This window comes from Ruegeria sp. YKSF131, from assembly GCF_059612645.1.
In genome coordinates, this window is sequence record NZ_JBXWQZ010000005.1 from 1 (window position 1) to 106,722 (window position 106,722).

105 protein-coding genes, 1 tRNA gene and 6 pseudogenes are annotated in these 106,722 nt (G+C 58.0%); 58 read left to right on the forward strand and 54 right to left on the reverse strand.

All coding sequences use genetic code 11. The annotated features are described in order from the left end of the window. Positions 1-77 precede the first annotated feature (77 nt). From sufD to AC2FLZ_RS03145, 5 genes are all read left to right on the forward strand, one after another. Positions 78-1,358 carry a Fe-S cluster assembly protein SufD gene (sufD, locus tag AC2FLZ_RS03125; RefSeq protein WP_480472821.1) on the forward strand — a complete coding sequence of 427 codons (1,281 nt, stop codon included), beginning with the start codon at positions 78-80 and terminating at the stop codon, positions 1,356-1,358. Continuing rightward, positions 1,358-1,843 (forward strand): YIP1 family protein, encoded by a 486-nt coding sequence (locus tag AC2FLZ_RS03130; protein WP_480472819.1) that lies wholly within the window; start codon positions 1,358-1,360, stop codon positions 1,841-1,843. Before sufD ends, AC2FLZ_RS03130 begins: the two co-directional genes overlap by 1 nt. Further along, on the forward strand, positions 1,840-2,406 hold the full coding sequence (locus AC2FLZ_RS03135) for a YIP1 family protein (protein ID WP_496881737.1): 567 nt from the start codon (positions 1,840-1,842) through the stop codon (positions 2,404-2,406). The genes AC2FLZ_RS03130 and AC2FLZ_RS03135 overlap by 4 nt, the downstream gene beginning before the upstream one ends. Before the next feature lie 13 nt (positions 2,407-2,419). Further along, positions 2,420-3,640 carry a cysteine desulfurase gene (locus tag AC2FLZ_RS03140; RefSeq protein ID WP_480505150.1) on the forward strand — a complete coding sequence of 407 codons (1,221 nt, stop codon included), beginning with the start codon at positions 2,420-2,422 and terminating at the stop codon, positions 3,638-3,640. 256 nt (positions 3,641-3,896) lie between these two features. Then, positions 3,897-3,973: transfer RNA gene (locus AC2FLZ_RS03145), tRNA-Arg, on the forward strand. A gap of 492 nt (positions 3,974-4,465) precedes the next feature. Here the strand turns inward: AC2FLZ_RS03145 and AC2FLZ_RS03150 are convergent. After that, a pseudogene (locus AC2FLZ_RS03150) lies at positions 4,466-4,792 on the reverse strand (IS110 family transposase); the annotation flags it as partial. A 269-nt stretch (positions 4,793-5,061) separates the two neighbouring features. On the opposite strand from AC2FLZ_RS03150, the gene AC2FLZ_RS03155 reads away from it, so the two are divergent. From AC2FLZ_RS03155 to AC2FLZ_RS03215, 13 genes are all read left to right on the forward strand, one after another. Beyond that, positions 5,062-6,138, forward strand: a complete 1,077-nt coding sequence (locus AC2FLZ_RS03155) for a four-carbon acid sugar kinase family protein (RefSeq protein ID WP_496881809.1) — start codon at positions 5,062-5,064, stop codon at positions 6,136-6,138. Next, positions 6,138-7,142, forward strand: coding sequence for a 4-hydroxythreonine-4-phosphate dehydrogenase PdxA (gene pdxA / locus AC2FLZ_RS03160; protein ID WP_496881738.1), 1,005 nt, complete (start codon positions 6,138-6,140; stop codon positions 7,140-7,142). Before AC2FLZ_RS03155 ends, pdxA begins: the two co-directional genes overlap by 1 nt. Beyond that, positions 7,142-8,197, forward strand: coding sequence for a cupin domain-containing protein (locus AC2FLZ_RS03165; RefSeq protein WP_496881739.1), 1,056 nt, complete (start codon positions 7,142-7,144; stop codon positions 8,195-8,197). The genes pdxA and AC2FLZ_RS03165 overlap by 1 nt, the downstream gene beginning before the upstream one ends. A gap of 151 nt (positions 8,198-8,348) precedes the next feature. Continuing rightward, a complete protein-coding gene (locus AC2FLZ_RS03170) occupies positions 8,349-9,035 on the forward strand; it encodes a cyclase family protein (RefSeq protein ID WP_496881740.1) in 687 nt (228 codons plus the stop codon). Between the two features lie 25 nt (positions 9,036-9,060). Then, the gene (locus tag AC2FLZ_RS03175; protein WP_496881741.1) at positions 9,061-9,954 is read left to right on the forward strand and encodes an NAD(P)-dependent oxidoreductase; all 894 of its coding nucleotides are present in this window, start codon (positions 9,061-9,063) and stop codon (positions 9,952-9,954) included. Between the two features lie 142 nt (positions 9,955-10,096). Further along, entirely contained in the window at positions 10,097-11,257 is a 1,161-nt protein-coding gene (locus tag AC2FLZ_RS03180; protein WP_496881742.1) for an NAD(P)/FAD-dependent oxidoreductase, read from the forward strand. 162 nt (positions 11,258-11,419) lie between these two features. After that, positions 11,420-11,629, forward strand: a complete 210-nt coding sequence (locus AC2FLZ_RS03185) for a DUF3955 domain-containing protein (protein ID WP_496881743.1) — start codon at positions 11,420-11,422, stop codon at positions 11,627-11,629. Continuing rightward, on the forward strand, positions 11,626-11,994 hold the full coding sequence (locus tag AC2FLZ_RS03190) for a hypothetical protein (protein WP_496881744.1): 369 nt from the start codon (positions 11,626-11,628) through the stop codon (positions 11,992-11,994). Before AC2FLZ_RS03185 ends, AC2FLZ_RS03190 begins: the two co-directional genes overlap by 4 nt. 51 nt (positions 11,995-12,045) lie before the next feature. Further along, positions 12,046-12,327 carry a hypothetical protein gene (locus AC2FLZ_RS03195; RefSeq protein ID WP_496881745.1) on the forward strand — a complete coding sequence of 94 codons (282 nt, stop codon included), beginning with the start codon at positions 12,046-12,048 and terminating at the stop codon, positions 12,325-12,327. A 30-nt stretch (positions 12,328-12,357) separates the two neighbouring features. Then, on the forward strand, positions 12,358-14,406 hold the full coding sequence (locus tag AC2FLZ_RS03200; protein WP_496881746.1) for a S9 family peptidase: 2,049 nt from the start codon (positions 12,358-12,360) through the stop codon (positions 14,404-14,406). A gap of 87 nt (positions 14,407-14,493) precedes the next feature. Beyond that, on the forward strand, positions 14,494-14,763 hold the full coding sequence (locus AC2FLZ_RS03205) for a hypothetical protein (protein WP_496881747.1): 270 nt from the start codon (positions 14,494-14,496) through the stop codon (positions 14,761-14,763). A 99-nt stretch (positions 14,764-14,862) separates the two neighbouring features. Next, positions 14,863-15,033 (forward strand): hypothetical protein, encoded by a 171-nt coding sequence (locus tag AC2FLZ_RS03210; protein ID WP_496881748.1) that lies wholly within the window; start codon positions 14,863-14,865, stop codon positions 15,031-15,033. A 127-nt stretch (positions 15,034-15,160) separates the two neighbouring features. After that, positions 15,161-15,574 (forward strand): hypothetical protein, encoded by a 414-nt coding sequence (locus tag AC2FLZ_RS03215; protein ID WP_496881749.1) that lies wholly within the window; start codon positions 15,161-15,163, stop codon positions 15,572-15,574. 455 nt (positions 15,575-16,029) lie between these two features. On the opposite strand, the pseudogene AC2FLZ_RS03220 reads toward AC2FLZ_RS03215, so the two are convergent. Further along, a pseudogene (locus tag AC2FLZ_RS03220) lies at positions 16,030-16,281 on the reverse strand (ATP-binding protein); the annotation flags it as partial. A 57-nt stretch (positions 16,282-16,338) separates the two neighbouring features. On the opposite strand from AC2FLZ_RS03220, the gene AC2FLZ_RS03225 reads away from it, so the two are divergent. Beyond that, a complete protein-coding gene (locus AC2FLZ_RS03225; RefSeq protein WP_496881750.1) occupies positions 16,339-17,541 on the forward strand; it encodes an IS256 family transposase in 1,203 nt (400 codons plus the stop codon). Positions 17,542-17,580: 39 nt separating this feature from the next. Here the strand turns inward: AC2FLZ_RS03225 and AC2FLZ_RS03230 are convergent. Then, positions 17,581-17,673, reverse strand: a pseudogene (locus tag AC2FLZ_RS03230) (AAA family ATPase); the annotation flags it as partial. 18 nt (positions 17,674-17,691) lie between these two features. Between AC2FLZ_RS03230 and AC2FLZ_RS03235 the strand changes: the two are divergent. Both AC2FLZ_RS03235 and AC2FLZ_RS03240 read left to right on the forward strand, forming a co-directional pair. Next, the gene (locus tag AC2FLZ_RS03235; RefSeq protein ID WP_496881810.1) at positions 17,692-17,961 is read left to right on the forward strand and encodes a transposase; all 270 of its coding nucleotides are present in this window, start codon (positions 17,692-17,694) and stop codon (positions 17,959-17,961) included. A 22-nt stretch (positions 17,962-17,983) separates the two neighbouring features. Beyond that, complete coding sequence (locus AC2FLZ_RS03240) at positions 17,984-18,202, forward strand: M20/M25/M40 family metallo-hydrolase (protein ID WP_496881811.1); 219 nt, start codon at positions 17,984-17,986, stop codon at positions 18,200-18,202. Between the two features lie 41 nt (positions 18,203-18,243). Here AC2FLZ_RS03240 and AC2FLZ_RS03245 read toward each other — a convergent pair whose 3' ends face one another. The 4 genes from AC2FLZ_RS03245 to AC2FLZ_RS03260 form a co-directional block, all read right to left on the reverse strand. Continuing rightward, positions 18,244-19,137, reverse strand: coding sequence for a LysR family transcriptional regulator (locus tag AC2FLZ_RS03245; RefSeq protein WP_496881751.1), 894 nt, complete (start codon positions 19,135-19,137; stop codon positions 18,244-18,246). Between the two features lie 429 nt (positions 19,138-19,566). Beyond that, positions 19,567-19,716: a hypothetical protein gene (locus tag AC2FLZ_RS03250; RefSeq protein WP_496881752.1), complete on the reverse strand. Its 150-nt coding sequence runs from the start codon at positions 19,714-19,716 to the stop codon at positions 19,567-19,569. A 185-nt stretch (positions 19,717-19,901) separates the two neighbouring features. After that, a complete protein-coding gene (locus AC2FLZ_RS03255; RefSeq protein WP_496881753.1) occupies positions 19,902-20,282 on the reverse strand; it encodes a cupin domain-containing protein in 381 nt (126 codons plus the stop codon). 9 nt (positions 20,283-20,291) lie between these two features. Next, entirely contained in the window at positions 20,292-20,741 is a 450-nt protein-coding gene (locus AC2FLZ_RS03260; RefSeq protein WP_496881754.1) for an Lrp/AsnC family transcriptional regulator, read from the reverse strand. Between the two features lie 193 nt (positions 20,742-20,934). Here AC2FLZ_RS03260 and AC2FLZ_RS03265 point away from each other — a divergent pair, with 193 nt between their 5' ends. The 7 genes from AC2FLZ_RS03265 (at position 20,935) to AC2FLZ_RS03295 (ending at position 29,583) form a co-directional block, all read left to right on the forward strand. Then, complete coding sequence (locus tag AC2FLZ_RS03265; RefSeq protein WP_496881755.1) at positions 20,935-21,756, forward strand: cyclase family protein; 822 nt, start codon at positions 20,935-20,937, stop codon at positions 21,754-21,756. A gap of 74 nt (positions 21,757-21,830) precedes the next feature. Beyond that, positions 21,831-23,270: an aldehyde dehydrogenase family protein gene (locus AC2FLZ_RS03270; RefSeq protein WP_496881756.1), complete on the forward strand. Its 1,440-nt coding sequence runs from the start codon at positions 21,831-21,833 to the stop codon at positions 23,268-23,270. Beyond that, complete coding sequence (locus AC2FLZ_RS03275; RefSeq protein WP_496881757.1) at positions 23,267-24,499, forward strand: methylaspartate ammonia-lyase; 1,233 nt, start codon at positions 23,267-23,269, stop codon at positions 24,497-24,499. The genes AC2FLZ_RS03270 and AC2FLZ_RS03275 overlap by 4 nt, the downstream gene beginning before the upstream one ends. Beyond that, entirely contained in the window at positions 24,496-25,623 is a 1,128-nt protein-coding gene (locus AC2FLZ_RS03280) for a CaiB/BaiF CoA transferase family protein (protein ID WP_496881758.1), read from the forward strand. Before AC2FLZ_RS03275 ends, AC2FLZ_RS03280 begins: the two co-directional genes overlap by 4 nt. After that, entirely contained in the window at positions 25,620-27,245 is a 1,626-nt protein-coding gene (locus AC2FLZ_RS03285) for a GMC family oxidoreductase (RefSeq protein ID WP_496881759.1), read from the forward strand. The genes AC2FLZ_RS03280 and AC2FLZ_RS03285 overlap by 4 nt, the downstream gene beginning before the upstream one ends. Then, positions 27,242-28,096, forward strand: coding sequence for an HpcH/HpaI aldolase/citrate lyase family protein (locus AC2FLZ_RS03290; RefSeq protein ID WP_496881760.1), 855 nt, complete (start codon positions 27,242-27,244; stop codon positions 28,094-28,096). Before AC2FLZ_RS03285 ends, AC2FLZ_RS03290 begins: the two co-directional genes overlap by 4 nt. Then, positions 28,093-29,583: a fumarate hydratase gene (locus AC2FLZ_RS03295; RefSeq protein ID WP_496881761.1), complete on the forward strand. Its 1,491-nt coding sequence runs from the start codon at positions 28,093-28,095 to the stop codon at positions 29,581-29,583. Before AC2FLZ_RS03290 ends, AC2FLZ_RS03295 begins: the two co-directional genes overlap by 4 nt. A 193-nt stretch (positions 29,584-29,776) precedes the next feature. Here AC2FLZ_RS03295 and AC2FLZ_RS03300 read toward each other — a convergent pair. Next, positions 29,777-30,683: pseudogene (locus tag AC2FLZ_RS03300) on the reverse strand (IS3 family transposase); the annotation flags it as partial. A 41-nt stretch (positions 30,684-30,724) separates the two neighbouring features. Next, a complete protein-coding gene (locus AC2FLZ_RS03305; protein ID WP_496881762.1) occupies positions 30,725-32,047 on the reverse strand; it encodes an IS110 family RNA-guided transposase in 1,323 nt (440 codons plus the stop codon). A 136-nt stretch (positions 32,048-32,183) separates the two neighbouring features. Here AC2FLZ_RS03305 and istA point away from each other — a divergent pair, with 136 nt between their 5' ends. The 3 genes and pseudogenes from istA to tnpC all read left to right on the forward strand — a co-directional run bounded on the left by istA (position 32,184) and on the right by tnpC (position 36,170). Beyond that, complete coding sequence (gene istA / locus AC2FLZ_RS03310) at positions 32,184-33,752, forward strand: IS21 family transposase (RefSeq protein ID WP_496881763.1); 1,569 nt, start codon at positions 32,184-32,186, stop codon at positions 33,750-33,752. Further along, entirely contained in the window at positions 33,685-34,419 is a 735-nt protein-coding gene (gene istB / locus AC2FLZ_RS03315; protein ID WP_496881764.1) for an IS21-like element helper ATPase IstB, read from the forward strand. The genes istA and istB overlap by 68 nt, the downstream gene beginning before the upstream one ends. Before the next feature lie 248 nt (positions 34,420-34,667). Continuing rightward, positions 34,668-36,170 (forward strand): annotated as a pseudogene (gene tnpC, locus AC2FLZ_RS03320) (IS66 family transposase). A 45-nt stretch (positions 36,171-36,215) separates the two neighbouring features. On the opposite strand, the pseudogene AC2FLZ_RS03325 reads toward tnpC, so the two are convergent. Then, positions 36,216-36,461, reverse strand: a pseudogene (locus tag AC2FLZ_RS03325) (IS110 family RNA-guided transposase); the annotation flags it as partial. Positions 36,462-36,990: 529 nt separating this feature from the next. Between AC2FLZ_RS03325 and AC2FLZ_RS03330 the strand changes: the two are divergent. Next, the gene (locus tag AC2FLZ_RS03330) at positions 36,991-38,001 is read left to right on the forward strand and encodes a LysR family transcriptional regulator (protein WP_496881765.1); all 1,011 of its coding nucleotides are present in this window, start codon (positions 36,991-36,993) and stop codon (positions 37,999-38,001) included. Here the strand turns inward: AC2FLZ_RS03330 and AC2FLZ_RS03335 are convergent. The 11 genes from AC2FLZ_RS03335 to trbB are packed head-to-tail and all read right to left on the reverse strand — an operon-like array spanning position 37,943 to position 47,418. After that, positions 37,943-38,203, reverse strand: a complete 261-nt coding sequence (locus AC2FLZ_RS03335) for a DUF2274 domain-containing protein (protein WP_496881766.1) — start codon at positions 38,201-38,203, stop codon at positions 37,943-37,945. The two genes, AC2FLZ_RS03330 and AC2FLZ_RS03335, sit on opposite strands and share 59 nt — an antisense overlap. After that, positions 38,200-39,414: a TraB/TrbI/VirB10 family type IV secretion system protein gene (locus AC2FLZ_RS03340; protein WP_496881767.1), complete on the reverse strand. Its 1,215-nt coding sequence runs from the start codon at positions 39,412-39,414 to the stop codon at positions 38,200-38,202. Before AC2FLZ_RS03340 ends, AC2FLZ_RS03335 begins: the two co-directional genes overlap by 4 nt. Further along, positions 39,411-40,394 (reverse strand): P-type conjugative transfer protein TrbG, encoded by a 984-nt coding sequence (trbG, locus tag AC2FLZ_RS03345; RefSeq protein WP_496881768.1) that lies wholly within the window; start codon positions 40,392-40,394, stop codon positions 39,411-39,413. Before trbG ends, AC2FLZ_RS03340 begins: the two co-directional genes overlap by 4 nt. Beyond that, positions 40,391-41,080, reverse strand: a complete 690-nt coding sequence (gene trbF / locus AC2FLZ_RS03350; protein ID WP_496881769.1) for a conjugal transfer protein TrbF — start codon at positions 41,078-41,080, stop codon at positions 40,391-40,393. Before trbF ends, trbG begins: the two co-directional genes overlap by 4 nt. Continuing rightward, positions 41,077-42,372: a P-type conjugative transfer protein TrbL gene (gene trbL, locus AC2FLZ_RS03355; protein WP_496881770.1), complete on the reverse strand. Its 1,296-nt coding sequence runs from the start codon at positions 42,370-42,372 to the stop codon at positions 41,077-41,079. The genes trbF and trbL overlap by 4 nt, the downstream gene beginning before the upstream one ends. Positions 42,373-42,375: 3 nt before the next feature. Continuing rightward, complete coding sequence (gene trbK-alt / locus AC2FLZ_RS03360; protein WP_496881771.1) at positions 42,376-42,660, reverse strand: putative entry exclusion protein TrbK-alt; 285 nt, start codon at positions 42,658-42,660, stop codon at positions 42,376-42,378. Between the two features lie 2 nt (positions 42,661-42,662). Then, entirely contained in the window at positions 42,663-43,427 is a 765-nt protein-coding gene (trbJ, locus tag AC2FLZ_RS03365) for a P-type conjugative transfer protein TrbJ (protein ID WP_496881772.1), read from the reverse strand. Then, positions 43,427-45,880 carry a conjugal transfer protein TrbE gene (gene trbE, locus AC2FLZ_RS03370; RefSeq protein ID WP_496881773.1) on the reverse strand — a complete coding sequence of 818 codons (2,454 nt, stop codon included), beginning with the start codon at positions 45,878-45,880 and terminating at the stop codon, positions 43,427-43,429. Before trbE ends, trbJ begins: the two co-directional genes overlap by 1 nt. Before the next feature lie 4 nt (positions 45,881-45,884). After that, a complete protein-coding gene (locus AC2FLZ_RS03375) occupies positions 45,885-46,154 on the reverse strand; it encodes a VirB3 family type IV secretion system protein (protein WP_496881774.1) in 270 nt (89 codons plus the stop codon). Next, the gene (locus AC2FLZ_RS03380) at positions 46,154-46,468 is read right to left on the reverse strand and encodes a TrbC/VirB2 family type IV secretion system protein (protein ID WP_496881812.1); all 315 of its coding nucleotides are present in this window, start codon (positions 46,466-46,468) and stop codon (positions 46,154-46,156) included. The genes AC2FLZ_RS03375 and AC2FLZ_RS03380 overlap by 1 nt, the downstream gene beginning before the upstream one ends. Before the next feature lie 14 nt (positions 46,469-46,482). Further along, positions 46,483-47,418 carry a P-type conjugative transfer ATPase TrbB gene (gene trbB, locus AC2FLZ_RS03385; protein ID WP_496881813.1) on the reverse strand — a complete coding sequence of 312 codons (936 nt, stop codon included), beginning with the start codon at positions 47,416-47,418 and terminating at the stop codon, positions 46,483-46,485. 282 nt (positions 47,419-47,700) lie between these two features. Here trbB and AC2FLZ_RS03390 point away from each other — a divergent pair, with 282 nt between their 5' ends. After that, the gene (locus AC2FLZ_RS03390; protein ID WP_496881775.1) at positions 47,701-48,246 is read left to right on the forward strand and encodes a hypothetical protein; all 546 of its coding nucleotides are present in this window, start codon (positions 47,701-47,703) and stop codon (positions 48,244-48,246) included. Positions 48,247-48,327: 81 nt separating this feature from the next. Here the strand turns inward: AC2FLZ_RS03390 and AC2FLZ_RS03395 are convergent, their stop codons facing one another. The 11 genes from AC2FLZ_RS03395 to AC2FLZ_RS03445 all read right to left on the reverse strand — a co-directional run bounded on the left by AC2FLZ_RS03395 (position 48,328) and on the right by AC2FLZ_RS03445 (position 56,872). Beyond that, positions 48,328-48,750 carry a ribbon-helix-helix domain-containing protein gene (locus AC2FLZ_RS03395; protein ID WP_496881776.1) on the reverse strand — a complete coding sequence of 141 codons (423 nt, stop codon included), beginning with the start codon at positions 48,748-48,750 and terminating at the stop codon, positions 48,328-48,330. 11 nt (positions 48,751-48,761) lie between these two features. Continuing rightward, positions 48,762-50,768, reverse strand: coding sequence for a conjugal transfer protein TraG (locus AC2FLZ_RS03400; RefSeq protein ID WP_496881777.1), 2,007 nt, complete (start codon positions 50,766-50,768; stop codon positions 48,762-48,764). A 23-nt stretch (positions 50,769-50,791) separates the two neighbouring features. Next, positions 50,792-52,546: a relaxase/mobilization nuclease domain-containing protein gene (locus AC2FLZ_RS03405; protein ID WP_496881778.1), complete on the reverse strand. Its 1,755-nt coding sequence runs from the start codon at positions 52,544-52,546 to the stop codon at positions 50,792-50,794. A 247-nt stretch (positions 52,547-52,793) separates the two neighbouring features. After that, positions 52,794-53,432, reverse strand: coding sequence for a lytic transglycosylase domain-containing protein (locus tag AC2FLZ_RS03410; RefSeq protein ID WP_496881779.1), 639 nt, complete (start codon positions 53,430-53,432; stop codon positions 52,794-52,796). Between the two features lie 3 nt (positions 53,433-53,435). Next, positions 53,436-53,948: a S26 family signal peptidase gene (locus tag AC2FLZ_RS03415; protein ID WP_496881780.1), complete on the reverse strand. Its 513-nt coding sequence runs from the start codon at positions 53,946-53,948 to the stop codon at positions 53,436-53,438. Then, positions 53,945-54,403, reverse strand: coding sequence for a DUF2840 domain-containing protein (locus AC2FLZ_RS03420; RefSeq protein WP_496881781.1), 459 nt, complete (start codon positions 54,401-54,403; stop codon positions 53,945-53,947). The genes AC2FLZ_RS03415 and AC2FLZ_RS03420 overlap by 4 nt, the downstream gene beginning before the upstream one ends. A gap of 5 nt (positions 54,404-54,408) precedes the next feature. After that, the gene (locus AC2FLZ_RS03425; protein WP_496881782.1) at positions 54,409-54,690 is read right to left on the reverse strand and encodes a helix-turn-helix transcriptional regulator; all 282 of its coding nucleotides are present in this window, start codon (positions 54,688-54,690) and stop codon (positions 54,409-54,411) included. Between the two features lie 157 nt (positions 54,691-54,847). Then, positions 54,848-55,711 carry an abortive infection family protein gene (locus AC2FLZ_RS03430; RefSeq protein ID WP_496881783.1) on the reverse strand — a complete coding sequence of 288 codons (864 nt, stop codon included), beginning with the start codon at positions 55,709-55,711 and terminating at the stop codon, positions 54,848-54,850. 43 nt (positions 55,712-55,754) lie between these two features. Beyond that, positions 55,755-56,231: a DUF2285 domain-containing protein gene (locus AC2FLZ_RS03435; RefSeq protein ID WP_496881784.1), complete on the reverse strand. Its 477-nt coding sequence runs from the start codon at positions 56,229-56,231 to the stop codon at positions 55,755-55,757. Positions 56,232-56,298: 67 nt separating this feature from the next. Then, entirely contained in the window at positions 56,299-56,460 is a 162-nt protein-coding gene (locus AC2FLZ_RS03440) for a transcriptional regulator domain-containing protein (RefSeq protein ID WP_496881814.1), read from the reverse strand. 142 nt (positions 56,461-56,602) lie between these two features. Next, positions 56,603-56,872 (reverse strand): DNA -binding domain-containing protein, encoded by a 270-nt coding sequence (locus tag AC2FLZ_RS03445; protein ID WP_496881785.1) that lies wholly within the window; start codon positions 56,870-56,872, stop codon positions 56,603-56,605. A gap of 93 nt (positions 56,873-56,965) precedes the next feature. Here AC2FLZ_RS03445 and AC2FLZ_RS03450 point away from each other — a divergent pair, with 93 nt between their 5' ends. Then, positions 56,966-57,265 carry a helix-turn-helix domain-containing protein gene (locus AC2FLZ_RS03450; RefSeq protein ID WP_496881786.1) on the forward strand — a complete coding sequence of 100 codons (300 nt, stop codon included), beginning with the start codon at positions 56,966-56,968 and terminating at the stop codon, positions 57,263-57,265. 54 nt (positions 57,266-57,319) lie between these two features. Here the strand turns inward: AC2FLZ_RS03450 and AC2FLZ_RS03455 are convergent, their stop codons facing one another. The 7 genes from AC2FLZ_RS03455 to AC2FLZ_RS03485 form a co-directional block, all read right to left on the reverse strand. Then, positions 57,320-57,643 carry a DUF736 domain-containing protein gene (locus AC2FLZ_RS03455; RefSeq protein WP_496881787.1) on the reverse strand — a complete coding sequence of 108 codons (324 nt, stop codon included), beginning with the start codon at positions 57,641-57,643 and terminating at the stop codon, positions 57,320-57,322. Between the two features lie 13 nt (positions 57,644-57,656). Continuing rightward, a complete protein-coding gene (locus AC2FLZ_RS03460; protein ID WP_496881788.1) occupies positions 57,657-57,965 on the reverse strand; it encodes a hypothetical protein in 309 nt (102 codons plus the stop codon). 251 nt (positions 57,966-58,216) lie between these two features. After that, the gene (locus tag AC2FLZ_RS03465) at positions 58,217-58,705 is read right to left on the reverse strand and encodes a hypothetical protein (RefSeq protein WP_496881789.1); all 489 of its coding nucleotides are present in this window, start codon (positions 58,703-58,705) and stop codon (positions 58,217-58,219) included. Positions 58,706-58,828: 123 nt separating this feature from the next. After that, complete coding sequence (locus tag AC2FLZ_RS03470) at positions 58,829-59,770, reverse strand: DUF2493 domain-containing protein (protein WP_496881790.1); 942 nt, start codon at positions 59,768-59,770, stop codon at positions 58,829-58,831. 351 nt (positions 59,771-60,121) lie between these two features. Then, positions 60,122-61,219, reverse strand: a complete 1,098-nt coding sequence (locus tag AC2FLZ_RS03475; protein ID WP_496881791.1) for a DUF7146 domain-containing protein — start codon at positions 61,217-61,219, stop codon at positions 60,122-60,124. A gap of 195 nt (positions 61,220-61,414) precedes the next feature. Continuing rightward, positions 61,415-63,466, reverse strand: a complete 2,052-nt coding sequence (locus AC2FLZ_RS03480; protein ID WP_496881792.1) for a ParB/RepB/Spo0J family partition protein — start codon at positions 63,464-63,466, stop codon at positions 61,415-61,417. A 135-nt stretch (positions 63,467-63,601) separates the two neighbouring features. Continuing rightward, positions 63,602-64,795 (reverse strand): DUF932 domain-containing protein, encoded by a 1,194-nt coding sequence (locus AC2FLZ_RS03485; protein ID WP_496881793.1) that lies wholly within the window; start codon positions 64,793-64,795, stop codon positions 63,602-63,604. Between the two features lie 351 nt (positions 64,796-65,146). Here AC2FLZ_RS03485 and AC2FLZ_RS03490 point away from each other — a divergent pair, with 351 nt between their 5' ends. From AC2FLZ_RS03490 to qatD, 6 genes are all read left to right on the forward strand, one after another. Further along, on the forward strand, positions 65,147-65,377 hold the full coding sequence (locus AC2FLZ_RS03490; RefSeq protein WP_496881794.1) for a hypothetical protein: 231 nt from the start codon (positions 65,147-65,149) through the stop codon (positions 65,375-65,377). Between the two features lie 11 nt (positions 65,378-65,388). Then, positions 65,389-67,272, forward strand: a complete 1,884-nt coding sequence (locus tag AC2FLZ_RS03495; protein ID WP_496881795.1) for a hypothetical protein — start codon at positions 65,389-65,391, stop codon at positions 67,270-67,272. A gap of 92 nt (positions 67,273-67,364) precedes the next feature. Continuing rightward, the gene (gene qatA, locus AC2FLZ_RS03500; RefSeq protein ID WP_496881796.1) at positions 67,365-69,320 is read left to right on the forward strand and encodes a Qat anti-phage system ATPase QatA; all 1,956 of its coding nucleotides are present in this window, start codon (positions 67,365-67,367) and stop codon (positions 69,318-69,320) included. Then, a complete protein-coding gene (qatB, locus tag AC2FLZ_RS03505; RefSeq protein ID WP_496881797.1) occupies positions 69,320-70,216 on the forward strand; it encodes a Qat anti-phage system associated protein QatB in 897 nt (298 codons plus the stop codon). The genes qatA and qatB overlap by 1 nt, the downstream gene beginning before the upstream one ends. Then, complete coding sequence (gene qatC / locus AC2FLZ_RS03510) at positions 70,213-71,562, forward strand: Qat anti-phage system QueC-like protein QatC (protein WP_496881798.1); 1,350 nt, start codon at positions 70,213-70,215, stop codon at positions 71,560-71,562. The genes qatB and qatC overlap by 4 nt, the downstream gene beginning before the upstream one ends. Beyond that, positions 71,559-72,317: a Qat anti-phage system TatD family nuclease QatD gene (qatD, locus tag AC2FLZ_RS03515; RefSeq protein ID WP_496881799.1), complete on the forward strand. Its 759-nt coding sequence runs from the start codon at positions 71,559-71,561 to the stop codon at positions 72,315-72,317. The genes qatC and qatD overlap by 4 nt, the downstream gene beginning before the upstream one ends. Positions 72,318-72,398: 81 nt before the next feature. Here qatD and AC2FLZ_RS03520 read toward each other — a convergent pair whose 3' ends face one another. From AC2FLZ_RS03520 to mepK, 3 genes are all read right to left on the reverse strand, one after another. After that, the gene (locus AC2FLZ_RS03520; protein ID WP_496881800.1) at positions 72,399-72,770 is read right to left on the reverse strand and encodes a PIN domain-containing protein; all 372 of its coding nucleotides are present in this window, start codon (positions 72,768-72,770) and stop codon (positions 72,399-72,401) included. Next, positions 72,767-74,110 carry a tyrosine-type recombinase/integrase gene (locus tag AC2FLZ_RS03525; RefSeq protein WP_496881801.1) on the reverse strand — a complete coding sequence of 448 codons (1,344 nt, stop codon included), beginning with the start codon at positions 74,108-74,110 and terminating at the stop codon, positions 72,767-72,769. The genes AC2FLZ_RS03520 and AC2FLZ_RS03525 overlap by 4 nt, the downstream gene beginning before the upstream one ends. Before the next feature lie 496 nt (positions 74,111-74,606). After that, positions 74,607-75,176 carry a peptidoglycan L,D-endopeptidase MepK gene (mepK, locus tag AC2FLZ_RS03530; RefSeq protein WP_480472813.1) on the reverse strand — a complete coding sequence of 190 codons (570 nt, stop codon included), beginning with the start codon at positions 75,174-75,176 and terminating at the stop codon, positions 74,607-74,609. Positions 75,177-75,528: 352 nt separating this feature from the next. Here mepK and AC2FLZ_RS03535 point away from each other — a divergent pair, with 352 nt between their 5' ends. From AC2FLZ_RS03535 to AC2FLZ_RS03550, 4 genes are read left to right on the forward strand one after another with little or no spacing between them, the layout of a single operon-like run. Beyond that, positions 75,529-77,136, forward strand: a complete 1,608-nt coding sequence (locus AC2FLZ_RS03535) for a L,D-transpeptidase family protein (protein ID WP_496881802.1) — start codon at positions 75,529-75,531, stop codon at positions 77,134-77,136. Between the two features lie 34 nt (positions 77,137-77,170). Next, on the forward strand, positions 77,171-78,262 hold the full coding sequence (locus AC2FLZ_RS03540; RefSeq protein ID WP_480472809.1) for a UDP-3-O-(3-hydroxymyristoyl)glucosamine N-acyltransferase: 1,092 nt from the start codon (positions 77,171-77,173) through the stop codon (positions 78,260-78,262). Between the two features lie 32 nt (positions 78,263-78,294). Next, entirely contained in the window at positions 78,295-78,552 is a 258-nt protein-coding gene (locus AC2FLZ_RS03545; protein ID WP_480472807.1) for an acyl carrier protein, read from the forward strand. Between the two features lie 9 nt (positions 78,553-78,561). Next, positions 78,562-79,770 (forward strand): beta-ketoacyl-[acyl-carrier-protein] synthase family protein, encoded by a 1,209-nt coding sequence (locus AC2FLZ_RS03550; RefSeq protein ID WP_480472805.1) that lies wholly within the window; start codon positions 78,562-78,564, stop codon positions 79,768-79,770. A 48-nt stretch (positions 79,771-79,818) separates the two neighbouring features. On the opposite strand, the gene AC2FLZ_RS03555 is transcribed toward AC2FLZ_RS03550, so the two are convergent. Beyond that, positions 79,819-80,397 (reverse strand): invasion associated locus B family protein, encoded by a 579-nt coding sequence (locus tag AC2FLZ_RS03555; protein WP_480472803.1) that lies wholly within the window; start codon positions 80,395-80,397, stop codon positions 79,819-79,821. A gap of 432 nt (positions 80,398-80,829) precedes the next feature. Here AC2FLZ_RS03555 and AC2FLZ_RS03560 point away from each other — a divergent pair, with 432 nt between their 5' ends. Then, positions 80,830-82,377: a helicase HerA-like domain-containing protein gene (locus AC2FLZ_RS03560; RefSeq protein WP_496881803.1), complete on the forward strand. Its 1,548-nt coding sequence runs from the start codon at positions 80,830-80,832 to the stop codon at positions 82,375-82,377. A 32-nt stretch (positions 82,378-82,409) separates the two neighbouring features. Here AC2FLZ_RS03560 and AC2FLZ_RS03565 read toward each other — a convergent pair whose 3' ends face one another. The 7 genes from AC2FLZ_RS03565 to AC2FLZ_RS03595 all read right to left on the reverse strand — a co-directional run bounded on the left by AC2FLZ_RS03565 (position 82,410) and on the right by AC2FLZ_RS03595 (position 89,345). Continuing rightward, positions 82,410-82,664, reverse strand: a complete 255-nt coding sequence (locus AC2FLZ_RS03565; RefSeq protein ID WP_480472799.1) for a hypothetical protein — start codon at positions 82,662-82,664, stop codon at positions 82,410-82,412. 181 nt (positions 82,665-82,845) lie between these two features. Further along, entirely contained in the window at positions 82,846-84,159 is a 1,314-nt protein-coding gene (locus AC2FLZ_RS03570; RefSeq protein WP_480553521.1) for a branched-chain amino acid ABC transporter permease, read from the reverse strand. After that, entirely contained in the window at positions 84,156-85,166 is a 1,011-nt protein-coding gene (locus AC2FLZ_RS03575; RefSeq protein WP_480517044.1) for a branched-chain amino acid ABC transporter permease, read from the reverse strand. The genes AC2FLZ_RS03570 and AC2FLZ_RS03575 overlap by 4 nt, the downstream gene beginning before the upstream one ends. Positions 85,167-85,372: 206 nt before the next feature. Continuing rightward, positions 85,373-85,702 (reverse strand): hypothetical protein, encoded by a 330-nt coding sequence (locus tag AC2FLZ_RS03580; protein WP_480517042.1) that lies wholly within the window; start codon positions 85,700-85,702, stop codon positions 85,373-85,375. A gap of 727 nt (positions 85,703-86,429) precedes the next feature. Then, on the reverse strand, positions 86,430-87,260 hold the full coding sequence (locus AC2FLZ_RS03585; RefSeq protein ID WP_267366696.1) for an ABC transporter ATP-binding protein: 831 nt from the start codon (positions 87,258-87,260) through the stop codon (positions 86,430-86,432). Positions 87,261-87,268: 8 nt separating this feature from the next. After that, a complete protein-coding gene (locus tag AC2FLZ_RS03590) occupies positions 87,269-88,057 on the reverse strand; it encodes an ABC transporter ATP-binding protein (protein WP_209596275.1) in 789 nt (262 codons plus the stop codon). Positions 88,058-88,163: 106 nt separating this feature from the next. Further along, the gene (locus tag AC2FLZ_RS03595) at positions 88,164-89,345 is read right to left on the reverse strand and encodes an ABC transporter substrate-binding protein (protein ID WP_209503916.1); all 1,182 of its coding nucleotides are present in this window, start codon (positions 89,343-89,345) and stop codon (positions 88,164-88,166) included. 169 nt (positions 89,346-89,514) lie between these two features. Between AC2FLZ_RS03595 and AC2FLZ_RS03600 the strand changes: the two genes are divergently transcribed. Continuing rightward, positions 89,515-90,597 carry a PQQ-dependent sugar dehydrogenase gene (locus AC2FLZ_RS03600; RefSeq protein ID WP_496808503.1) on the forward strand — a complete coding sequence of 361 codons (1,083 nt, stop codon included), beginning with the start codon at positions 89,515-89,517 and terminating at the stop codon, positions 90,595-90,597. Positions 90,598-90,599: 2 nt separating this feature from the next. Here the strand turns inward: AC2FLZ_RS03600 and AC2FLZ_RS03605 are convergent, their stop codons facing one another. Beyond that, entirely contained in the window at positions 90,600-91,604 is a 1,005-nt protein-coding gene (locus AC2FLZ_RS03605) for a GlxA family transcriptional regulator (protein WP_480472786.1), read from the reverse strand. A 169-nt stretch (positions 91,605-91,773) separates the two neighbouring features. On the opposite strand from AC2FLZ_RS03605, the gene AC2FLZ_RS03610 reads away from it, so the two are divergent. Next, positions 91,774-93,144 (forward strand): class II 3-deoxy-7-phosphoheptulonate synthase, encoded by a 1,371-nt coding sequence (locus AC2FLZ_RS03610; RefSeq protein ID WP_480472784.1) that lies wholly within the window; start codon positions 91,774-91,776, stop codon positions 93,142-93,144. Positions 93,145-93,213: 69 nt separating this feature from the next. Here AC2FLZ_RS03610 and AC2FLZ_RS03615 read toward each other — a convergent pair whose 3' ends face one another. Then, complete coding sequence (locus tag AC2FLZ_RS03615; protein ID WP_496881804.1) at positions 93,214-93,888, reverse strand: PAS domain-containing protein; 675 nt, start codon at positions 93,886-93,888, stop codon at positions 93,214-93,216. Between the two features lie 244 nt (positions 93,889-94,132). Here AC2FLZ_RS03615 and AC2FLZ_RS03620 point away from each other — a divergent pair, with 244 nt between their 5' ends. From AC2FLZ_RS03620 to AC2FLZ_RS03670, 11 genes are all read left to right on the forward strand, one after another. Next, positions 94,133-95,023 carry a YicC/YloC family endoribonuclease gene (locus AC2FLZ_RS03620; RefSeq protein WP_496714233.1) on the forward strand — a complete coding sequence of 297 codons (891 nt, stop codon included), beginning with the start codon at positions 94,133-94,135 and terminating at the stop codon, positions 95,021-95,023. 17 nt (positions 95,024-95,040) lie between these two features. Further along, complete coding sequence (gmk, locus tag AC2FLZ_RS03625; protein WP_480493148.1) at positions 95,041-95,682, forward strand: guanylate kinase; 642 nt, start codon at positions 95,041-95,043, stop codon at positions 95,680-95,682. Then, positions 95,679-96,203 carry a gamma carbonic anhydrase family protein gene (locus AC2FLZ_RS03630; RefSeq protein ID WP_480553511.1) on the forward strand — a complete coding sequence of 175 codons (525 nt, stop codon included), beginning with the start codon at positions 95,679-95,681 and terminating at the stop codon, positions 96,201-96,203. Before gmk ends, AC2FLZ_RS03630 begins: the two co-directional genes overlap by 4 nt. 28 nt (positions 96,204-96,231) lie before the next feature. Further along, complete coding sequence (locus AC2FLZ_RS03635) at positions 96,232-97,278, forward strand: sensor histidine kinase (RefSeq protein WP_480553509.1); 1,047 nt, start codon at positions 96,232-96,234, stop codon at positions 97,276-97,278. A gap of 185 nt (positions 97,279-97,463) precedes the next feature. Further along, a complete protein-coding gene (locus tag AC2FLZ_RS03640) occupies positions 97,464-98,504 on the forward strand; it encodes a substrate-binding domain-containing protein (protein ID WP_496881805.1) in 1,041 nt (346 codons plus the stop codon). Positions 98,505-98,593: 89 nt separating this feature from the next. Then, positions 98,594-100,066, forward strand: coding sequence for a phosphate ABC transporter permease subunit PstC (pstC, locus tag AC2FLZ_RS03645; RefSeq protein ID WP_496881806.1), 1,473 nt, complete (start codon positions 98,594-98,596; stop codon positions 100,064-100,066). Then, a complete protein-coding gene (pstA, locus tag AC2FLZ_RS03650) occupies positions 100,063-101,394 on the forward strand; it encodes a phosphate ABC transporter permease PstA (protein ID WP_480472770.1) in 1,332 nt (443 codons plus the stop codon). Before pstC ends, pstA begins: the two co-directional genes overlap by 4 nt. Before the next feature lie 12 nt (positions 101,395-101,406). Beyond that, positions 101,407-102,204, forward strand: a complete 798-nt coding sequence (gene pstB / locus AC2FLZ_RS03655) for a phosphate ABC transporter ATP-binding protein PstB (RefSeq protein ID WP_480480931.1) — start codon at positions 101,407-101,409, stop codon at positions 102,202-102,204. Positions 102,205-102,220: 16 nt separating this feature from the next. Then, entirely contained in the window at positions 102,221-102,922 is a 702-nt protein-coding gene (phoU, locus tag AC2FLZ_RS03660; protein ID WP_496751797.1) for a phosphate signaling complex protein PhoU, read from the forward strand. A gap of 12 nt (positions 102,923-102,934) precedes the next feature. Then, positions 102,935-103,624 (forward strand): phosphate regulon transcriptional regulator PhoB, encoded by a 690-nt coding sequence (gene phoB / locus AC2FLZ_RS03665; RefSeq protein ID WP_496751799.1) that lies wholly within the window; start codon positions 102,935-102,937, stop codon positions 103,622-103,624. Between the two features lie 178 nt (positions 103,625-103,802). Then, positions 103,803-104,570 carry an SDR family oxidoreductase gene (locus tag AC2FLZ_RS03670; RefSeq protein ID WP_496881807.1) on the forward strand — a complete coding sequence of 256 codons (768 nt, stop codon included), beginning with the start codon at positions 103,803-103,805 and terminating at the stop codon, positions 104,568-104,570. Here the strand turns inward: AC2FLZ_RS03670 and AC2FLZ_RS03675 are convergent. Together AC2FLZ_RS03675 and AC2FLZ_RS03680 are read right to left on the reverse strand one after the other, a co-directional pair. Next, on the reverse strand, positions 104,567-105,436 hold the full coding sequence (locus AC2FLZ_RS03675; RefSeq protein WP_496881815.1) for an acyl-CoA thioesterase: 870 nt from the start codon (positions 105,434-105,436) through the stop codon (positions 104,567-104,569). The two genes, AC2FLZ_RS03670 and AC2FLZ_RS03675, sit on opposite strands and share 4 nt — an antisense overlap. Positions 105,437-105,487: 51 nt before the next feature. Then, positions 105,488-106,720: a serine hydrolase domain-containing protein gene (locus AC2FLZ_RS03680; RefSeq protein WP_496881808.1), complete on the reverse strand. Its 1,233-nt coding sequence runs from the start codon at positions 106,718-106,720 to the stop codon at positions 105,488-105,490. Positions 106,721-106,722 lie beyond the last annotated feature (2 nt).

Consider the following 106,722-nt stretch of genomic DNA (forward strand, 5'->3'; position numbering starts at 1 on the left):
GTTAAGACGGGCGGACCTGAACTGGCGCTTGAGGTTGAAAACAACGGTTATGCCGACATTCTGGCCGAGGTGAACTGATGGCTTTGCCGCAAGCGAAACAATCCGCAACCGAGGCGCGTCTGGCTACGTTGATCATGCCCGATGCGGGCTGCACCCGTGGTGCACGCGAAGACGCTTTGGCGCGTGTTCTGGAATCCGGCCTGCCGGGGCGCCGGGATGAGTATTGGAAATACACTCAACCCGATAGTCTGATTTCTGCCGAGGCTTTGCCTGCGGCGGTGTTTATCAATGATGAACCGGTGCTTTTCAACGACCTTGACCGTTTGAAAATTGTTTTTGTCGACGGGGTCTTCAGCGCCGAGGAATCCGATGACCTGTCGCTGGACGGTGTCAAGATCGACCGGATTGAAGACATCTGCTGCAAAGACATTCATTGGGCAAAAGACCTGTATGGCGTTCTGGAAGCGCGCGGCCAGTCCCCGGTTCAACGCCCGTTGGCTGCATTGAACACGGCTTTTGCGTCGGACGGCGTTGCCATTCACGTTACGGGCAAACCCTCCAAACCGATCAACCTGATCTATCGTCATGCCTCGCCGACATCCGACGCGATCCTGCATCACGTTATTCGCGTGGAAAGCGGGGCCGAGGTGACTATTCTTGAATCCGGCCCGGCGGCGTCGCGTTTCAACAAATGTACAGAGATTGAAATTGCCGACAAGGGGACGCTGCATCATGTGCGGGCGCAGGGCAGGGACCACGAACGTCGCGCCGCGACCCATATGTTCACGCGTTTGGGGGCAGAGTCGGTCTACAAGTCCTTCACCTTGACTGCGAATGGGGTGCTGACCCGTAACGAACAGGTCGTTGAACTGACCGGCGACAATGCGGTGGCGCATGTGGCCGGGGCCTGTGTTGGGGATGGTGATTTCCACCATGATGACACGGTGTTCATCACCCATGACGCGGTGAATTGCGAAAGCCGTCAGGTCTTTAAGAAAGTGCTTCGCAACGGTGCGACCGGAGTGTTTCAGGGCAAGATCCTTGTAAAGCAAGGGGCCCAGAAAACCGATGGTTACCAAATCAGTCAATCGCTGCTTTTAGATGATGACAGCCAGTTCCTCGCTAAACCGGAACTTGAGATCTACGCCGATGACGTGGCATGTTCCCATGGCTCAACCTCGGGTGCGATTGACGATACGGCGTTGTTCTATCTTCGGTCACGGGGTGTTCCGGTCAAGGACGCGACCAACATGTTGACGCTGGCATTCCTGGCCGAAGCAGTGGATGAGATCGAAGACAGCACTTTGGCAGATGAAATCGTAAGCCGTCTGGAAGGGTGGCTGGCGCGCCGAAGCTGATGGCCCTGTCGTCGGATATCCTAGCAACGTACAAGGGGCCGGGGCGGGTGGTGCGCAGGCTTCTGGATATGGGTCAACGAGAAGACCGGGCGCTGATCTTTGTTATGGCGTTTTGTGTGGTGGCATTCATCGCCCAGATGCCTGGCCTTGCGCGCAAAGCGCATCTGGAAGGCGTTGAGCTGAACATGCTTTTGGGTGGTGCTCTGCTCGGATCCGTGTTCATTCTGCCCTTGGTCTTTTACACGCTGGCACTGGTGTCTCATTGGGCGGCGCGCTTGTTTGGCGGTCAGGGAAGCGCTTATGGTGCGCGCCTGGCGTTGTTCTGGGCGCTGTTGTCGTCTGCACCGCTGGTTCTGCTGAACGGCCTTGTCGCCGGGTTTATCGGACCAGGGCCTACATTGACGATTGTGGGTCTTGTCTGGGTTGCTGTTTTTGTCTGGTTCTGGGTATCCGGTCTCAGACAAGTGCAAAGGTCCGTCGCATGAATTCGAGTTTTCTGGGAAATATGGCTGTCCTGACGATCAGGAACCCGGCCGAAGCGGCGCGACGGCTGATGGCGCTCAAGCTGGGGCGAGAAGTGCTTTGGCTGGCATTTGCACTGGCGGTCGTTTTGAACTGCGTTGTCCAATTGGGAATAGGTTTGTCAATAACAATGGCGGAAGGCCAACCCTCTCCGGCGCTCGAAAGCATTCCCATGGTTTTGGTGCGCTCGGCCGGGGCCATGATGCTGAGCATCGTCGCATTCCTGCTGGTCGGGCGAATGCTTGGAGGTCTGGCGAAGTTCGATGATCTGATGGTTTTGACGATCTGGCTGCAATTCCTGCAAATAGCCGCCTTGGTCGTGACGCTGATCTTGAGCCTGACCCTACCGTTCCTGATGATGATGTCATTGTTGGCGACAGCAATCCTGAGCCTTTACGTCACGCTTCATTTTCTGAACGAAGCGCATCAACTCGGGTCGCTCTGGAAATCCTTTGCGGTAATTGTGTTGTCAGCCCTTGTCGCCATCCCCTTCGTTCTGTTTCTAAGCCCAACCGGGCCCGTCTAGGAATACCTCTCTTATGTATGATGTGCAGAAAATCCGCTCTGACTTTCCGATCTTGTCGCGTCAGGTGAATGGCAAGCCTTTGACGTATCTCGACAATGGTGCTTCGGCTCAGAAACCTCAGGTGGTCATTGACGCGGTGACGCGGGCCTATGCCGAGGAGTATTCGAATGTCCATCGTGGCCTGCATTTCCTGTCCAATCTTGCGACAGAGAAATACGAGGCCGTTCGTGGCACGATCGCGCGGTTTCTGGGGGCATCGAACGAGAATGAGATCGTCCTGAACTCTGGTACGACCGAAGGGATCAACCTGGTCGCTTATGGCTGGGCTATGCCGCGACTTGAAGCGGGCGATGAGATTGTTCTGAGTGTGATGGAGCACCATGCAAACATCGTCCCCTGGCATTTCCTGCGCGAACGACAGGGCGTCGTGCTGAAATGGGTCGACGTCGACGCAGAGGGCGGGCTTGACCCGCAGGCGGTAATCGATGCAATCGGACCGAAAACCAAGCTGGTTGCAGTGACACACTGCTCGAACGTGCTGGGTACGGTTGTAGATGTGAAAGCCATAACTGATGGTGCCCACGCCAAGGGCGTCCCGGTTCTGGTTGATGGCAGTCAGGGTGCCGTTCACATGCCGGTAAATGTCGAAGAAATAGGGTGCGATTTCTACGCGATCACAGGCCACAAGCTTTATGGGCCGTCAGGGTCAGGTGCGATTTACATCAAATCCAAACGCATGGCCGAAATGCGCCCCTTTATCGGTGGCGGCGACATGATCAAAGAGGTCAGCAAGGATCAGATCATCTATAATGACCCGCCAATGAAGTTCGAGGCCGGCACGCCGGGGATCGTACAGACCATCGGTCTTGGCGTGGCGCTGGAGTATATGATGGACCTGGGGATGGAAAACATCGCAGCTCATGAATCCAGCTTGCGCGATTACGCGATGCAACGTCTGACTGGGCTGAACTGGTTGCAGGTTCAAGGCACTCGCCCGGACAAGGCCGCGATTTTCAGCTTTACGCTGGACGGTGCTGGCCATGCTCACGACGTCTCAACCATTCTCGACAAGAAAGGTGTAGCGGTTCGCGCCGGTCACCACTGTGCCGGGCCGCTGATGGACCATCTGGGGGTGACTGCAACATGCCGCGCCAGCTTTGGTCTCTATAACACTACCGATGAAGTTGATACACTGATCGAAGCGCTTGAATTGGCGCATGATCTGTTTGCCTGATTTTGGTTTTGATAAGAGTGCGGCAATCGCGATTTGCAGTTGCACCCGGATTGGAACAAGGTTAGCTAACGGCCAAGGCACCTGTAGCTCAGCTGGATAGAGCGCTGCCCTCCGAAGGCAGATGTCAAGTCTGGCGATCGCGAAAGGTTCTTGAAGAAAGAAGTGACTAAACAACGGTTTGGGTGAATGTCGGGTTCGCCCTTTAGACCGACGAAAATCTCGCGTAAGCATGGCGTAAGCATCTTGCGAACGGTATGCACCCGTAGCTCAGCTGGATAGAGCGTCGCCCTCCGAAGGCGAAGGCCACAGGTTCGAATCCTGTCGGGTGCGCCAGATTTTCCCAATTCCACTCATTGAGCAATTATTTCTCCAACGTAGTGGTCGTCATAGTCGCGAAACTTGTCGAAATTCGCACCCAACTCCTGATGCCTCTGCGGAAGATTCTCAGGTTGTACTTTTCGTTTGGGCTGTGCGTTGCATCATCAGCCAGCCCGAGGCCAACCAAAATCGAGCCGATACCAAGCAGATTCTGAAAGCTTTGAATAACAGGTATCGAGCCACCGCACCCAATCATTGCAGCGGGCTTTCCCCACTCAGATGTCAACTCTGTCTTGATTCGGGAGGCATTGTTGCACAATTCGGGGTGTGAGTGCACTTCCCTTTTCCCCGGACAGACTACCCTACTGCGTCTGTGACAGGTATGCCAAGAGCGGTGTAGCAGTTGAGGACGGTAACGCGGATCTGGATATCGGCGTGTCTAGCCCCCTAGGTCTGGGTCACTAATTTTTGGTTTTTCTATTAGAGTTTCAGGCACGGGAGCTCGCATACCGAGCGCATGGTCGGACGCAACGCCGATTCCACAATTTCCTCAGTATCGGCTGCATCGTTCTTCTGGCGCTTCACGAACGGCTTTACGTAAACTGGCGGGATCAGGCGCACCTCATGCCCCAGCTTCTCGAACTCACGACCCCAGCCAGACGCCGTCGCGCAGGCTTCCATGGCGAGAACGCAGCTTGGGTGTTGCGTAACAAATGCGAGCGACTGGACCCGCGAAAACTTCTTGCGAAACATGACAGATCCGCCGTTGAGCGCGCCGTGCAACTGGAAAACACACTTTGCAAGATCGATACCGATGATAGTAGCTTCGGACATGGACGCTCTCTCCTTCTGTGATGGCTTCATCACTCATCACAATGGCACATTGCGATGTCGTCGGGAGGGGCATCCATGCCATCAAGAAAGCCAAGTGCGGGTGTGCTGACGAACGCCCGCTGTGCGTTGCGTGGTCATCAACAGTTGCAGCAGATAACAGGTTTTCCTTGAGGGAGAAATTTACCATCCGTTGATTGGTGATATGATGTCACCAAAATTGGTCAGATAGTTTCGCTTTTCTGTATCGTTTGGCGATGTATGATCACCAAATGACGCATCCTGATAGAGATACTCCCGTTGTCGGCATCGTCGCTGACGACCTGACAAGCGCCGCTGATGGTGCCGGGCCTTTCATGACAAAGGGATTGCAGATCGTTGTGCGTTGCGCTGCTTCCAGGCCGGGCACGAGGTGTGAAGCGGATGTTGTATCAATTGACTGTGACAGCCGGTCTCAAAATGAGGAGAAGGCCGTTAAGGCAATCGCGCAGGCGACGGAAGCCGTCTCGGCCGCGCCACTGCTATACAAAACCATAGATTCCACTCTCCGCGGTCATGTCAAGGCGGAACTCCGGGCCGCGTTCCACGCCTCAGGTCGCAAACATGTCGTTATCGCGCCTGCTTTTCCGAGTGCCGGCCGGATCACCCGCGGCGGCATTCAGCTTGTCGACGGAGTTCCGGTGTCAGAAACGAGCTACGCGCAAGACCCTGTACACCCGGCCAGAACGTCAAGGATTCTGGATTTGGTTCCGTCAGAACTCGAGTGTGCGGTGATTCTCGATGCTGAAACGCAGGAAGAGCTTGACGCGCGGGTAGCCGCGATCCCCAACCCTGAAGAGACGCTCTGGGTCGGATCTCCCGGCTTGGCGATCGCGCTTGCAAAAACGCAGACAAGCGTGAATGGCCGCGCAACGCAACTGCCAACGGTATCGAAGACGCTCGTTGTGGTCGGCAGCGCGAATGAAATCAGCCGTCAGCAACTGGAACGGTTGCGCGATGCAAAAAGTGTCACGCGGCTGTGCTCGCCTCTCGAGCGGACCGCGTCTCCCGAAACCGTGCTGGCGTATCTGGTCGCAGAGGCGGCCCATCTGATCGCGACGGGCGCCTATGACGCGCTCATCGCGACGGGCGGCGAAACCATGGCGGCGTTGCTGGACAAGCTGAACGTCGATGAATTCGTGCTGATGGGTGAATTCGAGCCCGGGTTTCCGCTCGGTGTTGGCGCTTTGCCTAACGGCAAATCCCTCATTCTCGGCCTGAAAGCCGGAGGTTTTGGCACTGAAACAACCCTTCTCTCCGCCGTCGAAGCACTGACACCCTCCCTAGCACAACATTCAAAGGTATCTTGATGATAAACTCCGCTAAGCCACTGGCTATCACAATGGGGGACCCCTCCGGTATCGGCCCGGAGATTGTGGCGGCAAGTCTCGAAAAACAGCTTCGACCCGCGAAATGCATTGTCTTGGGCAATTCGGAGGTGATGAGGCGCGCGGTCGGGATCGTCGGCGTCGACATGTCGGTCAGGGCGCTTCGAAAGATTGAAGAGGCGCAATTCAAGCCCGGTACGATCGAAGTTCTCGAATGCAGCGTCATGTCTGAGTTGCCGGCATTTGGCGAGATCAGCGGGGAATGCGGACAGGCTGCCTATGACGCCATTGTCAGAAGCATCAAATATGCGGTTGACGGCAAAGTCAGCGGGATCGTGACAGCGCCCATCCACAAGGCAGCCCTATCCGTGGCGGGGATCAAATATCCCGGGCACACGGAAATTCTCGCGGATTTCGGCGGAGCAAAACGGGTCGCTATGTTGCTCGGAAATGATGATATCCGCACCGTCCTGGTCACCATCCATGTGTCGCTTCTCGATGCCATCAAGGGCGCAACTTTTGACGCGCAGATGTCTGCCATTCGCCTCGCGCATGAAGGAGCTGTGGCCCTTGGCTTCAAGAGCCCCCGTGTCGCCGTTGCCGGATTGAACCCTCACGCGGGTGAAGGCGGTCTTTTCGGCCGGGAAGAGATTGAGATCATTGCTCCGGCAATTGAGGCCGCCCGGAAAGAAGGCATAGACGCATCGGGTCCGTGGCCCGGGGACACGGTTTTCATGCAAGCGCGCAAGGGGCAATTCGACATCGTGGTGGCTCAATATCACGATCAGGGTCTTATCCCGGTCAAATACATGGGTCTGGAAAAGGGCGTAAACATCACACTTGGGCTGCCTTTCGTGCGCACCAGCCCCGACCACGGCACAGCATTCGACATTGCCGGAAAAGGCATTGCGGACCCCGCAAGCCTTGCGACGGCCATCACCTACGCGAACCAGTTGGTTGCGTCAAAACTGAAGGAGGCAGCGTAATGGGACTGCGATTCATTTTTATGCTCACGCGCAACGACAAGACCGTTGAGGATGCCGAACAGCATCTGAAAACAGCACTGGCCGAGGGCATTCATCATATCGGCTTCAAAGATGTCGGCCTGCCGCTCGACCGGCTGAAGAAGCTCAATCAGGCCATCAAGGAGGGTGGTGCGACCAGCTATCTTGAAGTGGTCGCATTGGACAAGGATAGCGAGGTCCGGTCCGCCAAAGCCGCCATGGAAATCGGTGTCGACATCCTGATGGGTGGCACAAATGTCGATGCGGTTCTGCCTCTTCTGGAAGGCACGGACATCCAATACTTCCCGTTCCCGGGCAAGATCGTTGGCCATCCGAGTGTTCTGGAAGGCTCCATCGACGAGATTGTGGCCAGCGCCAAGGCTTTGGCGTCGCGCGAAGGCGTGCACGGGCTGGATCTGCTGGCCTATCGTTCGCCGGGCGACGTCGAAACCCTCATGGCTGCGGTCTGCGAAGCCGTCGACAAGCCGGTCGTGATGGCCGGGTCAATCGGCAACAAGAAACGTATTTCAGACGTTTACGCCTCGGGTGCGGCCGGGTTTACCATTGGAACTGCAGCGCTTGATGGCGATTATCCCGCACCGGCAAAAGATGTTCGGTCGCAGCTGAGAGCGATCATTCGGGATGTTGCCGAGGTCAACAATCACGTCTCCGATGTTCCCGCCAAAAACCTCGATGAATCGTTTGCGAAGTTCAACGAGACCTGGAGCCCCCGCGTTGCCGGTCAGATCAACGACATGTTGCTCAAGCTGGTGAAACTCAAGGGTGAGTTTGTCTGGCACCACCACACTGTCGAGGACGAGTTGTTTTTTGTGCATCGCGGCAAGATGCTGATGAAATTCCGCGATCGCGATGAGGAGGTGAACGAGGGTGAATTCATCATCATTCCGCATGGCGTCGAACATTGTCCGGTTGCCCTCAGCGATGTCTGTGAGGTCATGCTGCTAGAGCCTGGCACGACGTTGAACACCGGCAATGCAACCGACGAGCGTACAGTGAAAAAGCTGGCACAGGTCTGAACACGGGGAGGAGAAGGGCATCATGTGTCACGCATGTATAATTGAGAATATAAAAAGCAGTGCGGCGCAGCGCGCGGTCACCGCATCTGGTTCAGTCCTCCCTGAGACCAGTTTTGTGGAAACGCCTTCCGAAGGCAGGCTTCGTGAAGTGATGTCCTTCTCTGGTATCGTCGATCTTACCCACACGCTCACACCGGATTTTCCATCCTTTTTCGGCAAGGCTTTTGAGGTTGAAGACAAGTTCACCTTCGACAAAGACGGGCTGAATCTGAAGGTGATCAAATATGCAGAGCATGTGGGCACTCATTTTGATGCTCCTATCCATTTCAGCGCGGATGGCCAAACCATCGACGAAATCCCTATTGAACGACTTGTCTGCCCCCTCGTGGTAATCGATGTCCGTGTTGGCGCCTGCAAGGATCGGGACTACCGCCTGTCTCTTGCCGACATTGTCGCTTTCGAACGGGAACATGGCGAGATCCCGGAAAATGCCTGTGTCGCCATGTTGTCGGGTTGGGAGGCCCATCTCGGCACCGACAGATTCCGCGGCGAAGACGAAAACGGCACGTTTCACTTCCCGGGTTTTCACGAGGAAGTTGCCGATTTTCTTATTCGCGAGCGTCAGGTCAATGGCATCGCTGTTGACACCATGTCGCTTGATTGCGGCTGCTCCACGGATTTCAAGGTGCACTACAGGTGGCTGCCTTCTGGCCGCTATGGCATCGAAAACCTTGCCAATCTAGGAGCGCTGCCTCCGGTTGGCGCCACGCTTGTAGCGGGCGCTCCGAAAATACAAGGCGCAACCGGTGGTCTCGGTCGTGTCATGGCGCTTGTTTGAAACAAAGGAATCAATAGGAATGACGATGGCAGATACAATCAAACCCGCCGTTGGATTTATCGGGCTGGGCCTGATGGGCGGCGGTATGGCTCACAACATCCTAGCCGCAGGTCACCCATTGGTGGCTGTTGCCAACAAAAGCCGGTCGGTTCTAAGAGACTTAATTGAGAAGGGTGCTATAGAGGCAAAATCCCCCAAAGACCTTGCGTCGCAGGTGGAGGTTATCTTCCTGTGTCTGCCTTCAAGCAAACAGGTGGAAGCAACGGTCAAAGGCGAAAATGGCCTTCTGGCCGGCGCGAATCCGGGAACAATCATTGTCGATTGCTCCACGGCTGATCCCACCTCGACGCAAGAGCTTCACGATCTTTGCAAGGTGCAAGGGGTTGGTTTTGCCGATGCGCCGCTCGGCGGCACCCCCACGCAAGCAGATGAAGGAACGCTGTCCGCCCTTGTTGGTGCCGATCCAGAGATTTTCGCCAATATCGAGCCTGTGTGTGCGGCCTGGGCTTCAAGCGTGATCCATCTCGGTCCGGTCACGACCGGACACAAGATGAAGCTGCTCAACAATTTCCTGTCGCTGACCTATGGTGCGCTCTATGCCGAAGCGCTGACAATCGCAAAGAAGTCCGGCCTCGACGCGCAAACTTTCGATTCCGTTATTCGCGGCAGCAGGATGGACTGCGGATTCTATCAGACCTACATGCAATATGTGCTTAACGGGGATGAGGCACATAAATTCACGCTGGCCAATGCGCAAAAGGATCTCACCTATCTAAACGCTATGGCGGACGCAGCTGGTGTCGCCACTCACATCGGATGTGCCGCCAAGAACATTTACACCCATGCCTTGAACCAAGGAAGGGGTGGGGATTTCTGTCCAACTTTGTCGGAGGTCGTGGCAGATGCAAACGGCGCCTGACGGGCATTACGCAGCAGCGATTGGAAGAAGCCATTGGATGGACCCGACATCTCAATACCGATTTCCGTTCTTTGTTCCTATGGGGCTACCAGGCTGCATGGCTCGGATTTAATTTATCACGGTTCTAAACAGGAAAATCCGGATGCAATCCAATATGCATGTCATTGTGGTCGGCGCCGGTGCGGTCGGCCTTTGCTGCGCACTGGAACTGGCTGATCGTGGGGCAAAAGTCACCCTGGTTGATCGTGGCCTCGTTGGGGGTGAAAACAGCACGCGCACAGGCGGCGGAATTCGCCAGCAGTTCGGAACCACCCTCAATATAAGGATGTCGATTCTGGCTGCGCCCTTTTGGGACGATTTTGCGGAACGGTCCGGAGTCGATCCACTATTTCGCTCTACGGGATACCTCTTTCTGGCGAAATCAGAAAAGGAGGCTCGGCTCCTCGCTTCGCAAGTGGCTCTCCAACACAGTCTTGGGGTGGATTCCGAATATCTCGATGCCGGCGAGGTAGGCAAGCGTTGGCCGGCGCTTGGCGATCGCGATGTTATTGGCGCAAGTTTTCGCAAAGGAGACGGTTGGGCAAACCAGCACCGAATAGTTGAAGGGATCCATCGTATGGTCCTGAGGGCAGGTGCCAATCTACTAATCGGAACAGAAGTAGTTGGCCTTATAGAGAGGGGAGGAAAGGTTATAGGGGTGCGAACCACGGTTGGTGAGCTTTACAGTGACTCAGTCGTGCTAGCGACCGGCCCTTGGTGCTCGGCACTTTTGGAACCGCTCGGTCTGACCGTTCCTGTGAGAGCACATAGACACGAACTCTTGATTGCCGAGCCGGACCGGCCACTTCCCGCCGACCTTCCTTGGCTCATCGGAATCAAGGATCAGGTTCACATGCGGCCCGACTACCAGGGCAGAGCTCTTATCGGCGGGTTTCTCGGTCGCGATGAGCCCGGATCTCCAGATGATTCGTCAACTCGCGCAGATTCGGACTGGACAATGAATGTGCTTGCGACTGCCGATCGTGTATTTGGATTGGTTGATAGTCGAGCTGTGGTTCGACACGGTTGGGCGGGAATCTACTGTTCTACACCAGATAGGCATCCCATTATTGATACGCTGCAATCCGGGCTTTACACCGCTCTTGGTCTTTCGGGGACAGGTTTGATGCATGCGCCAGCTGTAGCGTCCGTTGTCGCCGATCTCGTAATAGATGGACAAATGCCCACCGAACTGGAACTTGGCCTTCGTTTGAGCCGCTTCGAAGGTACAATGCCAACCAATGGCGATGATACCGGCTTTTAGAGTTAGCATGCAGCCTTGGCTTTCAGCAGCAATGTCGTGTTCTGAACGGGACGTTTCTGACGGCTTCTATTCTAGTAGAGATTTTTTTGGCAATTGCGCCCGCAAGTCAGATTCAATCTTGCATCTGATGGTCGCACAACATTTATTTAGAAAGGAAGCGGAATGTTTCGCATTACCGGAACTATAACATCGATACTGGGAGCAGGATGCCTCTTGTTGGGAGCCTATTTACCACCGGAGATCGGACCAGACGGGATCTTGCATGAGGCGTTTTTTCTGACAGGTACCGGCTATTTTTTGTTGCTCATAGGAATAGCCCTGTTCACGGCACAATGGCTGAGGGGGCGCCATAATGGAGGTTTTTGGTCATGATCATACGGTCCTTGTCAGCTCTGTTGACAGTCCTTGCGGTCATCGCCCCAGCCTATGCGGGCGACGCCTATCACGTTGAGATCGACATGGGCGCTCGTTGCGTACAGAATGTGTGCACTTCGCATTTTGAGCCATCCTTCATCGTCGTGCCAGGAAAACGCGCTACACTCCTGATTGAAGGGGAAGAACCGGCGAGCTTCGCGGTTGGTCTCACCGAAAACACCGACAAGAGCCTTGATCTGGACATAGAAGCATCGTTGGCAGACGGTACGATTTACCGGCACCAGTTTCGATTGGTTATCGGTGAGATGGCACAGTTTGAAGACGGCAGTTTCAAAGTCAAAGTGTTCGTTTCAGGGACGTAGACCCGGCGTCACGTGGGCCAATAACGCAAATCCAGCACACAAGAGGACTATATGGGAACCACCGGAAAAATCGTGATAGCAACGACCCTGTGCGCTGCCTGCACGCTGGCCGCTGTTGCAGGCACCTATTGGCACACAAGAGAAAAGTGGTTTGAGTTGGGCAAGGGGACAGGGTTCACACATGGGCGGCTGGAGCTGATGGAGAAAATCTGCGCCCTGGGAACTACAGGTGCCGAACCCGGGGATGCGGTTCTCAGCGTTCATGAAAAATACGCAACCATGTCGCTCAAACCGGTCGACAATGGCGTGCACATCATTTGTGAAGGGTTTTGAAATGTTTGCAAGCTACGGAAAAAAATGAAAATGATGGGATCCAGGTGCGCCGGGTTGTTTGCATCCCCTACCGGAAATCGGGGGGTTGTCGCGACTTTTGCGGCGGCGTTGACATTGAATGCGCCGGCTATCGCGCAACCGGTCGGTGATGGCACGCCCCTGATCCCGCGTCACGTATTGTTCAAGGATGCGGACAGATCGGATGTTCAGATAAGCCCGGATGGAACAAAGCTAGCCTGGATGGCGGCCAGTGACGATGGCCCGGCCAATATCTGGATTGCACCGCTTTCCAATGTGGACGTGGCCAGACAACTTACCGACAGCGGCGAAGACATCGATGGCTTTGGCTGGATGCCGAACGGAGAGCAGATCGTTTTTATGCAGGACGGCGGGGGAGATGAGAATTTCCACATCTTCGCCATCGCCCTAGAAGGCGGAGAGGCGACAGATCTTACACCGTTTGCCGACGACGTGCGATCCACCATCGCTGCGATTTCCCACGCCTATCCGGACGAACTGATTGCGCTTGTCAATGATCGTGATCCATCGCTGTTCGACGTCTACCTGATCGATACCAGAACCGGCGCGCGCGAGAAGATCGCCGAAAATCCGGGCTTTCTGGATTGGGTGTTTGACCATGAACTAGACCCCCGGCTTGGGCTGGCGGTCGGCCCGGACGGAAAACAGCATTATTATGATGAGGAGTGGAACGCGGTCTTCACACTCTCGGCGGAGGATCTGGTACGGGGCGATGGCGTGCTGGGCTTTGACGCCGACAATGGAAAGCTGAGGATCGTCACAGGTCGGGAATGGGACAAGTCCGCTCTGGTCGAGCTGGATCTGGCGACCGGATCGGTGTCGACATTGTGCGAAAGCCCGCACTCCGACATTGCCGGAGCCGTTGTTCACCCGACTACGTATGAAATTCTGGCCTGTGAGGAAAACTACATCACGCCATCCTGGCTTCCCGTGGATCCCGCATTCGCCGAAGATTGGTCGTTACTGCGGGACCGACTGAGCGGGACGCTTTCCGTGACCTCCTCCAGCCGGGACTTTACCCGGTTGATTGTCACCGCCGACGGTCCCGATCAACCGGGTACCGTGTATCTCTTCGATCGCACGGCCGGCGATGCCCGCCTGAAGATGCTGTTTGCCGAGAACGAAGCTCTGGCCAAAGTGGACTTGCAACCCAGCCATCCGGTCGGGATCGAAAGCCGGGATGGTCTGACACTGGTTTCTTATCTGACTTTGCCGCATGGTTCCGATCCGGACGGCGATGGCCGCCCCGATCAGCCCGGCCCGATGGTCTTGTTGGTCCATGGCGGCCCCTGGGAACGGGATGAGTATGAATACAATGCGGTGGTGCAATGGTTGGCCAATCGCGGCTATGCGGTGCTCCAGGTCAACTTTCGCGGGTCGACCGGTTTCGGGAGTGCATTCCTGAACGCGGCCAAGAAGGAATTCGGTGGCAAGATGCACGACGATCTGATCGACGGCGTCCAATGGGCGGTTTCCAATAGTGTTGCGGCACCGGATCGGGTTGCCATTATGGGGGGCTCATATGGCGGATATGCCGCGCTCGTCGGCCTGACACGCACCCCAGACGTTTTCGCCTGCGGTGTCGATGTCGTCGGACCGTCGGACTTGCAAGAAACCATCGAGGCTTTTCCACCCTATTGGGCACCATATCTTGATGCCACCTGGTACAGCTTCGTTGGCGATCCGTCGGCCCCGGAGGCGCGCCAACATATGAAAGAACGCTCTCCGGTCCATCACGTTGGCAACATTACCGCGCCGCTTCTCATAGCCCATGGAGGGAATGATCCAAGGGTGCAGAAGGCAGCGTCCGACCTAATTTCTAGCGCCTTGAACGCTCGGCACGTGCCGCATATCTACGTGAACTTTCCGGATGAGGGACATGGGTTTGCGCAACCGGCGAATAGGCTGGCATTTTTTGCAGTTGCCGAAGGCTTCCTTGCCGATTGCTTGGATGGCAGGGCTGAACCTATGAAAGCCACATCAGACCGGTCATCCATGGAGATTTTGGCCGGCTCAGATTTGATATCAAAATTTGACTGAACCAGAGCAAAGGCCTCCCGGCTTTCTTGCCAACATTGAAAATTATTTTGGGATAGTCACTCTACCATCTCGAAAGGAAAGTCGACCATGAAACGTCCAGCCATAATTTCCGCAGTCATCGCGGTGCTAATATATGTCGGCCTTTCAACGGTTGCGACTATGGGGCAAGCGGATGTCGGTTTGATCAGCCGCATCGCACCTCTGGAGTCTGCGGATGCGATCGGGTTCTCACTGACATTCGGCTCGGGCCTTCCCGAGTTGATCGCACGGACCTTGGGCTTCCTGGTTGTTCTTGGAACCCCAGCCGCGGTTTTCTTCGGGCTTCTATCAATATTCCGCCGTGGTTCAATCGCATAAAGAAGGCCCGGCAGCCATTGAAAACTATGGGCCGGACAGCAACCACAGTCGAGGCGAAATCATATCTTGACCAACTTAAAAGACAAATAGGAGCCAATATTGTCACGTACTGTTCAAACCCTTGCCGTGATTGTCTTGTTGACTGGCGGCTTCTTCGCGGGTCGCGCTTATGAGGCGTGGCAATATGAGGACATCTGCCTCGATATGGGGGGCGGGATGCAACCGGGCAACCGTCCCATTTGTGTGGTGGAACAGAAAGATAGCGACTGATGGCCAGGCTAGATGATCTGAGAGCGCGCACTATTGTCGTTTGTTTGATTGGAGAATTTCGATGAGAGCGGTTCTGCTGCCGATAGCATTCATGCTTGCGGGCTGAGATACAGCAGAGGTGATTGCTTTGAACACAGTTGAGACGACCGAATTCACGGTCAAAGGACAACAGCTGTTCATGAGCGGTGAAATCAACAGCAAGACGTTGAAACAGTTCAATGAGATTTACGCGCGCAACCCGCACATCAAGACGCTCGTCGAGTTGGATGTGCCGGGTTCTCTTGACGATGATACGATGATCGCGCTTGCCTATCGCGTCAGAAAACTTGGCCAGAATACATATCTGCGGGCCGATAGCAAGGTTCATTCCGGCGGCGTTGATTTGTTTTTGGCTGGCGTGAACAGGACCGTCAAGGAAGGGGCTGAAATAGGCGTCCATTCATGGTCCGACGGCAAGAAAGATGCAAGAGACTATCCCCGTGGTGCCCTCGAACACGAGGAAAATAGAAAATATATCGAGGAGCAAGCTATGCTAGCTTAACTGCGTGTCCGAAAAACCGGCAGCAGGCCAATTTGATGATATTGAGAGTGGACGTTTGCAAGCCCCTAACAGGTTTACCGTTGACGGCTCCAACTATGGTCTGATTTTTCAAGGATCCGGCGACACATCCGATGATTTCGAAGCACTAAAAACCTGGATACAGAGGATAGCGATTGAAATTCACCGTAGGTGACGTTGAGGCGGTTGAAAGCCGAGTTAGCCCATATCCCCTCATCAGTGCCTGCCTTGGAAGTTGTGACATTAGCCCTTATTTTCATGCTTGGAGCATCGATATTAAGTCAGAAAGAAATGCATCACATTTTGTCAACGGCGGAATAAAAGCCGGCCATGTGGCGGCGTAAAAGTCGGCCACTTGTGACGCCGGCATGCGACCGCCGGGAGGGCGTAGCCCGAGCGGGGGTTGCATGCCGGCGTGGCGATTTTTTCTGGTGGTTTCAGCGGGCCTTATTGGCGCGGCTTTGGGCGAGCCGGTAGCTTTTGCCGTTCATTTCGAGAATGTTGACGTGGTGGGTGACACGGTCCAGCAAGGCACCAGTCAAACGTTCGGAGCCCAAGGTTTCCGTCCATTCGTCGAAGGGCAGATTGCTGGTGATCAGGGTAGCACCCCGTTCGTAGCGCTGGGAGATCAGCTCGAACAGCAATTCCGCGCCGGTCTCGGAGAGCGGCACGAAGCCCAGCTCGTCGAGGGAGTGTCGGAAACTTTGTGTGTTGGTCCATAATGATGATGAAGAAAGGACCATCACATGGCTATCGAGAAAGAGATACTGGACCAGCTTCTTGCTGGGCGCGATCCGCAGGACCTGTTTGGCAAGGACGGTTTGGTCGACGAACTGAAGAAGGCGCTTTCTGAGCGGATATTGAATACCGAGCTTGACGAGCATCTGGGCGAAGAGAAGGCTGCCGGTTCAAGCAATCACCGGAACGGTTCTTCGAAGAAATCGATGCTGACGGGAACCTCGAAGGTTACGCTCGACATTCCACGCGACCGGGCCGGCACATTCGATCCCAAGCTGATCGCCAAATACCAGCGGCGATTTCCCGAGTTCGATGACAAGATCATTTCCATGTACGCCCGCGGAATGAGCGTGCGTGAGATCCGCGGCCATCTGGAGGAACTATACGGCATCGACGTGTCACCGGACCTGATCTCGGCGGTGACCGACGCCGTTCTGGAGGAAGTCTCGGAATGGCAGAACCGGCCGCTGGATGCCTGCTATCCCTTGGTCTTCTTCGATGCCATCCGGGTGAAGATCCGTGACGAAGGCTTTGTGCGCAACAAGGCGGTCTACATCGCGCTCGCTGTTCTGCCCGAGGGTACCAAGGAGATACTCGGCATCTGGATCGAACAGACGGAAGGTGCCAAGTTCTGGCTGCGGGTGATGAACGAGCTCAAGAACCGTGGTGTCGCTGATATCCTGATCGCCGTCGTCGACGGTCTGAAAGGGTTCCCGGAGGCCATTAATGCCACCTTCCCCAAGACCATCGTACAGACCTGTATTGTCCACCTGATCCGCCATTCGATGAACTTTGCGTCCTGGAAGGACCGCAGGGACGTTGCCAAGGCCCTGAAGGCGATCTACCGGGCGACGGACGCCGAGGCCGGCCTGGCCGCGCTGGAGGCCTTCGAAACTGGCCCGTGGGGCGAAAAGTACCCGGCGATAGCACTGAGCTGGCGGCGCAACTGGGACCTGGTGATCCCGTTCTTCGCCTTTCCCGAGGGCGTGCGAAAAATGATCTATACGACAAATGCTATCGAAGCACTGAACTCCAAGCTGCGGCGGGCGGTACGGGCACGGGGACACTTCCCCAGTGACGATGCCGCATCAAAACTGCTATACCTCGTCCTGAACCAGACCTCCAACGGGTGGAAATCTCCGCCACGGGAATGGTTCCAGGCCAAAACCCAATTCGCCGTCATGTTCGGCGAAAGGTTCGTCAGTCAATGACGACCTCAGGCCCAACACACAGAATATCTGACAGTCCCGCTCGTCGACAATGAGCAGCTTGTAGGCGGTCATCTGCTTCTGGAAACGCAGCAGACGGCGTTCGTCACGCGCCTCCATCATCTCGCTGACCAGCCAGATGCGAGAGTCTTCATTGCCGATAAGGGTTATGACTCCGATCACATTCGCGCCACTGTAGAAAAGCGCGGCGGTGCATCTGTCATTCCGTCCAGATCCAATCGAAAGCAGGCCATTCCGATCGATGGGTTTGCCTATGCATTGCGCAACCAGATTGAGCGTTGTTTCAACAAACTCAAATGTTCCAGGCGTCTGGCAACACGATACGACAAAACAGCAGCAAGCTATCTCGGCTTCATCCACATCGTTGCAACTCGACTTTGGTTCAGGAGTTTGTCAACATGACCTAGACTACTTGCATGATCACTTGGCCCAATATGAACTGAAACCTATTGATATAAGTGGACCTGACAAGAAGCACAGCAATCTGGTTGTTCGTCTAGGCCCGGATAAACCAGGCGGCATTGCTCTTAGCGGTCATCTAGATGTTGTCCCCGCCTACCCAGATGGATGGAAAACACCGCCTTTCACCTTATCAAATGATACCGATCGCCTCTATGGTCGAGGAACCTGCGATAAAGGCTAGTATCAAAGGTCTGAACGGTAACGGCTAGGATGAGGAATGCGTCAAGCGTCCAATCTGGATTGGCGCACACCATGAAGCTCTCTAAGCCAGTCAATCAGGTGTTCTGCGCTTTCATTTAGTACCATGTCTTTTGGAAAGATAAGTCCGTAGTGCGTTCCGTCTTCGATGAAACCCAACGGCGCGACAAGGCGCTTCCTTTCAATATCATCAATTGCCAGAACTTCGGGACTAAGGGCAACTCCGAGATTGGATGAGGCAGCCTCAACCATCAGAAAGTGATGGTCATGATAGCGAACTTCCTTCGGTCGTTCGCAATTGGGATTCTTGGCGAGCCAATCCTTCCATGCATCGGGTCGTGTTTTCGACCCAAGGCCAAGATAATTACCTTCTTCGAAGCTAGACTTCAGTTGCGGAGCCACCACCGGCCCGACACGTTCCGGAAATAAGTGCTCCACCTGACAAGCGTGGGGAATCGGAAAGTCCAGACGCCGAAGGGCGAGACTTACCCGATTACGTCCAAAGTCAAGTGGACCACCTCCAACAGATAAATGCACTGCAATCTCGGGATAGGCGTCCTGAAATCGGCTTAAACGCGGTATCAACCATCGCATCGCAACCGATCTCTCACAGGATAGGACAACCGCAGTCGCATCTTTTTCCTTTGGCTCCGCAATCTCGCGGATTGTTTCTTCCAATTCGGCAAAAAATCGACTGGTGGTTCGGAAGAGCGCTTCGCCCTCTGCGGTCAATTTGAGGCCGCGCCCGTCCCGTTCGAATAGCGAGGTGCCGATATCACGGCTAAGTTTCGTAATACGACGGCTGACGGCACCATGCGTCAGTACCAGATCGTCAGCTGCTGAACGCACGGATCCTAGGCGAGCGGTCGCTTCGAATGCCCGCAAATCATCAAGAGAAGGTATGGTAGATCGTTTCATTGGTGAATATTTATCACCAATTTGGGTTAGAAGAAATCCCTTTTTTGTGGATGATGAAATACTGGAAGGCTATGTCACGAAGAGCAATCTATTTTTTTGTGATAAACAACTCAGTGTATTCAAGGTATTTGATCACTATGTACGCGTCAAAAATTGGTACATCTATGGGTGAGATCAGAACGGTTAAGTGGTGTCAATTGAACCGCCGCTGAAGTTGCAGCGCCCGCGTCTACGCATGTGCTGTCTAGCGCGTACAGGCAGCACCTTTGCGCCATCTAGAGCGTTTTCGAACCAATCAGAATTGAAGCATCGCCTGATGGCCCGAGGCAGCGTTTGCAAGGCACAACGCGTTCGGGCCATCAGGCGATTCAATCGGTTCGAAAACTGCTCTAGAAGTAGTCCGCTCTCGGTCACTTCTGTCATAGCCAATTACGCACCATCCGCCATAGAGGGGGTGAGCGATTCAATTGGTCCGGTGAAGCCCAGAATGACGCCGATCTTGACCTCGTTTGCGTGCTCATCGGCCAGTGCGCCTGTGGCAAGGAGCGCCGACACAGCAGCAATCATTACATGGTTCAATTCGTTCTCCCTGTTGGATTATTGATTTTGGCTGAAACCGTGAGCCGTCCCTCGCATTGAGAGCTCAGCTTGGCTGACTGGTGCGCCGGATCGGTTCGGGAAAGCGCTAAATGCCCCTGACGCATCGATCGCGACTAAGCCTGTACCGTGATTGTGGACGCCGAGGTCAAGACCTGAATTCTGCTTTACGACGTCAGCTGATCTTGGACGCTTTTCGTTTTATCTGTTTGAACATCGCCTGTATGTTTCGTCGCAACGGGTTCGATCAGAGCAATGAGGCATTCCTCGTCTGCCACTGGATTGTGCAGAGTATTGCGCGGGACAATATGCGTTTGCCCCTGCGACAGATGCACAACATACCCTTCGTATTCGATGCGAAGTGAACCTTTTAGGATGAGAAACATCTCATCTTCATGATCGTGCTTGTGCCACGCCAATTGGCCTTTCAGCTTGGTAACCTTCACGTATTGATCATTGATCTGCCCCACCACCTTGGGCGACCAATGATCCTTAAGCTCACTCGCCTCGCGAGCCAAATCGACCACTTCATCGAAACTGTGGTTCATTTTTTCCTCCTATTTCGTGATGCTACGCAAAACGAGAATTGACCTAACTTGACGAACGCCTGGCAACGGGTAGAGCGAATGCCGCAAGAAACGTTCGAAATCATCTGTGCCGGACACAGCGACCTTGAGTTGAAAGTCGCACTCTCCAGCAATGACGGCCGCCTCTACGACTTCAGGCATGCTGCTGACGGCGCGCTCAAAGCTAGACATCGCAGCCTGGTCGTGACGCTCCATAGTGACCTGAACAATCATGGTCTCTGAACGCCCAAGTGCGGACTGATTTATTACAGCCTTATAGCCCGCAATGATCCCCGCTTGTTCCAACGCTTTTACGCGATTCCAGACCGGCGAAGCTGACAAGCCAACGGCCCTTGCCAGATCAGCGTTGGATATCCGCGCGTTGAGCCTGAGCTCCTCAAGTATCCTCTCATCTATGCGATCCAATTCGATCGAATTCATTTCTGCTATCCTATCCTTTCTTCCTCGGATGGTCTTTTCGACTTAGCAGAATATCGTTTTGAAAACCATTTGAGGAGGCATTATTTTAGAAACACCTTCTGCTCCTTGAGTGTTATCGTGGAATGATGAACTAAGGCGCGGCCAGATTAACAGAGGAATATCCTGCGCCCCATACCCAACAGGAGGATGAAAGATGTGCGTCGAAGGATGTCAAGAAGCGGTTAAAAAAGCGCTGAGCCGCCGCAGTGTGTTGGTCGGTCTGAGTGCCGGTGCAAGCACTCTGTCGCTCTCTAGTGCACCTGCCAGCGCTCAACAGACCAGTGTGGAATTCAGTCGGATTGTAGACTTGACACATACCCTCGACGACATGTTTCCGACCTTCGGCGGGACGTCTGACTACGTTGAGCTAGAGCAAGTATTTTCGGCGGCCGAAGACGGTTACGATACTTACAAATGGCATATCATTGAGCATGTTGGAACGCACCTAGACGCTCCTTCGCACTTCTCAGCGGATGGTCGATCTGCTGCGGAACTGCCGATAGGTGAACTTGTTGTGCCGCTCGCCAAAATGGATGTGCGCCAAAAGGCTGTGCAGGATCCTGACTACGAATTGTCTGTTCAGGATTTACTGGATTGGGAAGCTGAGCACGGTTCTTTACCAAATGGCTGCTGTGTGGCTATGGATTCAGGCTGGTCCGACCACGTTGCGACAGATCGCTTTCGGAACGCGGATGAAACTGGAGCCATGCACTTCCCGGGCATCCATCCAGACACCGCAGCATTCTTGTTGGCTGAAAGGAATGTCGTGGGTCTCGCGGTTGACACGCTTTCCCTCGATAACGGGCGATCAACGACGTTTGGTACTCATGTTGCCTGGCTTCCGTCGAATCGTTGGGGGTTGGAGTGCGTTGCAAATCTGTCGGAGGTGCCTGCCTCTGGTGCAACCCTTGTCGTGGGGGGGGCCAAAATTGCCAAGGCGTCTGGGGGTCCTAGCCGCGTACTCGCTTTGGTCTGATACCTCCCGTCAGATCATGACTTGGCCTCGCTATGGTTTTCACAAGGCGGGGCATTCTCATTCAGAGAGTATCCATGAAATACTATCATTCCCTCGTGAACCGGGTCCCGGTTCCGCGCGAAAAAGTGCGCGATCTCATTGACCCATCCAACGAAACTATCGTCGCTCAGGTTTCCATTGCGACGGACGAAGACGTCATCGCCGCGATCGATCATGCGGTCGCTGCACGCTCTGAATGGGCAGCAACGCCTGCACGCGAACGAGGACGCATCCTGATCGCGGCTGCGGCTGGTTTGGAAAAGCGGGTGAAAGATGCATCCCTCCGCATGTCCATTGAGCAGGGTAAGACTATTTCCGAAGCCGAAGGCGAGTTTGTGCGCGCGCTGGAAACGCTGGTTTGGAATGGCGAGAACGCGGAGCGACTGTGCGCGCCCCAACCCATCGACGACACGCGATGCCTACTTCGAGAACCAATCGGCGTTGTCGCAGCATTTTCGCCTTGGAATTATCCGGCAGTCCTATCGGCACGCAAGGTTGCTGCCCCCCTCGCGGCTGGATGTCCTGTGATCTTGAAAGCTGCGGAAGAGTCTCCGGCGGCGGCTATAGCCATCGTTGAAGCGCTTTGGGAGGCGGGTGTTCCCCCTGGCGCCGTGTCTCTCCTGCTTGGCGATCCAGGCCACCTCTCTGAACAGATCATGGCCAGGCCGGAGGTCCGTGTTGTCAGCTTCACTGGTTCAACGCGGGTTGGGCGGCTGCTCGCGGTCCGAGCCGCTCAGAACCTACAGAACTGTGTTTTGGAACTTGGAGGGAACGCGCCTGTCATCGTCACCAGAGGCATTGATTTGAAAGATACAGCCGAGCAGATAGCCGAGTACAAGTTCGAACACGCGGGACAGAGCTGCAATGCACCGGGCCGCGTCTTTGTTGATCGGGCCATTCATGATGATTTCGTCGCGGCGTTGGAACAAGCGGCGGCGCGCTATTTGATGGGCCCAGCGACCGAGCCCACCACGGTCATGGGACCGCTCTTTGCTCGGCGGGCAGTCGACCGCTTGGCGCATTTTGCAGAAGACGCAAAGCTACGTGGGGCAAAGATATATGAGGCAGCCGTTCGACCAGATGGGCCCGGGTTTTTCTGGCCACCGACAATCATTTCGAACGTCGCGCCTGGGTCTCTTGTGCTCAAAGAGGAGGTCTTTGGCCCGATCTTGCCGGTCGTTCCTTACGACACGATTGAGGAAGCCATCAAGAGCGCAAACGCATCGCCTTATGGTCTGGCCTCCTATGTCTTCTCGGCAGACGAAGACACAAAACGCTTGGTGACCAGCCAGCTCGACGCGGGGAGTGTTTCCATCAACATGTTGCGAGGCGTGCGCGCCGACGTGCCGAACCCCGGTCGTCGTGACAGTGGGCTCGGATATGAAGGCGGTGAGCCCGGTTTTGCTGCTTTTCAGAACCTCAAACTTGTGAACGGCGCTGCCGCGACGCTCTTTGAGGGAGGTTCGAGCACATGACTACGATCCAAGACGTCATAACCATAGAAGGGCGCGGAGCCTTTTTTCATGACGACCAAATGGCCATTCGGGGCGGTCGCGAAAAAGACGGCTTCCTCTATGTTGGAAATCCCGTCACCCCGGGGTTTGAACACGTTCGGATGCCAGTCCCAGCACTTGGCGTGGGCTTGGTTCTATCCAATGGCGAAGTCGCTTGGGGTGATGCCCTAACTGTGCAATACGCAGGGACCTCTGGTCGTGAGCCTGTGCCGACCCATCAATCGCTAAAGGAAGAGATCGATAGCGTTTGGCGAGAGGCCTTGGTCGGGGTATCGGTCGATCAATTCTCCACGCTTTGCGATCGTGTCGCAGCTATCCGCGCCGGTGCTGCAACGCGATACGGTTGCAGCCAGGCCCTTCTAAGGGCCGTCGCAACGAGCAAAAGACGCACGCCGACGGAGGTCATCTGCGACGAATTCGATCTGCCGCTGCCAACCGGCCCATGCCCGCTTTATGCCCAAAGCGGCGATGATCGTCACACAGCCGTCGATAAGATGGTCCTTAAGGGGGTGGACGTCCTGCCTCACGGCCTCATCAACGCGTCCGAAAAGTTCGGGCCTCAGGGAGAGACGTTCCTTGAGTTCATCAAATACGTCGCGTCACGTGTTGAAAGCCTCGGAACAGAGACGTACAAACCGCGACTTCACTTTGACGTCTACGGTTGGATCGGTCTTGGTATCTCGGAGGATCCAACAAAGGTCGCTGATTTCATAGCGAAGGCTCAGGACGCTGCTGATCCATTTGGCCTGCATATCGAATGCCCCGTTGACTATGGATCGACGGCTGCGCAGATCGAAGGATATGCCGAAATCGTCGCGGCGCTGGACCGTCTGGGATGCCCTGCACGCATCGTTGCGGATGAACACTGCAATTCCATCGAAGACATGCGGGCATTTGCATCAGCACACGCGGCTCACATCATCCAGATCAAGATGCCGGATGTCGGGTTGATCTCGGACACGATCAAAGCGGCACTCCATTGCAAGGCAGAGGGCGCTGGCGTCTACATCGGAGGCTCCTGCACCGAAACAGACCTTTCCGCGCAACTCTCTGCTGACGTCGCCTTGGCCGTTGGTGCCGAGATGCTCCTCGCCAAGCCCGGTATGGGAATGGACGAAGGTCTCACAATCGTCGGCAATGCGCAGCTGCGCACCCTGGCTGAGATCTCGTACAGAGGTGCTCATACATGACCAGAAAACCATTGGACGGCGTCCTTGTAGTTGCAATTGAGCAGGCTGTTGCTGCCCCATACGCGACATCGCGGTTGGCCGATGCCGGCGCCCGCGTCATTAAAGTGGAGCGCGCCGAAGGAGACTTCGCCAGAGCCTATGACACGTTTGCAGATGGCGAGAGCTCTTACTTTGTCTGGTTGAATCGTGGGAAAGAAAGCCTGCGCCTCAACCTCAAAGACGAAACAGACCGCCACCTGTTGCTGCGCATGATCGCTCAAGCCGATATCGTGGTTCAAAACCTCAAGCCCGGCAGTCTAGCCAAGTTGAGTCTCGATCACGCAACCCTGCGGTCGGAAAATCCCAAACTGATCACATGCAATGTCTCAGGTTTTGGCGAAGAGGGTCCATTCTCCGATCTCAAGGCCTATGACCTCATAGTGCAATCTGAGACAGCGCTGTGTGCAATCACCGGAACAGCCGATGGGCCCGCGCGTGTGGGTGTATCGGTTTGTGATATTGCGGCCGGGATGTATGCGCATGCGGCCATTCTCGAGGCTCTGATCGTGCGGTCAGTGACTGGGATAGGCAGCAATATCGACGTCTCGCTTTTTGACGCGGTTGCAGACTGGATGAATGTCCCGTTGCTGCAGGCGGCAGGCGGAGCCGCTCCAACACGCCAAGGTGTTCATCATGCATCCCTTGCCCCATACGGCGCTTACAGCACCGGGGACGGACGCACGGTAGTCTTTTCGGTCCAGAACGACCGGGAATGGGTCCAATTTTGCGAAACTGTGATGGCGGATCCATCGCTGACTCGCGATCCAGCCTTTGCAGACAATATGGCAAGGCTTTCGAACCGGGCAGCGCTTGACGCGCACATCGCTCACCGCTTTGCGGAGCTTGGCAATGCAGCCGTCCTTGAGCTTCTGTCCGATGCGTCAATTGCCTATGGCCGCCTCAACGAAGTCACCGATCTCGCCGAGCATCCCCATTTGCGGCGCATCGACATCTCAACGCCGGCGGGGATCGCGTCAGTGGTCGCGCCACCTGCGATTGTAGACGGTGATCGAATGCCAACGCTCTCCTCTGTCCCGGCCCTGGGTGCACATGATCATTCTCTGCGTCAGGAGTTTGGCCAATGACGACGAAAACGCTCAGCATGGGCGAATACGACTATGTCGTTGTAGGTGCAGGCGCTGCAGGATCGATTGTTGCAGCACGCCTTTCAGAGAGCGGAAAACACAGCGTCTGCGTGCTGGAGGCCGGACCTTCAGACTTACGACCGTATGTTCGCATTCCGGCAGGTTTCGTGAAAGCGCTTCATCAGTCGCGGATCACGTGGGGTTTCAAGACGGAGCCGACTCAGCGCACCGGAGGGAGGGTGATCGACACAAGGCAAGGACGGGTCGTCGGTGGGTCGGGTTCTATCAACGGAATGGTCTACAACCGAGGGCAGAAAGAGGACTTTGATCTATGGGCCCGGATGGGCAATCGCGGATGGGGCTGGGAGGATGTCCTGCCACTCTTCCGGCGGACCGAGGCTCGCATTGGTCCTGGAACTGTTGACGCTCGGGGACGCGATGGTGGTGTACCTGTCACCGACATGGACTGGTTTCATCCGGTTTCCGAAGCTTTTATCGCTGCGGCACAGGATTGCGGACTTCCTTTGCGACCTGACTACAATGACGGTGGTCAGTATGGCGTAGGGTATTTCCAACGGACGATCCGCAACGGGCTGCGTGTGAGTTCTGCGACTGGCATTTTGGCCCCCGCATTAAAGCGACCAAACATACGCTTGCTCAAGGATGCCACGGTCCAGGCGCTTAACTTCGATGGCCGTCGCTGCACTGGCGTTCGCTTCCGCAGGCGGGGTGGATCTGAGCGGATCATCACTGCGCGCCGCGAAGTGATTGTATCGGCGGGGACGGTGAACACCGCGCGGCTTCTGCAGATCTCTGGTATTGGAGCCCCCGATCTGCTGAAGGGCTTGGGCGTGCCCGTTGTGCATGTTTTGCCAGGTGTCGGCGAAAATCTTGCAGATCACTACTCTGCACGGATGGTCATGCGCGCAAAACCGGGTGTCGTCACTCTCAATGAAATGGCATGCGGTCCGCGCCTTCTGCGCGAGATTGCGAGGTGGGCGGCGGGGCGTCCCAACATACTGTCACACGCGCCCTCACAGGTCTTCATGTTCACAAAATCCGACGCCGCCTTGGATTTGCCCGATACGCAATGCGTCTTTACGCCAGGCAGTTACAAGGAAGGCGAACACTACGCCCTCGACGGCTATCCGGGAGTCACGGGGGGGGCTTGGCAACATCGCCCGCTGAGCCGAGGTTTTGTCCGGGCGACGTCCCGAGACCCCGAAGTCCTGCCCATCGTGCAGCCGAATTATCTTGAGGATCCTGTGGACCGGCATGTGATGGTCAAAGGGATGCAGTTCGTGCGTGAAGTTCTCCACACACCACGCATGTCACAATGGCTAGACTGCGAGACTGTACCAGGCCCTGATGTGCGGTCCGACGATGAGATGCTCGACTTCTGTCAACGCAATGGATCGACAGGCTACCATCTGATTGGCACCGCGAAGATGGGTCCGGCTGGGGATCCTAATGCCGTGGTGGATGACACTCTGTGTGTCCACGGGCTCCAAGGTTTGCGCGTGGCGGATGCCTCGATCATGCCTTCCATGATTTCTGCCAACACCTACGCGACATCAATGATGATCGGTGAAAAGGCAGCTGATCTGGTCAAAGCAGCATGAAAGCCCCCCGCGCACTGCTCTTCGTCCCGGCGACCGACTTAAAACGTGTGCAGAAGGCAAGTACGCTCGATGTGGATGTTGTCATCCTGGACCTTGAAGACAGCATTCCGGCCGCGAGCAAGACCACGGCGCGCGATGCCCTCTCAGAGCAGGTGTCCCGGCTAAAATCAGCGAATGTTTCGGTCTTTGTCCGAGTGAATGCCCCGTTCTCCTTGATGCGAGAGGACATCCACGCAGCTTTGGAAGCTGACGCAGACGGCCTCATCGTTCCCAAAGTAGAAAGCGCCGCGATGCTGGATGGTGTTGCCGAGTTCATCGCAAGCAATGATGTGCAAGACGTAAAAGTGATGGGTCTCGTCGAAACAGCAAGCGGTATTGCGCGCCTGCATGAGATTGCAAGACATGCATTGCTCTCACTTATTGCAATCGGGGACGAGGATCTGGCGACTGATCTTGGCGTTGAGCCCAACTCCGAAACCATCGTTGCAGCGAAGACTGCCCTCGTGCCGTTAGCCATTGCAAATGACACGATCCCAATCGGAACAGCCGCACAATTGTCCGACTTCGGTAACCGCGATGCCTTTGAGTCTGGCTGTCGCCGTGCGCGCGCGTGGGGCATGTGCGGGACCCTTTGTATCCATCCGGCGCAGGTCGAGATTGCTCAGAATGTCTATGCACCGACAATAGAAGAACTAGAGTGGGCCCGAAGGATTGTCGCCGCCGCAGAAGCGTCATCAGACAAAGGTGTCGTTGGCCTTGCTGGGCAAATGATCGACGCGCCTGTCCTGGCCCGTGCACAGCGGCTTCTTGAAAGGACCGCAGAACGGGGCCTGCAACTAGGTGGCCCATGAGTAGAGTCATACCGGCCCAACACATCGTTGAAGGCATCCGAGATGCCCTACAATACGTCTCCTACTTCCATCCGCCGGACTTTATCGCAGCTCTCTATGAAGCTTGGCAACGGGAAAAGAGCGCGCCAGCACGCGATGCAATTGGCTTGATTCTCAGAAACTCCCGCTTGGCGGCATTGGGTCGTCGGCCGATATGCCAAGATACCGGAATGGTCGTGATCTTTGCAGAGGTCGGAATAGAAGCCCGGCTTCCATCAGGCGATGATCTCCAAACACTCGTTGATCAAGGCGTTGAAGCGGCCTACGCCCATGAAGAGAACCCGCTGCGCGCTTCAATGATAGCCGACCCCGTTTTTGGTTGGAAGAATACCGGCACGAATGCACCAGCAATCCTTCACGTGTCCTTGGTGCCAGGAAATGCCGTTACCTTCCACGTCGCGGCCAAAGGCGGCGGGTCCGAAAACAAAGCTCGCTTTGCGCAACTCCTGCCCCGCCAGAACTTGGAGGCTTGGGTGTTAGACACTGTCCAAGACCTTGGAAGCGGGTGGTGTCCGCCAGGCTTGATCTCCGTCGGCGTCGGCGGCAGTGCCGAGAAGGCAATGCTCATGGCGAAACGGGCGTTGTTTGAGCCGATCGACATGCCCGGTTTGCGACGGAATGGGCCTGTCAACGACCTCGACGCGATGCGTCTACGGCTTTTTGATGCTATCAATAATCTGGGGATTGGAGCTCAAGGAATGGGCGGCCAGACAACGATCATCGATTTAAAGCTCAACACATACCCTACTCATGCCGCCTCCATGCCGGTGGCACTCATCCCTCAATGCGCCGCCAACCGCCACATTGCGTTTCAACTGGATGGTCGTGGGCCAGCGGAACTTCCAGCGCCCGATTTGAGCACGTGGCCTAGCTTGGATGACGGTCAGGGTGCTTCCGTGCGCATTGATTTGAACGCAATTTCTAAGGAGAATTTGGCGCTTTATCCGGTTGGGACGACCATGCTGGTGTCGGGCAACCTTTTGACCGCGCGCGATGCCGCTCATGCGCGCATCGTCGACATGCTTGAGCGTGGCGAGCAACTCCCAATCCCGTTGGCCGGGCGCGCCATCTACTATGTCGGCCCGGTCCCTGCTGCAGCAGGGGAAGTGATTGGCCCCGCGGGTCCGACAACGTCATCGCGTATGGACCGTTACACGGACCGGATCCTGAGCGCGGGCGTCAGTTGCCTCATTGGCAAAGCCGAACGCGGACCCGAAGGCCTTGCCGCGATCCGCCGACATGGTGCGCCCTACCTCGTGGCTGTCGGCGGCGCGGCCTATTTGATATCGAAGTCGATCAGATCAGCCCGCGTCGTGGCGTTCGAAGATTTGGGCATGGAGGCGATCCACGAATTCGAAGTGGTCGATATGCCAGTCACTGTTGCCATCGATGGTACTGGAAAGTCTCTCCACACACTGGGGCCTAAGGCTTGGCAAGTCGCGAAATGAAGTGTTCACGTGGTCGACGGAAGCACAAGAAGGACTGTGGGCCTTTAAGAACAGATCGGGATTGTTCAAGATTTTAGTTGCTCCCTTACCAATACAAAACAAGCAAGGAGAATTCGTGAACCTTTGTCGTTTTTGCAATTGCAATCGTCACCAGACGGAATGTCCGTTGTGTCTTTGAATAACCCTTTGTTTTCTAGATACCCTCGGTCTTCATTTTCTGCTGCCGTGCGAACTCGACGGGTGACAGCATCCCGTTTCTGACATGCTTGCGCCTTGGGTTGTAGAACATCTCGATGTAGCCGAACACATCCTGGCGAGCTTCGGTGCGTGTCTTGTAGGTTCGACGCCGTATCCGCTCCCGCTTGAGCAGGTTGAAGAAGCTCTCGGCGACAGCGCTGTCGTGGCAGTTTCCTCGCTGGCTCATAGAATGTTCCAGATTGTGAGCCCTGAGGAATGACGCCCAGTCCATGCTGGTGAATTGGGAACCCTGATCCGAGTGGATCAGCACTCTGTTCTTCGGCTTTCTCCGCCACACGGCCATGAGCAAAGCCTGCAGGACCACGTCCGTCGTCTGACGGGCTCTGCATCGACCAACCGACGACACGATGAGAGTAGAGGTCGATCACGACCGCCAGATAGGCAAAACCTTCCAGCGTTTTGATGTAGGTTATGTCCGTCACCCAGGCTGTGTCTAGCGCTTCCACGTCGAACTGCCGGTCCAGCGTGTTGTCCACCACCAAGGACGGTTTGCCGCCATAGCTGCCAGGCCGACGCTTGTAGCCGATCTGGGCTTTTGTGCCCGCCAGTGTGGCCAGACGTGCAACGCGGTTCGGACAGCACGTCTCACCTTGATCCAGCAGATCATCGTGGAGCTTGCGATAGCCATAGACTTTGCCACTGTCTTTCTAGGCCTTTCGGAGAAGTGCAGTCTGACGAAGGTCTTCCTTCGTCAGACTGCACAGCGGGTTCTTCGGCCAGGCATAGAAGCCACTCGGTTGGATGCGGAGGCATCGACACATCGCCCGCACCGAAAACAGCGGGTGATGCTCGGCCACGAACGCGTATCTCACTTTGCATCCCTGGCGAAATACGCGGTGGCTTCCTAGGAAACACACTTGGTCGCAGGCATGGGCGCCAGAGATTATCCAGGCGTCTTGGCACGGCGCTGGAGGTTGGCAAGCACGCGACTGCGATGTCGCTCGTCATATGCTGTGGCGCCGGGGTCACGATAGGTCATGCCGAAGCGTAGGGTGTTGTAAAAGAGGACCGCGATCTTGCGAGCAGTCGCGGTGACAGCTTTTTGCTTGCCGATCCGTGCTGCGAGTCGTCGATAGAATGCACCGAGCGCCGTGTCACTTCTTCCTATCGTGACGGCCGCCAAGCGCAGTAGTGCTGCTGCCCGGCTGGAAGATCGGCGCGTCCGCGATGAGAGGAGTTTGCCGCCCGAGACCTTGTTGCCCGGCGCAAGGCAAAGCCAGGATGTGAAGTGCTTGGCACTCGGCCATGCCTGCAGATCCGAGCCACATTCGCCGATCAATTTGAGCGTCAATGAAGGACCGAGACCATGGATTTGGGTCAGGTCAACGCCGAGAACACCGTAAAGCGCAGCGCGAACGTCGAAAGACGGCGCGTTCACTTGCTTGGTCTTCGTCCTCGCCTTCGGCAGAGGTGGCAGCTGATGTTCGGCCCGAACCGTCAAGTCCGAGATGGCCGCCTCTAGCTTTCGGTCACATTCCAGCATCCTGTCCTGATAGAAGTCATAGAGTTCCAAGGATTGGATCAGCGCAAACACGTGCTTGTCGCGGTCATTGCCGACCAACGAAGCCCGGATAGTCTCGATCGAGGAATGACAGCGCACATCGCGGAGTGACGCCAACACATCCGGATCGCGTTCACCCGCCGCTATTGCCCGGATGATTCGCATTCCCGTTGTACCGGTGATATCGGAGACGACGTGATGCAGTTGCAGGTTCATCTCCATCAGGGCCTTCTGCACATGCTGGATATGGGCCGCGGCGTATTCCACCAATCGCTCACGTTGCCACAGATAGGCCCGCAAGGTCGCAATCTCCGCAGCAGGCCTGAAGCTTCCCCGAAGCAGGCCGTAGGAGTGAAGCTGCCGGAGCCATCCAGCATCGCTGACGTCAGTCTTTCGGCCCGGAACGTTCTTGGCGTAGCGGGCATTCACGAGGATCACCTCGAAGCCGTGCTGCTCGAGAATCTCGAAGGCAGGAATCCAGTAGACGCCGGTGGATTCCATTGCGACGCTGGTCACCCCGCAAGAGCGAAACCACTCGGCCAGATTATGTAGATTCTGCGTGAAAGTGCCGAACGCGCGCACTGGCGTGTCGTCACTATCCGGATTCACTGCGGCCATGTGCATGGTCGAACCAATGTCGATTGCCGCAGCGCCCGGATTGACCATCTTCAAAGCTGGCTGGTCGCAGCTGGAAGTCTTCATCATGGCATCTCCTCCGTTCATCCTGGTGTGATTTTCCGTGGAATAGGGACCCTGTTTGAGGGTTGATTTTCGTCCAAATGGGACCCCTCAATTTTGGGTCATGTAATGCCTTCGTTTTCATCGGAGGCATAAGTTTTGGATGTTAGTCGTGGAAACGATTGCGAAGATACGCCGACTGTCACAGGTCCAAGGTAAGTCGATCAAGGCGATCTGCCGTGAGCTTAAGGTGTCCCGGAAAGTGGTGCGCAAAGTGCTGCGGTCGGACGACACGGAATTCCGTTACGAACGCAAGCAGCAGCCCTATCCCCGGATGGGAGCTTGGCGAGAGAAGCTGGATTTGCTGCTGTCGGCGAACGCAGCAAAGCCTCAGCGTGAGCGGCTGACGCTGATCAAGATTTTCGAGGAGCTTCGAGGCCTTGGCTATGATGGCAGCTACAGCTCGGTCTGGCGCCATGCGCGCGATTGGGAAAAGCAACGCGGCAGTGCAGCGGCCGAGGCCTATATTCCGCTGAGCTTTGCGCCCGGTGAGGCGTACCAGTTTGACTGGAGCCATGAGGTCGTGCTGCTGGACGGCGTGACGGTGACCGTGAAGGTTGCGCATATGCGGCTGTGCCATAGCCGCATGTTCTTCATTCGGGCCTATCCACGCGAGAGCCAGGAGATGGTGTTTGACGCCCATGACCGGGCGTTTGCTTTCTTTCGCGGCACCTGCACGCGAGGCATTTACGACAACATGAAGACGGCTGTGGACGCGATCTTCATCGGTAAGGATCGGCGCTACAACCGCCGCTTTGCGCAGATGTGCGGGCATTATCTCGTCGAGCCGCAGGCGTGCACACCGGCATCGGGTTGGGAGAAGGGCCAGGTGGAGAACCAGGTCGGGCTGGTGCGCGCGCGCTTCTTCGCGCCTAGGCTGCGCTTCAAGACACTGGAAGACCTGAACGGCTGGCTCCTCGACAAATGCATCGCCCGGGCCAAGGCGCATTACCATCCCGAACAGGGCGAGCGCACGATCTGGGAAGTGTTCGAGGAGGAACGTGCCAGCTTCATCCCCTATGCCGGTCGCTTCGACGGCTTCCATTGCGTTCCGGCCGCCGTGTCGAAGACCTGCACCGTTCGTTTTGACAACAACAAATACTCAGTGCTCTCGAGCGCCGTCGGCCGTCCGGTCGAGATCCACGCCTATGCTGATCGCATCGTCATCCGCCAGGATGGCGCAATTGTCGGCGAACATGCCCGCTGCTTTGGCCGCAACGAGGTGATCTACGATCCCTGGCATTACGTGCCGGTGCTGGCGCGCAAACCCGGTGGTCTGCGCAATGGCGCGCCGTTCAAGAACTGGGTTTTGCCGTCAGCCATGGAGAAAGTGCGCCGCAAGCTGAAGGGCACCGATGACGGAGACCGGCAAATGGTGTCGATCCTCACCTGCGTGCTGAGCGACGGATTGAATGCGGTCGAGGCGGCCTGTCAGGAGGCGCTCGATCAGGGGGTGTCATCGGCGTCAGTAATCCTCAACATCCTGTCCCGCGGCCGCGACCCTGCACCCGACCCGATCCTTTCCATTCCACAGGCGCTGAAGCTGGCACACGAGCCGATTGCCGATTGCGCCCGCTATGACAGCCTCAGGAGGGCAAACAACCATGCAACGAACCGACGTGCTGGATCTGATGGGAGCGCTGAAGCTCTACGGGATGCGATCAGCTTATGATGAGATCATGGGCGTTGCCATCAAGCGCCAGCACGAGCCGCCGAAGATTGTCGGCGACTTGCTCCAGGCGGAGATATCCGAGAAACAGGCGCGCTCCATCAAATACCAGCTCACCGTCGCCAAGCTGCCACTCGCCAAGGATGTCGATGACTTCGACTTTACCGGCACGCCCGCCAACGAGAGCCTGATCCGCGATCTTGCCAACGGTGCTTTCGTTGCCGATCAGCGCAATGTCGTTCTGGTCGGCGGAACAGGAACCGGAAAGTCACATCTGGCCATCGCCATTGCCCGCTCTCTCATCCGCAACGGCGCACGGGGCCGTTTCTTCAATGTCGTCGATTTGGTCAACAGGCTCGAGACAGAAGCGCGCGCTGGCCGCCAGGGCCGAATTGCCGACCATCTCACTCGTCTTGACTTCGTTGTGCTCGATGAACTCGGCTATCTGCCTTTCGCTCAGGCAGGCGGGCAGCTTCTGTTCCATCTGGTATCGAAGCTCTACGAGCGCACCAGCGTCATCATCACCACCAATCTTGCCTTTGGTGAATGGCCAAGTGTGTTCGGCGATGCAAAGATGACGACCGCGTTGCTTGACCGTCTCACGCATCATTGCGAGATCGTCGAGACAGGCAACGAGAGCTGGCGCTTCAAGAGCCGCTCTCAAAGCTAAAGCCGGAAAGCAAATCAGCCGCGCCCGACCGGGCTGCGCAACCCCGACCAGCTACACCCGGTCGGGCGCTAACTGGCGCGCCTTATGACGGATGGAAAAGGGGTCCCTTTTGCGCGAATAAACAGGGTCCCGATTCCGCGGTTATTGACACCGCAGCGGACGTGGCGGCCTCTGGCGGTTGGAAAATTATCAGCAAATCCAGCCTCATAGGATTCACATCGGCGCGGCGTTCAGCTATTAACCGGGTCATGTTCGACGCACCCAAATCCTTGCCCTCTGACCCTGCCGAACTGCGCGTCGCGGCAGAGGGTCTGGTCGAACTGGCGAAGGCGCAGGCTCTAGAGATTGAGAAGCTGAAGCACCAGCTTTCGGGTCACCAGCGGCACCGTTTCGGGTCGAGATCGGAATCCGCCGACCAACTCAACTTGCAGCTTCGACTTGAAGAAGAGGAAACCGCGGCCGCGTGCACCGCGCCGCCTGAAGAGGTTACGGATCCAGAGCTCAAGCAAAAGCCGAAGCGCAAACCATTGCCACCGTCCTTGCCACGCAACGAGGAAATCCTGAGCCCGGGCGAGACCTGCAAATGCGGCGGTGACCTGCGCACCATCGGTGCGGACGTGACCGAAGAGTTGGAATACATTCCCGGTCGGTTCATCGTGAACCGCATTGTCCGACCCCGGATGGCGTGCAAATGCTGCGACAGGATCGTTCAGGCACCCTTGCCCTCACGCCCGATCGAGCGTGGCCGCCCCGGAGCCGGGCTGCTGACGCATGTGCTGGTCAGCAAATACGCGGATCATTGTCCGTTGTACCGCCAGTCACAAATCTTCGCCCGCGAAGGCATCGACCTCGATCGCTCTACTCTGGCGGGTTGGGTTGGCCAGTCGACAAAGTTGCTGGAACCATTGGCTGACGCGACTGGCCGCCACATTCGAGGGGGTCAGGCCATTTTTGCTGACGATACTCCAATCAAGATGCAGGCCAGAATGAAATGCGCGACGGCCCGGATTTGGACCTATGTGCGCGACGAGCGACCCTGGGGCAGCGGCGATCCACCGGCCGCCTGGTATCGCTTCAGCACCGACCGCGAAGGCAAACATCCCACCGGTCATCTGGACCAGTTCAAGGGCTGGATTCATGCCGATGGCTAAACTGGATTCAATGACCTGTTCGCCAAGGAGGACGTCCACGAGATGGCCTGCATGGCGCATGTGCGCCGCAAGTTTGTCGATATTTTCCAGTCGCAAGGATCACAGATCGCTGAAGAGGCAATCCGGCGCATCGCGCTCCTCTATGCCGTCGAAAAGGCCGCGCGCGGCAAATCGCCCGAAGAACGCGTTGCGTTGCGCCAGAAGGATGCCAAACCGGTTTTCGACGAATTGGAGACCTGGCTCGATGCCCAATTGAACAGGATTTCCGGAAAATCCGACCTCGCCAAAGCCATCCGCTACGCCTTGGGTCGCATGAAGAAAATGCGCGGATATCTGACCAACGGTTTTCTGGAAATCGATAATAATTCAGCCGAGCGTTCAATCCGCTGTGTGGCTCTGGGCCGGAAAAATTATCTCTTCGTTGGCTCCGAAGGTGGCGGCAAGGCTGCAGCTATCGCCTACACCCTGATCGAAACAGCCAAACTCAACGGCATCGACCCGCAAGCCTGGCTCACCTGGGTCCTCGCCCAAATCGCCGACCACAAAATCACACGTCTGGACGAGCTCTTCCCCTGGCGTTACGCTGCTCAAGCAGCGTAACAAATCCGGTCAATCCGCACCAGAGCACCCAGACCAAACGGGTACAGGGCGCACGTACTGAGGAGCGATCAGTCTGACTTCGTGACCCAGCTTGGCCATCTCGCGGGCCCAGTAATGGGCACTGCCGCAGGCTTCCATCACGACCATCGCCGGAACCTGGTCAGCCATGAACCTGCGAAAGTGCTGCCGCGTCAGCTTCCGCCGGAACTTGATCTGTCCAGACATGGAAGCTCCGTGGACCTGAAAAACATTCTTGGCTAGATCGATCCCGATCATCGTCTCTTTGGTCATGCTCGCCTTCCTCTCCACCCATTGGACTTAACCCGACGATCCTCCAATAGAACGCGTCGGGTGGGTAGAGCGGCAACCACTCTATCTATTCATTTCTCAAATAAAGGCGTGCTGATGTCGCGGCTGAGATTCGATATGCGTCGACTGACCGCACCGTGTTAATGCAAGATCGTCAGTCGCCGAACGTACCGATCCAAGACAAGCGGTAGCTTCGAACGCGCGAAGATCATCAAGGGAGGGAACTGTGGATCGCTTCATTGGTGATACTGTATCACCGAAACTGGTCAACTAATTTACCTTTTTATTATTGAATAAATCTTAGATAATCGCCAAACAAGTTGCCATTTTGGTGCAGAACTTAGTTAAATCTCAGTGTGAATGGCGCGATTTGCAAGTTTTCGTCGGTATCGAGAGTTTCTGACGACCGAGGTCAAAAAGTTAAACCTCATTAACGACGGTGATGCGACGTAGAGCACAACTTTCGGGCTTCTGAAGTTCTCTTCCTAAATGATTGGCAAATGTTACGGTTATGGATGCGAATAGTGAACATGTTTGGCCTGAAGCGAACAGGCCCTCTGATAAGAGTGCAGCTAACCTTCGTTCAGAACTGAAGCCTCTGCACCTAAGGCAGTGTAGCCAAATTTGCTTTGGCGACCTAGCGGTGTTGATGACAGTTGCAGAAGCGGGAAGCTTCCGTCGAGCGAGCGCCATTTTGAATATGGGTCAGTCAAGTGTAACGCGCCGAATTCAAAAGCTTGAAGAACTCTTAGGAGCATCTCTGTTCGAACGAAGCCCTGTAGGTGCTCGGCTAACATTTGTGGGTTCGCGCTTCGTGGAGAACGTCCGCGCGATAAGCTGCGATCTTTGTGTGGCAGTTAGAACGGCGCAGTGCGCCGGAGTCAGCTCAAACGGGCAACTACGAATAGGGCTTGTTGCATCGTTATCACGTGGCGCCTTGCGCCAAACCGTTTCAACCTTTACCGAGAAATATCCTGAAGTTGACTTGTACTTCACTGAATCTGACCGGGGCGACCTCCTGACGCGCCTAAGTCATAGAGAACTCGACGTGTTACTTGCAGCTGGATGCCCCTCTGAAAATCTTGGAGATGCGCTGATATTGACGGAGGAACCTATCTACCTGGCATTGTCTGGCACGCACGCGCTTGCGAGCCAACATCGTGTTCTTTGGTCAGATGTCGACAACGCAACCTTTATCGTTAGCACTCTGGAGCCCGGACCAGAGATCCGTGACTACATTCTTCGTCGGGTTAGCGATCTTGGCCGCCAGGCCAAGATCCAACAACATCGACTTGATCGCGAAGGTATTATGAACCTCGTGGGGCTTGGTTTAGGCTTCAGCCTTGTTGCAGAACATTGGTGTGGAGTTGCTTATCCCAACGTTGTGTTTCGTCGGATTGGTGATGATGATGAGCGACTTCCCTTCTCGCTGACCTGGCGTCCGGAAAACGACAATCCCGCGCTTAGACGGTTCCTGAGTCTTGCCCGCGTGCACGCGAAGACGCACGCCGCTCCTTCCTAGCCTTGGCGAACCCGCGATCGGTCGCCATGAACCGCTCGATCATCGGTACGATGAGTTTCACCGGTTCCCTTACTGGCTGTCCGGTCTCACGCCCCAGGACTTCGGCGTAGGCGGTGAGATCACGATGGATGGATGCGGGCAGTTCGACGGTTACCTTTACCGGTTTGTCGTCAGCAAGCGGGCCGAGTTTCAGCTTGGTCATTGATAGCCTCTTTGCGGTTCGAGGATGAGGTCGCGAGTGACGACGACGCGGACGGGGAATCCCGGCCGAATGGTCAGCGTCGGCGGCACGGCGAGTTGACGGCGCACGATCTCGTCACCGGCGCGACCGACAGTGTCCTGTGTACCTTCGCGGATGGCGCGGGCGATATCGCTGTCATCGCTAGCGCCCAGTTCCGCACCGATGTTGAGAACTGTCGCGAGGCCTGCCGCGAGGAATAGTCGGCCCCAGTGGTGATCGACACGATCCTCGAGCCCCGCATAGCCGGCCGGGTCGGCACCCCGCTGGCGTTCGAGGACAATGGAGCGTCCGTTCGGCAGGATCAATCGCGTCCAGACCAAGAGGGCACGCTGCTGACCGAAGGCAACGCGGCTATCATATTCGCCGAGTAGGCGCGAGCCCTGCGGGATCAGGAGATAGCGCCCGCTCGGACTGTCATAGACATGGGAGGTGACCTGGGCGGTGACCTGTCCAGGCAAGTCTGAGCGCAAGCCGGTGATGAGTGCCGCCGGGATCATGGTGCCGGCCTGGATGACATAGGGGCTCGGCGGGCTGGTCAGACGGTCAGCGCTCATCGTGCGCCGATCAACATCGCGCGCCAGGAACGCTTCGAGCCTATCGGTCGCATCGCGCGATGCCGCCTCGGCCGAGACGGGAAAGAGGCTTCCGTTGCTCGACGGCGCTACCGCACCGGGAGGTCGAATGGTGGTGCGCGCGACCGTGTTCGCCTCGGCGAAGAGCTGGCTGAGGCGGGCGGCCTCCTGCTCCTGAAGCCACCGCTGTTCCTCGGGATCGACTGCTGGGCCAGTGGCGGGGACGGCAGGCACGGGCTGGCCGCGTTCCCGGGCGCTCAAGATCGGGCGGCCGAGTTCGCCGGGCAGTGGCGGGCCGAGCTGCGGGATACTGCCATAGTCGCGCGGGAGGCGGGTCAGCCCTTCGGCCTCCTGGACACGCTCGGTCGAGAACAGCTCGTCCGGTCCTTCGATTGCTCCACGGTCTTGCAGCGCGAAGATGAGGATAGCGGCGAGCCCGAGCCCGCCGCCGGTTGCGAGAACCATGATGGCTTTTCGGGACAGACGCATGACGCGGGGTGGATCGGCGCGCAGCCGCAGCTCTTCGGCGATATCGCGTTCGGAACGAGGCTTCGCCGTCTGACCATGCCCGGCCCGGCCTGGTTGGGATTTATCTGTCATCCGGACTCTCCGTTCTGGCGCTGAGGCGCAGCTGGCCTGCGTCGCACGCCATCTGTGCGAACGATGCGGACCGTTTGCTGGTTTCTGCCGCCGAGGCGCAGTTCGGCTGCTGCGAACAGGCGGTCGACGATGAGCACGTTGCGGTGGACACGGGTGTTGGCGATCTCAGTCCCGCCATCGGCGCCGATGACGAAGAGCGGCGGCATGTCGCCCTGCACGATCCCGCGCGGGAAGACGACATAAACCCGGCGGCCATCATCGAACACAGAGCTTGGTCGCCAGGGAGGCCTGTCACCCTCGATGGCGTATCGATGGCGCCGATGGGCGGTCGAGGGAATCTCGGGGCGGGTCACCGCCGGTAGCCGGGTCACACCTGCGACGCGCGGATAGGCCCAGGCGACCGATGGCATGTATGTCTCTTCGTCTGAACGCAGTTCGACGAGATAAGTCCTCCGGTCGGTGTTGATGACGAGATTGGTGGTGATCTCGGGCCGGGTCGGCTTGACCAGGATATGGACGCGCTCGGTGCGCCCGCTGCCGCTGCGGGTGTCCCCGATGATCCAGCGGGCGGTATCGCCGGCGGCAATCGGACCCTCGCCGATCAGCCGTTCGCCGGGCTCCAGAGCGATGTCGGTGATCTGTTCTGGGGCGGCGTAGACCTGGTAGAGCGCACCCTCGCTCCACGGGAAGATCTGGATGGCGTTGTAGTAGCCCTCGCGGCGCGGTTCGACGCGGGCGGCGGCGTTGGCGTTGACGACACGCGCTTCGGGCGTCCGTGCATTCTCGCCGCCGCGTGAGGGAGTCCAGGCCGGCGGCGTATGGACCGGTCGCGGCGGTTGTTCGATGACCTGAGGCGGTGGCGCGGGCAACGATGGCACATCCTCGTCGTAGGTGATCTCAGGCGGCCGGAAGGTGGCGCAGCCCGCGAGAGACAAGCCCATGAAGAGGGCGAGCGGGAGGTTCGGGGTTCTGTGGCTCATTCCTGCATCTCCCGCGACCAGTTGATGGCATGGACGAAGACGCCGAGGGGGTTCTTCCTGATCCGTTCCGCCGTGCGTGGCGGCTGGAGCGCCACGGTCAGGATCGCTGTCCAGCGCTCGGTTGCCGCAAGTTGACCGTTGGCATAGCGACGTTCGATCCAGGCGACGCGGAAACTCGAATTCGATGCCCGGATCACGCTGGAGATTTCGACGGCGACCTGGGTTTCGCCGACCTTGGCGAAGGGATCGTTGACGCGGGCATAGTCATTGAGCGCGAGCGCGCCGCGATCGGTGGCGAAATCATAGGCCCTGAGCCAGTTCTCGCGCAGCACGATTGGGTCCGCTGGCACCTGCCGGACATTCTCGACGAAACGCGCGAGGTGGAAGGCGATCTGCGGATCGGTCGGCCGGTAATCCGCGGTGGCGGGCGCGACGGCCTGCGCAGCGCCGAGACGGTCGACCTCCACCACATAGGGCACGATCGTGCCCTGCGTGGATTGCCAAACGAGCGCCGCGCCAAGCCCGCCGGTCATCAGCAGGCAACCGAAGGCCATCAGTCGCCAGTTCCTCGCCTGAACGCGGGCTGAGCCGATGCGTTCGTCCCAGACCTGGGCCGCCTTCTGGTAGGGGGTAACCGGTTCCGGTGTCTTGCCGTAGTTCACGCTGGGGCGTTTGAAGAGTCTCATGGTTTCTCCGAGAGGCTGACCGACGTCCCGCCGCCGCCATGGTCTCCGGATCGGATCACATGGGCGGTCGTGGCGACGCCGTGGTGGAGGGATTGCTGCCGCTTGAGCTTTTGCGCCCAGGCAGGCGGGCCATCATTGACAGGAGAAGAGGATGTGGTCCCGCCGGTGACAGAGCCGCCGGTCGCGCCGAAGGCGGCGCGCGATCCGGTGTGATAGCTGTCCTTCATGGACTGGCCCATGCGTTGGAGCGGACTTGCGGCGGCGCTCATGCCGGCCTTGCCGACACTAGCCATTCCACCGGCGACGCCTGCCGCACCGCCACCTGCTGCCATATGTCCGACCTTGTAGGCGGTAGACGCACCGCCCGCGATCGAAGCGGCGCCGCGTGCGCCTGCGCCGATAGCGGATGCGGCCATCTTGCCGCCCGCCAGACCACCGACAACCATGCCGCCGGCGGCGAGGCCCGTGCCGACTGCCGCGCCCGCACCGAGTTGTGGGCCGCCGGAAACGATGCCGTTGGCGATACCCGGACCGAAGATGCCGAGCGCGAGCAGCGAGAGTGCTGCGAGAACGATGGCCATGGCGTCCTCGATCGTCGGCTCGCCGGTAAATCCCGCGGTGAAGGTGCCGAAGATGGTCGAGCCGATGCCGACGATGACGGCGAGCACCAGCACCTTGACGCCGGACGAAATGACGAGACCGAGCACACGCTCAGCCATGAAGGCGGTCTTGTTGAAGAGCCCGAAGGGGACGAGGATGAAGCCCGCCAGCGTCGCCAGCTTGAATTCTATCAGCGTCACGAAGAGCTGGATGGCGAGGATGAAGAAGGAGAGCAGTACGATCACCCAGGCGAAGAGCAAGATCGCGATCTGGATGAAATTATCGAAGAAGGAGACGAAGCCCATGAGGTCGCCCACGGACTCAAGAAGTGGCCGTCCGGCCTCGAGCCCGACCTCGGCGATGCGACCTGGCTGCAAAAGCTCACCGGCACTCAGGGAACCACCGGAGGCGATCAACCCCAGCCCGGCAAAGCTCTCGAAGACGATACGGGCGAGCTGATTCCAGTTGCCGATGATATAGGCGAAGATCCCGACGAAGAGCGTCTTCTTGACGAGCCGCGCGATGATGTCGTCGTCCGCGCCCCAGGCCCAGAAGAGCGCGGCCAGCGTGACGTCGATGGCGATGAGCGTGGTCGCGAGGAAGGCGACGTCGCCGCCGAGCAATCCGAAGCCGCTATCGATATAGCGGGTGAAGACATCCAGGAATCGATCGATAACGCCGACGCCACCCATGGCCTATTCCTCCTCCCGGCCAGACCTGGAACCGCCGGGCGCGAAGAAGCGCCGGCGGTTCTCGGCCCAGGCCTCGCGGCAGGCGGTTTCGATCTCAACCTCCTCGACGGCGAGCGCGCGGCAGCGCCGGAGCGCGGCACGCAGCGGATCGTCGGCCGTTTCAGATATCGACGCAGGCATCTTCTCCGGGACGACGGCGTCCCGAAACTCGAAGGCGGCGGCGAGAGCCGCGAGGCCGCCGAGGCCGAAGGCGATGAGCCGCAGGATATGGTCGGGACCGGTAGCCATGGTCAGTTGCCGAACATGCGCACGGTGGTCGGACGGTAGCCGCTGCCATAGTCGAGGAAGCGGTTGAGGTTCTCGCGCGCCTGCGCTTCGGCCGAGGCCACGCGTGCGGCCTCCAGAGCCTGGGCTCGGTTCGAGGCGGCGATCGCGGCAGTGAGATCCGCGATCTGGCTCGACTGCAATGCCAACAACTGGTTGCCCGCCTGGGCCGCCTGCAGGGCGCCGGTCGCGCCCTGGCTGCGGGCGACGAGCGCCTGCATCTGCGAGCGGGCGCCGTCGATGTTGCCGACGACGCCGGCCTGGACGCGGAGCGCGTCCTCGAAGCCGGCGACAGAATTCTCCCACCGCTCGCGCGCATTGCCGACCATCGCGTCGAAATCACCGGACGCGGCGGCCGTCCCATACTGTTCGGTGAAGGCGCGTTCGATGTCGGCGACGTCGTGGGCGATGCGCTGCGCTTCGTTCAGGAGCTGCTGAGTACGCTGTACCGATGCCTGCAACTCGGCCAGCGATGAGTATGGCAGGCTGGCGAGATTGCGCGCTTGATTCATCAGCATCTGCGCCTGGTTCTGCAGCTGAGTGATCTGATTGTTGATCTGTTCCAGAGCGCGGGCGGCCTGGAGGATGTTCTGGGCGTGGTTGGACGGGTCGTAGACGATACGCCACGCGTGCGCTGGCTCGGACATCATAGGTCCGAGCGCGATCGGCGCTGCCAGCAGCGTTGCCGCAAGGAGATTGGCGGGAAGAGAGCGTTTGCGAAGCGGTTTCATTAGGTGTTCTCCTTCGTTTCAGTGGGGATTGTCGGGGTGATGGTGTCGCCGAGCAGTTCGACAGCCCAGTCGAGGCCGCGGCGTCGCAGCCAGGCGGTGGCGAAGCCTGCGCGGCCGTGTTCGGCCTGCGTCTCGGCAATGGCGGCCTGGTCGGATTTCGACGAAGTAGCGGTGAAGGCGAGCGCGACCTCGCCGAGCCCCAGATCGAAGAGCCGGTTGCCGCGCCGGGACTGGCAGTAATAGTCGCGCTTGGGCGTCGCCCTGGCGACGATCTCGATCTGACGGTCGTTGAGCCCGAAACGGTGATAGATGGCGGCGATTTGTGGTTCGAAGGCGCGCTCGTTGGGCAGGAAGATGCGCGTCGGGCAGCTTTCGACGATCGCGGGTGCGATGTTCGATCCGTCGATGTCGGCGAGAGACTGGGTGGCGAAGATCACGCTCGCATTCTTCTTGCGGAGCGTCTTCAGCCATTCGCGGAGCTGGCCGCCGAAGGTCTGGTCATCGAGCGCCAGCCAACCCTCGTCGACGATGATGAGGCTGGGCCGTCCGTCGAGTCTGCCTTCGATACGGTGAAACAAATAGGCGAGCACGGCTGGCGTTGCGGCAGACCCGATCAACCCCTCGGTTTCGAAGGCCTGAACATCGGCTGTGCCGAGTTCTTCTCGTTCCGCATCGAGCAGACAGCCGAACGGACCGCCCAGGCAGTAGGGCGCGAGCGCGCGTTTGAGTTCATTCGATTGCAGCAAGACAGACAGTCCGGTCAGGGTCCGCTCTTCGACCGGTGCGGAAGCGAGCGAGGTCAGCGCCGACCAGAGATGGTCGCGGGCGGTCGGGTCGATGGAAACGCCCTCGCGGGCAAGCAGCCCGGCCAACCAGTCCTGCGCCCAGGCACATTCGGCCGCGTCATCGATGCGCGCGAGAGGCTGGAGCTGGACGGCGGCTTCGTCCTCGGAGAGGGCGAGACCGAGATCCTCCCAGTCTCCGCCCATTGCAATAGTGGCGCAGCGGATCGAGCCGCCGAAGTCGAAGGCGAAGATCTGTGAGCCGTCATAGCGGCGGAACTGGAGGGCCATCAGCGCCAGCAGGACCGACTTGCCCGATCCGGTCGGTCCGACGATCAGCGTGTGGCCGACGTCACCGACATGGGTGGAGAAGCGGAACGGGGTCGCGCCTTCCGTCTCGGCATAGAAGAGCGGTGGGCCGTCCAGATGATCGTTGCGCGCTGGCCCAGCCCAGATGGCGGAGATCGGAACCATGTGGGCGAGGTTGAGTGTCGAGACCGGCGGCTGGCGGACATTGGCGTAGAGGTGACCGGGCAATGAGCCAAGCCAGGCCTCGATCGCGTTGAGGGTCTCAGGGATAGCCGTGAAATCGCGGCCCTGGACGATCTTCTCCGCAGCCTTGAGTTTCGCGTCAGCGGCGCGTTCGTCCTCGTCCCAGACCGTGATCGTTGCGGTGACATAGGCGGCGCCCACCATGTCGGTCCCGAGTTCCTGCAGCGCTTCGTCTGCGTCGGCCGCCTTGTTGGCGGCGTCGGAGTCCAGAAGTGTCGAGGCCTCGTTAGTCATCACCTCCTTGAGGATCGCCGCGACGGACTTCCTCTTGGCGAACCATTGGCGGCGAATACGCGTGAAGAGCTTTGTAGCGTCGGTCTTGTCGAGGCAGATCGCGCGCGTCGCCCACCGATATTCGAAGGCCTGCCCGTTCAATTCATCGAGCAGTCCAGGCCAGGTCGCGGTCGGGAAACCGACGATGGAGAGCGTCTTGATGTAGGCGTCTCCAAGCCGGGGCGCGAGGCCACCGATGAGTGCGGTGTCAGCGAGAAGCGCATCGAGATGCATCGGCGTTTCGGGTACGCGCACACGCTGGCGACGCGACGAGATCGTCGAATGGAGATATGTGAGCGTCTCGGCATCGGAGAGCCAGGCCGCTTCGGGCATGAAGCCGTCGAAGAGATCGAGCAGGCGGTCGGTGCGTGAGACGAAGCTTGCGACATGCTCGCGCGGATCGATACCGGTCTCGGCCGCACCCTCATAAAGCCATTGCCCAGCGCGGCTCGCCTCGTCGGCGGGCGGCATCCAGACGAGCGTCAGGAAATACTGACTCTCGAAGTGAGAACCGGCTTCCTCGAACTGCGCACGGCGCTCCGCATCCACCAGTGCCGAGACGGGATCGGGGAATTGGGACAAGGGATAGGCGCGCGCCGGGACGCGCTGTGCCTCGACGAAGACCGCCCAACCGGAACCGAGCCGTCTCAGCGCATTGTTGAGTCGACCGGCCGTCGCAACCAACTCCGCGGGTGTCGCGGAATCGAGGTCGGGACCGCGGAACCGCGCCGTGCGTTGGAGGCCGCCGTCCTTGTTGAGCACGACGCCCTCGTCGATCAGTGCCGCCCAGGGCAGATAATCGGCAAGCAAGGCCGTCCTGGAGCGATATTCGGCGAGCCGCATCATCGTCTCAAACTCCCAGCCAGGTCGGGTAGCGCAGGTGGCGCCGCGCGACGGCGACGATCTGTGCATCGCGCTTCGTGGCCCAGACTGCGAGGAGATGGCCGATCAGCCAGAAGAGGATGCCGACGAGCCACAAGCGCAGACCCAGCCCGACGGCGGCGGCGAGCGTGCCGTTGGCAATGGCGACCGCGCGTGGTGCGCCGCCGAGTAGGATCGGCTCGCTCAGCGCGCGATGCACGGGCGCGTAGAAACCCGGAATGTCGTCGCCGTCGCGCATCACACCAGCACCCCGCCGCCGAAGGAGAAGAAGGAGAGGAAGAAGCTCGACGCGGCGAACGCGATGGAGAGGCCGAAGACGATCTGCACGAGCCGCCGGAACCCGCCCGAGGTGTCGCCGAAAGCGAGTGTCAGGCCGGTGATGATAATGATGATGACGGCGACGATCTTGGCGACCGGTCCCTCGATCGATTCGAGGATCGATTGCAGCGGCGCTTCCCACGGCATGCCGGACCCTGCCGCATGTGCGGGTTCAGCTGCGATAACAAGGCCGAGGGCGAGAGCGCCGGCGATCTGCGGCCAGCGCGGGTGGATGGGCAATAGACGGATCACGATGGGTCTCCTCCGGAGTTACTGAGAATAGGTTCGAGGGCGTAGTCGCCTGTGGCATCGAGACCGGTGACGCGAGCGAGTTCCGCGAGCCGGCGGTCGGGTCCGCGGCCTGCGAGCACGGCGATGATGTCGATCGTGTCGGCGACGAGCGCACGCGGCACCGTCACGACGGCTTCCTGGATGAGCTGCTCGAGGCGGCGCAGTGCGCCGATCGCCGTGCCGGCGTGAATGGTGCCAATGCCGCCCGGATGACCGGTCCCCCAGGCCTTGAGAAGATCGAGCGCTTCGGGGCCGCGCACCTCACCGATAGGGATCCGATCGGGACGTAGGCGCAGCGATGAGCGCACGAGATCGGACAGCGTCGCGACTCCATCCTTGGTGCGCAGAGCTACGAGGTTCGGCGTCATGCACTGAAGCTCACGGGTGTCCTCAATCAGGACGACACGGTCTGAACTTTTGGCGACCTCAGCGAGCAGCGCATTGGTCAGCGTGGTCTTGCCGGTCGATGTGCCGCCGGCGACGAGGATATTGGCGCGCATGGCGATTGCGTCGCGCAACGCTCCAGCAGCTTGCGCACCCATGATGCCGACGGCGACATAGTCGTCGAGGGTGAACACGGCGACGGCGGGTTTGCGGATCGCGAAGGCAGGCGCTGCAACGACCGGCGGCAAAAGCCCCTCGAACCGCTCACCCGTCCCGGGCAGTTCCGCCGAGACACGCGGGGCTCCCGCATGGACCTCGGCGCCGACATGATGCGCGACCAGCCTGACTATGCGTTCAACATCGGCGGCGGAAAGCCGCTCGCCCGTGTCCGACAATCCTTCGCTGAGACGATCCACCCAGAGTCGACCATCGGGGTTGAGCATGACTTCGACGATGGTGGGATCCTCAAGCCATGTGGCGACGTGCGGTCCAAGCGCCGTACGGAGCATGCGGGAGCCGCGCAGGATCGCTTCTGTCTGGAAAGGTTGGACGGTCATTCGCGGCCCCGCATTTGGTTACGGGACACATCAAGAAGACCGTTATTGGGTCAGCGGCAACAGGGATTACGGCGTAGTAGTGCTGTGGCGGGCAAAGGCAGGGTAATGGGGAAGTGGCGCGCCAGTGCAAAGCCGGCTTTGCGGATGGTGTGGGGACATCCGGCAGAGAAATTTGAATTGTGGTACCATCCCGCGATCGTTACGATGGATCGAACGGATTGCGATCGGAGACCCATGACAGCTGCGTTATCTCTTGTGACGATCGGCCTTGTCGCCCTGCACCTTGCTTTAGCCGCCAGATCGACGCACTTCGGTCAACGAATTGCCCTCGTGGTCGCGGGCTGCACAAGCCTGCCGTTCGCCTTCGGGCCCTTCATTCCGATTGCCCATTTCATATTCGAATCTACGGACAAATCGCTGCTGTGGGTAACGCAGGCAGTCTGTTCACTGCTGCTCACCACGCTTGTAGCACGCCTCGCCGTGCGATGGCGTGATGGGGATGTGTCAAACCTACGGTTGCCCATCTCCGGGATCGTGGTCGGCCAGACCATCTTGCTGGGGGCGGCAATCTTGCTTTCAGATTACGAGCCGGGAGCGGCGACCCCGAATGTGTGGGACGCCCCAGTCTACGTATTGAATTGGCTTACGGGGATCATCATGTGCTTGCTTCTCGCCCTTGCGGCATGGCGCATTGCGGGATCAGGTTTGGCCTTCCGATTGCTGACCGGAGGCTATCTCCTAATCCTCGGTCTACTCGTGAGCGGCACAGTTGGCCCCTAAGTCACGGGCGACGGACATGAGGAGGCCCGAAATAGCCTTTCGTTTCATGCGCAGAATCAGTCACATTGGGCATCAAAGCCGTCATTGCTCCAAACTACGGCCTGCGATATCATCCGAGACTTCCTTCGTCAGCGTGTTCCCCCTCGCCAGCCGCCGTCCGAGTGTCTCGACGAAACCCTCATAGCGTTCGCGCCCCTTGGCGTGGGCGGCATCGCGCATAGTGTCCGGCAACGGCGGGGTGGTGGTCAGCCAGAACTTGACGAAGAGCGCCAGGGCCTCATTGCCTATGGATACGTCCCGCTCGAGCCGCTCGATGGCGCGGGTCAGCCGGTCGAGGCGGCGCACGATTGCTGCTTCGTGCTGCTCATCGGCATCGGGCGAGAGGTAGGAGGCGAGCGCCGCCTCGACGATAGCCGATTTGGAGACCCTGCGACGCGCAGCGAGCGCATCCAGTTCCGGCGAGAGTACCGGATCGAAATAGACGTTCAATCTATCCTTCTTCATTCCGGTACCTCCTAAAGCTCGATCCCGTCATCTGGATCGAGCGCCGCCTGACGGTCGACACCGCGGAATCGGCCCTGCAGTTCCTTGGCCCGCTGAGCCTCGTCATCCTGATCCTCATCGAGGGCTGCGAATTCTTCGCGCGCTGGCGTCGTTTCCGGTGCGATTTCTTCGTGCTCGGGCAAAGCAGGTTCGCGGCGCACACCACCGTCACTGTCCTCATCGCTCTGTGAATTCTTGGCTGCGGGCGCCGGGACCTCAATTGGCGGGCGATTGGTCCAATCATCCGTGTAGTGAATGTCAGTGACTTCTCTCTTCGAAGTTTCCGGCTCCGGTGGCGCCACGATCCGCACCTTGAACTGTGGGTCCGAATAGTAGCGCGCCTTCTTCGCCCGGATCGGCGGTACGCCGGAGATGAGCACGACCTCGTCATCCGCCGGGAGCTGCATGATCTCGCCGGGCGTAAGCAGCGGACGGGCCGTCTCCTGCCGCGAGACCATCAGGTGACCAAGCCAGGGCGAGAGCCGGTGGCCGGCATAGTTCTTCATCGCGCGCATCTCGGTGGCGGTGCCGAGTGCGTCCGAAACACGTTTTGCGGTGCGCTCGTCATTGGTGGCGAAGGCGACACGGACGTGGCAGTTGTCGAGGATGGCGTTGTTCTGACCGTAGGCTTTCTCGATCTGGTTCAGCGACTGGGCGATCAGGAACGCTTTGAGGCCGTAGCCGGCCATGAAGGCGAGTTGGCTCTCGAAGAAATCGAGCCGCCCCAGTGCCGGAAACTCGTCGAGCATCAGCAACAATCTGTGCCTGCGGTTTTGCGCATTCAGCTCTTCGGTCAGCCGACGGCCGATCTGATTGAGCACCAGCCTGACGAGAGACTTGGTTCGCGAGATATCCGAGGGTGGCACGACGAGGTAGAGCGTCGTCGGCCGCGCGCCCTCCACCAGATCACGGATGCGCCAATCGCACCGGCTGGTGACTTTCGCAACGACGGGATCGCGATAGAGGCCCAAGAAGCTCATCGCGGTCGACAGCACACCCGACCTTTCATTCTCAGATTTGTTCAAGAGTTCGCGTGCGGCTTGCGCGACGACGGGATGGGGACCGTCGCCCAAATGTGGCGTACGCATCATGGCGGCCAGGGTCGCGGCGATCGGTCGGCGCGGATCGGAGAGGAAGGCGGCGACGCCGGCGAGCGTCTTGTCGGCTTCCGCATAGAGCACGTGGAGGATCGCGCCGACGAGCAGCGAATGACTGGTCTTTTCCCAGTGGTTCCGCCGTTCCAGCAGACCTTCGGGATCGACCAGGATGTCGGCGACGTTCTGGACGTCACGCACCTCACCGTCGCCGCGCCGGACTTCCAGCAGCGGATTGTAGCGGGACGAGTGCGGATCGGTGGGATCGAACAGCAACACGCGCGAGTAACGCGCCCGCCATCCGGCTGTGAGCTGCCAGTTCTCCCCCTTGATGTCGTGCACGATGGCGGACCCCGGCCAGGTCAGGAGCGAGGGCACGACCAGACCGACGCCTTTGCCGGATCGCGTCGGCGCGAAGCAGAGCACATGTTCGGGACCGTCGTGACGGAGGTAACGCTCCTCGAAGCGGCCGAGCACGACACCGTCGGGTGACAGCAACCCGCTGGCGGTCACGTCATTGCGGTCTGCCCATCGGGCTGAGCCGTAAGTGGTGACGTCGCGCGCCTCGCGAGCGCGCAGGATAGAGAGGAAGATCGCGACACCTATCGCGGCGATCCCGCCGGAACCGGCGATGATCGCGCCCTCGACGAAGACGCGGGGCGCGTACGCGTCGTAGAAGTACCACCAGACGAAGAAATTCCAAGGCGGATAGACCGGCCAGCCGAACAGTTCGGTCATGGGTGCGCCGAGTTGAGGTTGGAATCCGAGCTGCCAAGCCGTCCATTGCGTCGCCGCCCAGACGAAGAGCAACGCAACGGCGGAGACGATGACGATCTGTCCCCAGAGGATCGCGGTGGCGGGTGACTGGCGAGGGTCTTTCGTCATCGTGTCGTGTCCATCCTTTTGACTCAGATACCGAGGCCGCGCTTGCGGCCGAGTGCCCAGTCCACACCGCCGCCTGGCGCCATGGTCCCGGTGATGGTCTGGCCGAGATGCTTTTCGAGTTGGGGTTTCCATGGCACGAGTTCGAAGCCGATCCCGTCGTCGATCATGGCGAAGCGTCCCGAGGCGAGATCGAGGCGCTGGCGATAGGTGCCGGCGACAGCCTCACCCTCGGTCGAGGCTCTGTGTGGAAGGCCGGTCTTGGCAGCGAGCTTCGTCGCGGCGGCATCGAGTTCACGTTTGCGCAGTGTCGCCAACAGGTCGCGGACAAACGTGACGCGCGGACCTTGCCGCGTCGCCAGGCCCTCGGCGACGAGATGATCGGCCCGCCGTCCAAGTGCGTCGCGCACCTCCGCGCCGAACCCGTTCCCGCTCAAGGGCTCGCTGCCCTTCGCCAATTGCAGACGATCGAGCCAGGTCGCGCCATCGGCATCGACCTGCGCGGCGAGCGAGAGATCGGACCGGCCAACCAGAGACAGTCGTACCGTACTGCCATCACGTGGTGTCCAACTCCGCGTCTCGACGATCCCGCCGGTGGGTGTATCGCCGGTTTGGTCCAGGTCGGGGAAGCGCAGGTGATGGATCCGCCCGTCGACGCCGTCGATGACGGCATAGGCTTCGCCCGTCAGTTCATCATGGAGCCCGCGATCGGCAAGCCGTCCGAGGATCGGCTCGGCCGGAGTGCCCTCTACCGCGAAGTCTGAAAGCGATCGAGCGGCACCGTCAGCCAGGGCGCGGTGCATGGTTTTGATGATGTCGCCCCGATCGCCGAGTTCGCGCAGTGTGCGTTCCATGCCGGGTTTCAGTTCCCAGACGGCAGGCACCAACCTGTCGGCAAGGCCGAGGCGTTCCAGCGTCTGTGCACGTCCTATCAATCGCCGACGCAGTTCCGGATCGGACGGTTCCGGTGCGCCGGGTCTTAGATCAACGGCGCCGCCGCTTTCATCGGCAAGCGCGCGCAGGGCGCGATCAAGCCCGGTCCAGCACTCGACGCCGATCTCCGTGTCGAGGCTAGAGGCTATCTCACGTTGGGTGCGAGGCCCGAGTTCGAGCCCGACCAGTTCCTCGGCGCGGGCGCGGAAACCGCGGCCGATGTAGTCGCGTGAGATGACGAGGTCCTTGCCGGCGTCCGTCTTGCCGCGAACGAGGACGTGGATATGAGGGTTGTCGGTATTCCAATGATCGACGGCGACCCAATCGAGATCGGTTCCGAGATCGCGTTCGGCCCGGTCCATTAGGTCACGGGTGAAAGCGCACAGATCGTCCATGGAGCCCGCGTCCTCCGGCGAGACGATGAAGCGGAAGTGATGCCGGTCGTCCTCGCATCGTTCGGCGAAGGCGCGTTCGTTAGCGTCACCGTCGCGATCGAACATGGCCGCGTCGCGCCCGTCCCGGGTGACGCCGTCGCGCTTCAGATAGGAGATGTGCTTGGCGAGCGGCGCCGAACGGTAGCGTGCCCCGCGATGGCGAACGACACGCGCCTTGACGATGACACGACGTTTGGTTCGTGAAAGGCTGCGCGCCGTCGCCGCGAACCGCCCGCGCCCGAAGGTCGAGGTCGAGCCGGTGCGCCTCGCGCCATTGAACCGGTAACCGGTGTGGCCGGCCTTTTTCGCGGCGCGCATAACCTGACCGACGAAGCTCTGCGCCTTGCGCCCGCGCGGTCCACGGTCGCGGATACGCCCAGGTTTGATACGCAGATCGTCATCGCGGGCGCTCATACCTTTTGCCCGCTGAAAAGAAGAATGGCACGGTAAAAGGCCTTGGATATCAAAGTGTAAGCGCCATACATGGCACTGCGCGACCCCGTGTGGCGTGTAAAAAACCCAAGAACAACAACCACATAGCGCGCATCGGTGCCGCGCCTTTTATCTCGCCATCCTTTCGTTGTTGACACCTCCGTGACCCGCTCTTCCGTCAAATCCGCGAAAGAGCACGCCAGCACGCGCCGCGCTGCGAAACACGGCATCATCGGTCGTCTGTCCGGTTTTGAAGCCCGACGAACAGCGGCGCTTCACGCCAGTCGGATGTATTCGACCGTCCGTCATCTTGCGATGGCGATACGACGGACGCGTCGATCAGCGGCGCCAGCGATCGGAGATAGGCGCGTGTTTCGCGCGGCAGCGGGCGTCCGGTGGCGAGGTGCTGAGCATAGCGTTCCGGACCGGCATTATATGCCGCGAGGAAACCGGGCGCGCCGAAGCGATCATACATGGCGCGGATATAGGCCGCGCCCGCCAGGATGTTGTCGCGTGAGTCGAACGGGTCGTCGCCGAGCCCATGCCGTGCACGCAGCTCGGCCCAGGTCGCGGGCATGATCTGCATCAGGCCCATCGCGCCGGCGCGGCTTATTGCACGGCGATTGCCCGCGCTCTCGGCCTGCATGACGACGCGTATCCAGCGTTCCGGGATGCGAAATCGCGCCGCCGCTTGCGCGACGAACACGTCGATAGAAGACGGTCGGACCGCTGCGGGTCGGTCATCTGTTGTACGTTGCGACGGTTCCGCGGATGCCGGAACCGGTCCGGCGGTGATGGCGATCGTGAGCATCGCCATCGTCATGCGAGCGACAGATGACTGACGGCCGGAAAGAGGAAGGAGAGACATGGCTCAATCCTCCCGGGTCCAGATCGGAACCGCCCGGCCGACGATCGTATCGGTGTTGATCGGCCCGAAATACCGCCCGTCAAGGCTGGCCGGTTCGCGCCTATTGAGGAAGAAGACTTCGCCTTCGCGCAGCACCCGGCAGCCGTTCCAGACCGGCAAACGGCGACCGTGCCGATCAGTCACCCGTGCCGTCGCCGCACTCGCGCCATCGATGGTGATTGTGATGCCGAAGCGGCAAACTTCAGCACCCCTGAGGCCAGCGACTTGCTTCAGCAGGGGTGCGTCACGACCGAGATATCCGCGCGCGACGAGCCAGTTCGAGAGTTCTTCGGGTGGGCGCACGACGGCGAGGTCACCGACCTGCGGATCGCGCAACGGCGTCACGAAATAGACGCCGACAGGAACGCTTGCCGACGCGTTCCAGATGAGGATCTGATCACTGCGTACGGCTGCCGAAGCGCCGATCAGACCGATCGCCACACCGGCCAGGAAAAGTGTTCGGCGTGTGCGGGTCATGTCTCGATCTCCCGCCGTTTGAGCCAGGCGGCATGTCGTGCTTTCGTGTAAGGGCGCGGTGTCAGGCCGGCGGTTAGCCGATGATGAACATGTCGCCAATGATCCGGGCAGACCTCCTCAGGCGCGATGTCCAGCGCTTCGATGCGGTCGATGATGGTGAGCACCGCCTCGACCTTGGGCCAACCGGAGATGTGCAGAAGGCTCTCGCCACCGGGCACAACGCAAGGGACGGTCGCGTAGGCCTCGCCGCGACCAACGGCGCGCAAGATGTCGATCCGGCTCTCGACCGTGCCGTAGTCACTGGCCGTCCAGCGGACGAAAGCAAAGACCGCGCCGGGATCGAAGCCGACGGTGCGGCGGCTGCGGCTCTGGATCGTTTCCTGGACGATGTGACCGAAGCGAATCCAGCGCTCGACCCGTCCTTCGATCCACAGGAGTTCGACGGTGGTGCGCATCCCGCTCACCGGCGCTTGTAGCTATAGGCGGGCGAGATTGCCGCGTGGCGCTTGGCGGGCAGGACCGTGTCGCCGGTATCGTCCGAGGTCGAGTTCTTCTCGCCCCGGCTGACCCAGGCCTGCAGGTCCTCGACCGAATAGACGACGCGCCCGCCGATCTTGGAATATTTGGGACCGGTGCCGTAAGTGCGATGTTTCTCCAGCGTGCGGCCGGAAAGACCGAGAAAACGGGCGGCTTCGGGGGTTCTCAAGTAGCGCGGCGGTAGGCCTGCGTTGGGATCGGGCATAGGGTAGCGCCTCCGGTTGCTGTGCCAGGCCGCGACCTGCGGCAGGCTGTCGGAGGCGAGGGAAGCGCAGAAATGCCGTCAGGGGGGATGGCGAAGATGGGACAAGGAAAACGCTACCCCTCAAAGGGCGTATAGGAAGCTGAGGATAGCTTGCTGATCAGAACGGGAAATCGTCGGCTGGATCAGCCGCCGGAGCCTGGCGTTCCGCCTCCAGCCGCTCGATGAAAGCGAGTGATGCGAGCACACAGTCGATAATGAATTGCGCCTCGGAGACGGTGAGAAGCTCGTTATCGTGCGCGAAGGACCGCTTGTTGCGCGCCCCGTTCAGCCCCTCGAAGAGCTTATGCTGGACACGGAGAGTTGGCAGCGCGAACGCGCTCACAGCGCCTTCATCACGCAGAGCCTTGCCATAAGCGCCGAAAATGGCGTGCAGCGGCGTCTTCGCATCGACGGGCTGCTTGCGCGATGAAAGCAAGTCGCGGAACCGTTTGACACAGTAGGTATGCACGCGGTCGAGCGCGACGTCGGGCTTTTCGGCGACGAGGTCGGCAGCAATCGAAGCGCGGAGCTTGGGAAGTGTCGTGTCGCCGGAAAAGTCCTTGAACGCGTCGTCGAGCTTCAGCGTCGATACGTTCTCCAGCTCGGCGGTAAACTGTTCAAGCCAGGATTTGAGGCGGGCTTCTTCGGCCTCCTTGGTTTCGACATAGCCGGAGAGCCCGCACCTATAAGCCCAGAGCGCGCGAAGAACCTGCGCGACGAGCCGCGGCTCTGCGACCTCGACGAAACCCCGCAGCGTCTTGCCCTTGCTCGCGCCCTCAACTTGAAATCGCGCCTGAAAGATGTCGAAGCCGAAGCGCTCTTCGAACCATTCGGCCATCGTCCTATCGGAAAAGTCGAGAACATAGCCGCCGCCGCTGTGGAATATCTGATCGAAGACTGCGCGCTGGTGAGTTAGCAGGCGACGCGTTCGGCCGAGTATCTTTACGGCGCTTGAATCGAGGTTTTGAGAAGGCTGTGTCATGACGAGAACATAACGAAAACTTCGCGATATTCACAGTTCTCTATCAATGTTTGCCCTGCAAAAGCCGTCGATACCCCTTTTCGATCATTCTGCGCCCGTATGCAGCGAGGCGCGCGATTTGCGACTTGAGCGCGTTAGTCTTCCAAGGTTCATCCGACACACGCCGCTCGCCGAAAAAGGCGACGGCGATCATGCGGTAGGTCGCGCCTTGGCGCAGTCCGTCGACGGTTCTGAGCGCGTGTTTCAAGCGCTGACGGCGTTGGCGAGTCAACGGATGTTCAACCGACAATCCGTGGAGATGACGATAGAGTCTGTCGGCGGCTGCGAGATGGACTGTCCAGGCGTCGTCAAACGGCACGACGACGCCGAAGTCGGCGTCAGCCGCGGAGCTTTTGGCGACAAGTTGGGCGCCGTTATCGAGCTTGAGCCAGGTGAATTCGGAATCGGTCGCGCTTGCGACGATCGGAAGGGTTCCGATGCTCGAGACTTTATTATCGAATTGGTGCGCGGGAGCGATCAAATTGACGATTGCGGGGGCGTCTGCGGGATTCCAGAAGACGGGCGCGGTCGGCGGATCACGCTCCGGATCAACTGCGAAATCGAAGGCCCCAAGCGGCGCATGCGCTATCGTCCTGCTTTGCGGTATAGTCGGATCGGTAGCTTTCGTTCCGCCTCAGGCATTCCCAGGCCAGCCCGGAAAGGTCGAGGTCGTCAAAATGATCGTAGATGCGGTTGTCGAGCCAATCCATGGACACGGCCGTCCTCCTAACAGACTAGCCCCCCGAAGACAGATGACGTTTTTCTCATTGGATGATTACGCCGGAAGTTGAGTTTGGCTAGTGAGAGGGCGCGCATGAGGCGATCCGGTATGCGCATCACAGGTTCGATAAGCTACGGTAGGCCGTGCTTGAGAATCTCGCGATAGCCCTGTTCGGTCATCCAGCGGGCGCGGCTCAAATGGCTGTCACGCACACGCCGGGCACGTTCGGGTTCCGCCGTGGCGTCTATTCCAAACAGCACGGATGACACCTCTTCCAGCGAAGCGCCGGCGCACTCGGCGTCCAGCAGACGCATATAGAGCTTCAGATGATCGCGGTCGTATACCGTCAAAACCGCCTCGTCCGGTGGAGCGTCGGCGATCGGCATCTGCGTTGTGGTCATGGTTGGTCCTGTCGCACGAGCGTTCATATTAATGAACCAGAAACCATATCGCCCGCAACTGCCGGCGGGTTGCAATCGCCAACACCCGGAAGGTTGCTGACGACGGAACTGATTACCGCGTATTATAATACGTCGCATCAAAATACGCGATCCGCATTTATCGTGCGGATGGATATCAAGGAACTTTTTGGAAGAAATCTCAGAAATCATCGCACGAAACGCGATCTCAGCCAGGGTGCGCTGGCTGCGAAGATGGGCGTGGATCGCGCACATGTCTCAGCCATGGAGCGGGGTCAGCAGAACGTGACCATCGTCACGCTCTGGCATGTCGCACTGGCGCTCGACGTGAAGCCGGCTGCGCTGCTCGAAGACGAAGACGAAGACGAGAAGTAGCAACGCGGAAAAAAGCCCCGCCCGGGTGAACGGGCGGGGCTTGCTGGTGATCGCTCAGTCGCCGTTGCGGCGGTTGGGGCGGGACCAGATGAGGCTGTAGCTTTCGCCGTCTTCATCGTTGAAGAGGTTGGCGTAGATCGGAGCGGTGAAGCTCGGATCGTCCAGCTTGAGGCCGAGATAGTCGCGACCCTCGTTGGACTGCTTGGACCAGGCTGCTCCGATTTCGGCGCGTCCGACCAGGACGCGGTGGCTGGGAGCGTTCTCGCTGGTTTGGCCAGTCTCCGGGACGACGCGGACGTTCTTGGCCTGGACGTTGAGGGTGACGATTTCGCCGGTGTATTCGTTGCCGGACTTCTTGAAGGTGCCGATGGTAGCCATTTTCAGTTCTCCTTTAGGTTTTCGAGCCCGCGCCCGTCGCGGCCTCGATGGTGATCGCAAGGCCGGGGCGATCCGCTGACGCAGCCTTTAGGCCCGCAACGTCAGTGGAGGACGGTGCGGACGGAAGTTTCTTGTGCCCGCGAGGAATGGGCGTGAGCCCAGGGGAAGAAAGTTCCGGACGCGCCGTTGCGGACAAGGCGGTCGAGGCAGCAGCCGATCCCGGCCAGATCAGGCCATGAGAGGCCGTGATGGGCGCGGGTATTGAAGCGTTGGAGAAGAACTGAAGGCTGCCTGTCGTGACCGGCAAGATCCCGGCACCCATGATAGCGCGAAGACAGGCGATGTCGTGCGATCAGGATTGGTTGCAGCGTTTAGGGCGGGCTAGTCATCGAGTACTCGCTCAACGGTGTCGTCGCTTACATTGCGCCGAGTCGGCGATAGAAGCTGCATATCGTCAAAACGGACGCGGGACAGAGCGGAAACTGGTGACGTACGGTCCGAGTGACTGAGCTCGGTCAGTTATCCCGTGATGTGTCGATGGCTTAGAGCATGGTTTCCCAACCGCGCGGCATGTCACCGGTCTCGCACAAGATCTTGTCCGTCGTTGGCCGTGCGGTTTTCACCGCGTTTTGTCGTTATCGTAGGCGGCGATTCTTCCGGTCCTGACAGTGCCGCAACGCGCATCCATGCGGTGATGCCGATGGCCAAGGCGCCGATGCTGCCAAAGGCCAGCGACCAATTCTCACCCGCGCTACCAATCTCTGACAATCCCCTGATCGCGTGGAACCCGGCGACGCCAGCCGGAATCGCGTAGAACGCGCCGACCGCCAGCCTGATCGGAGTAGATCGGACCGTGGCGAAGGCGATCTGTCCCAGGATTAGCGTCGCAGCGCCCGACAGGAACGCGGCGATGATGGCCGCGAGGACGCCCGCATCGGCCTCATAAACATAGAGACCGACCGTCATCGCGACGAAGAAGGGGAGCGCATAGACGGCCAGCGTGAAGAGCACGTAGACGATGACGCCGAGGCCGAGGATGCTCAAAACAGTGGAAAGGAACATTTGCGGTCTCCTTTGATGACACGCATCTCCACAACCACCACGGCGCTGGCGTACTCTAGCGGAGAAAGACCTGCGCCGGAATGCGTCGGCGCAGGATCTGGTGATGCGATTAGCGGAACACACTTAAACCCGCTTCTGCTTGCGGAAGTCGAATGCCGTAATGCCGAGCTTCCTCGCCTTGTCGGCGAAATTGTCCTGTATGCCGGTGCCGGGGAAGACGATGACGCCGATCGGCAGGACGTCGAGAATGGCATCGTTGCGCTTGAACGGGGCGGCCTTGCCGTGACGCATCCAGTCGGGCTTGAAGGAGACCTGCGGAACCTTGCGGGTCTCCGCCCATTTGGCAGCGATCAGTTCGGCACCCTTCGGCGAGCCGCCGTGCAGAAGCACCATGTCGGTGTGCTTGGCGTGGACCTTGTCCAGCGTGTTCCAGATCAATTGATGGTCGTTGAAGTCGAGCCCGCCGGTGAAGGCGATCTTCGGTCCCTCGGGAAGGTGCACCTCGGTGTCGGCGTGCTTCTTTGCCGCGAGGAAATCCCGGCTGTCGATCATCGCGGAGGTGAGGTTGCGATGGTTAACCCGCGATCCCGAGCGTGCCGACCAGGGTGAACCCGTCAGGCGAAGATAATGTTCGGCGGCGTTGTCGCGATAGACCTCCATGCAATCGCGGCGCTCGATAAGCGTGTGCCCGATGGTGATCAGCCGTTCAAGGTCGACGGCTTTGACTTCGGAGCCGTCCTGTTCGCGCTGCCCGCGCTTTTGCGCCTGTTCGTTGTCGTCGAGCTTGCGCTCAATCCGGTCAGCGGCACGGTGGAACATGTGGACTGTCGACCAGAGCAGTTCGTCGAGGTCGTCGTCGAGCATCGTGTCGGCCATAGTGGCGACGAGGGCATCGAAGATATCTGCGACGGCGCCTTCGATGCGGCCGTCTTCGGGGACATCGCGCGGGTCGGGTTGGCCTTCGGGCGGACGATGACCGAAGAGTTGGAGTTCGGTGCAGATCGTGTCGGTCGGCGATGTGCCGTGATGCGGTTCGCCATCAATGTCGTCGGGATCGGTGAACATGGTGTGCTCCTTCATCGGGGGACCGCGACCGCCGCGGCCTTCGTGGCGACGAAAGACGGCAGGCGGAACGGGCCTGCATCCAGAGCGACGGGCATAATCCCCAAAAGTGGCTACCGGTTTTGGGAGAAGGTCATGCCGAGAAGGAGTGCAGGGCCGTAGCGCCAGCGGAGGATGGCGGAGACCGGTTCTTTTGCTTCGCGATGGAACGGCCCGCAGGGCCGACGGAAAAGAACCGGGCGCAGCCATTGCCGGCCCGGCCCGCCTGCCGTTCTGTCGCCCTCTCGAAGAAGGCCGGGGTCGCGACTCTATCCGGCGGGGGCAGCGCGCCCCGTGCGATCCCGTCGGCGACGGTCAGCCCGGTAACGTCTCCCTCCCGGCCGATCCCGGTGCAAGAAGGAAGCGGTCGACATCCTCCGGCGCGATCTGCAGCCGCACCTGATGTCGGAGAACGTCGATGCCGGTGCGGCGCAGTTCCTCGTTGAAGTCGCCAAGACAGGACATGAGTGGCAACGCCTCTATCCCGGCCGCACTCGCCCGGTCGACCAGGCTTTCCAACGCTCCTTCGCCGGCCGGATCGTTGTCACAAGCCACATAGAGACGGCGCAATGTGTTGGGAAACAGGATGGCGGCGAGATGGGCGGCCGAGAGTGCGGCCACCATCGGCATATTCGGCAGGACGAGCTTCAGCGACTGCATGGTCTCGATACCTTCTCCCGCCGCCATGACATCGCGTGCAACGCCGAAGCGGACCGCGTGGCCGAGTAGATGGCCCATCGCGCGGCGCGGCGTATCGATCGGCGCCTTGCCGAGCGTCGCCTCGGAAAAGCCATTAGGGTCGAGCGCAGAAGGATCAAGATATGTGCGATGCGCACCGGTGATCGTGCCATCGAGGTCGGTCACTGCGGCGATCAGTGCGGGCCAGGTTTCGGTGGGACTGTGCCCGTCGGGCCTGTAGTAGCAGTTCGGATGGAAACGGAGGTTTCCGGTTTGGTGCAGAGTCGTAATCCCGCGATTGCGGAAGTACGTTTCTGCGGGCGTGCCCCGGATGGGCTTTGCCATGGCGAATAGCCGCCGCGCGGCTTCCGGCGATCCGGTCGGTGCCGACACGGATCGAGGTTCTGAGCGGGTTTCGGCTTTCGGTTGCGGCAGGCTCAAAAAGCGCCGTGCCTCGGTCGCAACATCGGAAAAATCGGACAGTCCGCAGCTTTCCTGAATGACATCGAGCAGATCGCCATGCTCGCCGGTGGCCGCGTCGGTCCACTTGCCCGCCGCACCTTTGCCGGACTCTGATCCCTTCAGGCGGACATACATCGACCGGCCGGGCGTGTTCCGCACATCGCCGACCATCCAGTAACGCCCTTCACGGCGACCGTTCGGAAGGTAATGCCGGCAGACCGCTTCGGCATTGCGCGCAAGACGGTGCGCCAGGTCTGATGCTTTGTTTGCCATGCATGCCTCTTCGTCTCATCGCCAAGAAAAAGGGCCCGCCGTTTCCGACGAGCCCTCCGGTTGCGAGGGAGCCAGGGGGACGCCCTCTCTCGCGACACGGCCGCAGGGGGAAGGCTTCCGCGGCCCGTCCATATTGAGCTAGTGACGGCGTGTCGGCCATCGACCATCAGCCGCCGTTCGTCAGTCTTTGTACGATCACTCGGCGGCTTCGAGGGCCGTCTGATGTTCGTCAGCGTCGGGCTCATCGCCGTGCGCCGACAAGTTCTCGTCGACGATCTCGAGCTCCGGTTTATCGGGCTGTTCGATCAGCGGCGGCGTGCGCAGCGGCTCAGGCAGCCAGCCCGTACCCGCCAGCAGTTCCTCGGCGGCCTCCACCATGTCGGATTTCTTGAACCCGGCGATCCGGTCGGCGTCCTTGTCGCCTTTCGCCTCGCGCACCGCGGCGAGGATCTGCGCCTTGGTCACCCGGCCGAGATAGCTGTCCGCCGTCAGCGTCCAGCCCGCCTTCACCATGTCGAGACCGAGCGTCGCGGCCAGCACGTCGGCGTGGGCGATCTGGCGCGGCTTGCGGTGATGCGGCTCCTGCACGGCGTTGACGGTCATCGCCACGCAATGGGCGAAGAGCGCGTCGCGGCTGTCGCTGTCCCATTCGGTCAGCGCATCCCAAAGGTCTTCCGGTTGCTTCGGCAGATTGCCCGCCCAGGTCTCGATCCCAAGGTCGATCGACTGGACATAGCGGGCCTCGCCGAGGTTCGGCGCTTGCGATCCAAATTGAGTGGAGCGCGGGCTGATCTCGACACAGCTGTCTTGGCCGTAATGGTAGAAGAGCTGCAGAACCATCGTATGCAGACAGGCGAGCATCGCGAGCTGCGGATCATTCGCAAGCGCGTCGCGCAGCGCCATCGTCCGGTGGACCGTCAGTTCACAGATGAGGCGATCCGACAGCGGTTTGGTGCCGTCGTCATCGTCTTCCTCATCTTGATCCGTCACCGGATCGGATGCGTCAGCGACTGCATCGTCTGTATCGGGATCGACGTTATCGCCATCGGGACTGTCCTCGGCCTCGACTACCGGTTCGTCTTCGGGCCGGACATAGCCGCGCACGACAAGCAGGCCGCCAGAGCTGTCGATGCTGACGAAGGCGCCCGCGATGGCGTAATCCTCCGGTTCGAACCGGATCGGACGGTTCTGGAGGGCTTCCATCGCCGTCTCGATCTCGCCGAGCCGTTCGTCGACCTCCTCGGGAAGCTTGTCTGCTTCGGCGTACTCCTCTTCGAGCTTGTCACATTCGGCCTTGAGTGCGGCGTAGGTCGCGTCTTCCTCATCGCTCATCGGCTCGGCTTCGCCGCGAATGCGCCGCAGGTCGTAGGTGTGGCCGTAGGGAAAGTCGGTCGCGACCTCGATCCAGTGCCAGCCTTCGGCGCGAATGGCTTCGGCTTCTTCGTTCAGCTTCTCGGCGACCATGGTCTCGAGCAGGGCGGCATCCTGCAGCCAGCCGCCATCATCGGTCTGGAAGAGGTCGCGCAGCACCTCACCACCCGCTTCGACGTAATTGTCGACCCCGACGAATTGCGCCCGCCGGTCGGAAGCGCGGACGGCGCCTTCGGTCAGCATGCGGCGGATTTCATAAGGCTGCTTCGAATAGTGCTGCTTGAGCGCCTCCCAGACCTGTTCCTGACGCTCGTGGTCGGGATTGACCGTGAAGGCCATGAGCTGGTCGAGGATCATCTCCTCTTCGGCATAGGCCTCCAGCAGTGTCGTCGAGACGGCGGCCAGCTTGAGGCGCTGTTTGACGACGTTGACCGACACGAAGAAGGCCGCGGCGATCTCTTCCTCGGACTTGCCCTTCTCGCGCATGGCTTGGAAGGCGCGAAACTGGTCGAGCGGATGCAGCGGCGCGCGCTGGATGTTCTCGGCGAGGCTGTCCTCTTCCGCCAGACCATCGATGCGCACGATGCAGGGCACCGGCGCGGTCTTGTTGAGGCGGCGCTGCTTCACGAGGAGTTCGAGCGCGCGGTAGCGGCGCCCGCCTGCCGGAATCTCGAACATGCCGGTTTCAGCGCCATCATCGTCGAGGATCGGGCGCACTGTGATCGACGAGAGAAGCGTGCGCCGGGCGATATCCTCGGCAAGCTCTTCGATCGAGACGCCGGCCCTGACCTTCCGGACGTTGGACTGGCTGAGCACGAGCTTGTTGAAGGGAATGTCGCGCGAGGCGCTGAGGGTGATTTTCTGAGACTTACTCATGTCGGTTCTCCGCGACGGGCGGTCACGAGACTCTCTCTGACCTCCGAACCCGTCACGAAAACCACGACCCACCTCTTCCTCTAAAGAGAGATGGACCGTGGACGGAGGGCAGGAAGGGAGCACTACGCCGGGGACCTAGGCGGCGGCCTCGAGCAGCTTCTTGGCGCGGGTTTCCATGGTGAGGCGCGCGTCCTGCTGCGGTTTCGACCGGGCAACAGCCGTGATGCCCTGCACGAAGTCGAAGACGCTCTCGGGTGGGCGGCCTTCTTCGGCGAGGACGGTCTCGACGATCTTGCCGGTCTCCTCCTTCGAGAAGCCGCGCTTGCGCAGGAAGTCGGTGCGGTCCTCGTCGCCGCGCGCCACGATCCGTTCGCGTGCGGAGCGAATGCCGCGGATGAAGGGCTGCGGCGAGGAGTCGGCGAAGTTCGCCAGTGCTGGCGCCGCCTCGTGGGCAAACCGGTTGGCGGCGTATTTGGAATGCCGGATCGTGATCTCCTGGAAGTTCTCGACGCCCCAGAGATTGCGGTTCTGGCAGACGGCGCGGAGATAGAAGCTCGCAATGCCAAGAGTCTTCGCCCCGACTTCCGAGTTCCAGCAGTAGAATCCGCGGAAGAAGAGATCGGGAGAGCCGTCGGGTAGCGTGCCTGCCTCGATCGGGTTCATATCGTCCACCAGGAAGAGGAAGACGTCGCGGTCCGAGGCGTAGAGTGTCGTCGTGTCCTTGGTGACGTCGACCATCGGGTTGTGGACGCCGGTCGACCAGTCGAGCATGCCGGGAACCTTCCAGCGCGTGTCGCCGACGCCGTCGCCGGCGATGCGCTGAACCGCCGAGACGAGTTCATGGTCGTAGATACGGCCATAGTCTGGGCCGGTTACGGCGCGTAGTTCGGTTCGGCCGTTGGCGACTTCCATCGTCTTCACCTGCTCGGCGCGGTGGTTGGTGAGGCCGTACTGCAGGTTGATACCTGCGAGCGGCGCGGGAAGCTGTCGCAGATAGGCCGCCGGTGCACCGACGAGGCCCGTGAGCTGCCCGAAGCTCCAATGGGTCGGCGCGACCGGCGCTTCGGCATCCGGCAGGACGAATGCGAGCTTCTCTGGATCGTCACGTTGGGCTTCGACCCGGATCGCCGCGCTCTCGACCGTCCGCGTCCGGCTCCGCTCAGCGCGGCCCTTCACCGAGGCGTAGAGCTCCGAGAGCGAGAGATACTTCTCATCGTCGGGCCGGGAAAACCATTCAGACGACACTCGCCCGTTATGCCCGCCGCGGGACACATCCACCTTGTAGCCACCGCTCCCGGGGCGGCCGTTCATGATCTCGATTGCTGTCATGGCTGATCTCCATGACGGGCGGTCCGAGAGCCTCTCTCTCGACCTCCAAACCCGTCACAGCGAAAGCCGCCGAACTCTTGCTCTCTGGGGGCGTTGCGGGCTCTCCCCGCAGAAGGGGTCGGGCGAGACCATAGGCTCGACCGCAGGGGAAGGCCTTCCCCTCAGAACTGCTGATGCGCACAAACTTGATAAGGCCGAACATCCGTTCGCACCGCATTTAGGATGAAATGCGAACAACTATAGGGGCAAATTTCCGCATATTGTTCTGAATTTCTCAAAAATATTGACTCATCGGCGTTAATGACAATATCGTCCCTGAACTGAACGGAATTAGTGGAGGACGAGCACTCGGTGGCCGAACGATCTGAAAAACGTGAGAAATTCGTGCGACTCGCCGAAGGGCGGACGCAGTCTGCGTTGGATGCGATTCGCAAGCTCGGCAATCTTTCGAACCGTCGAGCTTATGAATATTCGGACAGTGACGTGAAAAAAATCCTCAAAGCGCTTCGCGACGCCACGAGCGACATCGAGCGGAAATTCGGATCAACCTCCGGCGATGGCGCCGATAAGTTCAAACTCTAGGGGCGCATCGCATGAAGGCAGAACCACTTAACATTCATGACAAGCGCTTCCTCATCAATCGGCTGATCGAGCAAGCTCCGGTCAGCACCCTGGTCCGCGAGTTTTTCAAGAACGCCGATGAAAGTGCGGCCAGCGCCGCCTCTGGAAATCGCCGGATCGAAATCTACCCGACCGTCATCGAGGGGGTCCGGAAGCTCACGTTCTGGAACACCGGGACGGGCATGGATGACAGAGAGCTGAAACAGGCGACTGAGTTGTCCTCGTCGATCAACAAGGAGATGTCGCTCGACGGAAATTTCGGGATCGGAGCCAAAGTCTCTGGCCTGACCATGTCACGGGAAGGCATTCGCTATCGCTCGTGCAAGGATGGGGTCGTCAACGAAGTGGTCATCGGCTTCGACCCCGAGGAACAGACCTATGTCCGTTTCCCGGTCGAACTGCCCGATGGCAGTTTCGACACCGTTTACGACGTGACACAGGTCGTCCTCGATGCGGGCCGGGAGACCGCGTTCGATTGGACCGAAGTCGTTCTGATGGGCGAGAGCGAAGACCACGACACCGTTGCCGAGCCCTTGGGGAAGGGAAAGACCCAAGATCGCAGCTTCATTCCTTCGGCGATCTTCCGGCGGTTTGCGCGGTTCGCTCATGGCGTCGAAGTGCGGGTCGATGTCGCGATGACCAAGGGCGGCGGCAAGGATGAAACCGGCCGCACGCGTCGACTGAAAACACTCGAAGAGGTGGTGGATGAGCTTCCCAACCACGAATGGGTCGATGCGCCGGGCGGAGAGCTGCGCATTCACTACATCCATGACCCGAAGCATGAGAACTACAGCCATTCCCTCAGTGCGCTCGCCAATCCGGCAACCAGCTCGACCACTTTCTGTGCGTTGGTCCACAAAGGTGAGCGATACGACATCAAATCCCGAAAGGCATGGTCGGCCGCTGCCCCAAACTTCGGCATTCCATTTGGGTCGAAAGTCATCACCGTCGAAATCGAACTCGTCGACGAACTGGCGCTGCCAAACCAATATCGTGATGGTCTGACCTGGCCGGACGACCGTTCCCCGATGGTTGCCGAAGACTTCGATGATTTCGTACGCGAACTGATGCCCGACTGGGTAAAGGACGTCATTCGCTCCGAGTCTCCGGCGTCGGACGACAATCTGGACGATCTGCAAAGCGACCTTCAAAAGCTGCTCGACGAGTTCCGGATTCCTACGGTGACGCTGAGCCCGTCACGTCGCCCATCGGCGATGCAAACCGAGGGCGCGGATGAGGGAACCGATACATCGGACCCGACGAATCTCGATACACAATTCCCTGAATTGAATGAAGCTGGCAATAAGGACGGTACCGAAGGCGATCCGAACAAGAGCCAGCGCGCGAAGCACAAGAAGGTTCGGAAGGCGCCAGATGGCTCCAAGCTTTCACGCTCGGCCCAGTCATTGGAGCGCGTTCCAGAAATCAAGATTCTCACAGATCCCGACGAGATTGCCGAGAAGAATCTGAAGGGCCGCGCGGGACGTTTCTACAAGGATGCGCAGACTTTGTTCGTGAACGGTCTTTATTCGGCCGCCGAACGCATGGCCGTCGAACTCGATACTGAAATGCGTACTCTGGGTGAGCCGGAGGTCGTCCGGTCGGCCATTATGAAAGCCTCCCGGAAATTCATGGCGTTTCGTGTCGGCAAGGCAACTTGCTACGCAATCAGCAAGCGTCTCTCGGACGATTGGTCAAGCGATGATCTGGATCGCGCGACATCGCCGGAATCCTTGTCGCTGGCCGCAGATGACTACAAGCAGAGCATCTCGCAGGCTAAACGCTATGCGAAGGAATTGATCAAAACAGCAGACATCCCGGAGGAAAGTACTGCGCAGTTACAAGAAGTGAGCTGAGAACGTGCGACAGATGCTCCGGAATAGCTTGGTGCCATTCGCATGCTCGCACAAGGGAAGACTGTCTTTATTTCATAGAAAGGTGCCACCGTTTGATTCTAACCGACAATGAAACGAAGGTGGATCTCCTCAATAACGAGGCAATCGCCAAGACAATTATCAACCTACTCGCGAAACGACCCGACGAGGCCGTAACGATAGGCGTGCACGGCGATTGGGGCGCGGGAAAATCGAGCGTATTGGAGATGATCGATGACGCATTGCGCGAAAGCAAAGATGTCCTTTGTATCAAATTCAATGGATGGCGTTTCCAAGGCTTCGAGGATGCGAAGATCGCGCTCATCGAAGGAATCGTCACGGAGCTGATCGAGCAGCGTTCGTTGGCCACCGAAGCCGGCGAAGCTGTTAAGAATATTTTCAAACGGATCGACTGGCTCAAGGTCGCGCGGCATGGCGGCGGCCTCGCGTTCACGGCCTTGTCCGGAATCCCAACACCCGACCAGATACGCGCCGCCGTCGGGGGCGTGAAAGGCTTGCTCGAAGATCCCAGTGAGCTTGCAACCAAAGAAAACTATGACGCGGCGCTCGGCGGTGTTCAAGGGCTGTTGAAGCCTGACGAGTCGAAGCGTTTGCCGGAGGAGATCGGTGCGTTTCGGAAAGCCTTCGATGATCTGCTCGATAAAGCGGGTGTCAAACAACTGGTCGTTCTGATCGACGACCTTGATAGGTGTTTGCCGGATATCGCGATAGAGACGCTAGAAGCCATTCGGCTGTTCGTATTTACTGATCGCACCGCGTTCATCGTTGCCGCTGACGAGGCGATGATCGAATATTCCGTGCGAAAGCATTTCCCGGAGCTGCCCGATACGACGGGACCGCGAGATTATGCGCGCAACTATCTCGAGAAACTGATCCAGGTCCCCTTCCGCATTCCGGCTCTGGGCGAGACAGAGACCCGTATCTATGTGACGCTGCTGCTGATCGGGGCGGAGCTTGGCGAAGATCACGAAGGATATGCGAAGCTCATCGCGGTCGCGCGCAAACAGCTAGAACGCCCATGGCAGGCCGGCGGACTCGACGCGGCGACGGTGAAGGAGACCTTGGGCGACCTCGGGAACGGTGTCGCCAATGCACTGACTTTGAGCGACCAGATCGGCCCCATTCTTGCGAGCGGCACACAGGGCAATCCGAGGCAGATCAAGCGGTTCCTGAACACCCTTCTGCTCCGGAACCAAACCGCGCAGGCGCGCGGGTTCGGCGCTGATGTGAGGCTGCCGGTGTTGGCGAAGCTCATGTTGGCCGAGAGGTTCATGTCGCGCTTGTTCGATCAGATCGCCAGCGCCGCCGCGAAGCATGAGGACGGCCGGTGTAAGGATCTCGCGCACCTGGAGGCGGATGACGGTGCCCCTAAGAAATCCAAGACTTCTGACAAGAAGGGTCCGAAAATCTCGACTCTCGATGGCGCCCGCAAGAATCCCGCCCCGGACCCTGACAGCGCGATGCTTGCAGAATGGAAAGGTTCGGACGTCATCCGGTCTTGGGCGAAGCTGTCCCCCAAGATCGGTGAAGAGGATCTGCGCCCCTATCTGTTCGTGGCGAAGGATCGGAAGGACTATTTCGGCGCTGCGTCGGTCCTCGGACGTTTGAGCGCGGTTGTCGAGAAGCTGATGGGTTCCAAGCTGGCCGTCCAAGCGTATGAGGGGGAACTTCGGCAATTGGCTCCTGCTGAAGCCGGCCAGGTATTCGAAGAGTTGCGTGGGCGGATCATGGGCGGAGATTCTTTCGAGACGGAACCCGCGGGCTTGGCGGGAATGACGGTCTTGGTTCGCGCACAAGATCTCCTTCAGGCGAACCTACTCGACATGCTGGAGAGCCTGCCCGCAGATCGTTGCGGGCCTTGGGCGGCCAGCGGTTGGACTGGTGTGATCAGAGGAGGCGAGTTCGCGACCCGGCTGGATAACCTCTTAAAGGCTTGGGCAGAAAGCGGATCGCCGACGCTAAAGGCAGCAGCCAGCACTGCGACACGCACCAGCAAGAGGGGGCGCTGATGGGGACATCTAACGCATTCAGAGGGGCATCGGGGGGCACGCCGCTGGTTCCTAGCTGGCTAGATGGCGACGGCGGGGCAGATGGGGATGCTTCTGACGGAGATGACACGCCAGCTGATGGCGGTGATGGCAATGCACCCGACGCATCGCCTGAGGTACCACCGGCCGCTCCTGCGGAACGGCCGCCCATAGTCGCTCCTCCGACAGGGGATCGTTTTCGGTCGGCGCGCAGCAACTTCACACGGTTCGCCGGATCGGGCGGGAGCGATCGCCGAAGCCTCGGCCGTGCGGTCTCCCAATATGTTTCTCGATCTTCCGGGGGCGCGGGGTCCGCAGCCAGACGGATGGGGTCATCTCGTAGCACTGCTTCTGGACTCGTCAGTTTCCTAGGCAATGCGAGTGCGAACGGAATCCGTGAGGCCCTTCGATCACTGGATTTGGAGAGTCTTGCGGGCCGGCCAGTGGAAGAGGTCTTCGCTGGCCTCGCTGACTACATATGCCCCGATGGTGGATCGGTGGATGAGGGCATCGCGCGCGACGCGTTTATCGAAACGATCGCCGATCTCGCGGAGGCGGGGATCACGGATATCGACAGTCTTAGCTCGGAGCAGATTCAGACTGTCTTCGAGCTCTATGCGTCGCACGCAATCGAGGCTCGAATCTGCAACGATATCGGCACCAGGGTCGTGACGATGCCTTCGGACACACGGACGGTCGAACGGATTGAAGCCCAGTTGTCCGAATTCATCCAACGCGGCGTGAGTGACGCCGTGAATGCGTCTGGCGTCGACATCGGCAGCCTGTCGCAGGATCAAGTCTCGGGCTTCGTTGATAGCGTGTATGAGGCGGCCTTCGAGATGCTGGAAGCGCTGGGTGAGAGCGAGGCGGAGTCATGAGGCGACATTTGCTTGTAGGGCGGTTCGGGCCGAAAGATGCGGTCAAAATTCCGGCCGCCAGCGACGAACAGGTGTCCGAGCTCGACCTCTTGGTCGGCGGCCGCCTCGGCCATGGGATCGGTTACGCACTCTCGGACATGGCCGATCTAAATCTCGCACCCGGAGAGATAGCGATCGACCTCATGGTACTCGCTGCGCACATCCATGCGGCCGATACACGGATTGCGCGTTCGACGGAGTCTCAGGACGGTTGGTCGCGAGAGATCAGGTTGGTCGTGCCGGTCAGCGATCCGCGATTGTGGACCGATGCGTCGTTGATCGTTAAACGGGCGCTCGATTTCCTAACGGGGGATCGTTGGCAGATCGGGTTTCGATCTCGACCGAAAAAGTTTGCGACTCTGTCTGAGCCGCGACCGAAACCCCTGTTGCCGGTGCCCTTCGACGCGGTAAATCTGTTCTCCGGTGGCCTCGACAGCTTGATCGGCGCGATCGATACTTTGGAAAAAGGTGGATCGCCACTTCTGGTGAGTCATGCTGGCGAAGGTGCCGTCAGCAAGTCTCAAGAGCAGTGCTACGATGTCCTACAGGAGGCCTATCCGGGCTCGTCGTTCGATCGATTGCGAATTTGGATGGCGTTTGGTGATGGTCTGATCGACGGTGTGGAATCCGAAAGTACGACGCGAGGGCGGTCGTTCTTATTCTTCTCCCTCGGCGTCGCAGCTGGAGCCGGTCTCGGGAAGAGGTTCGTCCTGCGGGTTCCTGAAAACGGTCTCATCGCACTGAACGTACCGCTGGACCCACTACGATTGGGTGCTTTGAGCACTCGGACGACGCATCCCTTCTATATGGCGCGATGGAACGAATTGTTGGACGCGCTCGGTATCGATGGCGAACTCGTCAATCCGTATTGGGACAAGACCAAGGGTGAAATGGCCGCCGAGTGTGCCAATCCAGACGTGCTGGACGATGCCGTGATCTATTCCTTGTCTTGCTCTTCGCCGGCCAAAGCCCGTTGGAGGGGTGAGTCACAAGGACATTGCGGATACTGCCTTCCCTGTCTGATCCGGCGGGCGTCACTCGCAGGCAACGATCCGACAGATTACGGCGTCCCGGATCTCACGGCTTACACGTTGGATACACGCCAAGCCGAAGGGCAACAGGTCCGGTCGTTTCAGTTGGCAATCCGTCGATTGGCGAAGCGCCCCGAGCTCGCGAAAGTACTCATCCATAAGCCCGGGCGTTTGTCCGATCACCCTGACAGGATCGATTCTTATGCAGAGGTTTATCGCAGAGGCCTGGAAGAAGTAGGAGCGATACTGACGGATGTTAGAACCGCACCGTTATGAGTAGTGTTCATCAATCAACGCAGCTGATCGATTTCCACTGCCATCTGGACCTCTACCCCGATCACGCTGCTGCAGTGGCGCAGCGCGAACGGGAGCGAGTCTTCTCGCTGACCGTGACGACGACGCCGAAAGCCTTCCCTCGCAATAAGGAACTGGCTGATCGGACGAAGTATGTTAGGGCCGCGCTCGGTTTGCATCCGCAGCTTGTCGCCGAACGCGCTAAGGAATTGTCGATCTGGAAAGACTATCTTCCGTCCACACGATATGTTGGCGAAGTGGGTCTCGACGCTGGCCGGAGGTATTATTCCTCTTTTGACGAACAAAAGATCGTTTTCGGCGAGGTGCTCAGCGCGTGTGCCGAGGCTCGGGACAAGATTCTCACGGTCCATAGCGTTCGCTGCGCGAAGGTTGTCCTCGACATGATCGAAGCTAGACTGCCGCGAGGCATGGGGCGGGTCGTTCTGCATTGGTTCACCGGTTCGGCGGCGGAAGCGCGTCGTGCCAGCGAGATGGGATGTTACTTTTCGTTAAACGCCGCGATGTTGCGGAATGAACGGTCGGTGAAGCTTGTGCGGTCGCTTCCAAGAGATCGCATACTGACGGAGACGGACGGTCCCTTTACGGATGACGCCGCAAGAGCAGATGGGCCCGCCGATGTGAGGCCGGCAAGAGACGGATTGGCGCGGTTGTTCGGAGTATCTCCAGACGAGATGGATGACTTGTTGACGAGCAATTTAAGAGAACTTCTCAGCTGAATTTATGCCAGAATGCACCCGCCCTTTCGTCGGTTCTAATTGAAGGAATTTCCGGTACGACCAGGGCTGCGGTTCGCTTTCTCACTTCCGTCGGGTTTGATCCCAGGGATTGAGAATTTCAAGCTCAAATCTATGAAAATCTGAGGCATTCCGGGTCACGAGCACCAGCCCGCGATCGATCGCGATGGCAGCGATCTGAGCGTCGAAAGTGGACGGGGTCTTGCCAGCTCGATCTCCATTTCCCATAAACCGGCCCCAAATTTTACCTGAGGCGTCATTGAAAGATAGTAGCCTGCTTTCGAATTGCTGACTGAGGTCTTCTTCTATCCACTTGGTCAACTTATCTCGGCGCGCCTTTTCCTTGACCTTGCTTGCGCCACGCATGAGTTCGCCTATAGTCATGGCGGACAGAAACAGCTCTTCCGGAGACTGTCGCTCCAACCAATCGATCACTTCTGGATCGGGTCTTGGGCGGACGGTTTCGCAGCTTTTTCGATGAACTGATCAAGGGCTGCTCTACGCGAAGCCCTGTCACAGGCAAGAGCGGTCTGCCTGAACTCCGCACCATCCAGCAGACCTTGGACATATCCCGCGACGGTATCAGCAGCGGTAATCAGAACGCTGTCGAGTGAGTGGATGTATTTGCTCGTTATCGAATTCGTGGAGTGGCCGACCAATGCTGCAACGGTGCTTTCAGTGAAACCGAGATCGTTGGCCAGGCTGGCGAAGCTGTGTCTTAGAACGTGAGCAGTGAAGTCGGGGATATCTGTGCCGCCGAAGATTCTGTTCCAATGGTTGGGGAAGCTGCCGAACATCTCCGCACCGCGTGTGCCTGGGAAGACGAAATCGCCGGGTGTCGTCTTTCGGTACTCTTCGAGAATCTCGATTACTGGGAGACCGATAGGCCGTACAGAGGCGCCCTCCTTGGAGTCAGACAAGCGGAGGCAACTATTTTCGAAATCGACCTCACCCCATTTGAGTTTTATGATCTCACTCCGACGGCAACCGGTCAGGGCCAGGAGTCGTGTGATTGCAACGGTCGGCGCGAACTCGATTGTCTGTTCGGCTTTGGTGAGAAGCTCCCCCAGTGTCTTGTATTCCGAACTGCTCAATCGGCGGTCGCGAACCCGATCTTTTGGCTTTCGAATGCCGTGCGCGACATTCTGTTCGATGATGCCCATGCTGATTGCATAGGTGAGCATCGAGCCAACAAGTCCGACACAGCGGCTCGCTGTACCGCGCCCACCTCGTAGGATCGATTTGCCGCGCGTGTTAGCGGTCTTGCGCACCGCCTTGGTTTTACCCGAGACGATATCATTCATCATCTTGGTGACGTTGGCCTTCGTCAGACCTTGGACATGCCGTTTACCGATCAATGGGATGATGTGGCCGTTGATGCGACCGATATCTGTGTAGATCGTATCCGGCTTTTTGGGTCGCCCGCCCTTGCCGAGAACGAGACCAGCATTCATCGCGTCGATATATTGAGCGGCAAGTTTTTCGACCGTGATGGCGTTGCGCTGGATCAAGCGTTCTTCAGCTGGGTTCTCGCCCTGAGCGATCTTGCCGAGTTGAACCCTGGCTTCTTTTCGCGCCGTGTCCGGCGTCCAGATGCCATGAAGTCCGATACTGTAGCGTCGCGATCGACCGGCGGCCCGATATTGAAGGACGTAGCTGCGCTTTCCTGACTTGAAGACGCGCAACCCGAAGCCGGGCAGTTCGTCGTCCCAGATGACGTAGTCTTTTTCTCGAACTTCGGCCGCATCGACGACACGCTTGGTGAGTTTTGGCATGAGAAGTCGCACCTTTCCGGCCGGTCCCGCGTAAGCACTGCGTAAGCAGTAGGGCGGAAGTCGTGACCTGTGTTCGGATAGAGACTTCGGTGGAGCGCTATAGAAAAACAATGTCTTTCAAAGCGTTATCGTACAAAGACGTGCTCTATCGCATGTTTCGGAAAGGCGTTATTAGATCCTCCGAAGGCAGAGGCCAGAGGTTCGAATCCTCTCAGGTGCGCCACCCTGTATTCAACGTCGGATTGAATTCGGAAGCCCTGAACAGTGGGCTTGTCATTTGGCTCGCTTAGCGCATTGATTGGGCAGTCATTGCAACGGCTCGCAAGCTAATAATCATAGCTGAGTTGCAGTGCTTGAGGGAGAGATATTCTGTCAGGTGCCGAGAATAGCAAATTAGCAGACTTGGCGGCTCTGCCGCCAATCGCTACGACTACGAGAAAACCGACCGGAAGATACAGTCAGTATAAGTTCTGAACAGACCAAAAGCGTCCGGGTGTTACCCGCGCCAGGTGCGAACCACGCCACAATCCATGTGTACGAAGTTCGATCCATAATACTGACCAACTCCGCCTGCGCGGCACGACATCGCTGCCTTGGCCATCTGTGAAACCGAGCGGGAGGCAAGGCGCAGATCAGCTGCTTGCCCTTCCATATGAAGCGAATTGCGCGCCACACGGCGCGACCGGGAGCGCAGCATTGCGTTGGTCTGAGGAGAGCGATAGCCGGACAACAGCATATAGGGTTCGTTGACATCCAGCAGGTTGTGTGATGCCGCCATGATATCAATCGTGCGCAAATCGATGGATTTTACCTGATCTGTGCGCCAATCACGCATGAAGTTGTTCACTTCTTTGACAGCGTCCTTGATATACTTACCATCGACCCAATAGATCATATCCAACCGTTCGCCAGTGCGACCGGAATACATACGAATGCGACGAATATCGCCGCCACCGCGTAAAAAGCCTGCTGCGTTGGAGTAGGTGGGTGCTGCTACGACTGCCGTTGCTGCAAACGCTCCCAATAGGGCACGCCGGGTCAAGCCCGAGGAACTGCTCTCTGTCATTTTAGTTTCGTCCCGTACTGTTCCTGCCTGCACACGATGTTACGTGCACTGTCTTAATTATTCCCATCCCAGATGCAGAATGTATGGCACAATCGGAATCGACGGCCAAGAAGTGTTTCAATTGCACCTTTTCAAGGGGGAATTTTCGGCAGTTTTTTGCGCATATGTCACAGCGAATCACGAAAATTTCGCAGTTGTGGGCTTTGGGTCACCCTGCCGATGCAAACGCGCATCAGGCCCACGAAGAAGCGAATTGGTAAGGATTTCGTGAGTGGACAAGCGTTCTGGCGCGACTGCATAATCGTACGACGATCAATCACCAGTTCAAGCTATTGAATTTCAAGGCCATCCTATGCTTTCCGTTCTCCGCACCAGTACCAGCATCCTGTTTGCCGCGTGTTTCGTGGCTACTGCATCTGTCGCCAATACGTCGTCCGAAGCCGCGCCAGGGACTGCGTTTCAGATGGCGATTGCTGAACATACGCCGCAGGCGCCGCAATTGGTCGAATTCTACCGGGCGAACGGGTTTTCGCCAGTTTGGGTGGGTGATACGCCCGAACACACACGGCGCCGGGCGGCGCTGATCAATGCGCTTACGAATGCGCATCTGCATGGCCTGCCACAGGCCGAGCCGACTGTTGCCGCCGTGATGGAGAAGATGGAAAAGGCCCGTTCGGTGCGCGATCTCGGTGCTGTTGAAGCAGAGCTGAGCGGTATCTTTGTCGAATACGCCGACGCGCTTTACGCAGGCATAATCCGGCCCAGCAGTGTCGATGAGGGGCTGGTGCGGTCAGTAGATCGTCGCAGCGCGGCCGAGCATTTGCAGGGAATAAACATGCAGGGCGCGGCCTACTTTGCAGCCCTGTCACCGCAAACACATCAATACCGCGCGCTGATGAAGCAGAAGCTGGTTCTGGAAAAACTGGTGTTCCAGGGCGGATGGGGGCCAACAGTGCCCGAAAACAAGTTGGAATACGGTGATACCGGACCGAATGTCGTCAAGTTGCGCGACCGTCTGGTGGTGATGGGTTACATGAAACCATCCGCCAGCCCGTCTTTCGGCAACGCGTTGTTGGAAGGTGTACGCACCTTTCAAACAGCGCATGGGCTTGAACCCGATGGCGTGGCGGGCAAGGGGACGATTGCCGAGATTAACCGTCCAGCCACAGACCGGTTGAAAGCCGTTTACGTTGCGTTGGAACGCGAACGCTGGCTGCCTCGGGAACGAGGTACGCGTCATATCCTTGTGAACCAAGCCGATTTCTCAGCCAAGATCGTGGACGACGGGCAAGTCACTTTTGAAACCCGCGCAGTCATCGGTAAAAATGCTCATGATCGCAGAAGTCCAGAGTTTTCGGATGAGATGGAGCATATGGTGATTAACCCAAGTTGGCATGTTCCCCGCTCGATCGTGACCAAGGAATACCTGCCGAAGCTGCAATCAAACCCGAATGCCGTGGGCCATATTCTGATAACTGACAGAAGCGGCAGGCAAGTCGATCGGAGTGCGGTGGATTTTACCCAGTTTACGACCAGAAATTTTCCTTTCGCAATGCGCCAACCGCCCAGCCAAAGCAATGCGCTGGGTCTGGTGAAGTTCATGTTCCCCAATAAGCACAACATCTATCTGCATGATACTCCACAGAAAAACCTGTTCTCGCGTGAGGTTCGGGCCTTTTCACATGGGTGTATCCGCTTGGCCCAGCCCTTTGAATTTGCTTACGCCTTGCTGGCCAAACAGGAGGAAGATCCAAAGGCATTCTTCCATCGCGTTCTGAACACCGGAAAAGAAACCAAAGTCAATCTGGAGCAGAAAGTTCCGGTGCATCTGATTTATCGCACGGCCTATATCGGGCCCAAAGGCGAAGTGCAGTATCGCCGCGATGTTTATGGGCGGGACGGCAAGATTTGGGAAGCCTTGCAAAAGGCAGGGGTGGCCCTGCCGGACGTTCAGGGGTAAGCACAGGGCAAATCCTGCCAAAAGGAAGCCCGCCATGCAGTTTACCATACAACAGATCGCCGAGTCTCTGGGGGCAGAATGTCAGGGCGATGGCGGCCTGACGATCGTGCGCGCCGCCGAACCGGGCGACGCAGGTCCGACAGATTTGGCGATGGCTATGTCTCCGAAATATGCCGAGGCGCTTGCCAACGGAGCCGCACGTGCGGCTGTCCTTTGGGAAGGGGCCGACTGGCAGGCGATGGGACTGCGTGCCGCGATCTTTGTCAAACGTCCCCGCATGGCCATGGCTGGCATCACGGCCATGCTGGATCGGGGGCAGGGAGTTGAACCCGGGATTCACCCCTCGGCCGTGATCGACCCGACCGCTGAAATCGGTCGGGATGTGGCGATTGGTCCGTTGGTTGTTGTGGGCGCGCGCGCCCGGATCGGCGCAGGCTCTGTCATAGGGGCACAGTGCGTGGTGGGAATGGACGCCATATTGGGCGACCAGGCGGTGTTGCGCGAAATGGTCAGCATTGGCGCACGGGCGCGGATCGGAGATCGCTTTATCGCGCAACCCGGTGCCCGGATCGGAGGGGACGGGTTTAGCTTCGTAACACCCGAAGTCTCGGGCGTCGAAAATGTACGCAAGACAATGGGCGATCAGGGTGAGGCCAAAGCACAGAGCTGGCTGCGCATTCATTCGTTGGGTGCGGTGGAAATCGGTGATGACGTCGAAGTCGGCGCGAATTGTACAATCGATAATGGCACGATCCGAAACACTTGTATCGGCAACGGATCCAAGTTGGATAATCTGGTCCATGTCGGGCACAACACTCGCGTCGGTCAGGACTGCCTGCTGTGCGGTCAGACTGGTGTGTCGGGATCGGTTGAGATCGGAAACAACGTGGTTCTGGGCGGTCAGACCGGCGTTGTCGACAACATATTCATCGGGGACGGGGTTATTGCCGGAGGCGGCACCAAGATACTGTCCAATGTTCCCGCCGGCCGCGTGATCATGGGGTATCCCGGCGTCAAAATGGAAACGCATACGGATATCTACAAGGCGCAACGACGCTTGCCCCGCATGGCCCGCGACGTCGAGGCACTCAAAAAGGCTGTTTTCAAACAGACCCCGAGCGATTAAATCAACTTCAAACTGATAATCAGGGGATCGACATGAGCATCAGCGACCGCGTCATCGCGATCATTGCAGAGCAGGCCGTTCTGGAGCCATCGGATGTAACGCCCGAAAGCACGCTGGAAGATCTGGGTATCGACAGCCTTGGACTGGTCGAAAGCATATTTGCCATCGAGGAAGAGTTCGACATTTCGATTCCTTTCAATGCCAACGAACCCGAGGCCAGTGATTTTGATATCTCGAATGTAGCTGCGATCATCTCTGGGATCGAAAAGCTTGTGTCGGAAAAGGTCTGACAAACGCTCATGAAACGCGTTGTCATAACCGGAGCGGGTACGATCAATTCGCTGGGCCATTCGGTCCCTGACACGCTGGAAGCCATGCGCGAAGGTCGTTGTGGTATTTCCGATCTGGAATTTCGGGATGTCGACCGGTTGGCCATCAAGATCGGCGGACAGGTCCGGGGGTTCGAGGCAGAAGGGCGGTTCAACCGACAGCAGATGTCGCTGTACGACCGCTTCACCCAATTCACCCTGACGGCAGCCAAAGAGGCGATTGAGCAGTCGGGTATCGAGTTTCATGGCGAACTTGCAGCCAGATCAGGTGTTGTTCTGGGGACTGCGGGCGGTGGTGTTTCGACTTGGGATGACAATTACCGTTCGGTTTATGAGGATGGAAAAAACAGGGTACATCCCTTTGTCGTTCCAAAACTCATGAACAATGCTGCCGCAAGCCACGTTTCCATGGAACACAACCTGAAGGGCCCAAGTTTCACGGTCTCGACAGCATGTGCGTCGTCAAATCATGCGATGGCTCAGGCTTTTCAGATGGTGCGTAGTGGCGCGGCTCCGGTCATGGTAACGGGGGGCTCGGAATCCATGCTGTGTTTCGGCGGTGTCAAAGCCTGGGAAGGGTTGCGCGTGATGTCGAAAGACGCATGTCGCCCTTTCAGTGCCAACCGCAACGGAATGGTGCAGGGTGAAGGGGCAGGTGTCTTTGTTTTTGAAGAATACGAACACGCCCGGGCCCGAGGTGCCGAAATTCTGTGCGAAGTTGTCGGCTTTGCCATGTCATCGGATGCCTCGGACATTGTGATGCCCAGCAAACAAGGGGCCGCGCGTGCCATGGCTGGTGCTTTGGCCGATGCGAAGCTGAACGCAAAAGATGTGGGCTATATCAACGCTCATGGCACCGGAACGGCTGCAAATGACAAAACCGAATGCGCAGCTGTGGCCGACGTATTTGGCCCACACGCCGACGATCTGATGATCTCGTCCACGAAATCCATGCACGGTCATCTGATTGGCGGGACCGGCGCGGTTGAGCTGCTGGCCTGTATCATGGCGCTGCGGGACGGTGTCATTGCACCGACGATCGGATATGAGGAACCGGACCCGGAATGCGCGTTGGACGTCGTACCGAACGAAGCGCGCGAGGCAAAGGTCGACGTCGCTCTCAGCAACGCATTCGCCTTTGGTGGGTTAAATGCCGTACTGGCCCTGAAGCGGGTTTAGTGAAAAAGCCGCCGTTACTAATACGGCGGCTTCCACGGATGTTTTTTTTTAGTTTGTGTTGACGTTCAGAGCGTCAAAGCCCGATGTGAAGCCGGAGAGCGACATGTCCATTTCAAGAACCTGATCCGGGAAACGGGCTGGAACCAGCGAAAACGTCGCTTTAGTGCCAGCTTTCATCGCATCGATATCCCCTTGGCTAAGACCTAATTGCGCGATGCAGCCCACGGGAACGCATTGGTGATAGTTGTACAATTTACGCGGAGCGCCATCGATTGACAGGGCCAGTTGCGCTTGCAGCAGTGTTTCCAGGGGTACGATGACGTTTGCCCAAGCAACGGCGGCACCACCTTCCGGCAGTTTCCCGATCGATACTTCTGCGATCGGATCACCATTGTTGCCTTCCAGAACCTGAACGATGGCACAAGGATCCTCGCCTTCCTGTGCCTTGATACAGGATACGTCCCAATCGCCGAATTCTTCCTTTACGAACTGTTCTCCGACCCGGGGTCCTTCCTGACCTAGGTCCAGACCAGCGTCTGGCGCGGTTGTGGTTGTGTCTTGTGCATACGCTGCTCCGGACAGCAGAACGGCGGCGACCGTGTTGAACGAAAGGATTTTCTTGAACATGAATGCCTCGGGTTGATGATTGATCTTTTTGCTTCGTTTAACACTCTTCTGAACCAGTGTCAGGCACTAACAGAACAGCCTTTGCGAAGGTGAACGGATTCTTGCCTGAGGGCTGGAACCGCACCTTCGGAGATTAGAAAAAGGGAGCTGTTCGACCAGCTCCCTTCCCCATAAGTTTCTCCCCGTCGGACTGGCCGACTTATTTATGCGCAAACCCTACGTAAGGGGCGCACACGGGTCAACAGCTATCCTCAATTTTTAATCTATGCGCCAGAATAATAATCCAGTGGCCGAACCAAAAGGGCCGTGCCAGCAGGCACGGCCAGTCGACAGGGAGGAAGTCTGCCCCGCAATGCAAGGCAAATAGACTATCGCAGTCAAAGGTTAACTTTGTATGCTGGCGGCGGATCGGTGAACAATAAGGCAATGTTAATGGGCACGAATATCTTTTTGGGCGGTGGCGGTGAAAACTATGGCCAGCCGCAGGAACTGGCGTTGAAATATGCGAACCGCCATGGGTTGATTGCCGGGGCAACTGGTACCGGCAAGACTGTGACATTGCAGATTCTTGCAGAAGGGTTTTCTCAGGCGGGTGTCCCAGTTTTCCTCTCGGATGTGAAAGGGGACCTGTCTGGGCTGGCCCTTCCGGGCAGCGAGACGCACAAACTGCATCAGGCGTTCCAAGACCGGGCTGGTCGGATCGGGTTCGATGATTTTGCCTATTCTGCCTGCCCAGTGACATTCTGGGATCTGTTTGGCCAACAGGGCCATCCCGTGCGCACGACAGTGACGGAAATGGGCCCGCTGTTACTATCGCGGTTACTGGAGTTGAGTGAGGCGCAGGAAGGTATCCTGAATATCGCATTCCGCGTGGCCGACGAAGAAGGGATGCCGTTGCTGGACCTTAAGGACCTACAGGCGCTGCTGGTCTGGATCGGAGAGAATCGGGCGCAACTGTCATTGCGATACGGCAATGTATCTACATCCTCGATCGGTGCGATTCAGCGACGTCTGCTGGTCCTCGAGAATCAGGGCGGTACAAAGCTGTTTGGAGAACCGGCGCTGGATCTGGCCGATCTGATGCGAACAGACGAAAACGGGCAGGGGATGGTGAACATTCTGGCGTCAGACCAACTGATGGCCGCCCCAAGACTTTATGCAACGTTTCTGTTATGGCTGTTGAGTGAACTGTTCGAAGAGCTGCCAGAGGTCGGAGACCCTGAAAAACCAAAGCTGGTGTTCTTTTTTGATGAGGCCCATCTGCTGTTTGACGATGCGCCAAAGGTACTGGTGGACAAGGTCGAACAGGTCGCCCGCCTGATCCGTTCAAAGGGGGTGGGGGTATACTTCACTACTCAGAGTCCCGCCGATATCCCGGAAGATATTCTTGGACAGCTGGGCAACCGTATTCAGCACGCATTAAGGGCATTCACGGCGCGGGACCGAAAGAACCTGAGGCTGGCCGCTGAAACCTATCGCGAGAATCCGACTTTTGACACGGAAACGGCAATTCGCGAAGTCGGCGTGGGGGAAGCCGTTACTTCCATGCTGCAAAAGAAAGGTGTTCCGGGCGTGGTCGAGCGCACGCTTATTCGCCCGCCGGGATCTCAGCTGGGGCCAATTTCAGATGCCGAACGCCGGGACATTCTAGCAGTTTCCCCAATGGCGGGGAAATACGACAAGAACATAGATCGAAAATCTGCCTTCGAGATTCTTCAGGCGCGGGCCCAAGCTGCGGCCAATGCCGCAGAACTGGCCGAATCCGACGAAGTTTTTGAAGCGCAATCGCCGATCGAACGCGAATACTCTTCGGCCCGCAGATATTCGGGCAGCCGGGTTGGCCGGTCCTCATCCCGGGTTGAGCGCAAGCAGGACACCTTTGCCACAGCGATGACCGAAGCGGTGATCAAAGAGCTTAAAGGCACTACCGGGCGCCGGATCGTGCGCGGTATCCTCGGCGGTTTGTTCCGCAACAGGTAAGAACGCAGCGCCCGTTGGGGGCGCTGTCGCGTTTACTTCAGTCGGCGTTGGCCTTCCTGACGGCAATAGGCGTCAGCCTCGGGGACAGACATCTTTGTGGCTGGGAAGTCGATTGCGCGGTCCCAGGTCACACGATCCTGACGATAGAGCTGGCAGGTCACAACACCTTTAGGAGTCTGTACCTTGACCGGCGTCGTCTCAAGATCTTCGGGGCTGGGAACGCATGCGGATACTACAACCGCAATAGCCGGAAACAGAATGAGTGATTTCAGATGTGGTGCTTTCATTTTCTACTCTTGTCTACTCGTCTTGTTGATCGATTGAAACGGCATAGGCGAGGGTGAGTGCCAGCAACCTGCCGCAAATCAAAAACACTGTGGTGGGTTCGTTTATTCAGAAAAACCTTAAGAATCAAGAAACCGCGCCAGATTAGTGGCGCGGTTTTGTGTATTGGAACGTGGCGTCGGTCTATTTCTCGGGGATCAGACCCCTTGGGCTGAATCTGAGAACAATCAACAGGATCAGGCCCATCGTGAAAAGGCGCATATGTGCGGCACTATCAATAAGATGTGACTTCAGCGCGCTGCCATCCGGCAAGCCTGCGGTGATCACACTCATCAACCACAAGCCAATCGGCTCGACCTGAACCCACAAGAACCAAATCAGGAACGCGCCCAGAACGGCTCCGAAGTTGTTGCCCGAACCGCCAACGATCACCATGACCCAAACCAGGAAGGTAAAGCGCAACGGATTGTAGGTGCCCGGTGTCAGCTGTCCGTCCAGGGTGGTCATCATCGCGCCAGCGATGCCGCAAATGGCCGACCCTAATACGAAAATCTGCAAGTGGCGACGGGTGACGTCCTTGCCCATCGCTTCGGCTGCAACTTCATTGTCGCGGATTGCGCGCATCATGCGGCCCCACGGGCTTTTCAGCGCCATCTGCGCCATCCACAGCAGCGCCAGAAGAACCAGCATGAACAGCAGCGAATACCCAAGTTTCACCGAAAGGGTGGATGCAGTGACCGGATCCAGCCCCAGCCATTCGGCGCGGGCAAGAAAAGCCGGATCTTGCTGCAAGTCAACTTCATACCCGACAACCGGCGAGGGGCGCGGGATGCCATAGACGTTCTTCACGCCGCGGGCCAGCCAGTCCTCGTTCTTCATGACGGCGATGATAATCTCGGCGATACCCAGCGTGGCAATCGCCAGATAATCTGACCGCAGCCCAAGCGCGGTTTTGCCAATCAGCCATGCCGCCCCGGCAGCCAGCAGACCTCCGGCAGGCCAGGCCAGCAGAACGGGCAGGTTCAGTCCACCGATGTTACCGGCAATCGCCGGGTCAATGGCTTCAACTGCGGCAACATTGGGGTCGAACACGGCCCGGTAGAGGAAAAAGCCGACGATAAGGACAGTGATTATTGTCAGCGTCTGCACCCGGCCTTTGGGCATTCTCGTTGCCACCAGTACGGCTGCAACAACAGTGGCAGCCCCCAGTAGCAAAGACAGAACGATACCATAACCGCCTGCGCCCCAGGCACCCGGGGTAGGCGCTGTTGATACTAGCACCACGGCCAGACCGCCCAGCGCGACGAAGCCCATGACCCCCACGTTGAACAGGCCCGCAAAGCCCCATTGCAGGTTCACACCGATCGCCATGATGGCCGAGATCAGCCCCATGTTCAGAATCAGAACGGCGGTGTTCCAGCTTTGCGTGAAACCGGTCAGCAGAATGAGGCTGCCAACAGCTATGAAAAGCAGAGTGTTTTTGACAGATTCGGTCATACTGCTTTTCCCTTGAACAGGCCCGTGGGCTTAAACAGAAGCACGATCAGCAGGATGACAAAGCTGACAGCGAACTTGTAATCGGTGGACAGGAGCTGAACCAATCCGGACGGCTCCAGGTTTTCGGGGGCCACATAGGTCAGTACTTTTTTCCAGGCATAGGTGATCGTCACCTCGGAAAACGCGATGATGAACCCGCCGGCAATCGCGCCCAGCGGGTTGCCCAGCCCCCCCACGATTGCTGAAGCGAAAATCGGCAGCAGAAGCTGGAAATAGACGAAGGGTTTAAAGCTTTTGTCCAACCCGTAAAGAACACCCGCTGTGGTCGCCAAGGCGGCTACGATGATCCAGGTGATCATCACAACACGTTCAGGGTTGATGCCGGACAAAAGCGCCAGATCCTCGTTGTCGGAATAGGCGCGCATCGACTTTCCGGTTCGTGTTTTGTTGAGGAACCAGAACAGTAAGGCCACGGCAATAACGGCCACTATCAGGGTGATCCCTTGCGAGGTCTTGATGGCCAGACCCTCCTGAAGGCCCGTCATGGACTTGAAGTCCCGCGCGGATATCAAGAATCTTGCACCGTCCGAGAACTTTTGATCATCCGGCCCGATGATAAAGCGCACCAGACCGTTCATGATGAACATTACACCCATTGAAACGATTACAAGGATAACCGGCTTGGCCTTTTGTTCGCGGTAAAAGCGGTAGACCAGTCTGTCTGTAACCAACACCAGCATGATGCAGCCAAGGATAGCAAAGGGCAGGGCGAGCAGGGCAGTCGGCAACGGCCCAAAGCTGACACCAGCGGCCTGTAAGCCCCAGGTGACAAGCACAGCGATCATCGCGCCAAAGGCCATGGTGTCACCATGGGCAAAGTTCGAAAACCGCAGGATGCCGTAGATCAGGGTCACGCCAAGCGCCCCCAATGCCAACTGACTGCCATAGGCAATCGCAGGCACGATGACAAAGTTGGCAAGCGCAACAAGCGCGTTGAGTAAGTCCATTATTTCTTCTCACTGTCCGGGTGCGACCTTATGGCATAACGGTCTGCGCGGGCACAATGTTTTGCACGCGGTTTATCGTCATATTTTCCTGCTGGTAGCGAAAAAACCCTAGAAAAGCTTTCAAGAAGGACGGACTTTCCACATCAAGCCCGGCTCAGTCACGCACCGGTCAATTCCGGTGCGTGGTCGAGATGGTCGGAAGGGGCTCAGGCGTTTGTTTCAGTACAAGCGCCGCGATCAGTCCCCGCGTTGGGGCCTTTGACCGAAAGATCAAAGGTCATGTCGTCATAGTTCACAACAAAGGTCATGACCTCATCGCCCTGGATATAGACAAACGTCATGTTGCCAACGCCTTTGAAGACCATCGCGTCGCCAGAAACACTTGCGGTTTCGATGATGCCCTTGTCTCCTTCCGACGCCCGTTTGAGGCGCACTTCACTGCCGTCGCGGTCTGAGACGCAGACAAAGTGGCGTTCTTCCGCAATTGCAGCGTTCGTGCACAAAGTGGCGACGGCCACCCATATCCATTTTTTCATTTTTGGGTCCTGAATAGAGTTTTTCATTCAGAAGGTTCGCTTGATTTCTCGGAATCAGATTTGTTTGTCCGGGAAACCGTTTCCTTCACAGCGCCCGGCGCTAAACGCACAATGTGACCGGATTGCAGCCGACGCGTGGAAATCTTGGGATGGCGGAATAATTTGAGCGTGGGCGAAACACATGCTCAGTCTTAGCCCGTTGGCTCAAAAAACAACGGGAAGAGTGAGGAAGCCCATTAATTGGGCACCTGACAAGCGCCACGATAAGAAGCCACAGACGGTATGCCGCTCGTAAGTTTCACGTGAACACTAATTCGTCCGTTATCTGACAACATGACGTTCCAGTTCTCAAATTCATCCAAAGGCGGTTGACCCTTCAGCAAAACCAAAACTACGTTCTGTTGGTTTTCCAGAGCAATCTTTGCGCCCGTTAAAACGAACTTTTCATGACCAGCAAACACGAACATGCCATACGGTTTTTTGATCGTTAGTATCTTCCGCCTTAAGAGGCTGAAATGCGAAGCTCAGGAGTCTTTGCAATACCCCTTGCGTTGTTTGCAGTCATTGAAATCATCGCCACCGCAATCAAGAGGTGGGTTGCAATCGTGTTTTGCGATACAGTGCATCTCGACACCGTTCGCCTTCAAACGCAGAATTTCTGCGAACCCGTTTCCGGGCACAAAAAAGAAGGTGGAAACCGCAAGGAATTTGGCAAGGTACTTCATTCTCACCCGCCTAAGAAACTCTTCCGCACTTCCGGATCGGCCAGCAATTCCTTGCCCGTACCAGTATAGGCGTTTCGCCCCTGAACCAGCACATATCCCTTATCGGCAATCTCCAGCGCCTGGCGGGCGTTTTGTTCAACCATCAGGATCGGCAGGCCGGTGCGTGCGACCTCGATGATGCGGTCAAAAAGCTCATCCATCACGATGGGTGAGACGCCTGCGGTGGGCTCGTCCAGCATCAGGACCTTGGGTTGCGTCATCAGCGCGCGACCCACGGCAACCTGTTGGCGCTGACCGCCAGACAGTTCGCCGGCAGGTTGGTTGCGTTTGTCGCGCAGGATCGGGAACAGGTCATAGACCTGCTCCATTGTGTCCGAGAAATCGTCGTGCCGGATAAAGGCACCCATCTCCAGATTTTCCTCGACAGTCATCGAGGTGAAAATGTTCGATGTCTGAGGAACAAAGCCCATACCGCGGATTACGCGGTCTTGCGGGGTGAGGCTGGTGATATCCTCGCCATCCAGACGTACAGAGCCGGCGCGCACATCCAGCATCCCAAACACGGCCTTCATCGCCGTTGACTTGCCCGCACCATTGGGGCCGACGATAACGGCGATCTCCCCCTTATCCACGGCAATGGTGCAGTCGTGCAGGATGTCCGGGCCTTTGCCATAACCGCCGGTCATGGTGTCGCCGATCAGAAACGGGCCGCCTTCAACGCGATGAGTCGTCCCGCTTTTACGATGGGCAGGCGTCATTGTTCCGATACCTTGCGTGTTGGTAATCGATGCGTCCTTGTTGCCCTTGTCGTCCTGATAGGGGTTGTCGCTCATGCCAGCGGTCATGTCTGGGCCTCCAGCTTGTCTTTGTTTTTGAGGCCGGTGCCAAGATAGGCTTCGATCACGTGCTCGTTTGCCTTGATCTCATCCAGAGTACCCTCGGCCAAAACCTTGCCCTCGGCCATGCAGATGACCGGGTCGCAGATCTTGCCGATGAAATCCATGTCGTGCTCGATGACAACAAACGTATAACCACGCTCTTTGTTCAGGCGCAGGATCGTATCAGCGATGGTCATCAGCAGGGTGCGGTTCACGCCTGCTCCGACCTCGTCCAGAAATACGATCTTGGCGTCCACCATCATGGTACGACCAAGTTCCAGCAGTTTCTTTTGACCGCCCGAAACCTGGCCGGCCTTGTGATCGGCCAGATGTTCGATGGTCAGAAACTCCAGCACCTCGTCTGCCTTGGCTTTCAGCGCGCGTTCTTCATCAGCGATGCGCTTGCGTCCGAACCAGGTATTCCATAGCGCCTCACCCGATTGCGCACCGGGCACCATCATCAGGTTTTCGCGGCAGGTCATCGACGAAAACTCATGCGCGATCTGGAACGTGCGCAGCAAACCCTTGTGAAACAGCTCATGCGGGGGCAGGCCGGTGATATCTTCACCATCCATAACCACCTTGCCGCTGGTCGGGGGCAAAACACCGGCGATTACATTGAACAGAGTGGTTTTTCCGGCCCCGTTGGGCCCGATCAGGCCGGTGATCGACCCTTTTTGGATTTCCAGCGACGCCCCGTCCACCGCGTGAAACCCGCCGAAATGCTTATGCACGTCCTCGACGACGATCATGGTATCCCCTTGCCTTGTCCCCGTGAAACGAGGTGCAGCCTTTTGTCATTGAAACAGCCCGGGCACAAGGCCCGGGCTGTTTGATTTTATGGTTTGATATGCGGGATCAACGGAAGTTGACGGTCTTGTTTTCGCCGTCGGTCACTTCGATCTCGCGGTAAGACCCTGCGCTTTCGCCGGGGCCGATCAACTCGACACCGGACGCGCCGACATAGTCGATGTCCTGACCGGCGGCCAGCAGTTCCAGACCTTTGGCCAGTTCACCCGGATAGATCTTTTCACCCGGTGCATTAGCGACGTCCATAACTTTGCCCGCGTAATCTGCCGGGTTGGTCGAACCGGCGGCTTGCATGGCGAACATGAACAGCGCTGCCGCGTCATAGGATTCGGGCGAATAGGGCGACGAACCGTCAAATCCGGCTGCTTCGGCCAGTGCAAAGTACTTTTCTGCACCTTCACCACCCGACCCGGCGATCTGACCGAACGAGCCGTTCAGGTCGGGGCCGACATTTGCGGGCAGCGAGTCGCCAATCATGCCACCGGGCAGACCAAAGGTGTCAAACGCACCGCTGTCCAGCGACGACTGGATGATGCCCAGACCACCCTGGTCCAGATAACCCGCGACAACCAGAATGTCTCCACCGGCCGAGGCCAGCGCGCCAACTTCAGCCGAATAGTCGGCCTTGCCGTCTTCGTGCGCCGTAACGATGGTCACTTCGCCGCCAACCGCTTCGAAGGACGTCTGGATCGCATCGGCCAGACCTTTGCCATAGTCGTTGTTGGTATAGGTCAGCGCGATCGAGTTGATGCCGCGATCCTTAAGGATATCAGCCATAACTTGACCTTCGCGCGCATCCGACGGCGCGGTGCGGAAGAACAGGCCATTGTCCTCCATGGTTGACAGGCCGGGCGAGGTCGCCGAAGGCGAGATCATGACCATGCCGTTAGGAATGGCAACGTTTTGCAGAATCGCGCCGGTTACACCCGAACAGTCGCCGCCGATGATGCCTGCAACACCGTCAGCGATCATACGCTCGCCGTTCGAGGTGGACAGACCGTTGTCGATACAGCCGGTATCGGCACGTACGCCAGCCACGCTGGCACCGTTCATGAACTTTCCGGATTCGTTGACTTCGGCGATTGCCAGCTCGGCACCCGATCCCATGGCGGGGGCAAGCGATTCAATCGGGCCGGTAAAGCCGATCAAAATCCCCAGTTTGACATCTTCGGCCATGGCTGCGCCGGCCAGCAATGCAGTTGCTGCAGTTGCAGTAAGCAGCTTTTTCATATGGTTACTCCCAGTTGTGAACGTATTCGTTCTGGCGACGACCCTAGGCAAGCTGTTCGGAAAAGAAAAGTCCTAACGCAAACGTGTTTTTTTCGTTTGAAATTCTATCTGTTTTGTTGGGACTCACCCCTGATTGTCACCGAAAGGGACCAGAATGCTCAGAACGGCGATGATTCTCTCTTTCTCACTGTGCGCCTTGAGTGCCGCGGCCCAGACGCTGTTGGTTTCAGCCGGGATTGTCCAACTGGAAGAAATGGTTGGCGGGCTAGAGACCCCATGGGCGGTTGGCATTTTGCCTGATGAGAGTTTCCTCGTCACGGAACGGGATGGAAGATTGCTGTATGTGCGAAATGGACAGCCGGTAGCTGTTTCAGGCGTTCCAAAGGTCGCGACTTTGGGGCAGGGAGGATTGTTGGACGTCACGATCTCACGCGATTTCAATCAAAGTCGAGAGGTCTTTCTGACTTTTGCAAAACCGCAAGGCGACGGTGCAGGAACTGCTGTTGCGGTTGCGCGCCTGTCCGAGACTGGCAAAAACCTTCAGAACCTTCGAGTAATTTTCGAGGCATCGCCAGGTGGTACAGGTGGTCGCCATTTTGGCAGCCGTGTGGTCGAAACGCCGGACGGGACATTATTCGTGACCTTGGGCGAACGGGGACAGGCGGAGAATGCACAGGATCGGTCCAATCCCATGGGCTCGGTCATTCGCATCAATCGCGATGGGACAGTTCCGGCGGATAACCCCTTTGTCGTGCAATCGAATATCGAACCCGAAATATGGTCTTACGGCCATCGAAATCCGCAGGGCGCGGATTTGGACGCGTTTGGCCGACTTTGGATCTCGGAACACGGGGCGCGGGGTGGCGATGAAATCAACCAACCCCGTGCAGGGCGGAATTATGGTTGGCCGGTTATTTCATATGGCACGCATTATTCGGGTGAAAAAATCGGCGACGGTACAGCTAAAGAAGGGCTGGAACAGCCAGTTTACTACTGGGATCCTTCCATAGCGCCGTCCGGTCTGCTGGTTTATTCCGGCAAGCTATGGCCGCAATGGAAGGGTGATATCTTCGTAGGGTCGTTGAAATTTGACTATATCGCACGGCTTCACGGTCAGCCGATGCACGAGGCCGAACAGATCAGAAGCCCTGAAACCGAGCGCGTCCGCGATATCGTCGAAGCGCCAGATGGGTCGATCTGGTTTATCTCGGTTGGGCGGGGGGCAGTTTACAGAATGGCTCCGGCGGAGTGACCTTACACCGATAGCCGCCCGCTCTGCGCGCCACGCTCGCGATACGGCGTGGTGTTGTAATGTGCGCGGTAGCATTTCGAGAAATGGCTGGGCGAGGCAAAGCCGCATGCCAGGGCTACGTTGATGACGCTCATATCCGTTTGCATCAGCAGGTTCCGCGCTTTGTGCAAGCGAAGTTCCATATAGTACCGCTTGGGCGAGCGGCTGAGATAGCGCCGGAACAGACGCTCAAGCTGGCGAGTCGACATACCGACTTCCTTGGCCAGAATCGAAGGAGAGATCGGCTCTTCGATGTTCTTTTCCATCATGAGAATGACCTGACTCAGCTTGGGGTGCCGGACCCCAATCCGCGTCGGTGTCGACAGACGTTGCGTATCCTGATCTGTCCGGATTGACGAATAAATCATCTGGTCCGCCACCGCATTTGCCAAGTCTTCGCCAAAATCGTCTGCAATCAACTTGAGCATCAGATCGATAGACGAGGTCCCCCCAGCCGTTGTCATCCGACCGCCATCAATCTGAAAGACAGCTTTCGTCAACTCGACCTCATCGAATTCTTCGATGAAACTGTCTGAGTTTTCCCAATGTATCGTCGCCCGCTTGTTGTCCAGTAACCCGGCCTTGGCCAGGGTATAAGCAGCCGTGCACAAACCGCCGATGCGCAATCCGCGCCGTGCCTCGCGTCGTAACCAGTTCAGAATGCGTTTGGTGGTGGCTGCCTGTACGTCAACGCCTCCGCAAATCAGAACGACATCGTCGCGCTGCAACTCCTCAAGATCACGGTCCAGCTTGAATTCGGTCCCGGCCGAACATGAAATCGAGTTTCCGCCTTCACCGGAAAGTGTCCATGTATAAAGCTGTTTGTCCGCCATGCGATTTGCGATGCGCAGACTGTCGAGCGCTGACGCAAAAGACAGCAGCGAAAAATTGTCCAACAGGACAAAAACGAAATGGCGGGGCGTGGCCCCAGCATTTTCGACCGTGACTGCTTGGCGTTGCACTTGCATGACAAAATGTCCTTAATTCTGCGCAGGAAAACCTGGTATCCCGCAGCGTATTTGGCAGTCACCATGATCAAAGCTTGTTTGCGGCGTCAAGAGGCGCAAATGGGATATGGTCACTCTTCATTGCTTTTTGTATAGAGGCGACCTGAACACTTCAGCGGAGATCAAAGCTATGACCGAATGGCAAAAATCGAACTGGCGCAACAAGCCCCGGGTTCAGATGCCAGACTATACCGACGCGGCCGCATTGGCCAAGGTCGAGGCCCAGCTTTCGCAGTATCCCCCGCTAGTCTTCGCCGGTGAGGCGCGGCGCCTCAAGCAACATCTTGGTGCCGCCGGTCGCGGCGAGGCCTTCCTTCTGCAAGGCGGGGATTGCGCTGAAAGCTTTGAACAATTCAGCGCCGATGCGATCCGTGACACCTTCAAGGTGATGCTGCAAATGGCGATGGTTCTTACCTATGGTGCCAAGGTGCCGGTGGTTAAAGTCGGTCGTATGGCCGGCCAATTTGCAAAGCCACGCAGCGCCCCGACCGAGGTTGTGGATGGTGTCGAGCTGCCCAGCTACCGCGGTGACATCATCAACGAACTGGCGTTCACGCCCGAAGCGCGGATTCCGAATCCCGAAAAGATGTTGCAGGCCTACACGCAGGCGGCGGCCACGTTGAACCTGCTGCGTGCCTTCTCAACTGGTGGCTTCGCCGACATGAGCCGCGTCCATTCGTGGACTCTGGGCTTTACCGACGAACAGGATGTTCAGAAGTACTCTGAGGTGGCAGATCGCATTCAGGACACCATCGACTTCATGGAAGCGGCCGGTATCACGGCAGACACGACACACGAATTCTCGACTGTTGAATTCTACACCAGTCACGAAGGTCTGTTGCTGGAGTACGAAGAGGCGCTGACCCGTCTGGATTCGACCTCGGGCAACTGGCTGGCCGGGTCTGGTCACATGATCTGGATCGGTGACCGTACGCGACAGCCTGATGGTGCACATGTCGAGTTCTGTCGTGGCGTTCTGAACCCGATTGGGTTGAAATGTGGTCCGACGACGACGGCAGAAGACCTCAAGGTTCTCATGTCGAAGCTGAACCCTGAAAATGAAGAGGGCCGCCTGACTCTGATCGCGCGCTTTGGCGCGGGCAAGGCGGGTGAACACCTTCCGCGTCTGGTCAAGGCCGTGAAGGAAGAAGGCGCCAAGGTCACTTGGGTCTGCGACCCGATGCACGGCAACACCATCAAGTCGGCCACGGGCTACAAAACCCGTCCGTTCGATTCTGTCCTGCGTGAGGTACACGATTTCTTTGGCGTGCATCAGTCTGAGGGCACGATCCCCGGCGGTGTCCATTTCGAGATGACCGGTCTCGACGTTACCGAATGCACCGGTGGTGTGCGTGCTGTAACCGAAGAGGATCTGTCGGATCGCTACCACACCGCTTGTGACCCGCGCCTGAACGCGTCTCAGTCGCTGGAACTGGCGTTCCTTGTGGCGGAAGAACTGACCAACCTGCGCCGTAACGGGTCAAAACGCGCCGCAAGTTAAGCGTTCGAAAAGAAAGAAAAACAGCGGGCCATCGGTCCGCTGTTTTTTGTTCCGGGTGTTCAGACTGGTTCAGTCATCCCGCGACACGACCAGACGAAGGTGTTTGGCCGCGCGTTTGAAATCCGTTTGGTCTTCGGCAAAACCGTCAACGGCTTTAGGCGCAGCAGGAACCGGTGCCTGAATTTCCGAAAACGATTTGATCCGCGTATCCGTAATCGAAAATCTGCGTGGGGTTTTACCAATCGCTCCTTCCGCGACCATGACCCCCAGAACCCGGCTGACGTCGCCCAGATCACTTTTGAGCGGCAAAAGGATCATGCAGGCCTGCATCCGGGTACGCCCAAGTATCCCGCTCGAATCCAGACCCAGTTCGGCAACGGCGGGTGTTGCAAATACCTGCTCCAGAACATCCTTAATCCTGGCGCGGTCATCGGGCTGAAAAAAGGACGTCACAGGCATGCCACGAACCTCCATCCCCGCAAGCCCGTTCAGGTGACTTCCGGCAAGGCGAAACCGAGCCAGTCCAGGGGCGATCCGTTCAAGAATGAAAGTATATTCGAGTATGTTTTCCAGCCCGCGCGGGTCAACCTGGGACCGCATCGGAACACCGTCACCTCTCAGCAATGCAGTCCAATACGCTTCGGCCTGGCGGATCGGCGTAAGGCTGCGCCCACTGTCAAAGCGATCCATTGCGACGATCTTTCCAAAATCTGACCCGGAACCAGTCCCGAAAAAGGTTTTCATTTTTTCACCCTTACGTCAATTGGCCGCCATTTTCATAACATGCAACACAACCGGAGCATTTGTGGCCTGCAAGCCATTACCAGGGGTAGTTTGACTCGGGTTTATTCAATTTTGGAGCAATTCTTTAACGAATGGTTAACTTACCCCAAACAAAGGCGGCCTCAGCCAACTCTTGCTCTGTACCGGTCAATCGCATTAGGTGCGGCAAACATCCAAAAGGGTGAGGCCACAGGAAAGGACAGTCATGATCAGATCCATGACCGGGTTTGCCTCGGGGAAGGGTGAATACGGACCGCATAGCTGGACGTGGGAGTTGCGCAGTGTCAACGGTAAAGGCCTTGATATGCGCCTGCGCGTCCCTGAATGGCTGACCGGGCTTGAGGTGGCCCTTCGGGCCACGCTGTCAAAATCCCTGAGCCGTGGGAATGTGACCCTTTCAATGCGTCTGAATCGTGAGGACTCTGCCTCGGAACTGGCATTGAACGAGGTCGCTATGGCCGCTGCTCTGAGTGCGTTGGAGCAAACACACAAGATGGCAGCTGCGCGCGGCATCGCTCTGGAACCGGCGCGCGCCTCGGACCTTTTGGCACTGAAAGGCATGTTGGATGCAACCGCAGATGCGGATGATCCCGCTCCGCTGGTGGCGCGCCTGACCGAAGATTTCAACGACCTGTTGGCCGCTTTTGTCGGAATGCGCCAGACCGAAGGCGAAGCGTTGGCGGCCGTGCTGAACACTCAGCTGGACCAAGTTGCGGCGCTGACAGCGCAGGCAGCCGATCTGGCCGTGCAACGCAAGGACAAGATGGCCGCGGCACTTCGGGACAATCTGGCGCACGTACTGGACAATGCGCAGGGCGCGGACCCGGATCGCGTCGCGCAGGAACTGGCTTTGATCGCGGTCAAAGCCGACATTACCGAAGAGATCGACCGCCTGTCTGCACATGTGGCCGCAGCGCGAGAGTTGCTTGGGCAGGAAGGGGCTGTCGGACGCAAGCTTGATTTCCTGATGCAAGAGTTCAACCGCGAAACCAACACGCTGTGTTCCAAGGCTCAGAGTACGGATCTGACGGCTGTCGGGCTGGAATTGAAGGCGGTGATCGATCAGATGCGCGAACAAGTGCAAAACGTGGAATAACGATGGGAACGACTGATATGGCGGATCGCCGAGGCCTTTTAATCATCCTGTCTTCCCCGTCCGGGGCAGGCAAATCCACCCTGGCAAAGCGGCTGATGGACTGGGACAAGGACCTTGAGTTTTCGGTCTCGGCCACAACCCGTGCCCCGCGTCCGGGGGAAGAACATGGGCGGGATTACTATTTTCTTTCTGAAGACGAGTTCAAGCAGAAGGTCGCCGATGGCCAGATGTTGGAACATGCGCATGTCTTCGGTAATTTCTATGGCTCACCCGCTGATCCGGTGCGTAGTTCGATCCACGCGGGTAAGGACGTGCTGTTCGACGTGGACTGGCAAGGCGAGGTTCAGATCCGCAACTCGGATCTGGGTAAGCATGCGTTGTCGATCTTCATCCTGCCGCCATCGATCCCTGAACTGCGCCGCCGTCTGGAATCGCGTGGACAAGATAGCGATGAAGTTATCGCAAGGCGGATGCTCAAAAGCTGGGATGAGATCAGCCACTGGGGCTATTACGATTATGTCCTGATCAATGACGATCTTGAGGCGACCGAAAAGAAGCTCAAGACCATCGTCAGCGCCGAACGGATGCGCCGTATTCAACAGCCAAATCTGCAACAACACGTGCGCAAACTTCAAAACGAATTCGAGGGGCTGTCATGACGATCTTCGCGTTAGGCGAGCACATGCCGGATATTCACGAGGACACATGGGTTGCGCCCGATGCCAACCTGATCGGCAAGGTTGTGCTGGAAAAGGGTGCCTCGGTTTGGTTCGGCTGCACGATACGCGCAGATCACGAGGAAATCCGCGTTGGTGCAGGTAGCAACGTTCAGGAAAACTGCGTCATGCACATCGATGCCGGGTATCCTTTGTGGATTGGTCCGAATTGCACCATCGGACACAAAGTGATGCTGCACGGATGTACGATCGGACAAAATACTCTGATCGGAATGGGCGCGATTGTTCTGAATGGTGCCCGGATCGGACGGAATTGCCTGATCGGGGCAGGGGCCTTGATCACGGAAGGCAAGGAGATTCCGGATAACTCCCTTGTGATGGGGGCTCCGGGCAAAGTGGTGCGCCAACTGGACGAGGCCGCAGCAAAACGGATTACCCTAAGCGCGCTGCACTATCAGGAAAACATGCGCAGGTTTCGGGACACCTTAAGACCTGTCCAGTAAGACGCGCGGATTGATCGGGGTTTGAAGCATGTCAGATAACCTTCTTGATGGATTTGTTCAGGCCATCCCTATGCCCGCGCTGATGGTGGATCAGACCGAACGGATCATTGCCGCCAATACGGATGCAAAAACCTTTCTGGGGCAGAATATTGTAGGGCGGCATTTTGCGACCATCCTGCGGCAGCCACTGGTTCTTGAAGCGATTGAGCAAAGCCTTCAGTCGAAGGAAACCAAGACGGCGCGTCATCTTTCCAGTGACGGCGCTCAGGACACAACATTTGATGTGCAATGCCGATATATGAACGGGGTCGGAGCCGTGTCGGGTGGCGCCATTCTGGCCACTTTTCAAGATGTCACGCACCTGGAACAGGCAAGTCAGATGCGCCGGGACTTTGTTGCCAATGTCAGTCACGAATTGCGGACACCGTTGACGGCACTGATGGGCTTCATTGAAACCTTGCGCGGCCCTGCACGCAACGATCCGGCTGCGCGTGACCGGTTCCTGCAAATCATGGCCGATGAAGCCAACAGGATGAACCGGCTGGTTGGCGATCTTTTGTCCCTGAACCGCGTGGAAAGCGAAGAAAGAGTTCGCCCAAAACAACAGCTGGAGCTGACAGGGCTGCTGCAATCCACCCTTAACTCGTTGCGCCCCCTAGCGGAAGAGGCGGGTGTGACGCTGACGCTTGACGCACAGGACGGCCCGCTTGCAGTAACCGGAGACAGCGATCAGTTACGGCAGGTATTCACCAACCTGATCGAAAACGGAATAAAATACGGTGCCAGCGGTGGCAGCGTCACAGTCAGCGTTTTGTCATCAGAGCGTGACGCGGCGATGCGTGGGCCTGGGGTGCGGGTGAAGATCATCGACAAGGGGCCAGGAATTGATTCTGTGCATCTGCCACGCCTGACCGAGCGCTTCTATCGCGCCGACAATCACAGGTCGCGGCAGTTGGGTGGAACGGGGCTGGGGCTGGCCATCGTCAAGCACATCGTCAATCGCCACCGCGGACGGTTGCGCGTGGAAAGTGAGTTGGGAAAAGGTTCCGTCTTTACAGTCATCTTACCACGGTAGCCCTTCCCGCATTATCACCCTTCAAAATCTGCCTCGTTACGTTTTTTTGACCTGAAATCTCCGGATAAACGAGGGTTGTCATAAAAGCGTTACACACTTGTCACAAAAGGCTTACGCACGGCACCTAGGGGTGCACGCAGGATCATCATGGGGGTGATCAATCATACCTTTTCAAGGAGACTGAAATGTCCTTTGTAAAACTGTCGGCTTCTGCGCTGGCAATCACCGCCGTCTCGGCAACCACCGCTGCTGCCCGTGACAACGTTCAGGTTGCCGGTTCGTCGACCGTTCTGCCATATGCGTCGATCGTCGCGGAACTGTTTGGTGAGAACACCGACTTCCCGACCCCGGTTGTTGAATCGGGCGGTTCGTCAGCTGGTCTGAAGCGTTTCTGTGAGGGTGTTGGTGAAAACACCATCGACATTGCAAACGCATCGCGCGCGATCCGTGAAAAAGAAATCAAGGCCTGCGCCGAAAACGGTGTGACTGACATCATGGAAGTCCGCATCGGTTATGATGGCATCGTCTTTGCAAGCCAGCAGAACGGTCCTGCCTTCACCGCTTTTGAACCTGCCGACATCTTTAACGCACTGGGCGCAAAAGTCCTGAAAGACGGTGAAGTGGTTGATAACCCTTACACCACCTGGGCCGAATTCAACCCGGAACTGCCTGATGTAGAAATCGCTGGCTTCATTCCAGGTACCAAACACGGCACCCGTGAAGTATTCGAAGAAAAAGTTCTGCTGATCGGTTGTGAAGCGACCGGTGCGATGGAAGCCATGATTGCTGGCGGCATGAGCGAAGACGACGCAGAAGATGCTTGTCTGGCTATTCGTACCGACGGCAAGGCGGTCGACATCGATGGTGACTACACCGAAACGCTGGCGCGTATCGACACCAACCCCAATGGCATCGGCATTTTCGGCCTGGCGTTCTACGAGAACAACACCGACAAGCTGAAAGTGGCAACCATGTCGGGTATCGCTCCTTCGACCGAAAGCATCTCGACCGGTGAATATCCGGTTTCGCGCCCGCTGTTCTTCTACGTGAAGAAAGCCCATATCGGCGTGATTCCCGGCCTTAAAGAATACGCCCAGTTCTTTACCCACGACGAAATCGCAGGCGCTTCGGGTCCTCTGGCAAATTATGGTCTGGTTGCGGACCCTGAGCTGGCACAGACTCAGGATGCAATCGCCAACGAAGTTACCATGGGTTCGGGCAGCTAATCCCGCCTTTGGTTCGAAATACCGGGGGGCGGCATTCCTGTCGCCCCCACATTTTTTAGCTTTCCCGGCCAAGACCAAATGGGGGTTTCATGCCGATAGTATGGCTTGTTCTGATCGTGCTAGCGATTGCTGCAGTCGGTTACCTGTTGGGGCGCACACGCGCCCTGCAAAGCGCCACAGGAGATATCCGGGCTTTGCACTCGCTTCCGTCGTATTATGGCGCAAATGTCGCCCTCAAGACGATCGTTCCCGCATTTGGCCTTATGATCCTCTGGTTGCTAGTACAACCGCTTTACGTGAACTCTCAGGTATCCGAAATGATCTCGGGTTCCGCCATCGAAGACGGCGCGTCCCTCAATCTGGTCATGGCCGAGGTCCGTCGCACCGCGTACGGCTTGGATAACGCAGTTGCCGCCGGGCAGATACCCGAGGAACTGGCGCGCAACGAGCGCGCGGATGTGATCGACATGACCCAGCGTCTGAAGGATGCCGGGCAAGTGGTGACGTCGGATATCACGCAACCTGTGCTGCGCGCGGCGCAAAGCTATCGGATCATGAATGCGACCGGCTATTCGATCATGACAGTCGCCGTCATACTGACGGCACTCGCCGGTGCTGCGGTCAGCTGGCTTCAAACCCACGCGGAATACCGCGCGCGCAATGTGGTCGAGCAGGGCGTGCGAATCCTGTTGCTGGCAGCCGCGTCCATCGCAATTCTGACTACTGTCGGGATCGTCCTGTCCCTGGTTTTCAACACTTGGGAATTCTTCAAACTCTACCCTGCTACCGATTTCTTTTTCGGCACGACTTGGGCCCCCAGTTTTTCGGGGCGCGGCGGGTCGTCTGAACTTGGCATTCTTCCCCTGCTGTGGGGGACATTCTATATCTCGCTCGTTGCCCTTCTGGTGGCTGTCCCGATCGGGCTGTTCGCCGCGATTTACCTCAGCGAATACGCGTCACCCCGTGTCCGCGCCGTAGCAAAACCGCTGCTCGAGATACTGGCAGGTATCCCGACCATCGTTTACGGCCTTTTTGCGCTGCTTACCGTTGGTCCGCTTTTGCTTGGACTGTTCGGGGATGACGGGCTTGGCTGGATGAAGGCTGGCACGGCAGTCATGACCGCTGGGTTGGTCATGGGCATCATGCTGATCCCGTTTGTGTCCTCGTTGTCGGATGACATCATCAACGCGGTGCCGCAGGCTCTGCGCGACGGTTCTTACGGATTGGGTGCAACGCAGTCCGAAACCATCCGTCAGGTTGTTCTGCCAGCGGCGCTTCCGGGTATCGTGGGGGCGATCCTGCTGGCCACATCGCGCGCCATAGGTGAGACAATGATCGTGGTCCTTGGGGCAGGGGCCGCAGCGCGGCTGAGCCTGAACCCGTTTGAAGCCATGACGACCGTCACCGCAAAAATCGTGAGCCAGCTGACCGGAGACGCGGATTTCGCATCGCCCGAAGCGCTTGTAGCCTTTGCACTGGGCATGACCCTTTTCACCCTCACGCTTGGGCTGAACATCTTTGCCCTCTACATCGTGCGCAAGTATCGGGAGCAATACGAATGACCGACGCCAGCATGCAAAGCCCAGAAACAGGTCATCGCTCAGTCTCGCTGACTGTAGGGGATGCACATACCAAAAAACGTGCAAATGCAGAGAAACGATTTCGGGCATACGGGATTGTCGCTATTGCAACGGGCCTGTTCTTCCTGATCGTTCTGTTCGCCTCGATCCTGTCGCAAGGTATTCCGGCCTTTCAGCGCACTGTTGTCAGCGTGGATTTCACCTTGTCCGCTGCGCAGCGAGACGAGGCGGAAAGTACGTTGTTCAAGACCAAGGCCTATTCCAACCTGTTCATCGCTCAGCTGAGCAAGGAACTGGAGGACCAAGGGATCAGCGTTGATTTCGACGAAGCGGCCATCGAACGTCTTCTTGGTAAAATCGGCGGTACAATCCGAACTTACTATGCCGACAACCCCGGCAAGCTGGGTGATCCGGTCAAGTTTGATCTGGCCGCCTCCAGCCGGGTCGACGGGTATTTCAAAGGCCGCGTGTCCCGTGACACCTTGCAGGACAGCCGGTTTCTACAGCTAAGCGATCTGGATCTGGTTGATGCGCTGGAACAGGCGGGCATCATCAAGCAGGCTTTCAACTGGCCGTTCATCACCGGCGCGGATTCTGGCGTTGACAACCCGGGCGGTGCTGGCATCGGCGCCTCGGTCATTGGGTCGTTTTTCATGATGCTGGTGGTTTTGGGCCTGTCACTGCCCATTGGTGTGGCAGCGTCGATCTATCTTGAAGAATTCGCCCCGCAGAACAGGTTCACCGACCTGATTGAAGTGAACATCTCGAACCTTGCAGCCGTGCCGTCGATTGTGTTCGGTATTCTGGGTCTGGCCGTGTTCATCCAGTTCATGCACCTGCCACAATCGGCACCGCTGGTAGGTGGTCTGGTTCTGACCCTCATGACATTGCCGACGATCATCATCTCGACCCGCGCCTCGCTGAAAGCGGTTCCACCGTCGATCCGTGATGCAGCGTTGGGGGTAGGGGCCTCGAAAATGCAGGCTGTGTTCCACCACGTGCTGCCTTTGGCCGCGCCGGGCATTCTGACCGGCACCATCATCGGTCTGGCACAAGCCTTGGGTGAAACTGCACCGTTGTTGCTGATCGGCATGGTAGGCTTTGTGGCGCGGGGATATCCCGACGGGTTCCTTGCCGGCTTTACCGAGCCGAACTCGGCAATGCCCGCCCAGATTTACACTTGGGCCGCACGCGCTGATGTCGGGTTCTACGAAAAGGCCTGGGGCGGAATCATCATCCTTTTGATGTTCCTGCTGACCATGAATATCATCGCTATCATCCTGCGCCGCCGCTTTGAACGCCGCTGGTAATTGGGGGCAATAATGAACGACATGACACGAGTGGAGAGAACCGTGGACTCCAAAGACATCAAGATCAACGCGAAGAAGGTTCAGGTTTATTACGGTGATACCCACGCCATCAAGGACGTGAGTGTTGAGATCGAAGACAAGACCGTCACGGCCTTTATCGGCCCTTCGGGTTGTGGAAAATCGACCTTCCTGCGGTGTCTGAACCGGATGAACGACACCATCGATATCTGCCGTGTCGAAGGTGATATCCTTTTGGACGGCGAAGACATCTATGACAAGCGGGTCGACCCCGTACAGTTGCGCGCCAAAGTGGGTATGGTGTTTCAAAAACCGAACCCGTTCCCCAAGTCGATCTACGACAACGTGGCCTACGGTCCGCGCATCCACGGCTTGGCGAAGAATAAGGCGGAACTTGATGAAATCGTTGAGAAATCCCTGCGCCGAGGCGCGATCTGGGATGAAGTCAAGGACCGTCTGGATGCGCCTGGCACGGGCCTTTCAGGGGGGCAGCAGCAGCGTTTGTGTATCGCGCGAGCCGTGGCAACCGAACCGGAAGTCCTGTTGATGGACGAGCCGTGCTCGGCGCTGGACCCGATTGCAACCGCACAGGTCGAAGAGTTGATCGACGAATTGCGTTCCCGATATTCGGTTGTGATCGTCACCCACTCGATGCAGCAGGCCGCGCGCGTCAGCCAGAAAACGGCCTTTTTCCACCTGGGTAATCTGGTGGAATTCGGTGAAACCGGTCAGATCTTTACCAATCCGGTCGATCCGCGCACGGAAAGCTACATTACAGGCCGTATCGGCTAAGCACAGGTATCAAACAATGAGCGAACAACATATTGCATCTGCTTTTGACCGCGACCTCGAAACAATCCAGGCGCATATCATGAAGATGGGCGGTCTGGTTGAGGCCGCTATCATGGGCGCGGCGCGCTCGCTTGAAAGCCGTGACGTTGAGCTGGCCCAGGAAGTACGACAAGGTGACAAGGCCATCGACGCGTTGGAAGACCTGATCGACGAGGAAACCGCGCGTCTGATTGCGTTGCGCGCGCCCACGGCCAGTGACCTGCGACTGGTTCTTTCGGTCCTGAAAGTATCCGGTAATCTCGAGCGGATTGGCGATTACGCGAAGAACATCGCCAAGCGTACGACCGTTCTTGCCAATGCGGGCGAGATCAGCGGCAGCGCAGCTGCCTTGCGCCGCATGGCGCGCGAGGTTGAGCGTATGCTGCGCGACGCGTTGGACGCCTATATTCAGCGCGACGCGGAACTGGCCACCGACGTCATCAACCGCGATGAAGATGTCGATCAGATGTACAACGGCCTGTTCCGCGAATTCCTGACTTTCATGGCCGAGGATCCGCGCAATATTTCGGCCTGTATGCACCTGCATTTCATTGCCAAGAACATCGAGCGTATGGGCGACCATGTAACCTCGATTGCCGAGCAGGTGGTGTATCTGGTTACAGGCGACCGCCCGACCGAGGCTCGGCCCAAGGCCGATATAACGTCGCAAACAGTGTAGGAGAGGCTTGAGATGTCCGCAGATCAACCGACGGTTCTGGTGGTCGAGGATGAGTTGGCCCAACGCGAGGTGCTGGCCTACAACCTTGAAGCCGAAGGTTTTCGCGTCTCAAAGGCGGCCAACGGTGACGAAGCTATGCTGCTGGTCGACGAAGACTGCCCGGATATCATTGTTCTGGACTGGATGATGCCCAACCTCAGCGGGATTGAGGTTTGCCGCCGGCTCAAAAGCCGTCTGGACACACGTTCGATCCCGATAATAATGCTGTCGGCCAGATCAGAAGAGGTAGACAAGGTTCGCGGGCTGGAAACTGGTGCCGACGATTATGTGGTCAAACCATATTCGATCGTCGAACTGATGGCGCGTGTCCGAACACAACTGCGCCGCGTCCGACCGGCAACTGTTGGCTTGCGACTGGAGTACGATGACATCATTCTGGATTCGGAAACCCACAAGGTCAGCCGTGACAGCAAGCCCTTGAAACTTGGTCCAACCGAATTCCGGCTTCTTAGCACGTTCATGGAAAAGCCGGGCAGGGTCTGGAGCCGTGAACAATTGCTGGATCGGGTCTGGGGACGCGACATCTATGTCGATACGCGTACCGTTGATGTTCACATTGGACGATTGCGCAAAGCCTTAACGCAACATGGCGGGGATGATCCGGTTCGCACAGTCCGAGGTGCCGGTTACGCGTTGGGATAAATCGCATCAGACCTGTGTTGATCGCATGGGTCTGATGACTGATTGCAATGGAATCTGAGTATATCTCCGCTACTTCCAATTAGCGTGTAATTGGTATTATGTTAAAAACGTAATACTTGTAATACGGAACGCAAGCCAACACATTGAAAACACTGTAACGAACCTGCCCGGAATACGCATGGAGCTTGAGAACAAAACTGTCGTTATCACCGGCGCTGCCCAAGGTATTGGTCGTGGTCTTGCAGAACGGTTTTCCCATGAAGGTGCACGTGTAATCTGCTCGGATGTCGACATCGCTGGCGCAAATTTGGTCGCTAAGCAAATTGGTGGTCAGGCGTATACCTGTGACGTTTCCAGCGAAGCGCAGATCAAAGCTCTGATTGATTTTGTTGAGGAAACTGTCGGTCCAATTGACCTGTTTTGCGCAAATGCCGGAATTCTGACGCTTGGTGGTCTCGATGTTGCGGACGAAGATTGGGATCGGATCTGGAAGATCAATGTCATGTCCCATGTCTGGACTGCTCGCCATCTGGTTCCACGCATGGTTCGTCGCGGCGGCGGATATATAATGATAACTGCGTCTGCGGCAGGTTTGCTGAACCAACCTGGTGCAGCCCCATATGGGGTTACCAAACACGCGGCTGTAGGATTTGCCGAATGGCTTTCGCTGACATATGGCGCTGAAGGATTGAAAGTCTCGGTCCTGTGTCCGCAGGCGGTACGTTCGAAAATGACCGAAGGCCATGAAATCTCAGTAGCTTCGATTGATGGGATGCTTGAGCCCAGAGATGTGGCAGAATCCTGTGTGCAAGCTATTCGAAATGAACGGTTTTTGGTTCTGCCTCATCCACAAGTCGCTGATTATTTGCAATTCAAAGCGGCTGATTACGATCGGTGGCTTAGCGGAATGCAGAAGTTAAATCAAAAGTTTATGGGCAATACTTAAGGTCGTGCGCGAATTCTGCGCATCAATCCTTCCTGTGCGACAGATGCAACAAGGGTACCGTCCTCGGAATAGATCGATCCACGGTTAAAACTGCGTCCCTGCCCCGTCCACGGCGAGTCCATTACGTAAAGATGCCAGTTCTGAAAATTTACCGGTGCGTGAAACCATAGCGCGTGGTCCAGACTTGCGCCGTTGAACTCTCCGCTAAACCAGCTCAGACCGTGTGGCCGCAATCCAGAGGACATCAGGTTCATGTCAGACGCATAAGCCAGAAGTAAGTGCTGCGTTCTGGTGTCGACCGAAGCAGCAGCGGGCATACGGAACCAGGTCTGGTTTCGATCATCAGAGACTTTCGGTGTGAATGGGTCCAGATGATCGACTTCCCGAACCTCGATCGGGCGTTCGCGCAGCAATTCGCCCCTCAACCTTTCGGGAACACGTTCAACGTATGTTTTACGCAATTCAGATCGGGACGGGTACGCTTCCGGTGCGTTCACGACGGGCATCGGATGCTGATGGTCCCAGCCTTCATCTTGGACATGAAACGATGCCGACATGTTCAGGATTTGCTTTCCGTGCTGAATCGCAACCACACGGCGGGTTGTGAAAGAACCTCCGTCTCGCGCGCGATCAACTTGATAAATAACGGGTTTCTCTGGATCTCCTGGGCGAATGAAATAGGCGTGTAGCGAATGGCACAACCGCTCTTCAACAGTCCGATACGCCGCAGCGAGCGCTTGCGCGATGACCTGTCCGCCAAAGATGCGTGTGGGCGTTTCACCGCCCGACCCTGTCCCGCGAAACAGATCGACCTCAAGCCGTTCAATATCGAGAAGATCCAGTAAGATACGTTCCGCTTCGGTCATCGTCTGCTCGCAAGTTGTGTCGTCCGGCACCGGGTATCAGTACAGAGGAAATCATTCAATCATGGCCGCATGAACCAGTGCTTTGAGTTCGGCGCGGGATGGGTACGAACTTGAGGGGGACAGTTGGGTAAAGAAAATCGCCGTCAGGTCATTCTTCCAGTCAATCCAGAAATAGGTCGACGCCATTCCACCCCAGCTGAAATCCCCGATAGAGCCGGGAACCCTTACCAGACCGGGATTCAGAACAACCGCACCGGCTAGCCCAAAGCCCATTCCTTCCATCGGTTGCTCTGCGAAACTCTGCGGACCCATTGACGCAATGTCCCCGGGAAGGTGATTGCGCATCATGAAATCGACGGTTTTCGGGCTAAGTATGCGGTACCCGTTCCCGGCCCCCCGATTTCGAAGCATGTCCGCGAATTTGGCATAATCATCGATTGTCGAAATCAGACCGCCACCGCCGGAAAAGGTCGTCGTGTTTTCGAACGGGGATACTATGTGGGAATCGAACAGTCTCAGGCTTTCGCTACCGTGATCCGCGGAATTCAGGGCCATCGCGTCGCCAGCCAATGGGGTGTAGAGCGATGCGAAACGATCCCCTACCCCAACGGGTACGGAAAAACCTGTTTCTCGCATGTTGAGTGGTTCAAGGATTTCGGTTCGAAAGAACTGCTCCAATGACTGGCCCGAGACCACCTCGATCACACGACCCAGCACGTCAATACCGACCGAGTATTCCCAGCGTGCACCGGGTTGGAACGCCAGTGGCAGCCCTGCCAGATCGCGCACAAGGTGTTCCAGAAGTCCCTGATTGGGTTTGAAAATAAGGTCTCGTTCATCCATCGCATGGGGTAAAAGCCCGGGGTTGAACGGATAGCTTAACCCACTGGTATGCGTCAGTAACTGATGCAGAGTGGGAGACGGTGCAGCCTCGGTCTGATCCAGTCTCTCCGCCCCCGGTACCAGCGCGTGCATATCTTTGAATTCAGGTAGAAGTTCAGAAACAGGCGCGTTCAGGTGAACAAGTCCACGTTCGACCAATGTCATCAACGCGACTGATGTGACCGGTTTGGTCATGGAATAAATGCGCACCAGCGTGTCGCGTTGGAATGGCCGGCCAGTCTCCAGACTGCTGACACCACTGGCATGAAAAAAGGCTTCGTCCCCTTTGTGGCGCAGCAAAAAGGATGATCCGGCATATTTGCGCTGCTCAACATAGCTCTCCATCCAATGGCTAAGCCGATCCAGCCGGGTTTGATCAAACATGGATTGCCTGTGGGACATTT

Bases quoted from the DNA above. Each gene is read 5' to 3' on its own strand.
- AC2FLZ_RS03200 (WP_496881746.1), top strand. From the start codon at position 12,358: ATGATGGGATCCAGGTGCGCCGGGTTGTTTGCATCCCCTACCGGAAAT.
- AC2FLZ_RS03130 (WP_480472819.1), top strand. From the start codon at position 1,358: ATGGCCCTGTCGTCGGATATCCTAGCAACGTACAAGGGGCCGGGGCGG.
- AC2FLZ_RS03550 (WP_480472805.1), top strand. From the start codon at position 78,562: ATGAAACGCGTTGTCATAACCGGAGCGGGTACGATCAATTCGCTGGGC.
- AC2FLZ_RS03255 (WP_496881753.1), bottom strand. From the start codon at position 20,282: ATGAACCACAGTTTCGATGAAGTGGTCGATTTGGCTCGCGAGGCGAGT.
- AC2FLZ_RS03535 (WP_496881802.1), top strand. From the start codon at position 75,529: ATGCTTTCCGTTCTCCGCACCAGTACCAGCATCCTGTTTGCCGCGTGT.
- trbE (WP_496881773.1), bottom strand. From the start codon at position 45,880: ATGATGCGGCTCGCCGAATATCGCTCCAGGACGGCCTTGCTTGCCGAT.
- sufD (WP_480472821.1), top strand. From the start codon at position 78: ATGGCTTTGCCGCAAGCGAAACAATCCGCAACCGAGGCGCGTCTGGCT.
- phoB (WP_496751799.1), top strand. From the start codon at position 102,935: ATGTCCGCAGATCAACCGACGGTTCTGGTGGTCGAGGATGAGTTGGCC.
- AC2FLZ_RS03590 (WP_209596275.1), bottom strand. From the start codon at position 88,057: ATGATCGTCGTCGAGGACGTGCATAAGCATTTCGGCGGGTTTCACGCG.
- AC2FLZ_RS03680 (WP_496881808.1), bottom strand. From the start codon at position 106,720: ATGTCCCACAGGCAATCCATGTTTGATCAAACCCGGCTGGATCGGCTT.
- istB (WP_496881764.1), top strand. From the start codon at position 33,685: ATGCAACGAACCGACGTGCTGGATCTGATGGGAGCGCTGAAGCTCTAC.
- AC2FLZ_RS03675 (WP_496881815.1), bottom strand. From the start codon at position 105,436: ATGACCGAAGCGGAACGTATCTTACTGGATCTTCTCGATATTGAACGG.
- AC2FLZ_RS03270 (WP_496881756.1), top strand. From the start codon at position 21,831: ATGAAATACTATCATTCCCTCGTGAACCGGGTCCCGGTTCCGCGCGAA.
- AC2FLZ_RS03410 (WP_496881779.1), bottom strand. From the start codon at position 53,432: ATGTCTCTCCTTCCTCTTTCCGGCCGTCAGTCATCTGTCGCTCGCATG.
- AC2FLZ_RS03445 (WP_496881785.1), bottom strand. From the start codon at position 56,872: ATGACCACAACGCAGATGCCGATCGCCGACGCTCCACCGGACGAGGCG.
- AC2FLZ_RS03640 (WP_496881805.1), top strand. From the start codon at position 97,464: ATGTCCTTTGTAAAACTGTCGGCTTCTGCGCTGGCAATCACCGCCGTC.
- AC2FLZ_RS03340 (WP_496881767.1), bottom strand. From the start codon at position 39,414: ATGACAGATAAATCCCAACCAGGCCGGGCCGGGCATGGTCAGACGGCG.
- AC2FLZ_RS03265 (WP_496881755.1), top strand. From the start codon at position 20,935: ATGTGCGTCGAAGGATGTCAAGAAGCGGTTAAAAAAGCGCTGAGCCGC.
- AC2FLZ_RS03425 (WP_496881782.1), bottom strand. From the start codon at position 54,690: ATGCCCGATCCCAACGCAGGCCTACCGCCGCGCTACTTGAGAACCCCC.
- AC2FLZ_RS03545 (WP_480472807.1), top strand. From the start codon at position 78,295: ATGAGCATCAGCGACCGCGTCATCGCGATCATTGCAGAGCAGGCCGTT.
- AC2FLZ_RS03395 (WP_496881776.1), bottom strand. From the start codon at position 48,750: ATGAAGAAGGATAGATTGAACGTCTATTTCGATCCGGTACTCTCGCCG.
- AC2FLZ_RS03290 (WP_496881760.1), top strand. From the start codon at position 27,242: ATGAAAGCCCCCCGCGCACTGCTCTTCGTCCCGGCGACCGACTTAAAA.
- AC2FLZ_RS03540 (WP_480472809.1), top strand. From the start codon at position 77,171: ATGCAGTTTACCATACAACAGATCGCCGAGTCTCTGGGGGCAGAATGT.
- AC2FLZ_RS03330 (WP_496881765.1), top strand. From the start codon at position 36,991: ATGGATGCGAATAGTGAACATGTTTGGCCTGAAGCGAACAGGCCCTCT.
- AC2FLZ_RS03195 (WP_496881745.1), top strand. From the start codon at position 12,046: ATGGGAACCACCGGAAAAATCGTGATAGCAACGACCCTGTGCGCTGCC.
- AC2FLZ_RS03555 (WP_480472803.1), bottom strand. From the start codon at position 80,397: ATGTTCAAGAAAATCCTTTCGTTCAACACGGTCGCCGCCGTTCTGCTG.
- AC2FLZ_RS03180 (WP_496881742.1), top strand. From the start codon at position 10,097: ATGCAATCCAATATGCATGTCATTGTGGTCGGCGCCGGTGCGGTCGGC.
- AC2FLZ_RS03455 (WP_496881787.1), bottom strand. From the start codon at position 57,643: ATGGCTACCATCGGCACCTTCAAGAAGTCCGGCAACGAATACACCGGC.
- AC2FLZ_RS03140 (WP_480505150.1), top strand. From the start codon at position 2,420: ATGTATGATGTGCAGAAAATCCGCTCTGACTTTCCGATCTTGTCGCGT.
- AC2FLZ_RS03525 (WP_496881801.1), bottom strand. From the start codon at position 74,110: ATGCCAAAACTCACCAAGCGTGTCGTCGATGCGGCCGAAGTTCGAGAA.
- AC2FLZ_RS03420 (WP_496881781.1), bottom strand. From the start codon at position 54,403: ATGCGCACCACCGTCGAACTCCTGTGGATCGAAGGACGGGTCGAGCGC.
- AC2FLZ_RS03480 (WP_496881792.1), bottom strand. From the start codon at position 63,466: ATGAGTAAGTCTCAGAAAATCACCCTCAGCGCCTCGCGCGACATTCCC.
- AC2FLZ_RS03280 (WP_496881758.1), top strand. From the start codon at position 24,496: ATGACCAGAAAACCATTGGACGGCGTCCTTGTAGTTGCAATTGAGCAG.
- AC2FLZ_RS03205 (WP_496881747.1), top strand. From the start codon at position 14,494: ATGAAACGTCCAGCCATAATTTCCGCAGTCATCGCGGTGCTAATATAT.
- AC2FLZ_RS03635 (WP_480553509.1), top strand. From the start codon at position 96,232: ATGTCAGATAACCTTCTTGATGGATTTGTTCAGGCCATCCCTATGCCC.
- AC2FLZ_RS03575 (WP_480517044.1), bottom strand. From the start codon at position 85,166: ATGGACTTACTCAACGCGCTTGTTGCGCTTGCCAACTTTGTCATCGTG.
- AC2FLZ_RS03170 (WP_496881740.1), top strand. From the start codon at position 8,349: ATGTCCTTCTCTGGTATCGTCGATCTTACCCACACGCTCACACCGGAT.
- AC2FLZ_RS03185 (WP_496881743.1), top strand. From the start codon at position 11,420: ATGTTTCGCATTACCGGAACTATAACATCGATACTGGGAGCAGGATGC.
- gmk (WP_480493148.1), top strand. From the start codon at position 95,041: ATGGCGGATCGCCGAGGCCTTTTAATCATCCTGTCTTCCCCGTCCGGG.
- AC2FLZ_RS03275 (WP_496881757.1), top strand. From the start codon at position 23,267: ATGACTACGATCCAAGACGTCATAACCATAGAAGGGCGCGGAGCCTTT.
- AC2FLZ_RS03175 (WP_496881741.1), top strand. From the start codon at position 9,061: ATGGCAGATACAATCAAACCCGCCGTTGGATTTATCGGGCTGGGCCTG.
- AC2FLZ_RS03580 (WP_480517042.1), bottom strand. From the start codon at position 85,702: ATGAAAAAATGGATATGGGTGGCCGTCGCCACTTTGTGCACGAACGCT.
- pstC (WP_496881806.1), top strand. From the start codon at position 98,594: ATGCCGATAGTATGGCTTGTTCTGATCGTGCTAGCGATTGCTGCAGTC.
- istA (WP_496881763.1), top strand. From the start codon at position 32,184: ATGTTAGTCGTGGAAACGATTGCGAAGATACGCCGACTGTCACAGGTC.
- AC2FLZ_RS03605 (WP_480472786.1), bottom strand. From the start codon at position 91,604: ATGCAAGTGCAACGCCAAGCAGTCACGGTCGAAAATGCTGGGGCCACG.
- AC2FLZ_RS03585 (WP_267366696.1), bottom strand. From the start codon at position 87,260: ATGAGCGACAACCCCTATCAGGACGACAAGGGCAACAAGGACGCATCG.
- AC2FLZ_RS03470 (WP_496881790.1), bottom strand. From the start codon at position 59,770: ATGTTCACCGATCCCGACGACATTGATGGCGAACCGCATCACGGCACA.
- qatC (WP_496881798.1), top strand. From the start codon at position 70,213: ATGAGGCGACATTTGCTTGTAGGGCGGTTCGGGCCGAAAGATGCGGTC.
- AC2FLZ_RS03305 (WP_496881762.1), bottom strand. From the start codon at position 32,047: ATGATGAAGACTTCCAGCTGCGACCAGCCAGCTTTGAAGATGGTCAAT.
- AC2FLZ_RS03155 (WP_496881809.1), top strand. From the start codon at position 5,062: ATGACGCATCCTGATAGAGATACTCCCGTTGTCGGCATCGTCGCTGAC.
- AC2FLZ_RS03430 (WP_496881783.1), bottom strand. From the start codon at position 55,711: ATGACACAGCCTTCTCAAAACCTCGATTCAAGCGCCGTAAAGATACTC.
- qatD (WP_496881799.1), top strand. From the start codon at position 71,559: ATGAGTAGTGTTCATCAATCAACGCAGCTGATCGATTTCCACTGCCAT.
- AC2FLZ_RS03440 (WP_496881814.1), bottom strand. From the start codon at position 56,460: ATGGATTGGCTCGACAACCGCATCTACGATCATTTTGACGACCTCGAC.
- trbF (WP_496881769.1), bottom strand. From the start codon at position 41,080: ATGAGACTCTTCAAACGCCCCAGCGTGAACTACGGCAAGACACCGGAA.
- trbL (WP_496881770.1), bottom strand. From the start codon at position 42,372: ATGGGTGGCGTCGGCGTTATCGATCGATTCCTGGATGTCTTCACCCGC.
- AC2FLZ_RS03600 (WP_496808503.1), top strand. From the start codon at position 89,515: ATGATTCTCTCTTTCTCACTGTGCGCCTTGAGTGCCGCGGCCCAGACG.
- AC2FLZ_RS03620 (WP_496714233.1), top strand. From the start codon at position 94,133: ATGATCAGATCCATGACCGGGTTTGCCTCGGGGAAGGGTGAATACGGA.
- AC2FLZ_RS03260 (WP_496881754.1), bottom strand. From the start codon at position 20,741: ATGAATTCGATCGAATTGGATCGCATAGATGAGAGGATACTTGAGGAG.
- AC2FLZ_RS03335 (WP_496881766.1), bottom strand. From the start codon at position 38,203: ATGACCAAGCTGAAACTCGGCCCGCTTGCTGACGACAAACCGGTAAAG.
- AC2FLZ_RS03495 (WP_496881795.1), top strand. From the start codon at position 65,389: ATGAAGGCAGAACCACTTAACATTCATGACAAGCGCTTCCTCATCAAT.
- trbB (WP_496881813.1), bottom strand. From the start codon at position 47,418: ATGCTCCGTACGGCGCTTGGACCGCACGTCGCCACATGGCTTGAGGAT.
- AC2FLZ_RS03485 (WP_496881793.1), bottom strand. From the start codon at position 64,795: ATGACAGCAATCGAGATCATGAACGGCCGCCCCGGGAGCGGTGGCTAC.
- AC2FLZ_RS03460 (WP_496881788.1), bottom strand. From the start codon at position 57,965: ATGGGTGCCGGGATCTTGCCGGTCACGACAGGCAGCCTTCAGTTCTTC.
- AC2FLZ_RS03400 (WP_496881777.1), bottom strand. From the start codon at position 50,768: ATGACGAAAGACCCTCGCCAGTCACCCGCCACCGCGATCCTCTGGGGA.
- AC2FLZ_RS03670 (WP_496881807.1), top strand. From the start codon at position 103,803: ATGGAGCTTGAGAACAAAACTGTCGTTATCACCGGCGCTGCCCAAGGT.
- pstA (WP_480472770.1), top strand. From the start codon at position 100,063: ATGACCGACGCCAGCATGCAAAGCCCAGAAACAGGTCATCGCTCAGTC.
- AC2FLZ_RS03595 (WP_209503916.1), bottom strand. From the start codon at position 89,345: ATGAAAAAGCTGCTTACTGCAACTGCAGCAACTGCATTGCTGGCCGGC.
- AC2FLZ_RS03190 (WP_496881744.1), top strand. From the start codon at position 11,626: ATGATCATACGGTCCTTGTCAGCTCTGTTGACAGTCCTTGCGGTCATC.
- trbK-alt (WP_496881771.1), bottom strand. From the start codon at position 42,660: ATGGCTACCGGTCCCGACCATATCCTGCGGCTCATCGCCTTCGGCCTC.
- AC2FLZ_RS03615 (WP_496881804.1), bottom strand. From the start codon at position 93,888: ATGAAAACCTTTTTCGGGACTGGTTCCGGGTCAGATTTTGGAAAGATC.
- AC2FLZ_RS03565 (WP_480472799.1), bottom strand. From the start codon at position 82,664: ATGAAAGCACCACATCTGAAATCACTCATTCTGTTTCCGGCTATTGCG.
- AC2FLZ_RS03245 (WP_496881751.1), bottom strand. From the start codon at position 19,137: ATGAAACGATCTACCATACCTTCTCTTGATGATTTGCGGGCATTCGAA.
- AC2FLZ_RS03165 (WP_496881739.1), top strand. From the start codon at position 7,142: ATGGGACTGCGATTCATTTTTATGCTCACGCGCAACGACAAGACCGTT.
- AC2FLZ_RS03570 (WP_480553521.1), bottom strand. From the start codon at position 84,159: ATGACCGAATCTGTCAAAAACACTCTGCTTTTCATAGCTGTTGGCAGC.
- trbJ (WP_496881772.1), bottom strand. From the start codon at position 43,427: ATGAAACCGCTTCGCAAACGCTCTCTTCCCGCCAATCTCCTTGCGGCA.
- AC2FLZ_RS03390 (WP_496881775.1), top strand. From the start codon at position 47,701: ATGACAGCTGCGTTATCTCTTGTGACGATCGGCCTTGTCGCCCTGCAC.
- pstB (WP_480480931.1), top strand. From the start codon at position 101,407: ATGAACGACATGACACGAGTGGAGAGAACCGTGGACTCCAAAGACATC.
- AC2FLZ_RS03475 (WP_496881791.1), bottom strand. From the start codon at position 61,219: ATGGCAAACAAAGCATCAGACCTGGCGCACCGTCTTGCGCGCAATGCC.
- phoU (WP_496751797.1), top strand. From the start codon at position 102,221: ATGAGCGAACAACATATTGCATCTGCTTTTGACCGCGACCTCGAAACA.
- mepK (WP_480472813.1), bottom strand. From the start codon at position 75,176: ATGACAGAGAGCAGTTCCTCGGGCTTGACCCGGCGTGCCCTATTGGGA.
- qatB (WP_496881797.1), top strand. From the start codon at position 69,320: ATGGGGACATCTAACGCATTCAGAGGGGCATCGGGGGGCACGCCGCTG.
- AC2FLZ_RS03630 (WP_480553511.1), top strand. From the start codon at position 95,679: ATGACGATCTTCGCGTTAGGCGAGCACATGCCGGATATTCACGAGGAC.
- pdxA (WP_496881738.1), top strand. From the start codon at position 6,138: ATGATAAACTCCGCTAAGCCACTGGCTATCACAATGGGGGACCCCTCC.
- AC2FLZ_RS03375 (WP_496881774.1), bottom strand. From the start codon at position 46,154: ATGCGCGACGGCGACGACATTCCGGGTTTCTACGCGCCCGTGCATCGC.
- trbG (WP_496881768.1), bottom strand. From the start codon at position 40,394: ATGAGCCACAGAACCCCGAACCTCCCGCTCGCCCTCTTCATGGGCTTG.
- AC2FLZ_RS03295 (WP_496881761.1), top strand. From the start codon at position 28,093: ATGAGTAGAGTCATACCGGCCCAACACATCGTTGAAGGCATCCGAGAT.
- AC2FLZ_RS03560 (WP_496881803.1), top strand. From the start codon at position 80,830: ATGGGCACGAATATCTTTTTGGGCGGTGGCGGTGAAAACTATGGCCAG.
- AC2FLZ_RS03135 (WP_496881737.1), top strand. From the start codon at position 1,840: ATGAATTCGAGTTTTCTGGGAAATATGGCTGTCCTGACGATCAGGAAC.
- AC2FLZ_RS03225 (WP_496881750.1), top strand. From the start codon at position 16,339: ATGGCTATCGAGAAAGAGATACTGGACCAGCTTCTTGCTGGGCGCGAT.
- AC2FLZ_RS03465 (WP_496881789.1), bottom strand. From the start codon at position 58,705: ATGTTCCTTTCCACTGTTTTGAGCATCCTCGGCCTCGGCGTCATCGTC.
- AC2FLZ_RS03610 (WP_480472784.1), top strand. From the start codon at position 91,774: ATGACCGAATGGCAAAAATCGAACTGGCGCAACAAGCCCCGGGTTCAG.
- AC2FLZ_RS03415 (WP_496881780.1), bottom strand. From the start codon at position 53,948: ATGACCCGCACACGCCGAACACTTTTCCTGGCCGGTGTGGCGATCGGT.
- AC2FLZ_RS03405 (WP_496881778.1), bottom strand. From the start codon at position 52,546: ATGAGCGCCCGCGATGACGATCTGCGTATCAAACCTGGGCGTATCCGC.
- AC2FLZ_RS03285 (WP_496881759.1), top strand. From the start codon at position 25,620: ATGACGACGAAAACGCTCAGCATGGGCGAATACGACTATGTCGTTGTA.